The 115343-nt window shown below is 62.1% G+C and carries 98 protein-coding genes and 2 pseudogenes (2 of these 100 cut by a window edge); 41 read left to right on the top strand and 59 right to left on the bottom strand.

The annotated features are described in order from the left end of the window. The 11 genes from AC1DZE_RS11210 to AC1DZE_RS11260 all read left to right on the top strand — a co-directional run. A protein-coding gene (locus AC1DZE_RS11210) for an alpha/beta hydrolase (protein ID WP_477700034.1) crosses the window boundary here: on the top strand, positions 1-779 show its 3' portion. It extends 121 nt beyond the left edge of the window; the window shows 779 of its 900 coding nt (coding positions 122-900); its start codon lies beyond the left edge, outside the window; its stop codon occupies positions 777-779. Between the two features lie 32 nt (positions 780-811). Further along, positions 812-1756, top strand: a complete 945-nt coding sequence (locus AC1DZE_RS11215; protein ID WP_477673261.1) for an ABC transporter permease — start codon at positions 812-814, stop codon at positions 1754-1756. Next, positions 1753-2574 (top strand): ABC transporter permease, encoded by an 822-nt coding sequence (locus tag AC1DZE_RS11220; RefSeq protein WP_477700035.1) that lies wholly within the window; start codon positions 1753-1755, stop codon positions 2572-2574. Before AC1DZE_RS11215 ends, AC1DZE_RS11220 begins: the two co-directional genes overlap by 4 nt. Further along, positions 2571-4250: an ABC transporter ATP-binding protein gene (locus tag AC1DZE_RS11225; protein WP_477672681.1), complete on the top strand. Its 1680-nt coding sequence runs from the start codon at positions 2571-2573 to the stop codon at positions 4248-4250. The genes AC1DZE_RS11220 and AC1DZE_RS11225 overlap by 4 nt, the downstream gene beginning before the upstream one ends. Before the next feature lie 17 nt (positions 4251-4267). Then, a complete protein-coding gene (locus tag AC1DZE_RS11230) occupies positions 4268-5824 on the top strand; it encodes an ABC transporter substrate-binding protein (RefSeq protein WP_477700036.1) in 1557 nt (518 codons plus the stop codon). 117 nt (positions 5825-5941) lie between these two features. Next, the gene (locus tag AC1DZE_RS11235) at positions 5942-7072 is read left to right on the top strand and encodes a C45 family autoproteolytic acyltransferase/hydolase (RefSeq protein ID WP_477672683.1); all 1131 of its coding nucleotides are present in this window, start codon (positions 5942-5944) and stop codon (positions 7070-7072) included. Positions 7073-7357: 285 nt separating this feature from the next. Then, positions 7358-8008, top strand: a complete 651-nt coding sequence (gene paoA, locus AC1DZE_RS11240; RefSeq protein WP_477672684.1) for an aldehyde dehydrogenase iron-sulfur subunit PaoA — start codon at positions 7358-7360, stop codon at positions 8006-8008. Beyond that, a complete protein-coding gene (locus AC1DZE_RS11245; RefSeq protein WP_477700037.1) occupies positions 8005-8961 on the top strand; it encodes an FAD binding domain-containing protein in 957 nt (318 codons plus the stop codon). The genes paoA and AC1DZE_RS11245 overlap by 4 nt, the downstream gene beginning before the upstream one ends. Next, on the top strand, positions 8958-11168 hold the full coding sequence (gene paoC, locus AC1DZE_RS11250) for an aldehyde oxidoreductase molybdenum-binding subunit PaoC (RefSeq protein WP_477700038.1): 2211 nt from the start codon (positions 8958-8960) through the stop codon (positions 11166-11168). Before AC1DZE_RS11245 ends, paoC begins: the two co-directional genes overlap by 4 nt. A gap of 273 nt (positions 11169-11441) precedes the next feature. Next, entirely contained in the window at positions 11442-12272 is an 831-nt protein-coding gene (locus AC1DZE_RS11255; protein ID WP_477671754.1) for a hypothetical protein, read from the top strand. Further along, positions 12272-12667: a hypothetical protein gene (locus AC1DZE_RS11260; protein WP_477671753.1), complete on the top strand. Its 396-nt coding sequence runs from the start codon at positions 12272-12274 to the stop codon at positions 12665-12667. Before AC1DZE_RS11255 ends, AC1DZE_RS11260 begins: the two co-directional genes overlap by 1 nt. 33 nt (positions 12668-12700) lie before the next feature. Here the strand turns inward: AC1DZE_RS11260 and AC1DZE_RS11265 are convergent, their stop codons facing one another. Next, positions 12701-13165 carry an Lrp/AsnC family transcriptional regulator gene (locus tag AC1DZE_RS11265; protein ID WP_477647589.1) on the bottom strand — a complete coding sequence of 155 codons (465 nt, stop codon included), beginning with the start codon at positions 13163-13165 and terminating at the stop codon, positions 12701-12703. 228 nt (positions 13166-13393) lie between these two features. Between AC1DZE_RS11265 and AC1DZE_RS11270 the strand changes: the two genes are divergently transcribed. Together AC1DZE_RS11270 and AC1DZE_RS11275 are read left to right on the top strand one after the other, a co-directional pair. Further along, the gene (locus AC1DZE_RS11270) at positions 13394-14434 is read left to right on the top strand and encodes a 1-aminocyclopropane-1-carboxylate deaminase (protein ID WP_477669956.1); all 1041 of its coding nucleotides are present in this window, start codon (positions 13394-13396) and stop codon (positions 14432-14434) included. 2 nt (positions 14435-14436) lie between these two features. Next, entirely contained in the window at positions 14437-14682 is a 246-nt protein-coding gene (locus AC1DZE_RS11275) for a hypothetical protein (RefSeq protein WP_477669957.1), read from the top strand. A gap of 240 nt (positions 14683-14922) precedes the next feature. Here AC1DZE_RS11275 and AC1DZE_RS11280 read toward each other — a convergent pair whose 3' ends face one another. From AC1DZE_RS11280 to AC1DZE_RS11295, 4 genes are all read right to left on the bottom strand, one after another. Next, entirely contained in the window at positions 14923-16161 is a 1239-nt protein-coding gene (locus AC1DZE_RS11280) for an ABC transporter substrate-binding protein (RefSeq protein WP_477671751.1), read from the bottom strand. A 107-nt stretch (positions 16162-16268) separates the two neighbouring features. After that, complete coding sequence (locus tag AC1DZE_RS11285; protein WP_477700039.1) at positions 16269-17504, bottom strand: ABC transporter substrate-binding protein; 1236 nt, start codon at positions 17502-17504, stop codon at positions 16269-16271. A gap of 59 nt (positions 17505-17563) precedes the next feature. Next, positions 17564-19507 (bottom strand): hypothetical protein, encoded by a 1944-nt coding sequence (locus AC1DZE_RS11290; protein WP_477669960.1) that lies wholly within the window; start codon positions 19505-19507, stop codon positions 17564-17566. A 375-nt stretch (positions 19508-19882) separates the two neighbouring features. Then, positions 19883-20662: an IclR family transcriptional regulator gene (locus tag AC1DZE_RS11295; protein ID WP_477700040.1), complete on the bottom strand. Its 780-nt coding sequence runs from the start codon at positions 20660-20662 to the stop codon at positions 19883-19885. 234 nt (positions 20663-20896) lie between these two features. On the opposite strand from AC1DZE_RS11295, the gene AC1DZE_RS11300 reads away from it, so the two are divergent. Further along, complete coding sequence (locus tag AC1DZE_RS11300; RefSeq protein WP_477669962.1) at positions 20897-21907, top strand: TRAP transporter substrate-binding protein; 1011 nt, start codon at positions 20897-20899, stop codon at positions 21905-21907. 13 nt (positions 21908-21920) lie between these two features. Further along, positions 21921-22367, top strand: coding sequence for a type II 3-dehydroquinate dehydratase (locus tag AC1DZE_RS11305; protein ID WP_477669963.1), 447 nt, complete (start codon positions 21921-21923; stop codon positions 22365-22367). A 74-nt stretch (positions 22368-22441) separates the two neighbouring features. Here the strand turns inward: AC1DZE_RS11305 and AC1DZE_RS11310 are convergent, their stop codons facing one another. Then, the gene (locus AC1DZE_RS11310) at positions 22442-22837 is read right to left on the bottom strand and encodes a YkvA family protein (protein ID WP_477670212.1); all 396 of its coding nucleotides are present in this window, start codon (positions 22835-22837) and stop codon (positions 22442-22444) included. Between the two features lie 641 nt (positions 22838-23478). On the opposite strand from AC1DZE_RS11310, the gene AC1DZE_RS11315 reads away from it, so the two are divergent. Further along, positions 23479-24477, top strand: coding sequence for a sigma-54 interaction domain-containing protein (locus tag AC1DZE_RS11315; protein ID WP_477669964.1), 999 nt, complete (start codon positions 23479-23481; stop codon positions 24475-24477). A gap of 8 nt (positions 24478-24485) precedes the next feature. Next, positions 24486-25052, top strand: coding sequence for an SPOR domain-containing protein (locus tag AC1DZE_RS11320; RefSeq protein ID WP_477669965.1), 567 nt, complete (start codon positions 24486-24488; stop codon positions 25050-25052). 4 nt (positions 25053-25056) lie between these two features. Here AC1DZE_RS11320 and AC1DZE_RS11325 read toward each other — a convergent pair whose 3' ends face one another. From AC1DZE_RS11325 to tssC, 22 genes are all read right to left on the bottom strand, one after another. Beyond that, entirely contained in the window at positions 25057-25341 is a 285-nt protein-coding gene (locus AC1DZE_RS11325) for a 7(1) septoil knot domain-containing protein (RefSeq protein ID WP_477669966.1), read from the bottom strand. A 60-nt stretch (positions 25342-25401) separates the two neighbouring features. Beyond that, entirely contained in the window at positions 25402-26229 is an 828-nt protein-coding gene (locus AC1DZE_RS11330) for a hypothetical protein (protein WP_477669967.1), read from the bottom strand. Between the two features lie 196 nt (positions 26230-26425). Next, positions 26426-27211 carry a hypothetical protein gene (locus AC1DZE_RS11335; protein WP_477669968.1) on the bottom strand — a complete coding sequence of 262 codons (786 nt, stop codon included), beginning with the start codon at positions 27209-27211 and terminating at the stop codon, positions 26426-26428. A 228-nt stretch (positions 27212-27439) separates the two neighbouring features. Next, positions 27440-28108 carry a hypothetical protein gene (locus tag AC1DZE_RS11340; RefSeq protein WP_477669969.1) on the bottom strand — a complete coding sequence of 223 codons (669 nt, stop codon included), beginning with the start codon at positions 28106-28108 and terminating at the stop codon, positions 27440-27442. 52 nt (positions 28109-28160) lie between these two features. Then, positions 28161-28832 (bottom strand): hypothetical protein, encoded by a 672-nt coding sequence (locus AC1DZE_RS11345; protein ID WP_477669970.1) that lies wholly within the window; start codon positions 28830-28832, stop codon positions 28161-28163. A 13-nt stretch (positions 28833-28845) separates the two neighbouring features. Next, complete coding sequence (locus AC1DZE_RS11350; RefSeq protein ID WP_477669971.1) at positions 28846-29094, bottom strand: hypothetical protein; 249 nt, start codon at positions 29092-29094, stop codon at positions 28846-28848. 29 nt (positions 29095-29123) lie between these two features. Then, positions 29124-31283, bottom strand: coding sequence for a GNAT family N-acetyltransferase (locus tag AC1DZE_RS11355; RefSeq protein WP_477669972.1), 2160 nt, complete (start codon positions 31281-31283; stop codon positions 29124-29126). Then, positions 31280-32410 (bottom strand): type VI secretion system protein TssA, encoded by a 1131-nt coding sequence (gene tssA, locus AC1DZE_RS11360; RefSeq protein ID WP_477669973.1) that lies wholly within the window; start codon positions 32408-32410, stop codon positions 31280-31282. Before tssA ends, AC1DZE_RS11355 begins: the two co-directional genes overlap by 4 nt. Further along, complete coding sequence (locus AC1DZE_RS11365) at positions 32407-36375, bottom strand: type VI secretion system protein (RefSeq protein WP_477700041.1); 3969 nt, start codon at positions 36373-36375, stop codon at positions 32407-32409. Before AC1DZE_RS11365 ends, tssA begins: the two co-directional genes overlap by 4 nt. A gap of 10 nt (positions 36376-36385) precedes the next feature. Then, positions 36386-37138, bottom strand: coding sequence for a DotU family type IV/VI secretion system protein (locus AC1DZE_RS11370; protein WP_477671746.1), 753 nt, complete (start codon positions 37136-37138; stop codon positions 36386-36388). An 11-nt stretch (positions 37139-37149) separates the two neighbouring features. Beyond that, entirely contained in the window at positions 37150-38622 is a 1473-nt protein-coding gene (gene tssK / locus AC1DZE_RS11375; protein ID WP_477671745.1) for a type VI secretion system baseplate subunit TssK, read from the bottom strand. Positions 38623-38633: 11 nt separating this feature from the next. Next, positions 38634-39104, bottom strand: coding sequence for a hypothetical protein (locus tag AC1DZE_RS11380; protein WP_477671744.1), 471 nt, complete (start codon positions 39102-39104; stop codon positions 38634-38636). Positions 39105-39106: 2 nt separating this feature from the next. Further along, positions 39107-39505, bottom strand: coding sequence for a DUF4150 domain-containing protein (locus tag AC1DZE_RS11385; protein ID WP_348049148.1), 399 nt, complete (start codon positions 39503-39505; stop codon positions 39107-39109). 3 nt (positions 39506-39508) lie between these two features. Beyond that, positions 39509-40087, bottom strand: coding sequence for a DUF3540 domain-containing protein (locus AC1DZE_RS11390; RefSeq protein ID WP_477671743.1), 579 nt, complete (start codon positions 40085-40087; stop codon positions 39509-39511). Continuing rightward, the gene (locus tag AC1DZE_RS11395) at positions 40084-41178 is read right to left on the bottom strand and encodes a pentapeptide repeat-containing protein (protein ID WP_477700042.1); all 1095 of its coding nucleotides are present in this window, start codon (positions 41176-41178) and stop codon (positions 40084-40086) included. The genes AC1DZE_RS11390 and AC1DZE_RS11395 overlap by 4 nt, the downstream gene beginning before the upstream one ends. Further along, entirely contained in the window at positions 41175-43796 is a 2622-nt protein-coding gene (locus AC1DZE_RS11400) for a DUF2169 family type VI secretion system accessory protein (RefSeq protein ID WP_477671741.1), read from the bottom strand. Before AC1DZE_RS11400 ends, AC1DZE_RS11395 begins: the two co-directional genes overlap by 4 nt. A 6-nt stretch (positions 43797-43802) precedes the next feature. Then, positions 43803-46445, bottom strand: coding sequence for a contractile injection system protein, VgrG/Pvc8 family (locus AC1DZE_RS11405; protein ID WP_477700043.1), 2643 nt, complete (start codon positions 46443-46445; stop codon positions 43803-43805). Continuing rightward, the gene (gene tssG, locus AC1DZE_RS11410) at positions 46442-47638 is read right to left on the bottom strand and encodes a type VI secretion system baseplate subunit TssG (RefSeq protein ID WP_477671739.1); all 1197 of its coding nucleotides are present in this window, start codon (positions 47636-47638) and stop codon (positions 46442-46444) included. Before tssG ends, AC1DZE_RS11405 begins: the two co-directional genes overlap by 4 nt. Continuing rightward, positions 47602-49413, bottom strand: a complete 1812-nt coding sequence (tssF, locus tag AC1DZE_RS11415) for a type VI secretion system baseplate subunit TssF (RefSeq protein WP_477700044.1) — start codon at positions 49411-49413, stop codon at positions 47602-47604. The genes tssG and tssF overlap by 37 nt, the downstream gene beginning before the upstream one ends. A 13-nt stretch (positions 49414-49426) precedes the next feature. Next, positions 49427-49810 (bottom strand): GPW/gp25 family protein, encoded by a 384-nt coding sequence (locus AC1DZE_RS11420; protein ID WP_477669984.1) that lies wholly within the window; start codon positions 49808-49810, stop codon positions 49427-49429. Positions 49811-49900: 90 nt separating this feature from the next. After that, complete coding sequence (locus AC1DZE_RS11425; protein ID WP_348049164.1) at positions 49901-50473, bottom strand: Hcp family type VI secretion system effector; 573 nt, start codon at positions 50471-50473, stop codon at positions 49901-49903. Positions 50474-50516: 43 nt separating this feature from the next. After that, entirely contained in the window at positions 50517-53192 is a 2676-nt protein-coding gene (tssC, locus tag AC1DZE_RS11430) for a type VI secretion system contractile sheath large subunit (RefSeq protein ID WP_477671737.1), read from the bottom strand. A 138-nt stretch (positions 53193-53330) separates the two neighbouring features. Between tssC and AC1DZE_RS11435 the strand changes: the two genes are divergently transcribed. The 3 genes from AC1DZE_RS11435 (at position 53331) to AC1DZE_RS11445 (ending at position 54826) form a co-directional block, all read left to right on the top strand. Continuing rightward, on the top strand, positions 53331-53597 hold the full coding sequence (locus AC1DZE_RS11435) for a hypothetical protein (RefSeq protein WP_477671736.1): 267 nt from the start codon (positions 53331-53333) through the stop codon (positions 53595-53597). A gap of 136 nt (positions 53598-53733) precedes the next feature. Continuing rightward, a complete protein-coding gene (locus AC1DZE_RS11440) occupies positions 53734-53985 on the top strand; it encodes a hypothetical protein (protein ID WP_477669987.1) in 252 nt (83 codons plus the stop codon). A gap of 16 nt (positions 53986-54001) precedes the next feature. Beyond that, a complete protein-coding gene (locus AC1DZE_RS11445) occupies positions 54002-54826 on the top strand; it encodes a sugar phosphate isomerase/epimerase family protein (protein ID WP_477669988.1) in 825 nt (274 codons plus the stop codon). A 145-nt stretch (positions 54827-54971) separates the two neighbouring features. On the opposite strand, the gene AC1DZE_RS11450 is transcribed toward AC1DZE_RS11445, so the two are convergent. Then, positions 54972-56012, bottom strand: coding sequence for an NADP-dependent oxidoreductase (locus AC1DZE_RS11450; protein WP_477700045.1), 1041 nt, complete (start codon positions 56010-56012; stop codon positions 54972-54974). Further along, positions 56009-57256 carry an MFS transporter gene (locus AC1DZE_RS11455; protein ID WP_477669990.1) on the bottom strand — a complete coding sequence of 416 codons (1248 nt, stop codon included), beginning with the start codon at positions 57254-57256 and terminating at the stop codon, positions 56009-56011. The genes AC1DZE_RS11450 and AC1DZE_RS11455 overlap by 4 nt, the downstream gene beginning before the upstream one ends. 78 nt (positions 57257-57334) lie before the next feature. Between AC1DZE_RS11455 and AC1DZE_RS11460 the strand changes: the two genes are divergently transcribed. Next, positions 57335-58336, top strand: coding sequence for an AraC family transcriptional regulator (locus AC1DZE_RS11460; RefSeq protein WP_477672785.1), 1002 nt, complete (start codon positions 57335-57337; stop codon positions 58334-58336). A gap of 146 nt (positions 58337-58482) precedes the next feature. Here AC1DZE_RS11460 and AC1DZE_RS11465 read toward each other — a convergent pair whose 3' ends face one another. Then, positions 58483-58935: a cupin domain-containing protein gene (locus tag AC1DZE_RS11465; protein ID WP_477672784.1), complete on the bottom strand. Its 453-nt coding sequence runs from the start codon at positions 58933-58935 to the stop codon at positions 58483-58485. An 11-nt stretch (positions 58936-58946) separates the two neighbouring features. Further along, positions 58947-59345, bottom strand: coding sequence for a tautomerase family protein (locus AC1DZE_RS11470; protein WP_477667405.1), 399 nt, complete (start codon positions 59343-59345; stop codon positions 58947-58949). 107 nt (positions 59346-59452) lie between these two features. Between AC1DZE_RS11470 and AC1DZE_RS11475 the strand changes: the two genes are divergently transcribed. Next, positions 59453-60373, top strand: a complete 921-nt coding sequence (locus AC1DZE_RS11475) for a LysR family transcriptional regulator (RefSeq protein WP_477669993.1) — start codon at positions 59453-59455, stop codon at positions 60371-60373. 219 nt (positions 60374-60592) lie between these two features. Here the strand turns inward: AC1DZE_RS11475 and AC1DZE_RS11480 are convergent, their stop codons facing one another. Further along, positions 60593-66634: a YDG domain-containing protein gene (locus tag AC1DZE_RS11480; protein ID WP_477700046.1), complete on the bottom strand. Its 6042-nt coding sequence runs from the start codon at positions 66632-66634 to the stop codon at positions 60593-60595. A 105-nt stretch (positions 66635-66739) separates the two neighbouring features. Beyond that, on the bottom strand, positions 66740-68485 hold the full coding sequence (locus tag AC1DZE_RS11485; protein WP_477673387.1) for a ShlB/FhaC/HecB family hemolysin secretion/activation protein: 1746 nt from the start codon (positions 68483-68485) through the stop codon (positions 66740-66742). A 145-nt stretch (positions 68486-68630) separates the two neighbouring features. On the opposite strand from AC1DZE_RS11485, the gene AC1DZE_RS11490 reads away from it, so the two are divergent. Both AC1DZE_RS11490 and AC1DZE_RS11495 read left to right on the top strand, forming a co-directional pair. Next, positions 68631-69275 (top strand): response regulator, encoded by a 645-nt coding sequence (locus AC1DZE_RS11490; RefSeq protein ID WP_477673388.1) that lies wholly within the window; start codon positions 68631-68633, stop codon positions 69273-69275. Continuing rightward, a complete protein-coding gene (locus AC1DZE_RS11495; RefSeq protein WP_477700047.1) occupies positions 69276-71141 on the top strand; it encodes a sensor histidine kinase in 1866 nt (621 codons plus the stop codon). Between the two features lie 59 nt (positions 71142-71200). On the opposite strand, the gene AC1DZE_RS11500 is transcribed toward AC1DZE_RS11495, so the two are convergent. Genes AC1DZE_RS11500 through AC1DZE_RS11520 form a run of 5 tightly spaced genes read right to left on the bottom strand, consistent with a single transcriptional unit; the run spans position 71201 to position 76510 of the window. Continuing rightward, positions 71201-72577 carry a class-II fumarase/aspartase family protein gene (locus AC1DZE_RS11500; protein WP_477700048.1) on the bottom strand — a complete coding sequence of 459 codons (1377 nt, stop codon included), beginning with the start codon at positions 72575-72577 and terminating at the stop codon, positions 71201-71203. Between the two features lie 15 nt (positions 72578-72592). Further along, entirely contained in the window at positions 72593-73444 is an 852-nt protein-coding gene (locus AC1DZE_RS11505) for an HpcH/HpaI aldolase/citrate lyase family protein (protein ID WP_477700049.1), read from the bottom strand. Further along, positions 73441-74622, bottom strand: coding sequence for a CaiB/BaiF CoA transferase family protein (locus AC1DZE_RS11510; RefSeq protein WP_477670000.1), 1182 nt, complete (start codon positions 74620-74622; stop codon positions 73441-73443). The genes AC1DZE_RS11505 and AC1DZE_RS11510 overlap by 4 nt, the downstream gene beginning before the upstream one ends. A gap of 9 nt (positions 74623-74631) precedes the next feature. Next, positions 74632-75480: an HTD2 family dehydratase gene (locus tag AC1DZE_RS11515; protein WP_477672836.1), complete on the bottom strand. Its 849-nt coding sequence runs from the start codon at positions 75478-75480 to the stop codon at positions 74632-74634. A 34-nt stretch (positions 75481-75514) separates the two neighbouring features. Further along, positions 75515-76510, bottom strand: coding sequence for a Bug family tripartite tricarboxylate transporter substrate binding protein (locus tag AC1DZE_RS11520; RefSeq protein WP_477670002.1), 996 nt, complete (start codon positions 76508-76510; stop codon positions 75515-75517). Positions 76511-76596: 86 nt separating this feature from the next. Between AC1DZE_RS11520 and AC1DZE_RS11525 the strand changes: the two genes are divergently transcribed. Together AC1DZE_RS11525 and AC1DZE_RS11530 are read left to right on the top strand one after the other, a co-directional pair. Further along, complete coding sequence (locus tag AC1DZE_RS11525) at positions 76597-77499, top strand: LysR substrate-binding domain-containing protein (RefSeq protein ID WP_477670003.1); 903 nt, start codon at positions 76597-76599, stop codon at positions 77497-77499. 269 nt (positions 77500-77768) lie between these two features. Then, positions 77769-79475, top strand: coding sequence for an acyl-CoA dehydrogenase family protein (locus AC1DZE_RS11530; protein WP_477670004.1), 1707 nt, complete (start codon positions 77769-77771; stop codon positions 79473-79475). A 100-nt stretch (positions 79476-79575) separates the two neighbouring features. On the opposite strand, the gene AC1DZE_RS11535 is transcribed toward AC1DZE_RS11530, so the two are convergent. After that, on the bottom strand, positions 79576-80286 hold the full coding sequence (locus tag AC1DZE_RS11535; RefSeq protein ID WP_477672835.1) for an enoyl-CoA hydratase/isomerase family protein: 711 nt from the start codon (positions 80284-80286) through the stop codon (positions 79576-79578). A 178-nt stretch (positions 80287-80464) separates the two neighbouring features. Between AC1DZE_RS11535 and AC1DZE_RS11540 the strand changes: the two are divergent. Continuing rightward, positions 80465-80635: pseudogene (locus tag AC1DZE_RS11540) on the top strand (ABC transporter ATP-binding protein); the annotation flags it as partial. A 188-nt stretch (positions 80636-80823) separates the two neighbouring features. Then, a pseudogene (locus AC1DZE_RS11545) lies at positions 80824-81840 on the top strand (ABC transporter substrate-binding protein); the annotation flags it as partial. 434 nt (positions 81841-82274) lie between these two features. Here AC1DZE_RS11545 and AC1DZE_RS11550 read toward each other — a convergent pair. Beyond that, complete coding sequence (locus AC1DZE_RS11550) at positions 82275-82580, bottom strand: hypothetical protein (RefSeq protein ID WP_477700050.1); 306 nt, start codon at positions 82578-82580, stop codon at positions 82275-82277. 28 nt (positions 82581-82608) lie between these two features. Beyond that, positions 82609-83655, bottom strand: a complete 1047-nt coding sequence (locus tag AC1DZE_RS11555) for an MBL fold metallo-hydrolase (protein WP_477700051.1) — start codon at positions 83653-83655, stop codon at positions 82609-82611. A gap of 93 nt (positions 83656-83748) precedes the next feature. Between AC1DZE_RS11555 and AC1DZE_RS11560 the strand changes: the two genes are divergently transcribed. Further along, the gene (locus tag AC1DZE_RS11560) at positions 83749-84627 is read left to right on the top strand and encodes a LysR family transcriptional regulator (RefSeq protein WP_477700052.1); all 879 of its coding nucleotides are present in this window, start codon (positions 83749-83751) and stop codon (positions 84625-84627) included. Between the two features lie 477 nt (positions 84628-85104). Here the strand turns inward: AC1DZE_RS11560 and AC1DZE_RS11565 are convergent, their stop codons facing one another. Next, positions 85105-86073 (bottom strand): threonine ammonia-lyase, encoded by a 969-nt coding sequence (locus AC1DZE_RS11565; protein WP_477700053.1) that lies wholly within the window; start codon positions 86071-86073, stop codon positions 85105-85107. Between the two features lie 103 nt (positions 86074-86176). Between AC1DZE_RS11565 and AC1DZE_RS11570 the strand changes: the two genes are divergently transcribed. Continuing rightward, positions 86177-86650 carry an Lrp/AsnC family transcriptional regulator gene (locus AC1DZE_RS11570; RefSeq protein WP_477700054.1) on the top strand — a complete coding sequence of 158 codons (474 nt, stop codon included), beginning with the start codon at positions 86177-86179 and terminating at the stop codon, positions 86648-86650. A gap of 776 nt (positions 86651-87426) precedes the next feature. Here the strand turns inward: AC1DZE_RS11570 and AC1DZE_RS11575 are convergent. The 9 genes from AC1DZE_RS11575 to AC1DZE_RS11615 form a co-directional block, all read right to left on the bottom strand. Continuing rightward, complete coding sequence (locus tag AC1DZE_RS11575) at positions 87427-88674, bottom strand: enolase C-terminal domain-like protein (protein WP_477673626.1); 1248 nt, start codon at positions 88672-88674, stop codon at positions 87427-87429. 11 nt (positions 88675-88685) lie between these two features. Beyond that, positions 88686-89720, bottom strand: a complete 1035-nt coding sequence (locus AC1DZE_RS11580) for an L-idonate 5-dehydrogenase (protein WP_477673625.1) — start codon at positions 89718-89720, stop codon at positions 88686-88688. A 117-nt stretch (positions 89721-89837) separates the two neighbouring features. Continuing rightward, on the bottom strand, positions 89838-90605 hold the full coding sequence (locus AC1DZE_RS11585) for an SDR family oxidoreductase (RefSeq protein ID WP_477673624.1): 768 nt from the start codon (positions 90603-90605) through the stop codon (positions 89838-89840). Positions 90606-90655: 50 nt separating this feature from the next. Next, positions 90656-91477 (bottom strand): 2-keto-4-pentenoate hydratase, encoded by an 822-nt coding sequence (locus AC1DZE_RS11590; protein WP_477700055.1) that lies wholly within the window; start codon positions 91475-91477, stop codon positions 90656-90658. Further along, a complete protein-coding gene (locus AC1DZE_RS11595) occupies positions 91474-92457 on the bottom strand; it encodes a 2-hydroxyacid dehydrogenase (protein ID WP_477673277.1) in 984 nt (327 codons plus the stop codon). Before AC1DZE_RS11595 ends, AC1DZE_RS11590 begins: the two co-directional genes overlap by 4 nt. Positions 92458-92495: 38 nt before the next feature. Then, positions 92496-93659, bottom strand: a complete 1164-nt coding sequence (locus AC1DZE_RS11600; RefSeq protein WP_477673276.1) for an ABC transporter ATP-binding protein — start codon at positions 93657-93659, stop codon at positions 92496-92498. Positions 93660-93670: 11 nt separating this feature from the next. Then, positions 93671-94504 carry a carbohydrate ABC transporter permease gene (locus tag AC1DZE_RS11605; protein ID WP_477673275.1) on the bottom strand — a complete coding sequence of 278 codons (834 nt, stop codon included), beginning with the start codon at positions 94502-94504 and terminating at the stop codon, positions 93671-93673. Beyond that, positions 94501-95430, bottom strand: a complete 930-nt coding sequence (locus tag AC1DZE_RS11610) for a carbohydrate ABC transporter permease (protein ID WP_477700056.1) — start codon at positions 95428-95430, stop codon at positions 94501-94503. Before AC1DZE_RS11610 ends, AC1DZE_RS11605 begins: the two co-directional genes overlap by 4 nt. Before the next feature lie 24 nt (positions 95431-95454). Beyond that, positions 95455-96699 carry an extracellular solute-binding protein gene (locus AC1DZE_RS11615; protein ID WP_477700057.1) on the bottom strand — a complete coding sequence of 415 codons (1245 nt, stop codon included), beginning with the start codon at positions 96697-96699 and terminating at the stop codon, positions 95455-95457. Between the two features lie 291 nt (positions 96700-96990). Here AC1DZE_RS11615 and AC1DZE_RS11620 point away from each other — a divergent pair, with 291 nt between their 5' ends. The 11 genes from AC1DZE_RS11620 (at position 96991) to AC1DZE_RS11670 (ending at position 108401) form a co-directional block, all read left to right on the top strand. After that, entirely contained in the window at positions 96991-97800 is an 810-nt protein-coding gene (locus AC1DZE_RS11620) for a GntR family transcriptional regulator (RefSeq protein ID WP_477674539.1), read from the top strand. Between the two features lie 400 nt (positions 97801-98200). Then, positions 98201-98770 carry an OsmC family protein gene (locus AC1DZE_RS11625; protein ID WP_477700058.1) on the top strand — a complete coding sequence of 190 codons (570 nt, stop codon included), beginning with the start codon at positions 98201-98203 and terminating at the stop codon, positions 98768-98770. A gap of 21 nt (positions 98771-98791) precedes the next feature. Further along, positions 98792-99940, top strand: coding sequence for an acyl-CoA dehydrogenase family protein (locus AC1DZE_RS11630; protein WP_477674116.1), 1149 nt, complete (start codon positions 98792-98794; stop codon positions 99938-99940). Next, on the top strand, positions 99937-101187 hold the full coding sequence (locus AC1DZE_RS11635) for an FAD-dependent oxidoreductase (RefSeq protein WP_477674117.1): 1251 nt from the start codon (positions 99937-99939) through the stop codon (positions 101185-101187). Before AC1DZE_RS11630 ends, AC1DZE_RS11635 begins: the two co-directional genes overlap by 4 nt. 45 nt (positions 101188-101232) lie before the next feature. Then, positions 101233-102630: a CmpA/NrtA family ABC transporter substrate-binding protein gene (locus tag AC1DZE_RS11640; RefSeq protein WP_477700059.1), complete on the top strand. Its 1398-nt coding sequence runs from the start codon at positions 101233-101235 to the stop codon at positions 102628-102630. A 3-nt stretch (positions 102631-102633) separates the two neighbouring features. Beyond that, the gene (ntrB, locus tag AC1DZE_RS11645) at positions 102634-103506 is read left to right on the top strand and encodes a nitrate ABC transporter permease (protein ID WP_477672545.1); all 873 of its coding nucleotides are present in this window, start codon (positions 102634-102636) and stop codon (positions 103504-103506) included. Beyond that, positions 103496-104425 (top strand): ABC transporter ATP-binding protein, encoded by a 930-nt coding sequence (locus AC1DZE_RS11650; RefSeq protein ID WP_477700060.1) that lies wholly within the window; start codon positions 103496-103498, stop codon positions 104423-104425. Before ntrB ends, AC1DZE_RS11650 begins: the two co-directional genes overlap by 11 nt. Positions 104426-104468: 43 nt before the next feature. Next, positions 104469-104912: a cyanase gene (cynS, locus tag AC1DZE_RS11655; protein ID WP_477672547.1), complete on the top strand. Its 444-nt coding sequence runs from the start codon at positions 104469-104471 to the stop codon at positions 104910-104912. 48 nt (positions 104913-104960) lie between these two features. Then, entirely contained in the window at positions 104961-105779 is an 819-nt protein-coding gene (locus tag AC1DZE_RS11660; RefSeq protein ID WP_477672552.1) for a sulfite exporter TauE/SafE family protein, read from the top strand. A gap of 14 nt (positions 105780-105793) precedes the next feature. Further along, entirely contained in the window at positions 105794-106684 is an 891-nt protein-coding gene (locus AC1DZE_RS11665; RefSeq protein WP_477672548.1) for an MBL fold metallo-hydrolase, read from the top strand. A gap of 82 nt (positions 106685-106766) precedes the next feature. After that, positions 106767-108401, top strand: a complete 1635-nt coding sequence (locus AC1DZE_RS11670) for a sigma-54-dependent Fis family transcriptional regulator (RefSeq protein ID WP_477672549.1) — start codon at positions 106767-106769, stop codon at positions 108399-108401. Between the two features lie 376 nt (positions 108402-108777). Here the strand turns inward: AC1DZE_RS11670 and AC1DZE_RS11675 are convergent, their stop codons facing one another. The 7 genes from AC1DZE_RS11675 to AC1DZE_RS11705 form a co-directional block, all read right to left on the bottom strand. Beyond that, positions 108778-109383 (bottom strand): TetR/AcrR family transcriptional regulator, encoded by a 606-nt coding sequence (locus AC1DZE_RS11675; RefSeq protein ID WP_477672550.1) that lies wholly within the window; start codon positions 109381-109383, stop codon positions 108778-108780. A gap of 202 nt (positions 109384-109585) precedes the next feature. Further along, positions 109586-110143 (bottom strand): OsmC family protein, encoded by a 558-nt coding sequence (locus tag AC1DZE_RS11680; RefSeq protein ID WP_477672551.1) that lies wholly within the window; start codon positions 110141-110143, stop codon positions 109586-109588. A 447-nt stretch (positions 110144-110590) separates the two neighbouring features. Further along, positions 110591-111310: an ABC transporter ATP-binding protein gene (locus tag AC1DZE_RS11685; protein WP_477700061.1), complete on the bottom strand. Its 720-nt coding sequence runs from the start codon at positions 111308-111310 to the stop codon at positions 110591-110593. Positions 111311-111324: 14 nt separating this feature from the next. Further along, entirely contained in the window at positions 111325-112092 is a 768-nt protein-coding gene (locus tag AC1DZE_RS11690; protein ID WP_457279485.1) for an ABC transporter ATP-binding protein, read from the bottom strand. An 11-nt stretch (positions 112093-112103) separates the two neighbouring features. Then, a complete protein-coding gene (locus AC1DZE_RS11695; protein ID WP_477700062.1) occupies positions 112104-113222 on the bottom strand; it encodes an ABC transporter permease subunit in 1119 nt (372 codons plus the stop codon). Between the two features lie 35 nt (positions 113223-113257). Further along, positions 113258-114187, bottom strand: coding sequence for a branched-chain amino acid ABC transporter permease (locus AC1DZE_RS11700; RefSeq protein WP_477700063.1), 930 nt, complete (start codon positions 114185-114187; stop codon positions 113258-113260). Between the two features lie 117 nt (positions 114188-114304). After that, positions 114305-115343 carry the 3' portion of a MalY/PatB family protein gene (locus AC1DZE_RS11705; RefSeq protein ID WP_477700064.1) on the bottom strand. It continues 164 nt past the right edge of the window, so only the last 1039 of its 1203 coding nucleotides appear in the window; the start codon falls outside the window, past its right edge; its stop codon occupies positions 114305-114307.

Raw genomic sequence — 115343 nt, forward strand, 5'->3', positions numbered from 1 at the left:
GCTTTTCCTATTGCACCTATGCCCCGCCGCACCTGGGTGAGTCCAGGCAGCCCATGCAGCTGGTGGTCGTGGTGCACGGCACCGGCCGCGCTTTCACCGAATACCGCGATGCCTTCGCCGCATTCGCCAAGTGGAACGACTGCATCGTGCTGTGCCCGCTGTTCCCGGCCGGCCCACAGGGAGACGGCAACCGCGACGGCTTCAAGCACCTGCGCGAAGCCGACATCCGCTACGACCAGATCCTGCTCAGCATGGTCGACGAGGTAGCCCTCAAGTTCGGTTGCGACTTTTCAAAGTTCGCGCTCTTTGGCTATTCCGGCGGCGGTCAGTTCGTCAACCGCTTCGGCCTGCTGCACCCCGAGCGCCTCTGGGCTCTCTCCATAGGCGCGCCAGGCTCGGTGACTCTCATCGACCACCAGCAGGACTGGTGGGTGGGCGTGCGCGACTTCGAAAAACGCTTCGGCAAACCGCTGAACCTTGCGGCCCTCAAAGCCTTGCCGGTGCACATGGTGGCCGGCAAGGCCGACATGGAAACCTGGGAGATCACCCACCGCGAAGGCGGCAAGTTCTACATGGCCGGCGCCAATGACGCGGGGCGCACGCGCCCCGAGCGGCTGGAGACCTTGCGCCAGTCCTTTGTGCAGGCCGGCGTCAACGTCACGCTGGACCTGATCGACAACGTTCCCCACGACGGCCTGGCCTGCGTCGACACGGTGCAGGACTTCCTCGCGACCGTGCTGCGCGACGTCCGGAAAAAAGCGGCGGGCCGGGCCCAGTGATGTCACGCCAACCTCAAACCTGAAGACTGACCATGCTGCGTTTTGCGCTGTCCCGTCTTTTCATGGCCATACCGACGCTGCTGATCGTCGCGGTGGCGGTCTTTGTGCTGATCCGGCTTATCCCCGGCGACCCGGCGCAGCTGCTGTTGGGTGACCTCGCCGACCCGGTGCGCCTGGCCGACTTGCGCGCCCAGCTCGGGCTCGACAAAAGCTGGCCGGTGCAGTTCGGCATCTGGGGCCGGCACGTGCTGGGCGGCGACCTGGGCGTGTCCATCAACACCGGCGAGCCCGTGTTGCACCTGGTGTTGAGCCGTTTCCTGGTCAGCGCACAGATTGTGCTCATTGCCGTGCTCTTCGCCACCCTGGTCGCGGTGCCCGCCGGCATGATCGCCGCGTGGAAGCAAAACCGCCTGCCCGACCTGATGCTGGTCGGCACCGCCACCCTGCTGGTGTCCATCCCTACCTTCTGGCTCGGCCTGTTGCTGCTGCTCTTCTTTGGCCTGAAGCTCGAATGGCTGCCCGTGGTCGGCTATGTCTCGATCATGAGCGACTGGAAGTCGGGCCTGCTGTACCTGCTGATGCCCATCCTCACGCTGTTCCTGCATGAAATCGGCGTGCTGATCCGCATGGCCAGGGCCAGCACACTGGAAGTGCTGCGGCTGGACTACATCACGCATGCGCGCGCCAAGGGCCTGTCGGAGCGTGCTGTGCTGGTGCACCATGCGTTCCGCAACTCCTTCGGCCCGACCTGGACTTTGATCGGCCTCGTCCTGGGCAACCTGCTGGGCGGCGTGGCGGTTGTTGAAACCGTGTTCACGATTCCCGGCCTGGGCCGCCTGCTGGTCGACGCGATCTTCGCGCGCGACTACCCGGTGATCCAGGGTTGCCTGCTGCTGGTTGCCGTGATCTATGTCATCACCAACCTGGTCATCGACCTCTGCTATCCGATCTTCGACCCCAGGGTGCTGGCCGAATGAAAAAATTCCTTACCCCTCAGGCCCTGATCGGCCTCGTCATCGTGGGCCTGATCCTCGCGGCGGCCGTGCTGGCCTTCTTCTGGACGCCGCACGAGCCGCTCAAGATCAACTTCCTGGCGCGCCTCAAACCACCCAGCGCCACCTATTGGCTGGGCACCGACGAGTTCGGCCGCGACGAACTCTCGCGCCTCATGGCCGGGGCCTCCAACAGCGTCTGGATCAGTTTTCTCACGGTGCTGCTCTCTATCACCGCAGGCACCGCCATCGGCGTGCTGACGGGCTTTGTGCGCGGCTGGACCGACCGCATCATCATGGCCTTTGTCAACGCCCTGCTGGCCTTCCCCGGCCTGTTGCTGGCGCTGGCGCTGCTGGCCGTCTTCGGCGCCAACAAGTACGGCATCATCCTGGCGCTGGGCCTGGCCTACACGCCCTCGGTCACCCGCATCGTGCGCGGCACGGTGATGTCGCTGCGTGAAAAAGAATTCATCGAATCCTCGCGTGTGCTTGGCAATTCGGAGCTCTACACCATGTTCCGCCATGTGCTGCCCAACTGCGTGGCGCCACTCACGGTGCTGGCCACTTCGATGTTCGGCTGGGTCATCCTGGCGGAGAGTTCCCTCTCCTTCCTGGGCCTGGGCGTGCCGCCGCCCGCGCCCACCTGGGGCAATATGCTGGCCGCCGCCCGGCCCTTTATGGCGCAGGCAACTTACCTTTCCATCTTCCCGGGCCTGTGCATTGCGCTCACGCTACTGGGCATCAACTTCCTGGGCGACGCGGTGCGTGACCTGCTGGATCCGCGCATGAGGGGCGTCGAATGAACCACCTTGTAGATGTCTCGGCCTTAAGCCTTTCCATCGGCAAGGGCGGCCGCGAAATCGTGCGCAATGTGTCCTTCACCGTCGCGCCCGGCGAGATCGTCGGCATCGTCGGTGAATCCGGCAGTGGCAAGACCCAGGCGGCGCGCGCCATCATGGGCCTCACGCCGCTGCCGCTGGTGCGCAGCGCAGGCCGTATTCTGTTTGAAGGCGAGGACATGGCGGCGGCCGGCGATGCGCGTTTGCGCCAGCTGCGGGGCGCGCGCATAGGCATGGTGTTCCAGGAGCCCATGACTTCGCTCAATCCGTCAATGACGATTGGCCGGCAGCTTGACGAAGGCCTGGCGCTGCACCGGCCCGAGCTCTCGCCGGCCGCGCGCCGCGACAAGGCTTTGGCCATGCTCGCGCGCGTCGGCATCACCGACCCGCAGGCCGCGCTCGCCGCATGGCCACATGAATTTTCAGGCGGCATGCGCCAGCGCATGATGCTGGCCTCTGTCATGCTGCTGGAGCCCGCGCTGCTGATCGCCGACGAACCGACTACTGCCCTGGACGCGCTGGTGCAGCGTGACGTGCTGGAGCTGATGGTTGGCCTCACGCGCGAACACAACACCGCCGTGCTGCTGATCAGCCACGACCTGCCCATGGTTGCGCGCTACACCCAGCGCATGATCGTCATGCAGCAGGGTGAAGTCGTTGAGGCCGGCGACACCGCTGCCTTGCTGGCCGGCCCGAAGCAGGACTACACCCGCAAGCTGCTGGAAGCCATCCCGCGCCGGCAAGCCGCGCGCACGATTGCCGACGAACAGCCCGTCATCGAAGTGCGCAAGCTCGTATTCGACTACCCCGGAAAGCGCAAGTTGTTCGCCAAATCCACGGCCAAGCGCGTACTGCACGGCATCGACCTGGTGGTGCGCCCGCGCGAGATCGTCGCAGTGGTGGGCGGCTCCGGCTCGGGCAAAACCACGCTGGGCCGCGCGATTGCCGGCTTGCTCAAGCCGACCGAAGGCGACATTCGTTTTCGCGGCCGTTCGATTGCGCGCAGCGACGCGGGCTGGCTGGACTACCGGCTCAACTGCCAGATGGTGTTCCAGGACCCGTACTCGTCATTGAATCCGCGCATGAGCATTGGCCAGCTGGTCGGTGAAGGGCTGCGGCTGGTGCCCGGTCTTTCATCCGCCGAGCGGCAAACACGCGTAGCGAAGATGCTGGACGAAGTCGGCCTGGAGCCGCGGCATGCGGCGCGTTACGCACATGAACTCTCGGGTGGCCAGCGCCAGCGCGTGGCGATTGCCCGCGCGCTGATACGCGAGCCGGCTTTTGTGATTGCCGACGAGCCGGTGTCGGCACTCGACGTGACCGTGCGCGCCCAGGTGCTGGCGCTGCTGGCCGAGCTGCAGGAGCGCCATGGCTTTGCCTGCCTTTTCATCAGCCACGACCTCGGCGTGGTCGAGCAGGTGGCCGACCGCGTGATCGTGATGCAGGCCGGCCAGATCATCGAGCAGGGCAGCCGCGACGAGGTGTTCGACAAGCCGCAGCACGCCTATACACGCAAGCTGCTCTCCGCGATTCCTGCGCTCACGCCCACAGGCCAGGGCGGCATGCAGCTCAAGTGGCGCTTTGACGAACCCGATACGCCGGCAGGCGCCCTGAACCCCTTACACCCTCTTCCGGTCTGATCTTTAAGGAGCTTTTCATGCTTTCCCTTCGATTGAAATTTCTGGCCGCCGCCATGCTCGCGGCCTGTTCCGCGGCCCAGGCCCAGACCCCACAAATCGTGGTCGCGCAGCCGGCAGACATCCGCTCGACCAACCCCGGCGTGAACCGCGACAACACCACCGACGGTGTGGTGCTCAACATCGTCGAAGGCCTGGTCGCGTACCACGAGAACGGCACCGTCGGCCCGCTGCTGGCGCGCTCCATCGTCACCAGCCCCGACGGCCTGACCTATATCTTCAAGCTGCGCACCAACGTGAAGTTCCACAATGGCGAGCCCATGACTTCGGCCGACGTGCTGTGGAGCTGGAAGCGCTACATGGACCCCAAGACCGACTGGCGCTGCCTCAGCGAATTTGACGGCCGCTCCGGCGTCAAGGTGACTTCTGTCACGGCCCCCGACGCACAGACCGTGGTCATGCAGTTGGACAAACCCTCGGCCGTGTTCCTCGACAACCTGGCCCGCACCGACTGCGGCATGACGGCCGTCCTGAACAAAAAGTCCGTCAAGGAAGACGGCAGCTGGGACAAGCCCATCGGCACCGGCCCCTTCAAGTTTGAAGAATGGAAGCGCGGAGAGTACGTCACGCTCAGCGCATTTGCCGACTACCAGTCGCCCCCCGGCACCAAGCCCGACGGCTACCTCGGCCTCAAGAAGCCGCTGGTTGGGCAGGTCAAATTTTTGACCGTGCCCGACATGTCGACCTCCAAGGCCGGCCTGCAGTCCGGCGCCATCGACGCGGGCCAGATCACCTCGTCCGACGTGCAGGAGCTCAAGGCGAATAAAAATCTCAGCGTTGTCGCCGCAGTGGACGCGGGCAAGAACACGCTGCTGATGCAGACCAACGACCCGCTGCTCAAAGACGAGCGCATCCGCCAGGCCATCGCGCTCTCGCTTGACATGAACCAGCTTGTCGCGGCCGCGTCCGAAGGCCTGGCCCGCGTCAACAACTCGGCCATCCAGGACACTTCGGCCTTCTACACAGCGGCCCAGAAAAAAGGCTACCGCCACGACCCGGCCAAGGCCAAGCAGCTGCTGAAGGAAGCCGGCTACAAGGGCCAGCCCATCGTGATCCAGGCCAACAAGCGCGCGCACGTGCCCAGCTTCTCGGTCGCGGTGATGAGCCAGGCCATGATGCAGGCCGTGGGCATCAACGCCCAGATCGAGGTGCTCGAATGGGCAACCCAGCTGGACCGTTACAACAGCGGCAACTACCAGATGAGCTCCTTCACCTATTCGTCGCGCCTGGACCCGGCCCTGAGCTATGAGCAGTTCTCAGGCAACAAGGCCAAGCAGCCGCGCAAGGTGTGGGACGACCCGGCCGCGCAAAAGCTGATCGACCAGAGCTTCGCCGAAGCGGACCCCAAGAAACGCCAGGCCTTGTTTGACCAGCTGCACGCGTTGATGATCGCCAAGACGCCGCTGGTCATCCTCTACAACGTGACCGATTCGTGGGCTGTGCGCAAGCGCGTGAACGGGTTCACGGTGTGGGAAGGCAAGCCGCTGCTCTGGAATACAAAGCTGGCCGCCAAGTAAGTCATTCCAGCATCACCTCTCGGTCGCCTTGCACGCAGGCCCGCGCGCAAGGCATGGACAGGCACGCCTTGCGGCGGTCGTCATCTCTCTTCACGCAACTTCTTACGGCAGCCCAGCATGGCAAACATCAAACAATTCCCCTTTATCTCCGTCTCCGGCAGCCCGCATGAACGCGGCCTGCAGTACGGGCGGCAGGCCGCCGACCGGGTACGTGGCAGCGCGCGCCTGTACGGCCAGACGCTGGTCAACCTGGGCTACAGCGAACAGGCACGCGCGCGCTTGATCGACTTCTTCGCCAAGGAAATCGGCAACTTCGCACCCCACTACATCGACGAGATGCGCGGCATCGCCGAGGGCGCAGGCGTGGACTTCCAGGACATCGTGATGATCAACGCCCGCACCGAGGTGCTGGCCAAGGCCCGCGCCGAGAAGGTCACACAGGCCGACCAGGAGCCGGGCGACGGCTGCACCGGCGCCCTCATCCTGCCCGAGCGTTCGGCCAACGGCAACCTGCTGCATGGCCAGAACTGGGACTGGCGCGCCGAGTGCGTCGAGACCTCCGTCGTGCTGCGCGTGCGCAACGACAACGGCCCCGACTTCCTGACCTTTGTCGAGGCCGGCGGGCTCGCCCGCAGCGGCTTCAACAGCGCGGGCGTGTCCATCACCGCCAACTACCTCGAGTCAGACCGCGACTTCAAGCAGCTGGGCGTGCCGCTCTCGCTTATCCGCCGCAAGGTGCTGGAGCAGGAGATTTTCTCGCTGGCCATGAAGGCCGTCGCCGCCACACCCAAGTCCTGCTCCAACAACATCATGCTGGGCATGTCGCAGGGCTTTGGCATCGACTTTGAATGCACCACCAATGAATCGTTTCCAATTTACCCCGGCGCCGACAACCTGATCGTGCACGCCAACCACTGGATGAGCCCGGTCGCCCTGAGCAAGCTGGTGGACATGGGCATTTCCCAATCACCCGACAGCCACTACCGCGACTGGCGCGTACGCAAGCTGCTGAACCAGCAAGACAAGCTGGGCCGCCAGGAATTGAAGAACGCGTTTTTCGACAACTTCGGCCTGCCCTACTCCGTCTGCCGCCCGCCCCGCATCGGCAGCCACGACAACCTGTCGGCCACGGTCGCCATGGTCATCATGGAACCCGCAGTGGGGGAAATGGAAGTGGCGCCCCTGCCGGCCCTGAACAAGGTGTTCACCTGCTACAGCCTGACGGAAGAGCCCAGGATTTCTGCCTGAGCGCATCGCGCAGCCCCTTTGCAGGATTGCTGCTGCCAACGGATCGAGGTACTGAGCGGTCGGGTTCAAGGCTTTGGCTCGCTTGACAACTTGTCTGCAAAGTAAGGCAAAAGAAATAGGAGGAGGCATAGGCGTGCTTCCTGCCCTTGGCGCGGCGCGGCAGTGGCGGCAACCGACTCTCCACCAAGCCTGTTTCCTACAGCGCAATCGGCCCTGCTCCGGGATGCTGGCGGTTTACTTCGCCACTCCCCACTCCCTCCTTCCTAAAGGACAAAGGCAGAAGCCATGGAAAGCCCCACCGATGCACTCACCATCTCCCGGCGAGGTATCCTGATCGCTAGCGCCGCTTCAGCGGCTGTGACCACTATGCCATCAGACGCCACCGCAGCCCCCTCTTCACCGCTCGCCGCACCTGGCTCCGTCCCTCAGGGGCGCGTGACCATCGAGGTCAACGGCACGGCCCACACCCTGAACCTGGACACACGCACCACGCTGCTCGATGCCTTGCGCGAGCATCTGCACCTTACCGGCACCAAAAAAGGCTGCGACCATGGGCAGTGCGGCGCCTGCACCGTGCTGCTCGACGGCCAGCGCATCAATTCCTGCCTGACGCTGGCCGTGATGCATGAGGGCAGCAAGGTGACCACCATCGAAGGGCTGGGAACCTTGCAGCGCATGCACCCGCTGCAGACAGCCTTCGTCAAGCATGACGGCTATCAATGCGGTTACTGCACGCCGGGCCAGATCTGCTCCGCCGTCGGCGCACTCGACGAGCTGCGCCGGGGCGTCCCCAGCCACGTCAGCGCGGACATCACCGCTCGGCCGCTGCTCTCGCCCGACGAGCTTCGGGAGCGCATGAGCGGCAACATCTGCCGCTGCGGCGCCTACTCCAACATCGTTGAAGCCATCACTGAAGTGGCGGGGGCGCAGGCATGAAACCCTTCACGTATGAACGCGCCAGCTCGCCGGCGCAAGCCGCCGCGGCGGTGGCCCGCAACCCGGCAGCAAAGTTCATCGCAGGCGGTACCAACCTGCTTGATTTGATGAAGTTGCAGATCGAAGCGCCTGCGCACCTGGTCGACGTGAATGGCCTGGCGCTGGACAAGATTGAGGCAACGCCCGAGGGCGGCCTGCGTGTGGGCGCGATGGTTCGCAACACCGCGCTGGCCTCAGACGAGCGCGTGCGGCGCGACTACGGCGTGCTGTCGCGGGCCTTGCTCGCCGGTGCCTCGGGCCAGCTGCGCAACAAGGCGACCACCGCCGGCAACCTGCTGCAGCGCACACGTTGCCCCTACTTTTACGACACCGACCAGCCCTGCAACAAGCGCCGGCCAGGCAGCGGCTGCAGCGCCATCGGGGGCGTGAACCGCCAGCACGGCATCATCGGCACCAGCCAGGCCTGCATCGCCACCCACCCGAGTGATATGGCCGTTGCCATGCGGGTGCTGGACGCATCGGTAGAAACCGTGCGGGCCGACGGGCGTGCGCGCGTCATTCCGATTGCCGACTTTCACCGGCTGCCAGGCGATACGCCACACATCGAAACCACGCTGGAGCCCGGTGAGCTGATCACCGCTGTGACACTGCCGCGCCCGGCCGGCGGCGTGCACATCTACCGCAAGGTGCGTGACCGCGCCTCTTACGCCTTCGCGCTCGTTTCCGTGGCGGCCATCGTGCAGCGTGATGGCTCCGGCAAGGTCGCCCTGGGCGGCGTAGCACACAAGCCCTGGCGCGTTGAAGCCGCGGAGGCCGCCATGCCGCAAGATGCGCGGGCTCTTGCGGCCGGCGTGCTGGCCGGCGCAACGCCGACACATGACAACGCCTTCAAATTGCCACTGGCAGAGCGAACCATCGCCGCCGTGCTGGCCCAGGCGAGGAGCGCATCGTGAAATTCGACACCCCTGCCACCACCAACCCCATTGACCAGCTCAAGGTCATCGGCAAGCCCACCGACCGCATTGACGGCCCGCTCAAAACCACCGGCACCGCACCCTATGCCTACGAGCGCCACGACGCCGCACCGGACGCGGCTTACGGCTACGTCGTAGGCGCCGGCATCGCCAAGGGCCGCATCGCGTCGATGGATTTGCGCGCGGCCCGCACCGCGCCGGGCGTGCTGGCCATCATTACCGCAGAGAACGCTGGCAAGCTCACCAAAGGCAGCTTCAACACCGCCAGGCTGCTGGGCGGGCCGGAGATTGAGCACTACCACCAGGCCGTGGCGCTGGTGGTGGCCAACACGTTTGAGCAGGCGCGCGCCGCCGCGCAACTGGTACGCATCGTCTATGAGAGCATGCCAGGCAAGTTCAACCTGGCGTCTGAAAAAGACGGCGCGCCACTGGCCAAGGCGTCTGATTTTTCGGGTGAACCTGAAACCAAGGTGGGCGATTTCGCGGGCGCCTTTGCCACCGCGCCTGTGCAGCTGGACGCCACCTACACCACGCCCGACCAGTCGCACGCCATGATGGAGCCGCACGCCACCATCGCAGCGTGGACGGGCGACAAGCTCACGGTCTGGACAGCCAACCAGATGATCGACTGGGGCGTGGGCGATCTGGCCAAAACGCTGGATATTCCCAAAGCCAACGTCAGGCTGGTGTCGCCCTTTATCGGCGGGGGCTTCGGCGGCAAGCTTTTCCTGCGTGCCGATGTGCTGCTGGCCGCGCTGGGCGCGCGCGCGGCGGGGCGGCCGGTCAAGGTTGCGCTGCAGCGGCCGCTGATGATGAACAACACCACCCACCGGCCGGCCACCATCCAGCGCATACGCCTGGGGGCGGGACGCGACGGCAAGCTCACTTCCATCGGCCATGAGGGCTGGTCAGGCGACCTGCCAGGCGGCGGGCCCGAGACCGCAGTGAACCAGACGCGCCTGCTTTACGCCGGCGCCAACCGGATGACCGCCACACGGCTGGCCGTGCTGGACCTGCCCGAGGGCAATGCGATGCGCGCACCGGGCGAGGCGCCCGGCCTGATGGCGCTCGAGATCGCGATGGATGAAATGGCCGGGAAGCTGGGCATGGACCCGGTGGAGTTCCGTGTCCTCAACGACACGCAGGTAGACCCTGAAAAACCCGACCGTGCTTACTCCCAGCGCCAGTTGATCCAATGCCTGAGAACCGGCGCGCAAACCTTCGGCTGGAACCGGCGCGTAGCCAAACCGGGCCAGCTGCGTGAAGGGCGCTGGCTGGTGGGCCTGGGTGTCGCCTCGGCTTTTCGCAACAACCTGACGATGACGTCTGGTGCACGCGTGCGGCTGGACAACACCGGCCTTGTCACTGTTGAAACGGACATGACCGATATCGGCACCGGCACCTACACCGTCATTGCGCAGACCGCCGCTGAAGTCATGGGCGTGCCGCTGCAAAAGGTGTTTGTGCGGCTGGGCGACTCCGCCTTTCCCGTGTCGGCCGGCTCGGGCGGGCAATGGGGCGCCAACAGCTCCACGTCGGGCGTGTACGCCGCCTGCATGAAGCTGCGCGAAGCCGTCGCCAACAAGCTGGGAATGTCCCAGGGCGACATCACGTTTGCCGACGGCATGGTCAGCGCGGGTGGCCGCACCGTTCCACTGGCTGAAGCTGCCGGCGCTGCGGGCCTCGTCGCCGAAGACACCATAGAGTTCGGCGACCTTTCCAGGAAAGTCCAGCAGTCGACCTTCGGCGCGCACTTTGTGGAAGTGGGCGTTGACATCTACACCGGCGAGATTCGCGTGCGGCGCATGCTGGCCGTCTGCGCCGCGGGCCGCATCCTCAACCCCAAGAGCGCGCGCAGCCAGGTGATAGGCGCGATGACCATGGGCGTGGGCGCGGCGTTGATGGAAGAACTCGCCGTCGACAAGCGTCACGGCTTTTTCGTGAACCACGACCTGGCGGGCTACGAGGTGCCGGTGCATGCCGACATTCCGCACCAGGACGTGATCTTCCTGGAAGAGACCGACCCGACCTCATCGCCGATGAAGGCCAAGGGCGTGGGTGAACTCGGTATCTGCGGCGTTGGCGCGGCGGTGGCCAATGCGGTCTACAACGCCACCGGCGCGCGGGTGCGCCACTACCCGATCACACTGGACAAAGTGCTGGACAGCCTGCCGGCGCTGGTGTGAGCGCCGGCGCGCCTCATCACGCCGGCGGTGGGTGTGGAAAACACCTTAAAAACGCCTGTTTCAGGCATAAAAAGTGCCTGAAACCCAATCAGGACGGGCGCAAGCAGCTCCTGATTTAATAGCGCCTCTGTTCAACCCCGAACCCCCTTGCGCAAGCCCACCGGCGAGCGGAACGGTGGCCCGCCGCACGGCTGGAACAAGTCCTACACAGCTGCGTGTTCGCGCGCACTAGGATCGGTTTTACCTGTGAATCCGTTCCGTACTGACGGTGCCATGTCAACCCGCTCTTTTCGCCTCGCCACACGGCTGATCCTGGCGTCAGCCCTGGCCGCTGCCTGCCTGGGCACCGTTGCGCAGGACAAAGCCGCAGGCACGCTGCCGCAAGTCACCATCGCCGCCAAGGCAAACCGCGACCCCGTCGAAAAGTCCTACCGCAAGATGATCCGCGGCATGGACCTTTTCGAGAAGCAGCGCGCCGCCATGGCGCCCAACGCGTCGCTTCGCTTCAAACTCTTGCCGCGCAAGCGCGAAACGGAGATGGACCGTATCGAGATGGAGGTCATCGGGACGACCGTGGCGTTTGATGTGGCGGTGGCGCCGGACCATACCTTTACGCTGGAGCGTGACCCCAAGGCGTTTGACGAGAACGCACAGGTGATTCCGAACCGGAAGGCGCAGACCATGACGTGGCGCACGGAGATACGCACGCCGGGCCTGCCGCCCAACACGCGGCGGCTGGGAGACTTGCGGCTGGAGTGCCAGGTGGGCATGGAGGCGGGCCTGGTGTCGAACACCACCAACGTGATCGGCCGGCTGGCGCGGGTGATTCTGGACACACCCGCCTATTGCGACAGGAAGGCGCCGCTTTATCTTTTCTTTGCAGACCGGCCCTTGTTCAGCGTGGCCATGGTGAACGGCGCGCGGCGGGAGATTCTTTCCATCGACAAGCTGTATGCCGCCGCCAGCGACGACCCCAACCTGAACAGCGACCTGCCGTATTGCGACTGCGAGGTGCTGGTAGACCGCACTTACGTGCTGCCGCTGGGCGACCGGAGCTGGCCGGACGACACGCTGGTGGAGTTTGAGTACATGGATGGGCCGTGATGAAAACCCTGCCCCGTCAAACGTTGCGGCATGCCGGTGCGATGCTGCTTGCCTGCCTGTGGCTGGCCGGCTGCGCGGGCCCGGGGGGATTGTTCGGCTCGCAAGAGGCGCCGCCGCCTTTTCGCGACCCGGCGATGACGATGGAAAGCGCGCAGGGCGCCATCGTGGCCGGGCAGTCCACCAAGGCCGATGTGGTGGCAGCACTGGGCGACGCCGCCACGTCGGTGAAGTTCGACAGCGGATTCGAGGTGTGGGTCTACCGGAAAAAAACGCCGCAACCCACTGCGGCCAACCCGGAGCTGGTGATTCTGTTCACACCGGGCGGCGTTGTGAAAAAGACGCGGATTCGCCCGGTGTATTCGGCCGACGCGGCTTACGAAGAGCGCAAGGAGTGACTGCGCAATTGATCCCGGGCCCAGCCCGCCACCTCAGACCGGAATCACGGTCGTCTCGAACACTTCCTTGAGGCACACAAAGGTGCGCACCTGCCGCACGCCTGGCAGGGCTACAAGCTGGGCGCTGTGCATCTCGTTGAACGAGTCGATGCTTTTGATGCGCAGCTTCACAAAATAATCAAACTCGCCGGTCACCAGTTGCACCTCAAGGCAACCCGTGAGGCCGGCGGCGGCTTTTTCAAACGCGGCGAATGAGTCGGTGGTGGAGCGGTCGAGCACGACACCGATGATGACCAGGCCGTTGTAGCCCAGCGCACGCGGGTTGACCAGCACCACGGTCTTGCGGATCAGCCCCAGCTCCTTGAGCCTGGCCACCCGCCTGGAGCAGGCCGGTGCGCTGAGGTTGGTTTTTTCGGCCAGCTGCATGTTGGGCAATGAGGCGTCCTGCTGCAGCAGCTTCAGGAGCTTGCGGTCTACCCGGTCAAGTTCTTTTTCCATTGGGAGATTGTACAAATCTTGCATTGAATGGCAATTCAGCAAAATAAATTGTGCATTTATTCGATTCAAAGATTCCTGAGTCGATTTATTCGCTGAAGTATGCAATTCATTCCACGGCCCGGGCGATACGATTTGATTCAGGACTGCACCCAAACCTTTACCCACATGCCCTCCTTCTTTGCGGCCATTTCAGTCTACGCACAAGGGCTTCAACCGAGAAACACTGCCATGTCTACCCCGCTTCAGTATCCGCTCCAGCTTCAGAAATTTGCAAAACACTCCCTGACCTTCGGGCCCAGCCCGATACAGCCGCTCAAGCGCCTGAGCGCCCACCTGGGCGGCAAGGTCGAGCTGTTTGCCAAGCGCGAAGACTGCAACAGCGGCCTGGCGTTCGGCGGCAACAAGACGCGCAAGATGGAATACCTGATCCCCGAGGCGCTAGAGCAGGGCTGCGACACGCTGGTGTCGATCGGTGGCATCCAGTCCAACCAGACGCGCCAGGTCGCGGCGGTGGCGGCGCACCTGGGCATGAAGTGCGTGCTGGTGCAGGAGAACTGGGTCAACTACTCCGACGCGGTGTATGACCGCGTGGGCAATATCGAGATGTCGCGCATCATGGGCGCCGACGTGCGCCTGGACGCGGCCGGTTTTGACATCGGCATCCGCCCGAGCTGGGAGCAGGCGATGGAAGACGTGCGCAAGAAGGGCGGCAAGCCCTTCCCGATTCCGGCGGGCTGTTCAGAGCACCCGTATGGCGGCCTGGGTTTTGTCGGCTTCGCCGAAGAAGTGCGCGCGCAAGAGGCCGAGCTGGGCTTCAAGTTTGATTACATCGTGGTGTGCTCCGTCACCGGCAGCACGCAGGCCGGCATGGTGGTGGGCTTTGCGGCAGACGGCCGCGCCGACCGCGTGATCGGCATCGATGCGTCGGCCAAGCCCGCACAAACCCACGCGCAGATTTTGCGCATTGCGCAGAACACCGCCAAGCTGGTGGAGCTGGGCCGCCCCATCACCGAAAAAGACGTCGTGCTCGACACCCGCTACGGCGGCCCTGAGTATGGCCTGCCATCCGAAGGCACGCTGGAGGCGATACGGCTGTGCGCCCGCCAGGAGGGCATGCTGACCGACCCGGTGTACGAAGGCAAGTCGATGCAGGGCATGATCGACATGGTGCGGCGCGGGGAGTTTCCGGCCGGCTCACGCGTGCTGTATGCGCACCTGGGCGGCGTGCCGGCGCTCAATGCCTACAGCTTCCTGTTCCGCAACGGTTGAACATGGAACGGCCTGCAGCATTGACCGTGGCGCTGGCAACCCGGCTGATGGAAGCCTTGTGCGCAGCGCCGCGTGACGCGGAGGCACCCGAGAGCGCCGGCATGCCCCTGCTGCGCGCGGCACTGAATGACCCTGCCGTGCACACCGTGGTGCTGGCCATCAGCAAAAACGGGCCGGCTGCCAGCCTGGTGCAGGTGATACGGCAGCCGGACACGCTGCATCAATGGGTGGAACTGGCCTGCATCTGAGCGTGACGTCAGCGTTTTGCTATCAATTAAATAGCTGCTCGCGCATGACTCTATTGGGTTACAGGCCTTTTTTATGCATCAAAAGCGGGCTCCGGAGGCCTTTTTCCGCGGCCCAGCGCCTGCCTCCACACGCTAAAACCGCTTGAAAAAGACCATTTTCAAGCATAAAAAGTGGCTGTATCCCAATAGAGTCATGCGCGAGCAGCTATGTTTTTAATAGCATTCGTCGGCTAACGACCTCTAGATCCGGTCCTTCCAGCGCTGCATTTCCCATGAGGGCAAACCTCGGAGGTCGCCGACCTTCGCGCTCTGGAATTCCGTGATGGCGGGTTTGGCGCCCAGCCGCTCGTAGGCCTGTTTGGCGATCGGTGCGGTTTGCACGAACACACTTTTCACCTGCGCCCAGCTCAGGGGTTGCGGGATGATTTTTGCGCCTGCAATCATTTTTCCTGTGGCAAACAGCGACAACGCGTCGCCTTCGGTCGACCACACCCAGCCCCGGCGAAACACCACGTCATCGCGAACCACCCTGGCGCCATCCGCCGGAGACAGGCCCCAGTAGGACTTGACCAGCTGCGACACCGCCTCCGGGTCGGCCTCACTGAGTGCATGCACAGCTTCCTGTTGCGCCAGCAGGAAAGCCTGCACAAGGTTCGGGTGCTTTTCCACAAGGCTGTTATGCACGATGCGGAAGGACCGGTGCAGGTAGTAGCCGTCCGGATAGAAAGGCGAATTCTTCACCGAGGGCAACAAGATGCCGGCGCCCATGCCGGCCGGCCCCTCGTAATGGGCTTCTGTGTAGCCGTGGGAGTTCATGATGGCCACCGTGCCCGTTCCGGTGGCCTGCGCCTTCAGAAAGGCCGGGTACACCGCCAGCGTGGCGTCCACCCCGCTGGGCACCTGCGCCGCTTCGGGCAAGGTCGGCAAGTGCACCATGCGAATGCCGTGGGCGGCAGGGTCGGGGTTGCCCAGCTCATAGCGCAGGATTTGCGTCAGCGCGTTGTAGGGGTCGCCGCCCAGCACGGTACCAACTGTCTTGCCCTTGAGGTCTTGCACATTGCGGATGGGCGAGTCCTTGCGCGTGCACAGCACAAAGCGCAACCGCCCTTCCGCCACCGACGCCAGGCTGAACGGAAGCCTGGCCAGGATGCCGCCCAGCGTTGCTGTGTTGCCCCACAGCGCCATGTCGAGCTGGCCGGCGGTGAGTGCGTCTACCTGCGGAGCGCCCGTCTGGTAGATGCGGTAGTCCACCGTGAGGTCGTAGCCGAACTCCGCGGCATATTTTTCAAACAGCTTTTTGCCGATCATGTATTGCGTTGTCGGCGAATTGCCAGCCGCCCACGGCACCCAGCCAAATGACAGCGTGAATGGCTTGCCCGCCTGGGCGCGAACAATGCCCGCGGCCCCCAGTGCGCTGCCGGCCAGGCCGGCGCTTTGGCGCAACCAGTGCCTGCGCGTCAACATTGATCTGCCGGTCATCGGCTCTCCTTTTGGTTGGGGGTTGCCCGCGAAAGGCACGGCGCCGGGCCGCGGATTTCCGCCTGAAACAAAAATCAACGCCCCCGGGTTGGCAAGCTCCGGGTTCGCTAGGTCCGGTCCTTCCAGCGCTGCATTTCCCATGAGGGCAGGCCGCGAAGGTCGCCGACCTTCGCGCTCTGGAATTCCGTGATGGCGGGTTTGGCACCCAGCCGCTCGTAAGCCTGTTTGGCGAGCGGTGCAGTTTGCACGAACACACTTTTCACCTGCGCCCAGCTCAGGGGTTGCGGAATGATTTTTGCGCCCGCAATCATTTTGGAGGTGGCGAACAAAGCCAGCGCGTCGCCTTCGGTGGACCAGGCCCAGCCGCGGCGGAACACGACTTCGTCACGAACCACCTTGGCGCCATCCGCCGGCGACAGGCCCCAGTAGGACTTGACCAGCTGCGAGACGGCTTCCGGGTCGGCTTCGCTGAGAACGCTCACGGCCTCCTGCTGCGCCAGCAGAAAGGCCAGCACGAGGCTGGGGTGTTTTTCCACGATGTTGCTATGCACGATGCGGAAGGAACGATGCAGGTAATAGCCGTCTGGATAGAAAGGCGAATTCTTCACCGAGGGCAGCAGGATGCCGGCGCCCTTGCCGGCTGGCCCGTCGTAATGCCCTTCGGTGTAGCCGTAGGAGTTCATCACAGCCACCGTGCCCGTGGCCTGCGCTTTCAGGAAGGCCGGGTACACGGCCAATGTGGCGTCCACGCCGCTGGGCACCTGCGCCGCTTCGGGCAAGGTGGGCAGGTGCACCATGCGGATGCCATGGGCGGCCGGGTCGGGGTTGCCCAGCTCATAGCGCAGGATTTGCGTGAACGCGTTGTACGGGTCAGCGCCTACCAGTGTGCCGACCGTCTTTCCCTTGAGGTCCTGCACGTTGCGGATGGGCGAGTCCTTGCGCGTGCACAGCAAAAAGCGCAGCCGCCCTTCCGCCACCGACACCAGGCTGAAAGGAAGCTTTGCCACGATGGCGCGCAGCGTCGGCGTGTTGCCCCACATGGCCATGTCGAGCTGGCCGGCGGCCAGGGCCTCGACCTGCGGCGCTGCCGCGGGGTAGGCGCGGTAGTCCATGGTGAGGTCGTAGCCAAATTGCGCCGCGTGTTTTTCGATCAGCTTTTTGTTGATCATGTGCTGCGTGATCGGCGAGTTGCCCGCCGCCCACGGAACCCAGCCATAGGACATCGTGAGCGGCTTGCCTGCCTGCGCGCGGGCAAGCTGCGCCAGCCCCACCGTCGCTGCGCCGGCCAGGCCGGCACCCTGGCGCAGCCAGTGCCTGCGCGTCAACATTGATCTGCCGGCCATAAAGACCCCTCTTTCACATGAAGAACAGCCACGCGGACCCGACGGTGCAAACCTGCAGCTCACACGGCCGGCAGGCTCACGCCCTCGTGTTTCGCAGGGTGTTCGTGGTCTATTCTTTCCAGGAGCTCATACACCTCGCACAGCTCATCCTTCGGGCCTAGCGGTACTGTGGCCACCAGCCTGAAACGGAAAAACCGCGCGGCCGCAAGCGCCACCGCGCGGCTGGCGGCGATGTTCACGCCCAGCGCATTGGCCTGCCGCGCCAGCGCCCGGGCCCGGTCCAGCGGTGCGCCCACTGCGGTGAAAGTCAGGTGATCCCAGGTGCCGAAGTTGCCGACTGTGGCATTGCCAAAATCCAGGCCAAAGCGCGGTGGCTTGACCGGCACGTCCAGGCCTTCGGCCAGCGCCTGCATGGAGTCCACCGCGCGCAGGGCCGCCTCGCAGGCATAACCGGCCGGGTTAGACACATTGAGCGGCGTGTTCCACAGCGCGACGGCGGTGCAGCTTTCGTAGCGGTCCATCATGCCCTTGCCCTGCGCCACTTCCACCGCCAGGATCTGCAGGTAGTGGTCGGCATTCGGCGACCAGGTCATGGCCGTGGCGTGGTCGTCGTCCAGCGCGGCGCACAGCACCGCCAGCTCGCGTTGCTCGACGCCGGCCTGCGGCGTCAGGCGGTTGGCAATGAAATGCTGCACCAGCGGCCGCGGCACGTAACGCGAAAAGCCCTGCAACGCGATGCGTGCCAGCGCCAGCGATTCCTGCAGCCGGCGCACCTCGGCGATGTCGCTGTCCTGGGGAATGTCGCTGTCGAATTCAAATTGCCGGATGTGCCTGGCCGAGCGCACCAGGTTCTTCAGGGGCCTGGCCAGCCGGTTGGCCATCCAGAACAGCATGGGCATCAGCAGTACCAGCCCGGCCACGCCCACCCCCAGCAGCATCCACCGCATACGCCGCACCTGCGCCAGCAGCAGGTTCTGGTCAGACACCAGGGCCACATAGGCCTTGCGGCTGAACACGCCTTCGATCGGCATCACCACCGCGGCAAAACGCTGGCCGTCGGCGCCATCGATCGAATGAATCGGCGTATCTTTCAGAGAGGCCTGTGTCATCAGCGGCGGCAACGCGGCATACAAGGGGTCATTCAGCGCGGCAAGGCTCACGGGCCGCCCGGACGCCAGCAGACGGCGAAGGCGGTCTGCATCGGACCAGCCCCAGACGCGGCCCTGCTCATCAAAGAGGATCAGCTCGGCATGGCTCTCCTGACTGCGCGCACGCAGAAAATCCGAGAGGCCCGCGACCGTGAACGTTACTGCCGCGACGCCGCCCTTCGGCCCGCTGAGCGGCCGCGACAACGCCATGCCGAACTCCGCCGGAAGCTGCAGCATAAAAGGATCGGTGGCCTGGAAGGTGCCCAGGTTCAACTCGCTCACCCCCTCGTACCAGGGCCTGCTGCGGGGGTCATAGCGGTTGCCCCAGGGACGCCGTTCGCTGGCGATGGCGGTCATTTGCTGGTCGTAAAAAACCCATTCCTCCACCCGCTTTTCGTGTTCGTCGACCCGGATGATCTGCTCCGCGTAGCGGGCTTCCGGCAGCGATTTAGCCCAGGCCCGGTCGCGTTCGGTGCGCAGCACCATGCTCTGCAGGTAACTGCCGTCCGGATAACCGAACACCAGCGAGGCGATCTGGGGATAGCGGTTTTGCATCGACATCTGCATGCGCTGCACTGAAATGTCGTTCTCGCCTTCGAGGCCGGCGTGCGGGTCATTGGTAGTGGCTTCCAGCCAGGCGCGGGCCGGTTCCTGAAAGCGCAGCAGCTGCTCCTGCGTGCGGCGGCCCAGTTGCTCCAGCTCGCGCTGCGCGCCGTCCAGCACGATGCGGCTTGCGGCCAGCTCGGCCAGCACCATGAGCGCCACAACAAGCACCGTGCCCAGCGCGGCGTAGGTCCAGAACAGGTGGGAGCGAATCGACCTGGCGTGAAAAGTCAGCAACTTCAACTTTTTCAAGCGTGTCCCCCTGCTGTGCTTGTTTGATCGCAAGATACGCTGCAGTAATACCTTTGACAAGGCGGTTGCTACTGCCCTGCCGGGTATCTTTTCGCTTTCCACATTTTGTGACGTTTGTCAGAATTTTCAGCGTGACGGCATACAGAGGGAGCATCTTCAAAAATGCAAATTTTTGGGCGCCAACATGGATACAGATGGTGACATCGGTGCGGCCTGTTTGCGACGTGTACTGCTGGAGTACACGACCAGGGCTATAACGGAAGCGCTACATGCGAGCGGCGGCCTTGCCGATTTGTCGATTGCCGCTTTTGCTTTGTATTGCACTGTATCGAGAGGCCTGTGCGATCAGCTGCCCTCAGCGGGGGCGCGGAAAGCCTACGCCCGCTTCTTGAACAGCGCCGAAGCCCCGCTGGCTGCCCGGATCTCATCGGCAGTTGCCCGCAACGCCTCGGACAACTCTTCCATCCTGGCTTCTGTCAACCGCACCAGCGGCCCCGCAATCGTGACCACACCGATCGCGCCCGAGGGCGACAGCACGGGCGCGGCCATGGCGGACATGGAGGGCGCGAACACTTCGCTGATGGTGCTGAAGCCGCGCTTGCGTGCCGCGTGCACAAAACCGAGCAGCGCCTTCACGGTCGTGGGGGCCTTGGGCCCGAAGTCTTTGGGTGGGCCGAAGCCTTGTTGGGCCACCAGGCGCAATGCCTCTTCATCGCTCATGGTGGAAAGCCAGGCATGCCCGGCGGCGCTGCAAGACAGGCGAACCGACAGGCCCATGTCGGGGTCGTAGCGCAGGCCACGGCGTGCACCCTGCGCTTTGGCGACGAAGGTCAGGTCGTCGCCATCAACAACGGCCAGACGCACCAGTTCGCCGGATTCTTCGGCCAGATGGTCGAGCAGGGGCTGCGCGACATCGACGATGCCTGAGGCGCTCAAAAACCCCAGGCCCAGCGAGACCAGTTTGATGGTGAGAACGTATTCGCCCTGCTCACGCACCTGGCGCACATAACCGCAGCGGCACAGCTCTGCCAGCAGGCGGTGGGTAGCGCTGAGCGGCATGTCCAGGCGGGCTGCAATCATGGACACGGTTTGGCCTTCGGGGTGCGCGGCCAGTTGCTCCAGGGTGTTGAAGCTTCTTTCGAGAAGGGTGCTCATGCGGTTTGACTCTCTGGTTTCGCCGGTTTGCCGTTTGCCGTTTGCCGTTTGCCGTTTGCCGACATTTAGCCATGGCTTGGAAACTGGTTGCACTTCAAATAATAATGGTTTTCCATTATGGAAAGACTTTCCACTTTATCGGATGATTCGCCGGTCTGGGGTGCGATCTGGCCGAACAGCCTTGCCCCGCCCCTTTACCCTCCCCCTCTTTCTCCGCAATAAAAGGACATCCAGATGCAGTTCAATCGCAGGTCACTGACCCTGGCAGCCGCGCTGCTGGCGCTTTCATCCGCCCCGGCGTTGGCCCAGGACATCCAGGAGCGCACCATCAAGTTCGGCCACCTCAACAATGCCGACCACCCGGTAAGTTTTGGCGTCAAGCGTTTCAGTGAACTGCTGGCAGCCAAGAGCGGCGGCAAGATGAAGGTGCAGGAATTTCCGGCTTCAACGCTGGGCAATGAGCTGCAGCAACAGTCCGCCCTGCAAGGCGGCGTGCAGGAAATGTCGGCGCCGGCCACCACCTCTCTGGCGGGCATCGTCAAGGAATTCGGCCTGGTCGATTTTCCTTTTTCAGTCGCAAACTTTGCGCAGGCGGACGCGCTTCTTGACGGCCCGCTGGGCCAGGCGCTCATCGCAAAACTTCCGGAGAAGGGACTGATCGCACTGGGTTATTGGGACCTGGGCTTTCGCAATGTCACCAACAGCAAACGCCCCATCACCAGGCCGGAAGATCTGGACGGCCTGAAAATCCGTGTGATTCCCAATCCGGTGTTCCTGGAGACCTTCAAGGCCTTCAAGGCCAACCCGGTGCCCATGCCGTTTGCCGAGCTCTACGGCGCGCTGGAATCCAAAGCCGTCGACGGCCAGGAAAATCCTTTTGCCGTGATCCAGTCCAACAAGTTCTACGAAATCCAGAAGTACGTCAGCGCCACCAACCATGTGTATGCAGCCAATATCGTGCTGGTGAGCAAACGCTTTTGGGACAAGCTCTCACCGGCCGAGAAAAAGATCATGAACGATGCGGCCGCCGAAACGCGCGACTACCAGCGCCAGGTCAGCCGCGCCGCGGCGCAAAAAGCCGTGGGCGAGCTGCAGGCCAGGGGCATGCAATACAACGAGCTGAGCCCGGCTGAGCAGGGCCGCATGCGGCAAGTGGCCAAACCAGTCGTTGAACGGTTCATGAACGCTTACGACCCGGTGACCACGAAGCTCTACACCTCCGAACTTGCACGCATCCGCAAGTAAACCAGCAGTCATTATGAAAATTCTTGTCCTGCACGGGCCCAACCTCAACCTTTTCGGCCGCCGTGAACCGCATATTTACGGCACGACCACGCTGGCCGAAATCAACGCCAGCCTTCAATCGCTGGCCGCCGAGCTTGGGGTTGAACTGGAAATATTCCAGTCCAACCACGAAGGTGCGCTGATCGATAAATTTCACGAGAACATCGACAGCGCGCAGGGCGCCCTGCTGAACCCTGCAGGCCTGACCCAGCACGGCGTGCCGCTGCATGACGCGATCAAGGCCATGCCCTTCCCGGTGCTGGAGATTCATATGAGCAACATCGCCGCGCGCGAAGCGTGGCGCAGCCACTCCATCATTTCGCCCGCGGTAAAGGCGACCATCCAGGGCCTCGGCTGGCGGTCCTATACCGCCGGCTTGCGGGCACTGGTTGAAACGCTGAAGGATGTGAAGGCGGGCTGACCGGCAAGCGGGACGGTTGCCGATCGCAGCGGTGGCGCTGGGCCGAGTTCCGCGGTGAGTAGTTTGCGCAGAGGCTACAACCGCGGCGGGACAAGCCAGATCCACAAGGCCGCGGCGAATCCGATCCAGACCAGCACGATCACGACCGCAGCAACCCGGCTGCGCGGCTTTGAGCCCTGCGTCTTCACCCACTCATCGGCCCGGTTACGGCAATCGGTGAGCACCTCTGGGGGCAGGAGCCTGATGGTCAACCAGATCAATCCGGGGAGCAACAAGACATCGTCCAGATATCCAAGCACCGGGATGAAATCGGGGATGAGGTCGATGGGGCTCAGCGCATAGCCCACGACGAAGAGCCCAAGCGCCTTCGCATACCAGGGCGTTGCCGGGTGCTTGCCGGCGAACCAGAGCGTCAATCCATCGCGCTTGATCCGTCTGGCCCAATTGTCGAGTTTGCCGCGCACTGTCATGCGCACAAGCATGCCACAGCGATTGGAATGATCACATCGATTGCACCGATTCCGTCGGTTTGCAGACTGTCGTTTATCAGGGCCCGTCGAAGGTCTGTGAAGAAATGTTGAGTTTTGCGAGCCGATCCGTGTATGCCCTACCTGTCAGTTCTGACAGGGGGATGAGGGTTGTGAGCGGAGCGATTTGAAAGGTCGCAGGCCTTGGGTATTTCCAAAAAACCCGGTGCTCATTCGCGAGTTTGTAAGGCGGAATAGGTATCGACGATCAGACAAGAGCAGTCATCGCCACACAAGGTTTTTCAGCACTGGCAAGCTCCAGCCATATTGGCGAAAGGCTGTCCGGTTGACCGTGAAAATAGGCAAAAAATTCCTGGGTGCATCCCCGCACCTCGAATGCAATTCACACATTCTGCTTACAGAAGTTTGAAGCTGGAATTCAGTGAATAGTTGCGTCAGCCTTCAGTGCAGTTCAGCAGCCAGGTCAATCAAGAATTTTCGGTACTAATTGCTCCTGCAATTGGAGGATGTGAGGGGGTGGCAATTCTCTTATGTTTGCGCTTCCAGGCACTCGGTTTCTTCTTGCTTCCTCGCGAAAGCAGGCAGAAGCCCCTGAAGTAGCCGCAATAAAACGGGGGATGTTGATGAGTGCAAGATTCGGCTTCCAGTTGCTGGGATCCTCAGAATCCCTGGCGAAAGTGCGCACGCAGATCGAGCGTGTCGCCAGAGTTGATGCGGCGGTTCTCGTCGAGGGAGAGACAGGCACCGGAAAGGAAATGGTGGCACGGGCCATTCACTACGGCAGCAAGAGGGCCGACCGCGCTTTTGTTCCGGTCAATTGCGGGGCGCTGGCCGAAACCCTGGTTGAAAGTGAGCTCTTCGGTCACGAGCGTGGGGCTTTCACTGACGCAAAAGTTGCCTCGCTCGGACTTGTCAGCGAAGCCGGCGGCGGCACACTTTTTCTTGACGAGGTCGACGCGCTCAGCCTCAAGGCCCAAGCCGCGCTGCTGCGTTTTCTGCAAGATGGCAGTTACCGCCGCGTCGGCGGGAGTTCGACCAAACAGTCTGACGTTCGTATCGTCGTGGCCAGCAACGCCAACCTCAACGAGCTTGCCGAAGCACGCCGTTTTCGCAAGGACTTGCTGTATCGCATCAACGTGTTATCGGTCTATCTGCCAACGCTGCGCGAGCGCGGCGACGACGGGATCGAACTTGCCAGGATTTTCCTGACGCGGCTCGGCCACCATCATGGAAGGCCGCAGGTTCGCCTGACGCCGGCATCGATCGCATTTATCCAGAGCTACACGTGGCCGGGTAATGTGCGTGAGCTCGAGAATGTTGTCCAGCGAGCTTTCTTGCTCTGCGACAGCAACGAAGTCGATATCAGCCAGGCAATGTCACAGCCCCGCGGCGAGCGTCCCGCTGCCGAACCGGCGGTCTTTCGCACAGCCAAGCAGCAGGCCGTCAAGGAGTTCGAGCGGCTGTATGTGAGCCGCTTGCTGATGCAAACCAACGGCAACCTGACTCAGGCGGCACTGATCGCGGGACAGGATCGCAGCGCTTTCGGACGGCTGGTGCGCAAACACAGCCTGAGCCCCAGCCGGGCCCAGGCCGCCACCGCTACCCGCGCCGGTGAAGCCTGAGTCCGAGCGTGCTTGCGAAGTACGGCCTTGTCCTGTTAACCCTGGTATTCGGCATGGTGGTCTTCGCCGCCGGGTTGCTTGCGCCTTCCTCATTCAAGGAAGGTGTGGCAAAAATAGCGCAACAAATCGGAGCGAAAATCCCGGGCCGTGCCACTCCAGGTACAGGGGCGGCTTCCACACCAACCGCAACACCTGGCAGCACACCAGCCGCCGCTGCCGCTTCTACAGTCGCTGCGGCCCCGGCAAGCGCGCCGGCCGTCGCGGCATCGTCACCCCTGCCTGCGGCCAGCCTGATATTGCCGACGGTGGCCACGGCTTCTCCCAGCTTCGCGCTGCAGGCGGCACAGTTTTCGACGGCGCAGCCTGCCAGCCAGCTGGCTTCGTCAATACAGGCACAAGGTGTCACCAGCACGGTCGTCCTGATGGGCGAGCCCGCGGGCGGTTCATGGTCAGTGGTCACCGTCGGGCGTTTTGGCAGCGCGGACGAGGCATTGTCCCAACGCAACTACCTCTCGCTCAAGCTCGGGCTGCCACCCAATATGGGCACCATCGCATTGCCGCCCCCACCCAAATAACAACTCAGCGCAGCAAGTGCGCTACCGGGTGCCGCTGCTGTTTGTTGACCCAACCAGCCTGGCCGTAGGTGTCGACATAGCAGACCGCGAGCTGTGCCATGCCAAGCGAGCAAAAGTAAACGTACAGGTTCGCATCCTGCTTGGGGGCCATGTACCAAAGCCACGGGCGGGTGGCCAGGCCCCAGCTGCCAACCCGGTGCACGAGAAGGTCGGCCTGGCCGAGGTCACTGACGAGCGCGACACGGATGTCGGCGTCACCCATCGTGGGGGATTCATAGATGCGCGGCATATATTTCTTTGTGATCGGGGTTTTCCTGCTGCCGCCGGCGAGCGGTCTGCCGGATCGGGGTCATTTGTGTTTCAGACCGCCGGCGACTTCGGCACGGCACTTCACACAATACGCCATGGCGTCACCCGCGCTGACCTCGCTGGTGGCGTGGTGGTGCACATCGGACAGCGCACCGTGCTGCTGGATGTCGTTCCAGGCCATGAACGACGACTCCTTCGCCGCGTACTCGTGCCAGCTGTCCATGCCGGTCATGCTTTTGGCAAGGCCGTCGAGCGTAGCCTGGCGTTGCTGCACGAGCGTGCCATGTTCCGCAACGCGTGTCGCCTCGGCCGCCTGGTACTTGCTCATGAGCAGGTTCTTGCGCGCATTTTTTGTGTTGGCGCCGAAGGTCGGTGCAGCTGCCGGCACATAAGCCGGCACGGCTGGTACCAGCCCGGCCGTGAACGCGTCGAGGTGTGCCGCCGCATGGGTGTTGCCGCGCTGGTTAAGTTCCTGGTGCGCAGCGAGAAGGCTGTGGCCCTCTGCACAGGACAGTCCGCGCTTGTCCTCAGCCGGAGTCTGCTGGACATGCCGGTCCATGAGTTTTTGTGCAAGCGGATGGTCCGCGTGGTTGGCCTTCATATAGGCCACGCGGGCCTGGTATTTCGGCACGCCGGCGCCTCCGTCCGGGACCGGTTTTTTGGCCCAGGCGGTGTTTTTTCCCGTCACAGAAAGCGAATCACTGCCGCCGGTCAGGCGCCCTCCGCCTGGCGCTGTGACCGTCATCGTCGCATGTACGAGATCTCGCGGCGGAGCAGCGGTGGAAGGCGATGCCGTACGCGTCGTCTTCGGGCCTGACTGCGCTGTGACCGGCTTGGACAGCGCTGGCGTTTGTCGTTTGGATGCCATGGTTTACTCCCTCTGAAAACGTGCATATTTTTTCCCGGGTGACACGACCGGTATCTGTAACCTGGCTCCGGACTGCGAAAATTGCCGCATGCCGGGCTCGTGCCCTGCAGCGCAACGGCCGCGCAGCCGCCCGCACGGCCAGCGTGCCGGTTGCGCTGTGTTTGAGACGGCCTGAATCCCCGTTTCTCCCCGCCATCTACATGCCGACGCCGCGGCCGGTGTCGAGTTGTGCCGCAACAAGGCGGCGCCGGTCTTCTTCAACCGCAGACAGATGGCCACCTGGATCAGTCACTTCAGCCGCCTGCTTCCTGAATTTTTTGGCAGTGGACTGCAACTGTGGGCCCTGCAGTGCAGGCAGCCGCGGATGACTCAATATCTCCGACCCGTAGGCCTCCATTTCCCGTTGCGGGCTGGTCGTGGCCTTCATGACTGCCGGGCTTTTACGTTGCGCGACGTGTGTCATCTCATGACCAACAGTGCGAACGAGCTTGCGAAAGCTGTCCGTGTTCTCGTCACGAGTGATCTCTTCCAGCGCACGTTTTCCGTAACCTTTTTTCATCGTCAGCGTGATCGGCTTCGTCCTGTCCTTTTTGGCGCTGTAGCCGCCACCGGTCGAAGCATGACCGGCATCGTCCCTCACCTTGACCTTGTCGGGCATCGGCAGTGTGCCGTCAGTGGCCCGATGGACTTCAGTCGCGGTGGCTTTTGTAACCGCACGTAGCGACAGGTGGCTCGGATGCGATTTCGGCAACGCATTGCGCGTGGCCATAACGTTGGCAAACATGTCCCAATGGTCGAGCGGCGCTCGGCCCTGCGCCGCTCGCTGCTTGACCGCCAGCTGGGTCTTTGTCGGTGGTTTCACGGCTGGCGGCACGCCCACGCCCTGCTGCGGACCCGGGTTTTGCGCAGAGGCATTTTTCTTTCTGAGTAGCATGATGTTTCCTTTCAGGTTCAGAATGTGAAGCCCGGGCCAGCCACCCACCGGACAGGGCTCAGCGGCGGTTCGGTCAGGGTCTTGTCATTGGCCATTTCGCGCAGGCTGCTGAGGTCAAGCCGGGGAGTCGCGCCGCGCCAGCGCCAACGGCGGCAGCAGGCAGCGAGCCGAGATAGCGACGTGTCGACGGCTTGAAGGCGGCGTCCCTCGCAAAATTGGCGCGACGCGCCATCCTGGCCCATACCATGCTTTACCTGCCCGGCGCGATGCGCGCTCTCATTTTCCTGCCTGCTTGTACATGTCGGCGAGGCCGGCGCGCTGTTCGGTGACAACGTCCTTCAGATGGTTTTCATGCGTGGCATCGATATGTCCGGTGCTCCGGATGCGCGTGAGCATCTCAAGCTGGCGGTCCATACCCCACTCTGCGTCCTTTTTAGGCACCACGCCCTGCTGCGAAGGGTTATCGAAGGGACGGGCATCGTGAATCGTCGGTTTGCCGAAGAGCGTCGCGGGTGTGGCTGTTGACCGGAACTCGACCTCAAGCGTTGCCGCGTAGTGGTCCTGCGTCGTGCCCATCGGGCCGGCGAAAGGTACCTGGCCATGATGAGCGTTCAGCAGGTAGGCGCGGTGGTGCTCGACCACTGCACCGCTTCCGGTCGTGAGCTTGCGCCGGTGTTGCGTTTTATTCATCGCCGAAGCCGGCAGGCGTTTGCTCAGAGAAGCACCGGCGCCGCTTTTCCTCGAACTGCCGGCTGCCTGGTGCAGGGAGTCGGGACTCATGTGGTCGACCTCAACCGGTGCCTTCGATGGGGTCTTTTTGTAGACCGACTGCTGCGCGTGCGTGCCGATGACTTTTTTGGGGCCGCGTATCGGCCCATAATTGCTGGGCGCCGGGCCCAGCCTGTCCTTGGCGGTCTGGTCCGCTGTGTACCGTCTCGATGCCATGGTCAAACTCCTGGTGGGTTAAGAAAAAACGCGGGGTTATCCGCGCCACGTGTCAAAAGCCGTGCGTTTTATAGAGATCAGCCAGTTCACTACGCTGCTCGGTCACCACATCCATCAGGTGCTGTTCGTGCTCGCCCGTGATGTGCCCGGTGTTCTGGATGCGCTTGAGCATGTCGAGCTGCCGGTCCATACCCCATTCGGCATCGAGTTTCGACACCACTCCCTGCTGCGACGGCTTATCGAACGGCCGCGGATCGTGAATCGTCGGTTGACCGAACAAGGTGGACGGCGTCGCGGTCGAACGGAACTCGACCTCAAGCGCCGCCGCGTAGTGGTCCTGGGTTGTGTTCATGGGGCCGGCGAACGGTACCTGCCCGTGATGCGCATTGAGCAGATAGGCCCGATGCGCCTCGACCGCGTTGCCGCTACCGGTTGTGAGCTTGCGCCTGTGCTGGGTCTTGTTCATCGCAGCGGCCGGCAGCCGCTTGCTCAACGATGCACCGCCACCGCTCTTGCGCGAGCTGCCAAGGGCCTGGTGCAGCGAGTCGGGACTCATATGGTCGACCTCGACCGACGCTTTCGACGGTGTTTTTTTATAAGTCGACTGCTGCGTGTACGTGCCGAGCTCCTGCTTCACGCGTTTGATCGGCGGGAAGTTGCTAGGAGCAGGACCAAGCAGGTCCTTGCTGATCTGGTCGGCTTTGCGTTTGCGGCTGGCTGCCATGGTCGATCTCCAGTTAGGGTTGAAAATGCTTCAGGAAGGTCCAGGCGGCGCCGCCCTTCATCGAGTAACCGATTGCCTGATGCAACGAGCCGGGGCTCATATGGTCGACCTCCACCAATGCGCCCGATGACGCCTTCTTGCAGGTCAATTGCCGCGCATGGCTACCGATCTCGAGCTTGGGCTGCTTGACTTTCGGGTGACAGCTTCGCGCCGGTTCGAGCTTGCTTTTGCCGATCTCTCCAACCCTTCCTTTGCATTCCATGGTTTCTTCTCCTTCGGTTGAAAACAGAGTCAACGCACCAGCGGCTCCCCGATGCATTCGCACACGGCCGCGAGCCGGCGCTCGAGTTCGTCGTGAGTGCAGGCAAGCGCGCCAGGCAGCGCGAGGTGCATGAACCGGTAACCCACATCGTCGCCGCGCGACTCGTGCCCGAGCGTGTCAAAACCGGCTTTTTCAAGCAGCCGGTGCGAGCGCGTGTTGCCCTCGTGTACCGAGGTGAACAGGTGCCGCACCGGGCCACCGGCGAGGCTTGCCGTCAGCAGCCGCACCGCACGCGCACCAAAGCCAGTGCCTTGATGCTCGACACCTATCCAGAAATGGATATGCGCCATATCGGCCTCGCGGCGCAAACCGACGGCACCGACAAAACCTAAATTCCGGTGAACCACTGCATATTCGGTCCCCTCGCTGCCGCCTACATGGGCAAGATAGGTTTGCGCCTCTGCTTCACACGTAATTGGCGGCAATCCGGCCACCACGGCGATGTTCGGGTCCCGGTATTGATGCAGCCATGCCGGGATATGCAGGACATCAAGTGGCTCGAGCGAGAGCTCATCGTCGCGCAGCGCGTCGGCTTCATACCAGTTGCTGGCCTGCCAATTGGCCAGCCGGCGCTCCAGCAGCTCATGCATGCCTTGTGCCTCAGGATGACCGGCATCCAGGCGCAGACATTCCCGTACGACGCGCAATGCAGTGGCGCTGCGCCCGGTTTCCGCCTCCAGCCGCGCACGCAGCAGCAGCTGATCGATGCGAGAAGCCGTCGGCGAATCGCTGTCGGGAGTTTCGGCGAGCACATCACGCGCCAGCGCCCACTGACCCACATGCACCAGCAGGCGTGCCAGGCCTGTCCCGGCATCACAACGCTGACGCTGTGTCATGTGCTGCCACGTGCGTGTCAGGCTGCGGTGCAGTGTTTGCAGTGCACCTTCGTCCGCAGCGTCCAGCAGGCGAAGATCAAGGCTGTCGAGGATGGATTGGAGAGCCCAGGGATCATGACCCGAGCAGCGAAGGCGAAAATTGATTTCGTCAACGCTCTCCACAGGACTGTGGGGAGCCCCGTGCCACCAGCGCTCCGCTGGATGGTCTTCATCTACCGTCTCGACCAGACTGCTCCAGCTTGCGGCATCCATGCCGATGGCATCGTCGCGGCAGGCCATATGCTGAATGCATCCCGATGCGCCCCACTCCAGATGCGCAACATGTGCGCCGGCGCTTTCCTGATGCATGCCAAGCGCATGGAAATTGACCGGCAGTCCCAGTTCACCAGGAGCGAGTTGTTCAGGAAGCGCCATGCAGTTAAGCCTGATCTGCCGCTCATCGGCGACTCCCTGGTCTGCCGCCAGCAGCAAATAGCGTCCGGCAGAAAAATCGGCAAGCGCATCCAGCAGGGACAGTGCGGCGTTTGAAAGCAGAACAGTGGCACTGATCAGGCTGGCGCGGTAATGGCCCAGCAGCGCGGAAGCGGCTGAGGCAAGCTCATCCTCCGCCAAAGCCTGCCATTCGGAAACCAGCGCAAAACGGCCTTCGCTGCCTGGCTGCGCCTGAACCCGCGCCTGCAATAGTTCGCCGTAGTGCACACCGTACAGTTCTGCCGGCAATGCGGAGAACCCGCCTGCCGTCATCGCGACCACCGGGTTGCGTGACCCGAACAGGGCAAAGCGGTTCGCACCGAGCAAAAGCGGGTGGCCGCGCCGAGCCTGCCAGCTCGCCTGGTCAAGCCAGCCGCGCGCGACAAAAGGCTGAAGTGCCGGCTGTTTGAGCAGCGCCAGTGCCGGTTCTTCACCGGCCAGCGGGCACAGCACATACCGGACGGGCCAGCCGAGCATGCCGCAGGCATGCATCTCATCGCGCAAAGTGGTCAACACCATCGCAGCCAGGGCGCCGTCATCCGGACCCACGTTCAGGATGTAGAGTGGTTGCGACAAATCCAGGCTGCCCAGGCGTTCAAGCCTGCTCCAGTACATAACTACGGCACGCGCCCAGGCGCGCCCCAAGCGCGGGCCGGTCAGGGCGGCAGCAATGCCCGAACGCTCCTTAAATAGAAGGGACGGCAGTTCGCAAAGGTTTTTCCAGACCGAAGCGGCGATATCCATCGCCACTGACGGGGTCGACGGATCAGTCCCCAGGGAAACCGGTACGAGAAGCCCTTGGGGTTCAGATGATGCGATCATGTTTCCTCCCGCGCTGCGGGTGTTTCAAGCCCTACCAATTCGAAGATATTGAGTTGGCCGCCAAGACGGATAAACACTTCCTTGTAGAGCTCTGCGGTGTTGAGCCGTCCCCATTCGATCGCACGGCGTATCAGGTAAGGCGCCGGGCTGTGCGGATCCATCTTCAGCAACGCCTCCACCAGTTGCTCCAACATTGCGTAAACCTGGCGCCGGTCATCGATGGCCCACATCTGGTCACCCACAATGACCGTTTCGTCGGACCCCGCAACGGTGCCAGGCCCCGGCTCGGAATCCCCGCTCACCGTCGCCAGCTTTATCCCGCGCCGCTGCAGCTCAGATTCGGCCAATGCGTGCAGTTGAGCCAGCAAGCCGGCCAGCGCCGACAGACTCGGTCCGTCCACCGCGAAATGGCGGTCGATGCTGTCCCTGAGCAGTTGCATCGCTCCCAGCGCATCATTCAACTGCTGGTGCAGCGCCTGATACCAGGCCAGGGGCGTCGCGGCCATCGCTGCAGTGATCGTTTCCGTGCTGGCATGCTCCTCCTCATCAGCGCTGCTAGCTGCGGCCGCGGCGGCCGGGGCCAGTCGTTCGCGGTGCATGGCAACTTCCCAATCGGCGAGGTTGTAATTGCGATGCATGCCCGTTGAAGTCATGGCGAGCTGCTTGAGCACAAACGGCAAACGGTTGTTGAGCGAACGCAGGATGTTGGCTCGGTGTTCGCCGCCGGAATCAGCGTCCTGGGGGTAGAGATCGTCCCAGTAATCACGCAACAAGCCATCAAGCAGCAAAAGGCTGGGAGCTATCGCAGAAAACCCATGCTGGTTCACTTCGGCCTCAAGCAGCCAGGCAGCGACCTGCAGGTCCTTGGATTTGGAACAAAGGGCCTCGGTGGCGACACGGCTCACCACTGGCCAGTCCGCTCGCTTGAGCTTGTGCTCCCACGGACCCAACGGCAAACTCGCATCGTCCTCGCGTCTGGCGTTCTGGATGGTGTTGTAGACACCATTGCCTTTGACCGAATAACCGGCGGGATTGCCCGCGTCGATCGGGTCGAGCAGGGTCTCGAGCGAACATCCAAGCCGTTCGCCGAAGTAACGCTGTGATCGGGTCATCAATTCAGTGTTCATGGTTTTGCTCGCTTTTGCGTGGAAACATCTTGCCGCTGCGGTGCAGACTTGGGGAAAGGTCCCGGCCAGACCAGGCTGGTACTGGCCTGGGATTTCGGATCGGTGCCAGACAGGGTCAAGCCGAGGTAGAACGTGGCCTGGCCCGTCGTGACAACCGGGGCTGCTGTGGGTGTCGCCTGGGTCGTGCGCTGTATCGGCACGCTGAATTCGAGCAATGCCTTGCCGGGCTTGAGGGGATCGGCCGGTCGTGCCGGCGCAGGCTGGTAGCGCTGCAGCATGCGCAGCAGCGCCCAGTTGCCGCTTTCAGTAAACGAAGCTGTGCTGCCTTCGGCCCGGTAGCCGCTTTGCGCCGGGTAAGCAGCCGGTCGCCAAACAGACAGCTCGGCCCAATTCAGATCAAGCGCGAGCACCTGGCCGTAGCTCCAATCCACGGTTGACGGCTTTCCACCCGGATAGCTCGCCACCCGTGAACCTGAGCTCACAACCCAGCTCACGACCTGTTCACTGCCAGGCGACTCCTGGGGTAGCGCACGGAAAGTGATGTCGAGCTTTAGAGGCTGCGGTGCTGCGCCTATACCCAAGCCTGGCCGCAGAAACTGATCGGCTGCATCAAGTTCACTGAGGAACCCGCGTGCCGAAACGACCCAGCCAGGGCTGCTCAGGCTTGACAGCGACTGTTGCAGCGATTCACGTTGTGCCGCGTAGTCACTGAAGAAGGTCTGTACCTCAGCCAGCGAGGCGTCCGGACTGCTGGTCTCGCCGAACGGAAACCGCCCCTTGAGCCGGCTGTTGAACCGTTTGGCCAGGGCATCGTAGGCAGTGGTTGCCTGTTCGGTACGACGATCGACACAGCGCAGATTCAGTTGCGCAATCAGGTCGCGCCGCCTCTCCGAGAACATGTCGTTGCCGTAGTCGGCTGGCTGGTAGGCCGCCAGCACCTTGCCACAGTTCGCATAGGTGAGATCGGCAATGGTCTTGAGGAAAAGCGTGTCGAGCGCGCCGACTTGCTTGCCCGGATCCTTGAACTGCACGTAACTGGTGACCTCATTGATCGTATTACTCCAGTACGGCAAGGTTTGCGCGTTGTCGCGCTGCGCATCGTTGACGCCGTCAGTGTTGCGCAACAGATTCACGAAAGGATCAGCGTAGCCAGCGAGTACCTGCGCGCGCGCAACCTGCCGCGCGAGGTAGTCGCGTATCACCGGTGTGGTGCCCAGGTTCACGAGCAGGCCGTCGGCAGGACCGGCCTCGGGGTCATAAAGCCGGCTGCCACTCACAAGGCCTGAGACGCGGCCCAGAGCATCCGATGAAAAGTCCCGCGCGCACTGTGAAACGCGTCCTGCGCTCGCTGTAAAGCCGAACTGGGTATAGAGCCGCAGGTTGCCGATCAGCGGATCCAGTGCGCGCGAAAAATCACCACTCTGCTGCAAAAGCTGCTGGTCTGCCGCCGAGACCGCGTCAAGTCCCTGAAGCACGAACGACTCAGTTGCCGCCGACTGCGCCGAGCGCATCGCGTCATTCATGACCTGCTCAAGCTGCGCCCTCGCAAGCCGGTCGAACAGCGGCCTGCTGGTTGCCGGCGCACCGAGAGGCGGCAGTCCCTGGCCTGCTGCGAATCGCTGGTAATCAGCAGCGTAATTCATGGACCGGCCGAGGTCTGCCAGGCGCCAGCCCGGCGCTGAACTCACGCAGGCGAAGGCCTGCGGGTTCCGGACCTGCATGAAAGTCTGCTGTAGCAGGCTTTCGAGGCCGCGTACCTCTGCCGACAGTGCCGGATTCATGACGAGACTCTGGCCCTGTGCGATGAGCAGAGGCCCGTAGGGCGAAAGCTGCATGCCGCGCAGCACCTGCATGGCCGGGTTGTAGCACCTTGCCTCATCAAAACCGCCGTCACCTGCCAACAGGTCTTTCGGATAGCTGTACTGCGTCACGAGGGGCGACAGCAGTTGCCGCAGTTCCTTCGCGTCATCGGCGCAAGGGTTGTTGTTCGGGTCCGATGGCACCCATGATTTGGCGACCCAGACCAGCCATGAGGTGAACCGCCTGGTGTTGTCAACAAGCGGCCCTTTTGCCGGATCAACCTTGGCCAGGAGGCTGGGGCCCATCGAGGCCTCAGCAAGCAAATCGACATGCAGTTGCCGGCTGGAATTCGCCAACTGGCGCGCCCAGTTGCCGCGCGAACGCTCGGGCACATTCACCACGCCGCTGTAAGGCACTTGCTCGAGCGAAGCGGCAACCACGCCGCCGGGCCGCGCCGCAGCAAGGGGCAAGCCCGCTCCGTAGACGTAGAGATAAATCAGGTTGAGATCATCCAGCTTGCGGACGGTGGATTCGGCGGGTATGGCAGTCAAGCGTGCGAAACGCTGGAGCTTGTCTTCCAGGTTGTTCACCTCCAGCGCAAGCACCTTCAGGTTGGCACGGGTTTTGGCATACGCCGAGTTGTTGACTGTGATACCGGCAAGCGTCGGCTCGGACGCCGCGACCAGACCAGCGTCGAGCCGCGCGACCCGCGCCTGCAGGCCGCAAGCCAGTGCCGGAAACACCGTGCGCGCCATCACGGTACTGGAGACAGCCTGCACCGCGTTGTTGCTGGCACGCCGATCTACCCAGGACAACGGCATCGTCGCGAACACCAGGTCGATATCGAGGGCCGAGGCCCGGGACAGCGCATCGTCAATCAATGGGCGGCCGGCGCAGCTCTCCTGTGCATCTGCCAGCGCCTGCGACTGGTAGAGAGCGGCGATGCTGCGACCCAGACCATCAACCTGGCGCTGCAGCCGCCAGCCCGATAACACCAGCGCCAACAGCAGCAACCCGGCCAGCACGATGCAGGCTTGCTGAAGCCGCAGCAGCCCCGGCTCACGCGACCAGAATGATGCCAGCGTGGCGCGCGCCAGCCCGCATTCCCCCAACGCCTTCTGCGTCAGGACGTCTTCGGAAAACGAGATATCGGCACGCGGCATGCCTGCTGGCGCGCCGGTGTCTTCGATGCAGCCCGTGAAATAGACACCTCGGCACAGTGCAGGCTGCGTCGTCGCCGTGTCGTGAAAGACCTCGGCCAGGTAATCGCGCAAGGGCGCATGCAAACGCTCGAAATGCCTCGGAAACAGAAAAAATGCATCAGCGTCGGCAATCTGCTCCTGGGCCGCAGCGGCCTCTACCTGGATTTCCTTGAGTCGTTCACCGATGTCAACAAATGCCTCGTCAATCCACTGGACCGGGCCGGACTGCAACAGGCCGTCGCGCGCCGACCAGCCAAACATGCCTGCCCTCTGCGAACGCCCCTGCAGACGCCAGTACGGAGCAAATCCATCGACCGCGTCGCACTGGCTGACGATCACGTAGACCGGCAAGGCCAGGCTGGTGGCGGCACGCAGGTCATCGAGCTGTCGCCGGGCATCGAGCGCGAGTTGAAGCACACTCTCACGGCCCATGCCCAGCAAGTTGCGGGAGGAAACCACCAATAGTGCCCCGTCAAGTGCACGTTCGGGGCGCAGGTGGACGAGTCCGCGCAGCACGGTTTGCCAATCTGCCGCGTCGGGCCCGGTTTGACCGGCAGCGCTGAGCTTGCCTTGCGGGTCTATGAGTTCACCCTGTGCCAGGCTATGCCAGGCTGTGTGGGGCACGCCGGCGATCATCGCCGCCTGTGCGTCTGGCCGTTGCTGGACCTGGTGCAACGAAGCGATCAAGCTGCTTTTACCAGCGCCGGCCTGTCCAATCAGGATGACCCAGGTTTGCTGGTAGCGCTCCCGTGCGGTTCTGGACAGCACGGTACGCAGCCCGCGCAACCAGGCCAGGAACGACTGCCAGCACGTTCGCCAGAAACTCCCCGCCAAAACCGGCTTGATGGCGCCGGTGGCCACGATCAATTTGGCCCGGCGCGAGCGCACGATCAGCCACAACACCAGAATGCCGAATACTGCCGCGACCGCAGCAAGCACGCCAAACCAGGTACTGCTGTTCATGCTGCTCATCTCAGACACCCGCAACCTTGACCAGCGGCTGGATCAGCCATAGCCAGAGCGCCGACGACACCAGCACAAAGCCAAATGCATAGCCCATCGCCAGACGCAACCACGGGCGAAGGGGCGCGACCCGTGCATCGGCAGTCGACTTGACCGTGTGTTCATAGGCTTGCACAAACAGCCTGCCGTCAGACTCTGCCGGTCGGCCGTTGACAAAACGGTACAGTCGCTGGCGCAGCGTGTCCAGGAACAGCTGGCCCTGCGCTCCCCGGTGCATTCCCTTGAACCCAAGCTGCAGCGCGAGCAGAAAGCAGGCGGCGAGATCGCGATGCAGATTGGATCGGGACACCACAGCCAGCACCTGCTCCGCCATGTCGAAGAAGCGTCGCCCGGCCTGGCGCGAACCGAACTGCCGGTGCTCAAGCAAAACCTCGAGCCAGGCGTCCTGCGCCGGCCACGAGAGTTCAAGGATGAATATCTCGTCAGCCAGCACCACCATCACATAGCTGGCTGCCGTATAGGCGCGTTGCTGCGCCTCACTCGCGGTAGCCCGCATATCGCGTGCCTGGCCGGCCAGAAGGTCGGCCAGGCGCAGGCTCACACGGCCCGCGAGTTCGGCCGGCTCGGCCGGTGCCGCACCGGAGACCCCCAGGTAGGCTTGCAGCGACCCGCGTTCGCTTTCCTGCCGCACGCGCGCAACCTCCTCATAGAACTGCGCAAAGCAGCTCAGGAGCGGCATTTCGGGCAAAGCGACCGGCTGCATGGCTGCGTCTTTCAGGTCCGCGTGCCTGCGGCGCGCGGACGATAAAGCAGAATCATTGCGGGCGGGGTTCCCGGTGACTTCTTGTCACCGCTAATGACGAGGTTTTGTCCCGGGCCGAACAGTCTGGTCTCGCCCTCCTTGAGCTGCAGCACCTGGTTGTCGACTGCAAACAAGGCGGCCCCCGAGCGAAGGTTGCGCTTCGCAAGTTCCTCGGCGGTCAAAAGGCGTGGCCTTGCAGTCACGCGCAGCCGGGCTGCGGCAGGCAGCAACGCCTCGCTCGCAATGCAGGCGTCAAGCAACCAGCGTTCCAGTGACGCGCGGCCATCGGCCCCCAGGCCCTGGCCGCCTTGCGGCCTGAGCTCGACAAGCAGTTGTTCACCCGCGTCAGGAGGCAACACATGTGTAAATGTGCCGTCGGCATGGCGTTCAAACGGCTGCAGCTCGAAACTGGTATTGATATAGCTGAGCTTGCGCACCACATAGTCCAGCGCACGCCGGAACTGCGGCGAACAGTCATCGTGCTGATAAGCGTCCAGCACCGGCGGGATGGGATTGGCGCCGAACGATGCCATCGCGCCAAGCAGGAGCGCCAGGCTGTCGTAGACCGCGCGCGGGCTCGACTCGGGGCGCTGCACGATGAGGCTGAACTGAGGCAGCACGGCAGCCAGCCGCCGGGCCATCTCCAGGTGCTTGCGGAAATGGGCACCCTGCAATTCATCGTCCTCGGGGCCGTCGCTTTCCCGGTTGGCGCCCAATTCGCGCAGCTTGAGCCACAGCGCTTCATTGAGCAGCTGAAGCCGGTGCCGCAAGCCGGTTGCCTTGAGAAAATCGCCGGCCTGCCAGCACAGCATGGGTGGGTGGTAGGGCTTGAATTCGACATGCCTGTTTTCTTCGCGCCGGAACAACTCGAACAAGGGGCACACCTCGTAGCCGGCCGGGGCTGCGACTTCGGCTGACAGCGATATCGCCGGCCGCAGGCGGTCGACCGGCACCGATCCGGTCAGGGTGTTCTCGTCAAGCGATACCAGGCCGTGCACAACCTCATTGCGTGCCGGTGTCGTATTCCAGTGATTGGAGGCGTTGCCCCTCACGGGCATGATCAGCGACAACCGCACCCCATCCGGCGTGCGCTGCAACTGCGCGGTGACATCAAGTTCGAGCGCTTTTCCGGTGTACGAGCCAGGAAACACAACCGGCGTGCCGTCGGGCATGATGCATTCAAGCCGTTTGATTGCGACGATACCGGCCTTGAGCTTCACCATATCCAGCTGCAGCAGGCTCAATCCCCAGAAATCCGGCGCGACGCACGACAGCCGGTACCTCAACTGCTCCTGCCAGTAAACATCGCTTTGCTGGAAATGCTGGGGTGACAGCAGCATCCCTTCGATCCACTGGACACTGTCGGGCAAGGCCGGGCCAGCCGCAGCTGAGAACAGTTTCGCCGCAGGCTGGGCGGCTTTAGGCGCTGAAATGGTTTCGGGCATGGGTTCTCCAATCATGAAAGGCAGCTCGTATAGCTGATCTGCGTGCTACGCAGTGTGATCAAAGCGCATTTGTAGGCAGTGATGTTGGCGACAGCCTGACCGCCGGCGCTCACATAGCTTGCGTAGCTGTAGACATAGACGGCCTTGCCATAACCACTGGGCAGGGGCTGGTTGGTGACCGTGCTGCCAGGGACAACCTGCACACCAAGCACTGCGATGCCGCTGGCCAGACCGGCTTGCAGCGCGTCGCGATTGGCAAACCAGTCGGGTGAGGTCTTCGGCAAGACGGCCGCCGCGTTCTTGTCGAAGACAAACACCAGGTCGACCTCGGTTCCCATATTCTGATTGGCATCGAATTCAGCGACGATGTTCAGCGTCTTTAGCGGCGTAGTGGGGCTGTAGTCCAGCGCGTAGCTGATAAAACCGCAGCCGGAAACAGCCAGCAATGCCGCTGTGCCGAGAAAAGCGTTGACGATGCGCATGATCATCCCAGCACCATCACGCATACCTGCGAAGGTGTGATCGACATACCGATCGCGTTGCCTATCATGCCGTTCTGCCCGACCACACTGGTCAGCCGTGTCGCAAACACACCGCCCATCGCGACCTTGAAGCTACCCATGAGGTATCGGTCCGGCCCAATTTCCATGCCCGAAACCACGCCCAGGTTGACGCCAGGCTCGTCGCCGTTGCTCAACGTGCCCTGCGTCACCAGGTTTTCAGCGAGTCCGCCGCCGATGATCACGCAGGCTTGCGAAGGAATGTGCGAAATCGTGATGACGATATTGGGAAACGGAATGGGCACCGGCCCCACCGGCGTAGGCACCAGACAGACGTCGGGAAACGCGAAATTGATGACGCAGAGGTTCGTATTGGCGAACATGGTTCATCCCAGGCTGATGCGTTCAGCATCGAGCTTGATGTCTTCTTCGGCCGTGACCAATGCCTGCCGCCCATGGAGCCGCAGCAGCGCCGAGGCCTGCATGATCCCGTGCTCGACACGCGTTACGAGATGGCGTGCCGACTGCACCATGGTCTCACTGACGGATGCCAGAAAATCCCTTGCATTGACGCTGACGGAGCCGCTGGCCGACGTCAGCTCGACGTCACCAAGACAACGCAGTGCGATTTGACGGGTGCAGGCCAACTCAAAAGCTGGTTGGGTGATCGCCATAAGCTCTGCACCCGGCACGGAAAGCTCGGCACGGCCTGCGCCCGGCGTGTCCGCGGCCGACTGTGGGCGCAGCAAAATATGGGTCACGAACAAGCCCGAAGCACTTTGCAGCACGGCCACCGTATCACCGGGCAGCGGTGTGAGCAGACAGGAAACCGCTTGCAACGCAAGCCGGCCGTCTGCCAGCCGCCACTGCGCTTGTCCGAGCGATCGGCCTATGCTCGCCTCTCCCCAGCCGTGCACGGTTGCGGCGCGCGCGGGAAGGTCAAGCTGTTGTGTTGCCTGTTTCATGCGGCTTCCATTTCAAGTGAACGTTTTTCGGCGGCAGCGCGCGCCTCCTGGGTGCCCAGGGCGGCGGCTACGTTGGCACCGGTGAAATCGGCACCGGTCCAGACCGCACAGTGAAAACTCGTACGGTCGAGCTTGCAGTACCGGAAATCCATTGCCCGGCCATTCGCATGCGCGAACTGGGCAAACTGCAAGTCCGATCCCGCGAAAACGACACTGTCAAGCCTGCTGTGATCCCAGATCGTTTTCACCAGTCCGGCTCCGCGCAGCGAAACTCCGTTGAGTTGGGCTTTTTGCAATACCGCACCCTCGAGTTGGGCGCCGTCAAGATTTACCCGGTCAAACTTCGCTTTTACGAACTGGCAGCGTGTCGCGTCAATGCCGTTCATCAGTGTTGCACTGAAGCGGGCTTCGGCACAATTCGATTCACGGATGCTGGCGCGGCTCAGGTCAGCACCTGAAAAATCGACACCCTGCAAAGTACAGCGCAACAAGCTGGCGCCGGCCAGTTTCTGCCCGGCGAAGCTGGCTTTGATAAACAGGCTGGTGCTGGCACGCATGCCGGCGAGCCTGGCTTCCTGCAGTTGTGCTTCGTTCAGGCTTACCTGCTGCAATTCGGCACCCTGCCAGTCGCTGCCGCCCCACTGGCAATCTGCAAATGCGCTGCGCAGCAAGCGCGCCTCAATCCAGAAAGAGCCGCCGATATCGCACTTCGTCAACATGGATTTCTCAAGGCGCGCACCGTCCCAACGGCTTTGACGGAGGTCACACTGACTGAAGGCCAGCATAGTGCCGGCCGTACCACGCCAATCGCTGCCGGCAAGGCGGCTCTGGCAAAAAGCGGTGCGGCGCAACCCGGCATCGCAAAAGTCGGCCGCGCCGAGTTCGCAATCAATAAAGGACGCTCCCTCCAGCTGGGCACCGGCCCAATGCGAACCCGCCAGCTGGCAGCCGCTGAAAACCGCACCGGTGAAATCGTGACCGCTTGCATCCAGTCCGGCCAGCATCTGGCCACGCACCGGACGGCCAAGCCGCACCAGGCGCTGAATCTCGGCCCAATCCTGAGCGGAGGCCTGGCTGTAAGTCCTGTTCATGCGAGCCTCCTGCGCGCATCCAGACGTACACCGCGTGTGTCCGCATCAACCAGGCAGACCTCGGTGAGTTCGGCTTCATACAGGCTGGCGTCGCGCAGGTCGGCTTTTCCAAAGTCAGCCTTTCGCAACAACGCCTGGTAGAAATCGGTGCCCACGGCACTCGCACCGGGCAGCTGAGCCTTCATCATGAGAGTGCGCGGCAGGCAGGCACCGTCAAGGCTGGCGGCACTAAGGTCAGCCCGACTCATGTCGCACGCCATAATGAAAGCGCCGTCGAGCCGCGCACCCTGCAACTGGCTTTGCGTCCAGCTTCCGCGTTCAGCGCGCAATCCGGACAGGTCGGCGCCACGCCAGTCGCTGTCATTCCCCTGGACTTGCACCAGCCGGGCCTCTCTCCATTGACTGGTCGACAGGTCGGAACCGATCAGTGCACTTCTCTGCCATCGCGAACCCGAAAAATCGGCCCCCCGGGCTTGCAGCTTCCAGGCAACGCATTTGTTGAACGAGGCACCGCACCAGCTGCTTCCAGCCAGTTTGGCCTGGTTGAAAATTGTTGTGTCCAGCGTCGCGCGATCGAAGTTTGCGCCGCAAAGATCTGCATCGTCGAGTTGAGCGGCTGACAGGTCGCAATCGGAGCCGCAAGCTTGCGTCCATGTCGCCCTGGAAGCACGAGCCGAACAAAGACTCGCCCCGCGAAAACTCGCTTTGCATGCATGGCTGCTGCAGAGATTGGCCTCATCAAGGTTGGCCTCATCAAGTAGTGCGCCATTGAGTCGCGCCTGCGTCAGTACAGCGCGGCGCAGGTTGCAGCCGCGCAGATCGGCACCGCTGAGGTCGGCGTACTCCAGCATGCATCCGTCAAGGTCAAGGCCCGCAAGTACGGCTCCGCGCAGGTCCGCGCCGGCAAGGTCGCGGCCGGCAAGCTTTTCTCCCGCCTTCGCCCAGGCCAGCACCTGCGCCCCCAGCAGCGACGCGACAGCGGGCGACAGCACCTGCGCGGGCGACAGCGGGACGGGAGACGCATGGCGGGCTTTGTTGTTGAGTTGCGCGGCAGCCATGAGGTCGGCATGTTCGGATGGCGTCGCGGCCAGTGCAAGCGGCGCCAGTGCCTCTCGCGTCGCCGTACCATCGGCGCGCTGCAACACCTCCGTCCAGAGCGGCCCGGACTCCGGAGCATTTCCATGCTCCCCAACGGGAACATCCGTCTGCCCCGTCAGCACCTGTAGCTCTGCGAGCTGGTGAGTAAGTGCTGCCTGCTGAGCGGCCGCGTTTTCGCGGGTACTGGCCACCAGCTTTTCCACACTGTGCATCAGGCCGGTCAAGTCCATGTCGCCATCGGCCAGGGCCTTCGCCGACGGTGTCTGGAGCAGGGGCGGCCCGGCTTTTGGCGGCTCGTAGCCTGCGGGCGGCGTCATGCCGCTTTGCTGCCAAAATTCGCGCGTCACTTCGTCAAGCACGTCCTGGCGTTTTTTCAGTGCCGCCTCGGCTTCGGTGGCAGCCAGCGCGGGATCGACCGGATCGAGCCGCGGCGCGAGCTGCGACTCGTTGAGCGCATGCAACGGTGCAGTCTTGGGGTCCAGGCGCAGCGTGAGCACTTCTGCGTAATAGTTCAAGGTACGCTGCGCCTCGGTCGCGCCTTCGTAAGCCAGCATCAATACCCCAATGTCCAGTGCATCGCTGTCAGTGATCTGCATCTCGCCCCGCCACGCCGCAATACCGAGTTGCTGCTCGGGGAGGAACCAGACCGTGTCCATACGCAGCCCGATTTCAGCCAGCGAAGCGGGAGAAGCGTCCTTTTTGAGCGCGAAAGCCTTGACGCGCTGCTCAGGCAGTGCGCCCCGGATGGTCTCAATCTTCGGATGCATCCCCTGTAACAGGTAGGCTTCGCCGCCCGCGAAAGGATTCGCGATGCGCTGGTCGGCGGCAGCCTGGTTATAAAGCCGCCAGTCAAGATCTCGCGGCAAGCCGGGATAATCTTCGCGCAGCCAGCGTTCATCGTAAGTACCGGCATAGCGCTTGCGAGGCACCCAATCGACAGGCATGGGCCCAAGTCCGGCAGGGGGATAGCGACGCCCATGGCATTCAACGGGCTGAGCGGCGTACTCGATGTTCGGCATGACCCCTTCGTTCGCACCGGCCATTGCGGCGAACCGGTTGCCGTCATGGCCACAGCCAACCGGATTGTCTTCGTAGCCCGGACCACCGAAGGCATGTGCGAAATCAAGCGGCATGTGTACAAATTCCGCAGGCTGCGAGATGCCAAAGAGCGGCAAGACGCCATAGCGCCATTGCCTGTCGCCAAAAACCGCCAGACGCTTGTCGATGGGACCGACTTGCAGCCGCGCTTCCATGCGCCTCACCGGACGGTTTCCCGGCGCGCAAGCGCGACCCAGCACCAGGGCTTCGGCCCCGGTCTTGGGCATCGCCTCGTCCAGCGCCTGGCCCAGCGGCAATGCGGCCAGTACCCGTGCCCATTGCGGGCCCTCCATGAGAAAGCGCTGCGGCCTGACTTCACCCAGCGGAAAAAAACCCAGCGCCGTCACCACCAGGCGGTTTATGCCGGATTGCCGGTATGTCTTGTAGAGCAGGCCTAGGCTCAAGGGCTTGATGATCTTCATGGCGGCCTAGAGATAGATCTTCAGCTCGGTGATCGTCAGGCTCAGGCCCGTGATCTGCATCGTCGCCTGCAACGCGGTGAGTTGCACCAGGATGCCGGCCCCGGTCATTTCAATCGAGGTTGATGCGCCTTTCATCGAGATCGCCGTGGTGTCGCCCGACAGCGAGATGTCAGTACTCGACCCCAGAACTGAAACACTGTTGCTCTGGCCCGTGAGGCTGACCCGGCTGGACAGGCCGGTCAGGCTGACCTCGTTGTGAGCGCCAACCAGGTTCATCGCCGTACTGGCACCGGTCAGAGAGGTGCTGTTGCTGACGCCAACCAGATTGGTGCCCGTATCGACCAGCGTCATCGAGACATGATCCGAAGCAAGCGTCACCGCAACGTTGTTGCTTGAACCGGTTGCGCTGGTCTGCATGCTCATGCCAACAACCGAGTCACTGTCGCTGAGGCCGACCATGCTGCTGCTGCTGCTCATTCCCTCCATCGAGCCCGACAGCCGCACTCCGGTCGCGCTTGCGCTGACAGCCATACCGACCGCCGAGGTCGAGATGTGCTGACCGGTTACGTCGAGGTTGACGCCGCTAACCGTGAACGACTCGCTGGTTTGGCTCGCGGTCGTGGTTGTATTGAACACGACGTTTTGCGACGTCGTGTTACTGATCGTGCCCTGATTCGTACTGGTGTTGGTGGCGTCGCCGGTCACAATCGAGTGGTTGGTGGTCGTACCAAACTCGGTGCTGCTCCAGCTTTCCGCTCCCTTATGCGTGCTGTAGGTCGAACCGAAGGAATCTGACTGGCTCAGCAGGCCGCTCGCGCCGTCTTCGGAGGTCGAATAGCCATAACTCGCGCCCTGCGAATACGATGATTCGCGGAACTTTCCACTGTCGTATTGCTGGCTAACGATGGCAACCGCGTTGTCCAGGTCAGCATCGGAGTGCAAGCCGAAACGGATGCTCTTGCCGTCGCCGTAGGCCGTCGAATAGCTGCTGCCAACGTTGGTATTGGCCGTCCAGCCTGACGGCATGATGACCTTGGTGCCATTAGCCTGGATGATGCTCTGGATTTCAGGCAGCTCGGATTGATCCTGCGCGCGCGTAATGATGACCGTCGCACCGATCTCCGGCACGGTCTGCATGTGCGCAGCCAGTTTGACCCAGACCGGCTCCGCCGGGTCGGCACCGTCCGGTGAAAAGATGTCCTGGCCTGTCGAGAACCGCACATAGACACCCTGCGCCTCAAGCACCGGAGAAATTCCCTCGCTGTCGACAATGCGGCTGGTCTCCGGGTCAAAGTTATCCTTCTGCATATAGCGCCAACCCACCGGCGCAACACCCTGGTTTCCACCCGAGACGACACTGGCGAGTACGCTGCCTTGCTGGGTCTCCTGGATGGAGAACGGCGTGACCAGCCCCTGGGCGTCTGTCGCCTGGAACTTGTTGCTGTAGCTGCCGTCGAGTGTTGCCTCATGCTGAACCTGCGTCGCGACAAAGCTCCTTCCCTCCAGCTGAGGTCTGACCTGCAACGGCCATTGCCCTGAACGCACTTCCTGCGTCACCGAGAAGCGGTGGCCGCAATGCAGGTAGGGACAATAGCTCGAACCACTGAATTGCCGGCTACCCGTATCCAGGGTGTCCTGCGTTGCATGGGCATAGTGATCGACCTCAACGTCGCTGCAGCCGTATTGGTAGATCTGGTATTGGTTGAATGGCAAGGCGCCAGGTGCCGGCTTGGTCTGTGCATGGAAGCTCTGGAACCCGGCCACTGCGTCCGATTCCCAAGCCGCCTCCTCGCGCGTGAACACCGAGGTCACCGCGCTGCTGGCCAGGCTCTGCTGAAACCGGTAGTCACCGATCATGTCGGGCTGAGCCAGGCCGAGAGTATCTTCCTGGGTGCCGCAGTAGCGTAGCGGCTTGCCTCCGGGCAGGGCCTCCGGATAAACAGGCCGGTTGGCGAAAACCGCTGTGTGACTGGTGCCGGTGGTCACGTAGAAATAGTAGATGTGCGCTTTCGACATGAGCCGCCGCACGAACTCATAGTCGGTTTCGCCGGCCTGCAGCCAGTCCTGCTGCCTCGCGACTGCCAGATTGCCTGAGCCAACCAGCGCCGCGACCGAAAAGTCAATGTTGTGCTTGCGCAGGACGCCCGCAATAGCATCACGCACATTCAGCTGGCGATGGATGCAGTAGTTGTTCGTGAGCGTAAGCTTCCAAAGTGCCGGCCGCATGGTCGCGCGATAGACGCCTGGCTGTTCCATTGAGAAGGATGCGACGATGCCATTGAACAGGGACAACCGCACGCCTTCGTCCTGGCCGTGTACGGCCTGGTCAAACCACTCGTTGGCTTCCTCGCGCGTCGGCTGCTGCTGGCCATCCAACACAGGGTAGTGAACCCCCACAGTGACCGGTCGCCCGAGCAGGTCATCAAAGGCCAGCTCAAGGCCGCTCTCGGGGTCCGAGTTTCCGTGCAACTCCAGTTCGTACTCAAAATGATCAGAAATGCTTTCCTGCCCTTTAAAACTGACCAGCCGAAAGCTACCGTCACCCAGGATGACGCCCGTTTCCAGGAACAGCGCGACATGCAGGTAGACGACCGGCGCCGGCGACAGCAGAGCCAGCGCGGTCGTCATGCCAGTTACGCGGTCGTTCATGTCATGGCTCCCGACTCATAGGCGGGGACCAGAAAGCGCGCAACACAAACACCCGAAACGCCAGCGGTGCCATCCGTCGGCCGCGACTTCAGCCATGCGTTAAAGCCCAGACGCATACCGGAGAAACCGGAGGCCTGAGTCGATACCAGCCGCGCCAGCGGCACCTCTGCGGCAAGCACCGAAAGTTCGATCTCGGCATCGTGGCGACGGTCAAGCATCAACCGTAGCAAGCCTTGCAGTTCCTCATACGAGCTGTGCACGGCAGGTGCTTCACTGCCTATATCGACCTGGCGTTGCAGGCGTTGCCATTGACGCAGCGAACGCTTTGGTTCTGTGTTTTTTTTCAGCGGCGGCAGCAGTGCCTCCAGTTGGGAGTAAGCGACAGGGCCTGCGGTCAGCCGGATGCGCGACTGCTGATCCCAAGTGCTGCGACCAAGCAGCATGTCAACGCCAAGCCGGTGACCACTGCGGCCCAGGCGGTGCTGATCGTCCGGATCGATTGCACGCCATGCGCCCACCAGTGGCTGCAACCTGACTGGAAATCCAAGCTGCGCCGAGATCACCTGAACCAGCCCGGCTGCCGACCGCCGGCCGTTTGCCAGCAAATCCCCGATGCCGAGCCACTGGCGCTGGGGCATCGGGATTTGCCCGGCCTGCTCGGCGTTGTCCACCCCCATCAGCGCGCCAAGGTATTCGGCAAGCTGGCTGCGCTCAGGCCGCTCGTTGTTCAGCCCAGGCTCAAAGCCGGCGCGAGTTTCATAACGCAGCAGATTTAGCCGGTTATTGAAAATGTCGAGAAATGCGCGCGTCGCGGATTTTCCTGCACGATCCAGCTCGCGCATCCACTCGAGAAAAGGTTCGGGCAAGGGACCGAGTGCACTGCCAACACAGAAGTCCGGGGTGATGATTGCCAGCATTTGGGGCCGGTCATGCAGATCGCCTTCAGCTTCGATCAACGCCGGAACCGCAGACGACCCGGATGCAATGGCCTGCACGCGCACGGCGCTCGCCGCGCGCGCGGGAAAGCCCGCATCAAGATCAGCCTCGAAACGCACGGTCTGGCCCGACCCGCCGGCACGATCATCCGGCTGGCGCAGCCACAGACGGATCATCTGCAGGAAATTGAACTCCCCAAAACGCTGCTCGAGCCGGCGGCTCAAAGAACGATCTGGGCCCCAACCATTGGCGGCCATCTTTTGAGTACTCCTTTCTCGTCAGTGGTTTCCAGGCTTACGCAGACCATGTTGTTGACTGTCGAGTAGAGCGCAAGAAAATAGCGCAGCACCGACGCAAATAGCAGCATGCTGGTCGACTCGAACTGTTTTCGATTCAGCGTAAGGGTGATATAGAGGCATTGCACATAGCCCCGCACTCCATCGCGTATCGTGTAGCGCATGCCGGGCCGACATTGCAGCGCCTGAATTCCTTCAATGCTGCGGAAAGCCTGTGTCTGCAGAGGGTCGATGTGGTCGCGCAGCATGCTTTTGAATGCAGCGAGCGCCTGCGGCCCCTCTGCCATCGACAAGTGGCTCATGCCGAGCTGGGAAACCAGCGACCAGGGACGCCGCCCAATCAGCGCGGGGGTGATGTGACGCGAGGGCCGGCTTATCACTTCGAGTACCGTGATCGGCCCCGCCCCTTCGAGCTGCAAAGGTTGCTTGACCAGCAGTTGTTCTGCCAGCTTGCGATTGGTGCAAAGCGCCCGCCCGCCAACAACTTCTGCCGGCGGCAGTGCCATCTGCTGCCGGACATCAAGAAAAGATATGAACACCTCGGTACCGGCAATGCCGCCAAGCTGGTTTTCCTCGCGCCGCATGACATAAAAATAGTCATCGGTGCCGCGCGTCTTCGCGTTCCCAAGTTCGAAGTACGGCACCAGCTTGCGTTGGCTGCCGTCGGCGCTAATGGAAACCAGCTCCTCAATGCTGTAGATCTCGCAGTTTTGGCGGTTCTGCACGTCTGCGGTTAGCTGGTATTCGTACTGCGTGTGGTCAAGCGCCAGAGGCTCCATGCGCTGACGATAGAGGTTCACCATGGGCACGCAGTTGAGCTTGAGCGAACGTGACGAGAGCTGGCGATCCTTATGGGAAGCCACGTCAAACTGGAACAACAAGTCAAAACCATTCTCAAACGGAGCTAGGTCAAACTCGTCGGTTTCGAAAAACATGAATTTTTCCGGAAAGGAAAAATATTCCTGAAGAAGCCGGTGTCCGGGATGCATGTTGTTTCGGACCGGGAGAGCGGCCTCTTCGTCCTCAAACCCGAGCCAGTGGACGGCGCTCTGGTTTGCGCCTGGCAGTGGCTCACCACCAATCTGTGCGATGTCAACGGCGTGCAGATGCAGGCCCAGCATCTCCTGCAAATACCAGGCGTCTTTTTGGCTGGTGTCGATGTAAAAGCGCAACCGGGTTTTCTTGAGCGCCTTCACCGGGTCGATACCCAGGCTGCGCACCCGAACACGCAGCACCGACAAGCAACGTTCGTCGCTCAACCCGACCGGGAAATCTCCCGCCTGCAACATTTCAATCTCGACAATGCCCAGCGGCAACAAAGGCAAGTCGCAGGTTGTCGTAAAGCGGCAGACGCTTTTCCGGCCCCGGCCGTCCTCAGCCGTCACACTGGCCTGCCGCCCGCGCTCCAGAACCGCGCCGGCCGCGTCGTCCGGCTTGACGCGGACCTGGGCAATCAACATGGACGGCACAGGCGCCGCCAGGTGCGGGTAAAGGTAACCGAGGAGTACGTTCGGGATCAGCGCCTTGCTGACTTCGGACTCATATTGCACCCGACCGGTCAGGAAAGCAAAGGACTGCAGCAGCATTTCCACGTGAGGATCGTGCGAACCGGTGCGATCGAGTTTGAGTGCCTGCGCCTCTGTCGGATAGGCCTGCGCAAATGCAGCGGCGTCGTTGCGCAGCCCTGCCAGTTCGCGCTGGTAGTAGTCCTTGAGTTGAGTTCCGTAGACTTGCATGGCCTGGAAGCGCCTAGCGGCGCGGCAACCCGAAGCTGAAGGTCTCTGTCAGCGGCTGGTCGGCGAGCTTGCCGGTGACGACTACCTGAAAAGGCATGACGGAACTGCGCGTTTCCTCAACGGTCACACGTACGCCCGTCAGCCGAGGTTCGTGACGCACGATCATGTCGCGGATGCCCAGCGAATAACGCTGTACGTCATCTTTCTGGGCATAACCGGCGCCGGTCAGGGAAGGCAGGCCGACGCGCATGAGTTCCAGACCGGTCGAACCGGCCCAGACGTGCGAGCTAACCAGACGCTGAATCTGCAGCCGCACGGCATCGCGCAGATTGAAGCTCTGGCCGCTTTGCGCCGGCGCCGCACCTGCAAACTCCAGGCGCTCAAGCAAGAACTGCATGTTTATCCCCTTGGGCTGGCGCGCCGCAATAACGGTACGCCATCTCAAAAACAACGAAAATCCACGGCGCCCGCAGGGCCGCAACGAGGCTCAAGTGAACGCCGTCAAAGGCCTGTTCTGCGCCAGGCTCCAGCCGGCAGTGACGTTCCCCTTGACCTGCATGTCCGGTGTCTGCACGGCGTAGGTCCAGACGATCTCGGTGAAGTTAAGCTTGAACTGCTCGGTCGGCATGTCGTCAGGATGTGACTGGAATTGAATTTCGCTGATAAGCGCGTCGCGCAGCATGAAGGTAATGATGTTGCCGACCTTGTCGCCCGAGTTTCGCAGGATGTAGATGTACGAGGGCTTGGCCTTGTCGCCCAGCGACTTCGCGCGCAAACAGAAGTCGTAGAGCTTGACCGAAGTCTTGTCGACATATTTGACGCAGGTGAACTCCGTGATCACCGGCCTGCCAGAGGTGCGCGCCGAATTGCTGACGTCCGTCGTCACCTGCTGCTTCATACCCTGGTGCACTGACACCAGTTCGATGCATTGGCCGAGCTTAAGTTCCTCGTTGGCGGTCCAGTCGGCGCCGGTCGAAATCAGGCTGCCGCCCGTGGCCCAGTCATTGCTTGTTGTGGGGAACACGGAAGTGTCGCCGGGTTGTAGCAGTATCAGATCCATGGCTTGTCTTTCGTTGGTCTATATTGGGTGGGAAGAGAACGCGTCACTTCGGAAGATTCGCCACAAGGCGGATCGAGGTTGTCAACTCCTCAAGCTGGAAGTGCGGCCTGAGGAAGACGACCGCGTTGTAGGAACCCACGGCGCCTGGCACATCCTTCACGATCACGTTCGCCTGGCTCAGGGGAAAACTCGCCTTTGCGTCCTGAGAGGCGTTCTCATCGAGCAACACATAGTTCGATATCCAGGTGTTGAGGTAGGCCTCTACATTGCCCCGCGTCAGGAAGCTGCCTATCTTGGCGCGCATGATGACCTTGATGTAATGCGCGAAGCGCGAGGCCGCGAGCATGTAGGGCAGCAGCGCGGAAATCTGTGCGTTGGCATTGGCGCTGTCGGAAAAATACTTCTTCGGCTGGTTGCTGGTCTGCCCGCCAAAAAATGCAGCCTGCCCCTTGCCCTTGCAATGGCATAACGAGATGAAGCCCAGATCGTTGAGCTCCTTTTCGCGCCGGTCGGTGATGGACACTTCAGTTGGACAAAACAGCTCCTCGGCCCCGGAATCGGTGCGGTAGCTGTAGGTCGGCAGGTCCTCAACCAGTCCACCACCTTCAACTCCGCGTATCGCTGCCGTCCAGTTGTACTTGGAGAACGCGTTGGTCACGCGCTGCGCCAGCATGTAGGCCGCATTGCCCCAAAGGAAACTGCCGCTATCGGGTGAACTGCTGGAAGGCCCGACAGTCTCCTCGAAGTCCATGCCGTCAACCGGCCAGCTGTTCTTGCCGTAAGGCAGGCGCAGCAGCACATGCGGCATCACCAGCGTCACATAGCGGGAATCCTCGCTTTCGCGAAATTCCTGCCAGCCGGCCAGCTCAATGCTTTCAAAGATTTTTTCCAGGTCACGGGGCTTGGCGAGGTCGCGAAAGCTGTCGAGTCCGAATAGCGACGCTGAGGCTGCGGTGATGTATGGCGCATGGGCGGAGGCCGCGACTTCCGCGATCTTGCGCAGGAATTCGATATCCTTGGCGCTGCGCCCCACCTCGTAGCCGCCAATCAGAAGACTGTAGGGCAGGCCACCGAAAGTGCCGTACTGGTCTTCATAGATCATCTTGAAGAGTTTGCTTTGGTCTTTGTCGACCGCCTTCTCCATGTCGTCCAGCAGCTCGTCCCTGGTGGCGTTGAAGACACTGAGCTTGAGCATCTTGCCGGTTTCGGTGTTTGACACGAAATAGTGCAGGCCGCGCCAGGTCGCTTCGACCTCCTGGAACTTCGGCGCATGCATGATCACGCTCAATTGCCTGCTCAACCAGCCGTCGATGTCGGAGATGTGCGAGTCAATCGCAGTTATCGCGGCCACCGGCGCATAGGTGGAACCTGGAGTATCGAGCCGCGCCAGCACATCCGTCGCAAAGAAACCGATCGGGCCAAGGAATTTCTGCCTGTCCTCGTCGGTTTTCAGGCCAGCCGCATCCATGAGAGCGAAGACCGCATCAATGTTCTGCCTGGCTTGTTTTTTTGTCGGAGGCACCGGCTTTGTCTTCGGGTCAGGCGTGTCGGTAGCGCCGCTGAGAACCAGCAGCATATTGTTGGCCACCCTGCGATTGACCGCGTCATGCTTCTGCTCGGCCACTGTGCGCACTTGTGCGGCGTCGGTCGGCATCGCGATCGAATCGCTGTCGTCGGTCTGCTGCATGCCGAGCACAGCCAGAGCAGCCCTTTTTGCGTCGGCATCGATCTGACCGTCTTTGGGTGCGAGCGCTGCCAATAGCGCTGTGGCGTCCGCAGCGAGCTTGGTCTGCGTCGCGGTCGCAGTGGGGTCGGCGCCGAGATTGCTGGCAATCGCATTGCGTTCCAGCTGGATTTTGGAAGACAGGCCGGCATCCCACTGCGTAAGTTGCTGCAGCTGGGCTGACACTGTCTGCAGGTTCTCCGGCGTGTCCGGGGTCGAAAACACCCCCAGCAGCCTGCGCAGCGGCGCCAGGGTTGCATCGGCGTCAACCACCGGCTTGCCGTCCGCGCCCACGCCGTTGACGGTCTCATATCCCCAGTCGGTGGCAGCCTTGAGCTTGGGCGCCTGATCGGCCTTGCCCATCACCATGGCCAGGTCGTACAAAGAAGATGTGGCCTTTTTGAGTTCGCCAGGCGCCTTGTCCATGTCTGCTTTGACGACGCTGTTGCGGTAGTCAGGCCCGGCCAGCACCTGAAGTTGTGCGCGCCTGGCCTGGCCGTCCGGCGTTTTGGCGATCAACAGATTCAGCTGGTCATTGAGCCGGTCGCTCGACTCCGCCCGCGACTGCAGCATGCGGATGTTGCTGCGTACCCGATAGAGCTTGTTGAGGTCAGGAATGGCGCGCACGACGGCGATCGGGTCGAACGCATCCAGCGAACTGAAAGTAATGTCGCCGGACAGATTGGCCGATTCGACGGCTCCGATCTGCATTGCACCGGGTGGTGACGGGATACGCGGAACGTGGCCCAGAGCCACACGCGGCAACTGCGTCTTCATGACGTCGTTGAAGAGGTCCCGGTCAATAGGCACCATCTGCCGTTGCTTGTACGGCGGAAATTCCACGTCGGGATCGCGATCGCCGGCCAGGTCAGCAAACACTCCAACAATGAAGGGGAGCTCCTGCTTTTCGATGGCGCCGCCAGTCTCCACCTCGTAGGTGATCTTCACCCGGGGTGGACGATTACGCTCCAGCCATTTTTGAACACTTTCAGCCATTTTTAGCCTCTCATAGTCAATACCGCACGCACTTGCAGAAACGCTCGCCAAGCCACGAGGGCCGCGGGCGGAATTTCTCCCGCACTGTTTTCGCAAGCGGCATGCCAACCTTAAAAATCTCCTAACGCATTGATTCGTATGAGTATTTTTTTCACCTCTGAAGGTGAGGAGGACTTATTTGCACTGCTCTTTTTTCAGTTGAGCGAAGGCATCGCATACCGGCAAAGCGTGCCGGTCGAATGCCCTCGACATCTGTCTGTGCCGGTGAAACCGGCAGGACAAAAATATCCATGCCTTGGTGCAGATATGTCCCGCCACTTTGAAAACCGCGGAAACTTTCCGAAGAATGGAATGCCACTATTGCGAATAGTTAGTTTCCAAAGAAAATGGCTGGTTTTGAGCTGACCGGGACAATAATGAAGTCATCCGTTGCGAAGAAACTGCAGAACAGGCGCTTCGAAGACATCACGGCATGCAGTAGTGCCTGGCACGCGCACGCTTAATGACACGCAGCGGCATCTCCACAAAACAAGCTTGCTTGATGAACAAACAACTGGTCGATTTCGCCGTCCTCTGTATCCGCAGAAAGCTCGAGAGTGCCCCGCACTCAGTCGATACGGCCAGGGGAATTCACTCTTTCTGGATCGAATGGGAAGAGCCCGTCCCTCCGGAAGCTACAACACTGGAGGCGCTGGAAAGACTCGAGAGCGACGGAGTGGTAGAACGTGTCGCGCTGGACACTCAGGAACTCTGGATGATGAAGAAGGAGTCTCAGTTGCCCTCATCGACGTGAGCCCGGAGCCAGGAATATGACCCGACCCATTTCACTCGCCGCCCTGACCGTGCTGGAATTGACGCCGCCTGAAATGGTGACCTGCGCCTTTGATGCCGGCTTCAGCCATGTCGGCATCCGCTTGCTGCCGGCAACGCCGACCGAGCCGCAGTACGACATCGTGGGAGACACGCAGATGCTGCGCGAAGTCGAGCATCGCCTGGCGGACACCGGCATCAAGGTGCTTGATGTCGAAATCTTTCGCATCAAGCCCGATACCCTGGTCGGCGACTACGAAGCCGCGATTGCCACCGCCGCCCGGCTCGGTGCGAGCGATTTGCTTGTGGCCGGAAACGATCCAGACGAAGCCCGGCTCACCGATACCTTCGCCGCATTCTGCGACCTCGCCGACAGCTACGGGCTGGCAGCCGCCCTGGAATTCATGCCCTGGACCGATGCGAAGGATTTGACCCAGGCCGCGCGCATCGTTGAGCGCACCGGCCGCAACAACGCGGGTGTGCTGATCGACCCTTTCCATCTGAGCCGCTCGCGCAGCCGCATCAAGGACATTGCCGAAATCCCGCCGTCGCGCATGCGCTTCATGCAGTTTTGCGATGTGCCCGCAGCCATCCCGCCGACGATGGACGCGATCCTCGCCGAGGCCCGCTCCGAGCGCCTGTTTCCTGGCGATGGCGAAGTGGACCTCCTCGGTCTTCTGCGTGCTGCGCCGCGCAACATCCCGCTCAGCCTCGAAGTGCCAACGCACACGCTGGCACTCACCGTCAGCGCCACCGATCGCGCACGCCGCGCCCTTGCCGCCACACGGCGCGTGCTAGCGCAACTCGAAGCACTGGAGTCGTAAACATGCCCAGATATCGCAAGGTTTCCAAGGGGATGCGCAGCTTCGATCGGCGGACTTTATTCATCGCAACCCGGCGCTGATTGCCATGAATAAAGTCCCCCTTGCAAGAGCCCAAGCCAAGCACCGGACGCCGTACCTATGCCAGCTACGCCACCAGGCGTACGACGACCTTGCCGGAGTGCCGGCCCTGCAGCAGGTCTGACAGGGCGGCGGGCGCATTCAGCAGGCCATCTACAACGTGCTCCGATGCCTTGACCTGCCCACTGTTGACCCATTCGCCCATTTCACTGCGGAACACGTCAAAGCGCGCGCCATAGTGGTCAAGAATGATGAACCCCTGCACCCGCACCCGCTTTTGCAAAATGGCGGCCAGGAACTGCGGCAGTTGGTTGGGGCCGATTGAGCCTGCAGAGTCGTTGTAATGTGCGACAAAACCGCACACAGGCATACGGGCGCCAAGATTGAGGAGCGGAAGGACTGCCGACAATACGTCACCGCCGACGTTTTCAAAGTACACGTCAATGCCCGCCGGGCATGCGGCAGCAAGCTGTTCCCCAAACAATGGCCCGCGCCTGTCGACGCAGGCATCAAAGCCCAGATCGTCGACCGCCTGGCGGCACTTTTCGGCACCTCCGGCGATGCCTACCACGCGGGCGCCCTTGAGTTTCGCGATCTGGCCGACCATGGCGCCAACCGCACCGGTCGCCGCTGCAACCACAACAGTTTCACCAACCTTTGGCTGGCCGATGTCCAGCAGACCGACATGCGCTGTAAAACCCGGCATTCCGAGCGCGCCAAGCGCGAGGGATGGTCGGGCCATGTCATCCATCAACTGCAGGTCGGTCCCATCGCTCAGAGCGTAGTCCTGCCAGCCAGCGTTGGCGAGCACGAGATCACCAACGCGATATTTGGGATGCCTGGATTCGACGACACGGCTGACTGTGCCGCCCGGCATGGTGCCGCCTAGCGGAACAGGAGGCGCGTACCCCGGGCCGACTTTGTCCATCAGGTTGCGCATGTACGGGTCCAGCGAAAGGAACTGCGTTTGCAAGAGCACCTGGCTTTCGCCCACGTGCGGCACAGGCTCGGTCACAAGATTGAAGTCAGACGCAACGGGCAGGCCGCGCGGGTGCGCCGCCAAGGTAATGCGCCGATTGATGCTGGGGTCTGGTCTTGACTTTGTCATGACTGCCTCCGTGCATCGGTCGCTGCGGGGCCCGGGCCGTGCTGCCATGCCAGCAGGCCGCCCAGGGCTACAGCCACCATGGCAAATGCAGGGGCGCCGAGCGCTCCAGTCCAGTCAACGATGAGGCCGCCCGCGATGGCGCCCGTGGCGATGGCGATCTGGAACGCTGCCACCAGCAAGCCGCCCGCGGCCTCTGCCTGGTCGGGTGCGGCGCGCACGATCCAGGTCTGAAAGCCGACCGGAAACGCGCCGAATGCGAACCCCCACAGCGTCACCGCCACAGCGGTGACCACGGTGGAGCTGCCGCCAATGAGCAGCGCAGCCGCAAGCAAGGCGATCATCCCGCTGCCTGCGACGATCGCGTATCGCTCACTGCGCCCCGCCAGCCACCCCCCTGCAAAGTTCCCGAAGAAACCGCCGATGCCATAGCCCAGCAGCACAGCGGAAATCGCCGACACCGACAGCTTGGTCACGTCTTCAAGCACGGGCCGGATGTAGGTGAAGCCCGCGAAGTGGCCGGATATCACGAGCAACACGGCCAGCAGCGCAATTCGTACCGGTCCCCGCGTGAGCAGATCGCGCAGGCCTTTCAAGCTGGCTTTGTCACGCGGCGGCAGTGCCGGCAACGCGACCAGCTGCACAGCGAAAGCCAGCAAGCCGACAGCACCTGCCGCGACAAAAGCGCTACGCCATCCCCACACATTTCCCATCCATGCGCCAACGGGCGCAGCGCAGACGGTGGCAATGGACACGCCCGTCAACACGAGCGACATCGCGCGCGGGAAAAGCCGCTCCGGCACCAGGCGCATGGCCAGTGCCGCCGCCATGGACCAGAATCCACCGAGCGCAATACCGAGCACCACGCGCGCGACCAATAGCACCGCGAGCGAGGCAGCCGTCGCCGCCAACAGGTTGGATACAAACAGAAGGGCTGTGAGCGTCAGCAACACCCGCTTCCGATCGAAGCGCGCCGTCAGCAAGGGGATGGTTGGCGCGGCCACCGCACCGACAAGCGCGGTGGCCGTGACAGCCTGGCCCGCAGCGCCTGCCGTGACGTGCAGGTCAGCCGCCATGGCGGTCAGCAGGCTGGCCGGCAAGAATTCCGCAGTGACCAGGCCGAACACGCCAAGGGAAAGTGAAGCAACCGCCGCCCAGAGGGCGGCGGCTTCGCCAGGTGAATCGTTGCCAGGGGTCGCGCCAGCGGCCAGTGGATCGAGACAGGCAGAACAGGAAGTAGATGACATGAAATGTGAAGCCTTGTTGAGGATAGGGTTGCCAGCTTAGGCCTAGCATCGACACCTTTCCATGGCGAAAGAGCCGAAATGCTTGACGATTCCTCCAGAACTTTCACGCCTGTCATTCAGCCTCCTCACGAAGGCGGGGGTCTTCCTGCCGCAGGCCCCGACCCCCTCACCAAAGTCCTGCTGGGCCTGCGCCTGGACGGCGTTGAGTACGGCCGCTGCCTGATGCACGCGCCGTGGGCGATTTCCTTTGCCGCGCAAGCTGCCGCACGTTTTCATTTCGTCGCCAGCGGAGATTGCTGGATGCATACGCAGCGGTCCGGGTGGATGGAACTGAAGGCCGGTGACGCAGTGCTGCTGCCCCGCAGCACCGCCCACACCGTGGCCAGCTCACCAGAAGTGCCGCCGGTGGATCTCGCGACTTTCGATCGCGAGCGGGTCGCAGACGACATCTATTTGTTGCGGGATGGAGCCCCCGCAGCGCAGACGCCATCCCACGTCATGTTCTGCGGCACCATGAAGTTCAACCTTGACCCTCTGCACCCATTGCTGGCCATGATGCCAGAGGTGATACGCGCCGGCGACCTGGCCCAACGCGACCCGGGTGTACCCATGCTGCTCGACGCGATGGAGCGTGAAGCCTCGCTCAACCGCATCGGCGCCTGCGGCATCCTGGCCCGCATGGCCGATGTGCTCGCCGCGAGCATCATCCGTGCCTGGGTGGAATGCGCTTGCAGCAACTCGACGGGCTGGATCGCAGCGCTGCGCTCGCCCGGCGTGGGCAAGGTGCTTGCCGCCATTCACGCGACGCCGGAGCAGGACTGGAGCGTGCCGGAGATGGCGAACATCATGGGTGCATCGCGATCACGTTTTGCCCAGGCATTCAAGGATTCGGTGGGCGAGAGCCCGGCCAGGTACGTGGCCCGCATTCGCATGTTCCAGGCCCGCAGCTGGATCATGCAGGACGGCATGCGTGTCACAGTGGCCGCTGACCGGCTGGGTTACGACTCGGAGGCCTCGTTCAGCCGGGCGTTCAAGCGAGTTATCGGCCACCCACCCAGCAAGGCCCGCAGTTCCATGTGACCAAGGCGTGTTGTGGTGCTGTGGCGCTGGAACTTCTCAGTTGGGCTTTGGTGCACATTTGCAATACGCCCGGCGCACAGTGCAATGAGCGCTGGCAAGGCCCAGTGAAGCAGGGCATGACTATCGGCAATTCGTGAATCGCCCAGCTAATCCAGTGCGCGAGGCTGCACACCGACTGCCGCGCAATGCCGGTGGTAGTCCGAGATCCGGTCGGCGGCGGTTATTTGCTGCAGTACGCTGTGGTGCGCTCCGAGGTATTCGACACTGCCCTTGACGACGACGTGCACCAGCAGATCCTCGTCCCCTACAGCTTCCCACCAGTCCACATTGCCGGCAGGCTCGTGAATGTAGTCCCCGACGCCCACCATGCGACCGTCGTTCAGGCGACGCTCGCCAACCAAGGTCAGGGCGTGAACCTCGCCAGTGTGCCGGTGTAAACCCAGCCGTGTGCCCGGCTTGAGCCGCATCAATTCGACCCAGCCTGAACCATCTGGCAGGAACTGGATCGGAAGTGACCATTTCCCTTCCCCTTCCGGGATCCAGGTGCTGAGTCCGGCCCGGCGCATGGCCGCGGCGACGATAGTGTTTGCTAGTTCCATGGCTCTGCCTCTCATTGGTCTGGATGTTGATGGCGGTATTCCTGGGTGCGGCCGCCATAGCCGTACGCGCTGCCGCGCACGTCTTGCACGTACACGTAGCTTTCTGGGTGCAGGTCTCCCAGGATGCGCCCGAACGCTTCGAATGATTCGGCGACAAACCGGGCCTTTTCGGCCTTGGTGTTGGTTTCGTCCACCACCTTGATGTCGAAGTAGAAGCTGGTCATCTTCAGTTCGGCCAGCGATTTCCCGGCGACAAACCAGTCGCGCGGATCGACATAGTCGATCACCACTGCGGTGAGATCACGTCGTTTTCCGAGCAAGCGGCTGGAAAGGTCCAGCAGCGTGTCGGTGACGAGTTGCGAGAGTTCTGGCGTACGGTTCGCCGAGATCTTGACATTGAGGATAGGCATGGTTGTTTCCTTTTTTGGGTTGGTGCCGCCACTTTAGGGCGAGCCACTACAGCCGGAAACCTCCATCCCGCATAATCGGTTTTGCTCGAAACGCAAAGGCAACCCCGATGAAACACTTCCTGCCGGACCCTGCGGACTTGCGGTGGCTGGTTCGCTCACTCGACCTCAATTCGTTCTCTGCGGCCGCCCGGGAGTTGGACGTGGCAGTCTCTGTCGTTACCCGAGGAGTCAACCGCCTTGAAACGGGGTACGGGGTCACTTTGTTGCGCCGGTCCACGCATGGGCTGTCAGCAACCGCCGAAGGCTTTGAGTTGGCGCAGGAAGCACGTGAACTGCTGGCGCGGATGGAGGACATCTCTGCCGCGGTGTCGAAACAGCGAAATCGCGTGGCCGGCGCGCTGCGACTGGCCTCAAGCCAGGAGATTTGCGAGGAACTGGTTGTGCCGCAGCTGGGCGCGCTGCGCGCGCGATACCCGGAGTTGCGCATCGAGGTGGTGGCCGATGACCGGGTTGCCGATCTCGTGACGGACGGGATCGATGTGGCCCTGCGCACCACAGTAGGCAATAGCGAGGCTGTGGTCGCCCGTGCCCTTGGCTCCTTTGAACGCCGCCTGTACGCCTCGCCTGAATATTTGCGCCAACATGGAGAACCCGCCGGCCCGGATGAGTTGGGCAGGCATCAGACGGTAACCCATACCGCGCAGGGGCCCGTTGTGACATGGGCGTTCCGCAAGGCCGGACGGAAGGTCGAAGCCACTGTCAGGTCACAGCTCGCCATGAATACCACGGCCCTGGTGCATCACGCCCTGGTGGCCGGGGCGGGCATCGGCATGCTGTCGGTTCCATTGGCGGCGGGGGACGTGGCCAAGGGCCTTTTGAAGGAGGTCTTGTCGCCTTACGCTTCCGGTATTACCCACACGATGTTCGCAGTGTCCTTGCCCAACCTGCGTAACGCGGCGCGCGTACGGGCTGTGATCGACTTCCTTCAGGCGGCCGCCCGCCGGCAGTGGGCCATGACTTGCACCTAGCGGAAACCGGCCTTGAACTCCAGCACCTGGAATGCTGCGCTTAAGGTTTGTTTTGATTCCTCATAACCTGCCCAAGAGGGGATGCAGACAAAAATTGGACTATCAGGAGGTAGTTCACGTATCCGTGCCAAGACAGGATTCGAGCGGTCGAGCTCTACATCAAGTCCGGAAAACCCGTGAGCCAATCATCCGTCAGCTGGGTTGCATGAATAAAGTCCTTCAGTTGGTGCTTTGAGCAAGCGCCGGCATGCGCATGCCCTCATCCACAATCGTTAGCGGCAGTTCACCGGCACAGTTGCCACGACCCGCCAGCGGGATACACGCAGAAAGCGGCCTGAACTCAGGCGCTGGCAGCGGCGTTTGCGCTTTTGCCTGCTGGTAGGGTGAGCCGCCGGTCGACCCTGCAGCCTGACCAGGCAGTAGTCCGGCCGTGATCAACAAGGTGCCGGGCGTGTAGTTGATCGTGTAGTTGCCATTGGCTGCCAGCAAACCCTGGTTGATCGCGTAATTGCCAGGCTGCTCGCCCGCCACGCGCTGCAACGCACCGCTCAGTACAGAGGCCGCGCTGTCGCCGGCCGCAAACGGCCCGGTGCGGTAAGTCAGCAAAGGGTCGGGCGTATAGACCTGTTTGGCCTGGTTATCGGCGATCACCGAAAGTGACGCTGGCGTAATGACACCGCTGTTGTTCGCGGCATAGCTGACGCTGTAGTTGTTGCCGCCATTACCGTCGTTCATGACCAGTCCGGCGGCAGTCAGCGTCTTGCCGCTGCCGGCATTTTTGTTGTCGAAGGTCTGCGTGGCTGCGCTGGCAACTGTGTCGTACAGCGCGCCGGTGACCACGGACGCTGCTGCCGACGCGGTGGTGCCGTCGTAAACACGGTTGTCGGCCTGCGCGGTCACAGTCAGCGCGGCCGGGGTGATGCTGGCCGTGGCCGCCGCCTGACCGGTGATGGTGTAGTTACCCACGTCGGCGCCTGTGTAGCTGCTGCTGAGGGCGACGGCTTTCCCGCTGCCCACATGTTTGTCGGCGAAAGCGCCTGTGGCAGTTACCGCGAGATCGTCGTTGGTGATCAGGCCAGCGTAGCTTGCACCAGCCACGTTGACGGTAGCGGTCGCGTTGCCGTCGTAGACCTTGTCAGCAGCCGTGATGCCGCTGACCGTCAAGGCCTTGGGTGTGATGTTCGCCGTCGTCGTAGCCTGGCCGGTGATGGTGTAGTTGCCGACGTCGGTGCCCATGTAGCTGCTGGCGAGCGTCACGGTTTTGCCATTGGCTACGTTTTTGTCGGCAAATCCGCCAGTGGCAGTGACCGCGAGATCGTCGTTGGCGATCAGGCCGGCGTAGCTTGCGCCGCTGGTGTTGACGGTAGCGGCGGTGCTGCCGTCATAAACTTTATCGCTGGCCGTAATGCCGCTGACCGTAAGTGCTTTCGGCGTGATGCTGGCCGTGGTCGCTGCTTGATCGGTGATGCTGTAGTTGCCAACATCGGCACCGCCATAACTGCTAACGAGCGTGACAGTTTTGCCGTTGGCTACATTCTTGTCGGCGAAAGTCCCGGTAGCACTAACGCTGAGTACATCGCCGCTCACTAGTCCTGCATAGTTGGCTCCGCTGCTATTGACGATAGCGGCAGTGTTGCCATCGTAGACCTTATCGCTGGCCGTGATGCCGCTGACGGTCAGTGCTTTGGGCGTGATGCTGGCCACCAGCCCGACCGGATTGCTGACGCTGTAGTTAGCGGCGTCGGCGCCAGACAGCAAGCCGCTCCCGCTCAGGTTTACCGCCTTGGCATTGCCAACATTTTTATCGGCGAAGCTGCCCGTCACTCCGCTCAGGCCGAGCGTCACAGCGTCGCCGCTTACCATTCCCGCCAGCGCCGCCGCACCAGTGTTCAGCGTGGCGGTGGTGTTGCCGTCGTACACCTTGTTGTCTGCAGTAAGGCCGCTGACCGTCAAGGTTTTAGGCGTGATGTTGGCGACCACCGCGGTCGGGCTGCTCACGCTGTAGTTGCCCGCATCAGTGCCAGACAACAAGCCCACCCCGCTTACTGTTACTGCTTTGGCATTGCCTACATTTTTATCGGCAAAGTTGCCGGTAGCGCTGCTCAAATTGACGGCAACGTTATCGCTGCCGAGCACGCCAGACAGCGTAGCCGCGCCGGTATTCAACGCGGCGATAGTGTTGCCGTCGTAGACCTTGTCGCTCGCCGTCACGCCGCTCACGGTGAGCGCGGCCGGCGTAATAGTCAGCAGGCCGCCCACAATATCCAGCCCCTGCTGGTCGGAAAACGCGGTGTAGGTGCCGACGTTGCGGCCACTGGCGGCAGTGCCGGTGCGCGTGCCCGAGGGCGCCACCACGCTGCCGGCCTGCGTCGCCGCGTTGTAAACCGTGTTCACATTGGCCACGTTTTGCGCCACCAGAAAATTGCGCAGCAGCGGGCTGGTCATGCCTTCGTAGATGCGCCAAACGGTGGACGTGCCGCCTGTGGCACCCACGTCCCATCCGGCAAAGGTGGCCTGCTGGCGCATCTGCGCGGTCGTGCGGCCGGTGCCGGCAGCGCTGGTAGCCTGCCCCGTGGTGGCGGTGTCCCAGTAGCTGTTGGTGACCGTGCCGGAGGCCGAGCCGGCCAGCCCGCCCAGGGCGCTGGTGCCGCTGACGGCGCCGGTGGCGTAGGTCTTGTCCACCGTGCCGGCCACCACATCGCCGATCAAGCCGCCGACCTGGCTGCCACCGCTCACGCTGCCGCTCGCATAGGCATCGCTGAGCGCGCCGCTGTTGCTGCCGATCAGGCCGCCCACCGCGGTGCCGGTGCCGGTGACGGCCCCCGACGCGTAGGCGCCGCGAATCACGCTGGCAGCGTCGGTGACCCCGACCAGGCCGCCCACGCCGCCGGCACCGACCACCTCTCCCGTGGCATAGACGTTCGAGGTGGGAACACCCCCGGTGTTGACGCTATGCCCTATCAGGCCGCCCACCCGGCTGCCGGCACCCTCCACCCGGCCGGTGGCGTAGGCATTGCTGAGCGTCGCCTCAGCCGATCCGATCAGGCCGCCGACATCGCTGTTGCCCGTGTCGGTCGCCCGCACGGAGCCTTCGGCGTGCACGTTGCTGATGACGCCCATGGTTTGCCCGAGCAGTCCGCCGACGTTCGTGAGGCCTTGCACGTTGCCGGTCGCCACCGCGTTGGAAAGCTGTGCGTCGGCGTTGCCGATCAGGCCCCCGACCGACCTGCGGCCCGTGACGTTGCCGGTGGCCCGGACGTCGGAGACCGTGCCGCCGGCGTACCCCGCCAGGCCGCCGACGTTCGCGCCGGAGACGAGGCTGTCGCCCGCGACCGCGCCGGTCGAACTCGACCGCGTCAGCGAGGTCCCTTCGAAGTTGCCGACCAGGCCGCCAACAAATGAATAGCCGCTCACGTCACCCGTCGCTTCCCCCTGGTCGATCGTCCCGCCGGCGACCCGCCCCACCAGGCCGCCGACGTTCGCGCCGGCATTGCCCACGGCGTTGCCTGTGTTGGTGACGGAGCCGGTGGCTGTGACGTTGCTGAGGTCGGCTCCCGTCGATCTGCCGATCAGCCCGCCACTGTACTGCCGCTGGCTGGTGACGTTCGCGGTGGCGCGGGCGTTCTGGATGGCGCCGCCGCTGTGGTCGCCGATCAGTCCGCCGGTGTAATTGCCGGGTCCCTGCACGGTCACGGCGTCGGAGCGCGCGTCCGTCACCGCACCGGTGTTGCGTCCCACCAGGCCACCGGTGTAGTCCCCGGTGGCGCTCACGTTGCCGGTCGCATAGACGTTAGCCAGCGCTCCGGTACTGTGGCCGACCAGCCCGCCGACGTACTGCGTGACACCGGTGAGTCCCGTGGCCGTGACGGAGCCGGTGGCATACGAATTGGTGATGTCCCCCGAGTAGTTCTGGCCGACGAGGCCGCCAACCCCGGTATAGGTGGTGGTCGCGCCGCCGTCAGCCACCACCGCTCCGGTCGCGCTCGCCTGGGAGATATTGCCGAAATTCCAGCCCACCAGGCCACCCACGTCGCGGGCCGCTCCGTTCACGCCCTGGCCGCCGAGCCTGCCGATGCCGTTGACGGTGCCGCTGGCGCTGACGTTGGTCAGGGTGGTACCCGCGGTGAGCGCGTCGGCGTTGCCGTTCGCGCCCAGCAGCCCGCCCACGTGGGCGCGGCCCGTGACCGCGCCCGAAGCCCGCGCATTCTGCACGGTGGCGCCGCCGCTGAGGCGGCCCACCAGCCCGCCCACATAGTCGTAGTTGTTGCCCCCGTTGACCGCGCCGGAGGCCGACACGTCACGCAGCGTGGCCCCGTTGATGGCCTCGCCCACCAGGCCGCCAATCACCATGTCACCGCTGCTGGTCATGTTGATGGCCACCTGGGCGTGCGCATCCTGCAAGGTTCCCCCATTCATGAAGCCCACCAGTCCACCGACGCTCGACCCGGGACCTGCCAGCGTGCCTGAGGCACGCAGGTTGTGCAGCGTGGCATTGTTGGCGTCGCTGGCCAGTGCGCCTGCACCCGTAAAAGCATTGCCCGTCACGTTGACGAGGTCCAGGTTCCTGACCGTTCCGCCGATCACCGAGAACAGGCCCGTCATGCTCGTCGGCACCCAGAGCTTCAGGTTGCTGATGGCGTGGCCCAGACCGTCCATCACGCCGCCCAGCCCCGTCAGCGGCGAGGCACCCTTGTTGCCGTTCCAGCCCGCGGTCGCGCTGGCGTCGATGTCTGCGCCCAGCGCGTAGCGCAGGCCGCCGTCGAGGTTGATGGACTGCAGGCCCGTGGTGGAGCCTTCGGTGCCAAGGGTGTTGATGACGATGTAGCCCTCGCCGTTGATGGTGAGAAAACCCGTGCCCGCCCGGTCGAAGTTCACGCGGCCGGCGAATCCTGTGAGCGGGTCCACCGGCACCTTGACCTTGCCTCCGGCCACACCTGCATCGGCGCCGTTGGCGGTGCCTGTGTTCATGACCAGGGCCGAGCTGCCGGTCGCGTCCATCACGGCGCGGATGTTGATGTCGCGCGCAGCGGTTAGCGTCAGTGTGTTGGCGTTCCAGTTCACGTTGTCGTTGACGTGGATGTCGCCGTTGCCCGCCGCGTTGCTGCCGCTGCTTGACAGGATGGTGACGTCGCTGTTGGCCAGATTGGCGGACAGCGTGGCGCCGCTGATGTCGCCGCCGCTCGCGGCGATGGTGAAGTCCGCGGGGTCAATCAGCCAGGTGCCGGTCTTGCCCTGCGCGGCGCGCGTGCTGACGTGTGAGCCTTCAGCCACCTTGACATGCGCGCCCGAGGTGTCGATAAAGCCGCCGTTGCCGCCACTGGGTGCGGACGCATCCAGCGTGCCGCCCACCTGCACCGTGCCACCGTCAAAGCCGCCCAGCAGTTTGATGACGCCGCCGCGGCTTTCGAGTGTGCGCGCCTGAATGACGCCGGTGTTGTTGACCACGGTGCCGGCCAGCGCGTCGGCCGCTTTCGCGGTGAGCAAGGCCGTGCCGCCGTCTGCCTGTATCAGCCCGCCGTTGTGCGCGAGCGCATTGACCGCGCCTTCGTCCACCGCGAGTTTAAGCAGGCCGTCTCCTGCGAAGTCGAGCGTGACCTGCTTGCCGGCGGCCAGGGCCACCGTACCCAGGTTGGCCACCAGCGTGCCGGTGTTGCTGACCTGGCCGCCAATCAGCGCGATGCTGCCGCCGTCGGCGGCACGTATCGTGCCTTCGTTGCGCACGCTGGCGCCACTGCCACTGGCGCGCAACACATAACGCCCGGCCATGAAGTCGGTATCGCTCATGCCCAGCGTCGAGGCCACCAGCCCGCCCACGCTGACCTGCGCGCTCTGGCCGAACAACACGCCGTTGGGGTTGAGCAGGAAGACCTGGCCGTTGGCATTGAGCCGGCCCAGGATCTGGCTGGCCTCAGTGCCCAGCACGCGATTGAGTGCAACGGCATTCGATCCGGGCTGCACGAAATTGACGCTCTCGTTGCCGGCAACGCCGAAGCTCTGCCAGTTGATGGCAAGTTTGGGTGTGGTCTGGGTGATGGTGGTGGTGTTGCCGCTTTGCGTGATGCCACCCTGGCCCGCGCTGACCTGGCCACCCGTGGGAGCGGCCAGCGCCTGCGCCGCTGCCAAGCCGGCGGCAAGGGCCAACGCGCGGAGCTTGCGTTCACGCTTGCCCAGGCTGCGTTTGCCCTTGCCGCTGGCTGTTTCGGCCACGGCTTCAAAGCAGGCACCGGCTTCGTTCCAGATGACGCGGTAGGTGTGGTTCATGGCGGTTTTTCCTTCGGTTGTGAATCAAATCGGGCTGCAGCCCTTTCAGGACGTGCGCAAGCAGCTATCAAATATGTAGCGTGAAACAGGCGGTGCGTTGGCCACTCAAAAACTCCTGGACACCTGCAGCCACAGCCGGCTGCTGCGATCCGGCTCGGCGGTGGCCGGGCCGCCGTGCAGCTTGCGTGCGTAAAAGAAGCGTGCGCTCCAGCCGTCGGCATGCGCCCAGTTCAGGCCCAGACCGGCACCCGACAGGCTTCGCCGGTTTGACGCGCCAACGCCGGGCAACGGCTGCTCATTGCCGTAGCCAACGGCCGCGTCGTAAAAGCCGACCAGCTGCCAGCCGGCGCCCAGCGGGTATTGCAGTTCCAGCGTCAGCAGGCTGGCGCGGTCTGACGGCGCTTCGCCCTGCGGGTAGGCGCGCACGGCGCCAGCGCCGCCAAGCGGCAGCTTTTCGGACGAGTCCAGGTTCTTGCTGGGCCACTGGCCGGTATAGGAGACCAGCAAGTTGGCCTTGCCGACGCTTTGCTGGCGCATGGCCAGCAGGCCCAGCTTGCCGAAGCTGCCGGCGCTGCGCACGGTGGCCTCGTCGATGGCCAATGCGTCGGCACTGTTAATGGCCAGCTGGCCGCGCGTATAAGTGGCCGAAAACCCCCAGACGCCACCGCCAACCCAGCCGTCGCGTGCATCACCGGAAAGGCCAAGATTGAGCAGGTTCAGATGCTTGTCATCGGCAGAACCGACGAGGTCGATGCGGTCGCGCAGGCGCTTGTGCTCGGCACTGACTTGCGCGTTCAGGTTGTGCAGGCGTGAGCGCAGCACCGGGTGCGCGGCGAACAGGGTGGCTATGGAGGCGTCGCCGTGTGCGTCCAGGTTTGCAAACTCCCCGCCCAGGCGGTACCTCATCACCGAGACGGCAGCGCCCGCGCGCGTGCCGTTGCCGCCCACCGGTAACTGCCACCCCAGGCGCGCGTAGTTCATATCGCTCCCGGCGGTCAATGCGCGCAGGGACACCAGGTCGCCCAGGCCGGCCGGGTTGTTGAAGTACAGGCTGGCGCCTACCCGTTCGCGGCCGGTGGCGCGGCTGCCGAAATTGTCGGCCTCCAGCAAGCCCGTGACAGCCGGCCCCCGCTCAACGTCCACCACCAGTTCGCTGGTGCCCACCGACGCGCCGGGCTGCAGGGTCGAGCGCACCGCGATGCCGGGCACGTCGGCTGCCAGCAGCAGCGAACGCTCCAGTGCTGCGTCGTTCACCAGCTCGCCCGGCACCAGCGCGGCCAGTGGCAGCGGCGCGGGCAACTCGCCCTGAGGCTTCACGGTGATGGCGCCATAACGGCCCTCCACGACGGCGATTTTCACCACACCATCCTGGATGTCCTGCTGGGGCAGGTAGGCGCGCGCCACCGTATAGCCGTGCTGGCGATAAAAGCGGCTCAGGCGCACCGCCAGTTCCTCGAGACCGGCGAAGTCAAGCTCACGGCCGATGGCGTCCTGCACCACCGTGAGCAGGTCTGCTTCAGAAAAAGCGGTGGCCCCCGAAATTTTTATCTGCGCCACCCGCACCTGGATTGCAGCATCCTCCGGTGATGCCTGTGGCATCGGGGATGCCGCGGCCGGTGCTGCAGGCAGCACAGCCGGCGCATCTTCGCGAGGCACGGGAGCCGCAGGCCTGAGTTGCTGCAACACATTGCCGGCATCGGGAGGGCTGGCCGCCGCTGCAGGCTCCAGCCCGGCCAGGCACGCGGCTCCGCACAACAGCGCCGCGGCGCGGCGCACGGGCCAGGGAGAGGCGTAAAAGCCCTGACGCAGCGGCAGCGAAGCGCCTGTCGTGGATCGGGTAGTGGTTTGCATGCCGCGTATGGTGTCGGGCCGGGAAGGCAATCGCCTCCCCTGATTCGGGGAGACGGTCCGAATTTTTTTGCGGTCAAATAGGCGCACCCGCTAAGATTCACGGCGGCGTCAGCCCCAACAACAACTGAAAGAATCAAGCGCATCCATGTCCATCCTGACCGTGACCCTGGTGGAAGACGACACACCAATTCGCGAGGAATTCGCGCGCATGGTGCGTGAAGATGTTGGCCTCAGGCTGCTGGAGGCGGTGGGTTCCTGCGCTGAGGCACGGCGCAGCTTTTCATTTGCCCAGCCGGACGTTGCACTGATTGATTTGGGCCTGCCCGACGGCGACGGCACCGAACTGATCGCGGACCTGGCCCGCCGCTCGCGCCACACCAGCATCCTGGTGGTGACCATCTTCGGTGACGAGGCCCACGTGGTGCGCGCCCTGCAGGCGGGTGCCCACGGCTACCTGCTCAAAGACACACCGACCGCGGAATTCGGCCGTGCGATCCGCGCCGTGAGCGAAGGCGCAGCCCCGCTTTCGCCGCAGGTGGCGCGCTATCTCCTGCGCAGCTTCGCCGCACCACGGACAGAGGCACAGCGCTGGCTGATGGAGCCGCTGACCCCTCGCGAAAAAGACGTGCTGACGGCCATCTCGCAAGGCCTTTCGGTGCCCGAAACAGCGCGGCACCTCGACGTCGCGCCGTCTACCGTGGCCGCCCATATCAAGAGCATTTACGGCAAGCTGGCCGTGCACTCGCGCGTCGAAGCCGTGAACCAGGCGCGTGCCCGGGGACTGATCTGAATGCGATTGCAGGGCATATGGGCCGCGCTATGCGCCTGCGCCACGCTGATGCTGGCGGCGCCGTCCTGGAGCGCCACGGCGGCCACCCTGGAACGGGCGGTGGTCATCACTGAAGACGCAGGGCGCCCCGCCGAAGTCGATTTCAGCAAGGCTTCGCCCGTCACGCTGCCCGACAACTGGCGCCGCAGCCGCCCTGGTTTTGACGGCGTCGCCTGGTATTCGATCGCGCTCGACGCCCCTCTGAAGGCCGCCGGCGCTACCGGCCCGGAGCATGAACTTGTGCTCGTCGTGCCGCGTGTGGCTGACCTGGGCGAGTTCTGGCTCAACGGCGAACGGCTGGACCTTGGCACGGGCAATGGATTTACCCGCAACCGCGCGCTGTGGGTGCCCCTCGGAGGCCACGTACTCAAGCCCTCGGGCAACCTGCTGCAGGTGCGCGTCAGCGGCAGCGCCGACACCCGCGGCGGACTTTCGCGCATGAGCCTGGGAACCACTGCGGCCGTAGGGCCGGCCTTCCAGGTGCGCCGTTTCCTGCAAAGCATCGCCCCCACGATGCTGATGTTCGCGGTGCCGATCTGCCTGTTCGGCGCCATCCCGCTGTGGTTCAAGACGCGCCGCTACATCCACCTGCTGTTCGTGCTGCTGTGCCTGAGCTGGATGCCGCGGGCACTGGTGATGCTCGCGCCTGAAGCCGGGCCGCCCGGCCCCGAATCCCTGCTGTTCGCGCTGGCCAGCACCCTGGTGTCCAACACGCTCATGATCATGCTGCTGCTGGAGTACAGCCACTGGACCAGCCCGCCCTGGAAGCGCTACCTCAAAGTGCTCTACGGGGTCATCGCGCTGTCTTTCGCAGCGGGCGTCGCCGCCTACCTGAAGGGCGACATGCGGCCCAACGTCGCGGCCGTGCTGCACTGGCCGTATTTCGCCCTGACCATCGCCGTGGTGCTGGCCCAGGTTCACAGGGCTTGGCGCACACGCCGGCGCAACGAGCTGTTCCTGGCCGTGACGCTGGTCCTCTGGTGGGCCGCTGTGCTGCAGGACCTGGCCATTCCTGCCGACCTGAACGCCTTCGACAGCTTCTTCATGGCCCCGGTGGCCGCGCTGCTGGTGCTGGCCACCCTGGTCGCGCGCACGCTCGAGGGCCTGGCGCTGCACCGGGCCAGCGCCGAGGAAGAGATCAACCTTGCCGTCGCCGGCGTCAGCACAGCGCACGGGCAGGCCCTGGAAGAAATGCGCGCGGAATTTGACCGCCGCAAGGCCGAGGAGCGCCAGGCCGTGATCGCCGCCGAGCGTACCCGGCTGCTGCACGACCTGCACGACGGCATGGGCAGCCAGCTGATCACCGCGCTGCGGATGACCCGCCGCGACGAGGTGCCGCGAGAGGAAGTCGCGCGCGTGATTGAGGACTCCCTGGAAGACATGCGGCTCATCATCGATTCGCTGGACCTTGAGGAAAGCGACCTGCTGCCCCTGTTGGCCAACCTGCGTTATCGGCTGGAGCCGCGGCTCAACGCCATCGGGGTTGGTTTGCAGTGGCAAGTGGGGCCGTTGCCGGAGATGGACTACCTGACACCCGAGACAGGCCTTTCCATCCTGCGCACGCTCCAGGAGGCCATCAACAATGCAGTGCGCCATGGCGCGGCCAGAACCATCACCGTTCGCGCACGTGACACCGCCAGCACCGTGGAACTGTCCGTCACAGATGACGGCTGCGGCTTCGACACGCACGCCGTTCCCGCACCCGGCAAGACCCAACGCGGCCTGGCCGCGATGCGAATGCGCGCACAAAAACTGGCGGGCCAGGTCCGCATTTCCAGTGGCACACATGGAACCTGCGTGACGCTGGAGCTTCCGTTAAGACGTTGAGACGGCACCCTTCAACCGCATACACAAAACTTTGGTACGAAGCTTGAGCCGCCCTCTTCTTATGACACTCTTGTGGGCTGCGAGTCCGGCGCCTTGACCGATGCCAGCACGCGGTCGACCATCACGCCTGCCTGGCCCAGGTTATTCATCGGATCGCAGAACGAGGCCAGCTGTTCGCGTGTCACGTGCTTCTTGATCTCCGGGTGCTCCGCCAGCAAATCGATCAGCGGCCGCTTTTGCTGGAGGGCGTCACGGCAGATGTCGTAGACCAGGTCATGCGCGTATTCGCGACCGATGTAAGGGCCCAGGCCCATCATCACGGCCTCCGACATCACGAGGCCGTGGGTCATGTCGATGTTGCGGCGCATCTGCGCGGCATCGACTTCGAGGCCCGCGAGGATGAACTTCGTCTGCTTGAGCGCGCCCGAGATCAGGCAGAAAATCTCGGGCATCGCCACCCATTCGATTTCCCAGGGGCCGGTGGAGCGTTCATGGTCGGCGACCATCGCGTCCATCAGCGATGCGGCCAGCTGGCGCACCACGGAGATGTTGGCGTGGATGTAGAGGCAGGAGATGGGGTTGCGCTTTTGCGGCATGGTTGACGAGGAGCCCCGGCCGGGCGCGAAAGGCTCAAACACTTCGGCGACTTCGGTCTGCATCAGCAGCTTCACATCCATCGCGATCTTGCCGAGCGAGCCACCGACGATGCCGAGGAAGGCGCCAACTTCGGCGAAGTTGTCGCGCACGGTGTGCCACGAAATCAGGGGCTGCCCGAGGCCGAGTTCCTTCATGAGGCCAGCCTGGGTTTCCATCGCGCCTTTTTCAAGCGAGGACAGCGTGCCCGACGCGCCGCCGAATTCACCGACCAGCACACGCGGCTTGAGCTGCGTGAGGCGCTCGCGGTGGCGCTCGATACCTGCGAGGATGCTGGCCATCTTGTAGCCGAAGGTGATGGGCGTCGCCTGCTGCAGGTTGCTGCGGCCGATGATCGGCGTGTCGCGGTGGTCGCGCGCCAGTTTGGCGAGCGAGGCCGAGATGTCCGCGAGGTCGGCCTCGACCAGTGCGAGGCCCTCGCGTATCTGCAGCACGGCGGCCGTGTCGGTGATGTCCTGCGTGGTGGCGCCCCAGTGGCAGTATTCGCCCAGGCCATCCTTGCAATGCGCGTTGATCTGGTTGACCACGGCGATGATCGGGTAGCCGATCTGCTCGGTCTTGGCCTTGAGCTTGACCCAGTCGATCTGGCTGGGCTCGCAGTTCTTCACGATCTCTTCAGCCGCCTCGTTGGGAATGATGCCGAGGGCGCCCTGAACCTTGGCGAGCGCGCGCTCGATGTCCAGGTATTTGGCGGTGCGGTTCTCGTCCGACCAGACATGCCGCATGGCGGCATCACTGAACATGTCGCCGAAAATTTTTGAGTCGATGATGGTTGCGGACATAGCTTCTCCGTTGGGTTATGTATCTTGTGAAAAATCAGGGGTGCGTGCGGCCAGGGCCACGATGCGCTCGGCTTTGAGGACAACCGGGCGATCGACCATCTTCCCGTCGAGCTGGATAGCGCCGCCGCCGGCTGCGCGCGAGGCGCTCAGGATGCGTTGTGCCCAAGCCAGCACTTCGGCGTCAGGCCGCAGCGCTCGATGCACTGCGGCAACCTGCACGGGGTGTATGCACATCTTGGCACCGAAGCCGAGGCTGCGTGCCTGCACCATGTCGGCGGCAACGCGGTCCGCGTCGATGTCTGGCGTGACCCCGGCCACGGGCGAAGGCAGACCCGCGGCGCGTGAAGCAATAGCCAACTGAATCGCGGCGTGCTGCAGGGCCGGGCTGTCGGCGGGAAGATCAAGGTCGGCCATGTAGTCGAGCGAACCGAAGGCCAGGCGTGCGATGCCCGGTGCAGTGGCAAGGTCGAAGGCGGCCAGCAGGCCACGCGCTGTTTCGACCAGCGGCAACACGGTGGTACCTGCATCGAGCGAACCAAGAACGTCAGCCACCTGCCGTCTGTTTTCGCATTTCGGAAGCATGACGCAGACTGCCCGAACCTGCCGCAGGAGCTGCAGATCGTCTGCGTACCAGCCCGTGCTCGCGTCGTTGATACGGATCAGCAGCTTGCCGCGAATCTCCTCGTTGGCGGAGGGTATCCACGCTGCGATGGCTTCGCGCGCGGCAGCCTTGTCCGAGGGCGAGACTGCGTCTTCCAGGTCGATGATGACGCGGTCCGCACCCGAGGCCAGCGCCTTCGCGAATCGCTCCGGCACGTTGCCCGGCACGAACAGGTAGCTCAGCGGCACGACGGGTGACATGCTCATACAGCGCCTTCCGCGCGCAGCTGGGCAATCTGTTCGGTGCCGTAGCCGAAGTGGTTCAGGATCGCGTCGGTGTGTTGGCCCAGCGCGGGCACGGCGTCCATGCGCGGGGCGCCATGTTGCCAGGAACCGGGCGGCAGCATGGCGGGCACGGTGCCCGCCGGTGTATCGATTTCACGCCAGCGCGCGCGCGCTTGGAGTTGCGGATGTTTCCACAGCTCGCTCATGGTGTTGACTTGCGCGTTAGCGATACCGGCGGTTTCCAGCCGCTCGACAACTTGCGCGGCGGTCAGGGTGCTGAAGGCTTCAACGATGATTGACGAGAGTTCGCTCCGGGCGGCGCTGCGCTGTGCATTGCCGGCGAAACGCGGGTCACTGGCAAGCGCGGGCCGCAGCAGCACTTTTTCGCAAAACACCTTCCACTCGCGTTCGTTCTGCAAGCCCATCATCACGGTCTTGCCGTCACCGGCCAGAAACGGGCCATAGGGGTAAATGGTCGCGTGGCTGGCACCCGTTCGCGGGGGCGGCGCCGCGCCTTCAAAGGCGTAATAGAGCGGGTAGCTCATCCACTCCGACAGCGACTCGAGCATCGAGATGTCGATGCGCTGACCCTCACCGGTCTGCCGACGGTGCATGAGCGCGCCCAGGATGTTGGTGTACGCATACATGCCGGCAGCGATGTCGGCGATGGATGGACCGGCCTTGGACGGTGTGTCGGGCGTACCGGTTACCGAGACGAAACCGGCCTCGCTCTGGATCAGCAGGTCATAGGCTTTTTTGTCGCGGTAAGGGCCGTCGTCGCCATACCCCGAGATGTCGCACACGATGATGCCGGGCTTGCGCTTGGCCAACGCTTCGTACGACAGGCCGAGCCGTGCTGCAGCGCCCGGCGCGAGGTTTTGCACCACGACGTCGGCCTCTTCAATGATCAGGCGCATGAGGATCTTCTGCGCCTCCTCGTGCTTGACGTCCAGCGTCAGGCTTTCCTTGGAGCGGTTGGTCCAGACGAAATGCGATGCAAGGCCCCGCACGCGACTGTCGTAGGCCCGCGCGAAATCGCCCACACCGGGGCGTTCAACCTTGATGACCCGCGCACCCATGTCGGCCAGCTGCCGTGTGGCGAAAGGCGCCGCGATGGCGTGTTCGAGCGTGACGACGGTGATGCCCTTGAGTGGTTGCATGGCGTCTCCTCAGCCCAGCGTGGCGGTGGCATCCATCGTGAGCCAGCCTTCGTGGTCACGCCCCCACAGCCGCACGCTCTTGCCGTCGGCTGAAGGCTGCCCGTGGATCGAGAACGGGTTGACGTCGAACGTGGGCCGGACCGCCTTGAACTCAAATTTGCGCACCATGGCCTCAGGCATGTGTCGACGCAACAGGTCCATGAGCAGCGTGGCGATCAAGGGGCCGTGCACGATAAGACCGGGGTAACCCTCGACCTCCGTGACGTACTTTCGGTCGTAGTGAATGCGGTGCCCGTTGAACGTGAGGGCCGAGTAGCGGAACAGCAGCACGTCGTCGGCAACGATGCGGCGCACCCACGCGAATTCCGCGGGCGCTGCCTGCGGCGGCGGAGCCACGTCGGCCGGCGTCGGCGCCGCACGGTAGACGATGTTGTGGTGCTCGGTCAACGCTACGCCCGCAGAACCGTTGCGGCGAAGTTCATGGCGCACCTTCACGAAAACCAGGCTGCCGGTGCGGCCGCTCTTTTCCGTCACATCAACGATGGTTGAGGTGCGCGCGAGCGCGTCGCCGACACACAGCGGCTCGTGGAACTCAAAATCGCTGCCGGCCCACATGCGGCGCGGAAGCGGAACGGGCGGCAGGAATCCGCCTCGCCGCGCATGGCCATCCGGGCCGATCTCCGATTGCGCGTGGATCGGCAGGAAATACAGCCAGTGCCAGAGGTAGGGCAACGGCGTGCCGGGCGCGGGGCGCGAGGTGTCGGCGCGGTCGAGCGTGGCCGACAGCGCTGCGTACGGCGTGGCAGTGGCGGTGTCTTCCACTGTTTCGCTGCGGCCTGTCCAGTCTTGCAAGTTCATGCGCGTACCCTCCTTTCAGTAAAACTTGCGCGACTCAGTCGAGCTTGATTTTTGCGGTCGCCACAACGCCCTTCCAGCGCGTGACTTCCTTTTGCACCAGGGTTTTGAGTTGCGCAGGCGTGCTGGTTTCAACCTCGGCCCCCTGGTCTTCAATGAATTTCTGTACGGTTTTTTCGGCCAGTACGCGATTGATCTCCTGGTTCAGCCGGTCAACCACCACCTTGGGGGTTTTAGCGGGGGCGAACATGGCGTACCACTGCGACATGCTGACGTTGGGAATTCCCTGCTCGGCCAGCGTCGGAACGTCAGGCAAGACGGGAGATCGCTTGTCACCGGCGATGCCGAGCGCCTTGAGCTTGCCGCCCTTGATTTGCGGGTACGCGGTAAACAAACTGGGAAACATGTATTGCGTGATGCCAGAGATGGTGCTCATCACGGCGGGCGCTGAGCCTTTGTGGGGAATTCCGATCACATCCACCCCTGCGGACAGCTTGAACAGCTCGCCTGCGATATGCGGTGCGGTGCCATTCCCCGCCGTCGCGAAGCTGAAGCTGTCGGGTTTGGCCTTGATGAGCTGCACCAGTTCTTTGGCGGTCCTGGCCGGCACTTCCGGGCTGACGACCAGCACCGTCGGAGATGCCGCCACCATGCCGATGGGTTCAAAATCGGTGACCGGGTCGTAGCGCAGCTTTTGCAAGGCCGGGTTGATGCCGTGGGTAGCGATGTAGCCGAACATCAAGGTGTAGCCGTCCGGCGCGGCGCGGGCCACGAACTCGCTGGCAATCGCGCCGTTCGCCCCGGCCCGGTTGTCGACGATGACCGGTTTGCCGAGCCGGGCGCTGAGTCCCTGGGCCAGGACGCGCGCCATCGCGTCGTTGGCGCCGCCGGCGGAGGTCGGCACCACGATGGTGATCGCTTTTTCGGGCCAGTTCTTGGGCGTCGCCGGACTGGTCGCCGCCATGGAGGAGCCAACCGCCAGTGGTAGCAAGCTCAGCATCAGCAAAGTCCGGACGTGGTGTTTCGGCAGCATGGTTTGTCTCCTGTGGATGTTCTGGTTGCCGGATCTTCGGCGAATGAAGGGAATCCGTGAAGTGCAACTTTTGCTAGTATTGGTGCATGGCACGCATCAATTTCGATTTACAGCAACTCGAAGCCTTCGTGGCGGTGGCCGAGCGCGGGAGCTTTCGCGCAGCAGCCGACCATATCCATCTTTCCCCACCCGCTTTAAGCCGGCGCATCGACAAGCTCGAGACCATCCTGGGCGCGCGGCTTTTCAACCGCACCACACGAGAGGTCGAACTGACGGCCCTCGGGCACGTTTTCCTTGATCGCGCACGCGCCGCGCTGGACGACCTCGAGTCCGCCATGCTCGGCATCACCGACATCGCCGGCAGCCGGACCGGCCGGGTCACGGTGGCCTGCGTGCCTTCCGCGGCCATCCATTTCCTGCCCACGGTCGTGAGCTCTTTCTCCGAACGCTACCCGCTGATCCGCGTCCGTGTGATTGACGAAGCCGCCGGCGCGGTGATGGCCAGCGTAGTGTCGGGCGAGTCGGACTTCGGCATCAGCTTCATGGGCAACCAGGTGCCCGGGGTGGACTTCGAGCCGATCCACACCGACCCCTTCGTGGTGGCCATGCCGCGCCGCCATGCACTCGCCGGCCGCAAGACGCTGTCCTGGAAGAACCTGGAAACCGAGCGCCTGATCGCGGTATCGCGTACCAGCGGAAACCGGCAACTGCTGGATGACGCGCTGGCCAAGGCGGGCATCAACCCCTCGTACCGTCTCGAGGTGAGCCACATCGCGACGCTGCTCGGCATGGTCGAGGCGGGGCTCGGGCTTGCGGCTGTACCACGCCTGGCCTTGCCGAAACGGCATCCGTCGATCATCGGCGTTGCGCTCGTCGCCCCGGCGGTGTCGCGTGTCCTCGGCCTCACCACCTTGCGTGGCACGACGCTGCGCGCACCGGCAAAGATGTTCTACGACTACCTGCACACGGCGCTGAAAGAGCGTCGCTAAGGGAAGTGCCAAAGGCCGGCACTGGTGCAGGCCAGGCACCAATGCGTGCTGGTGTTTTTCCTGTTCGGGTCGCGATGAAACTTCGAGCGCCCGAACGATGGGTAGTGGAGCAACCACCGCGACCACCTCGGCCTTCCACCCGAATCAGGGCCGCCGGCCTGGCGGGCGCGTGCCGAAAGGATCGGCTGCGCCTGTTGCCATTCGCGCGCCAATTTGATTATTATAAATAACTATTATTGTGACTCCGTGGCAACCAGTAGAAAAGGCGTATGACCTATCAACCCGCTGTGCAAGATGCGCAATTCATTCTTTTCGACGTACTGGACGCGGGCGGCCAATTGCGACCGATCGAGCGCTTTGCCGATACCGACGGCGACCTGCAGCGGCAGGTTCTGGAGGAAGCAGGAAAGTTCGTCGCCGAGGTTGTGGCGCCGCTGAATGCGGCGGGCGACAACCCGGGGTGCCGCTTCGATGCCGGCGCGGTCGTGACGCCTCCAGGTTTCGTACAGGCCTACCAGGCGTTCTGGCAGGCAGGCTGGCCTGCGCTTTCATGCGCGCCTGAACACGGCGGGCAAGGGCTGCCCTGGGTGCTGGAAGGTGCGCTGTACGAATGGCTGAGTGCCGCCAACCATGGCTGGACCATGGCACCGGGCCTGCTGCACGGAGCCTATGAGTGCCTGGCCCATCATGGCAGCGATGAATTGAAGGCGACTTACCTGGAAAAACTTGTCTCTGGCGAATGGCTGGCCACGATGTGCCTTACCGAAGCGCATGCCGGCAGCGATCTCGGACTGGTGCGCACCCGCGCAACGCCGAAGCCGGACGGCAGCTACCGCGTCAACGGCAGCAAGATCTTCATTTCCGGTGGCGATCACGATCTCACCGGCAATATCCTGCATCTCGTCCTCGCACGCCTGCCGGATGCACCTGCCGGCCCCAAAGGCCTGTCGCTGTTTCTCGCCCCCAAGCTGCTGATGGACGGCAGCCGCAACCATGTCTACTGCGATCGCATCGAAGAAAAGATGGGCCTGCACGGCAGCCCCACCTGCGCCATGCGCTTCGATGATGCGACAGCCTGGCTGGTAGGCCAGCCGGGCGAGGGCCTGAACGCAATGTTCGTGATGATGAATGCGGCGCGTTTGCACGTGGCGCTGCAGGGCATCGGCCTGCTCGACGCCGCATGGCAAAAGGCCGATGCCTATGCGCGCGAGCGCAGGCAGATGCGCGTGCCCGGGCCACGCACCAGCACCGAGCCCGCCGACTTCATCATCGGCCACCCGGCGATGCGCCGCCTGCTGGATACGCAACGAGCCTGGATCGACGGAGGGCGCGTGCTGGCTTACCAGACAGGACTCGAGCTCGACATCGCCAGGTACCACCCTGACCCCACTCGTCGTGAAAGGGCACAGCAGTGGTGCAGCCTGCTCACACCCGTGTTGAAGGCTGCTTTCACCGATCAGGCTTTCCACGGCGCCAGCGAATGCCTGCAAGTTTTCGGTGGCCATGGCTACATCCGCGAATGGGGAATCGAGCAGACCGTGCGCGATTCACGCGTGACCATGATCTATGAGGGCACCAACGAGATTCAGGCCATCGACTTGCTGGTCCGCAAGGTGATACCGGACGGCGGCAAGGCGTTGCGGCAGATGTTCCAGGTCCTGCAGGAGGGCCTGGACGACGGGCGCGCGAACGAGAAGGCTGTATTGAGCTGTTTCGCCCGCCTTGAGATGACGACCGCAGCATTGATCAAGGTCGCGGGTGCGGCGCCCCAGTTGCCCTATTGGGTCGCTGGCGACTACCTGCGCGCGGTGGCGCTGGCACTGCTTGGTTGGGCTTGGGTGCGCATCTGCAACACGCCTGGCGCGCAAGGCAGTGAGCGCTGGCAAGGCCCAAGTGAAGCGCTACGGCGCTGGGTGATGCCTGAGTTCGATATGCGGCTGGGCATCATCGAAGATGAAATCAGGCGCCGGGATTGACCGGCCTTTCATGTGGACGGGGCGACACCGGATCGACGGTCAACCCCAGCATGCCCTGGGCGTTGAGAGATCAGATCTTCCGCACGCCTTGGGCAGCCTGCTAGTTCTGAACCCCGCGACCGCCCAAGGTGCGCTGCGCATCGTTTTCAAGCGCGATGGCATCATCGAAATGGCGAAGGCCGATGTCGTTGAGAACCCGTTTGAAGCTGGCTGCCACCACCGGCTGAAGCGACGCCAGCCTGGCGCCGATTTGTCGGGAAGCCGATTCGAGTTCCTGGTCGGAGACCACTTTCCAGACAAGTCCCCAAGCCATCGCCTGCGCAGGTGAGAACTCTTCGCCCAGGAGCATCAGCGCCTTGGCGCGCGCAACGCCTGCATAGGCAGATAAGGTGGCGGTCAATCCACCCGTCACAAAAACCCCGAGGGAGGACTCCGGCAACTTGAAGCGGGTGCTTTCCCCCGCGATCACAATGTCCGCATTGAGCATCCACTCCAAGCCGGCGCCGACAGTCCAGCCATGAACCGAAGCAAGCACCGGCTTGGGCAGGGACACCAGCGCTTTGGACACGGCTTGCACCAAGACCAGGTCCTCTTCAGTGGGTGGCGCACTGACGTCCCTCCCCGCACAGAATGCCCGGCCATTGCCGCGCAGAAGGAGCACCCGGACGGCATCGTCGCGCGAGGCCAACTCTATAGCAGCAAGAAGTGCACGCGCAAGCTCGTTGTCAATGGCATTAAGTTTGTCGGGGCGGTTCAGGGACACGGTCATGATGCCGTCCGCGGACTCGATCAGCAGCTTGGGAGTTGTCATGGGTGTGATTCTGAACCGGGAAGCCATCAGCGAACGCATAATTTCCGGCCCAATGTTTTTTTGACCGGGCCGTACGTATAAACACCTTCACAAGCAGTTAGTCGAGTTGTACTTTAGCTGGCACGTCCTTACCGCTCCCCAAAACTATCGAATCGCAACTCGCTCGGCTCGCGGCTTAGTGATCCGCGAAAGCGACATCAGCAGCATGACCGTCGACAAAAATTGGAAACATGTGACACAAGTCACAGACCGCAACATCATTTTGGTCAAGGGTGAAGTGGTGTTTGAAGGCAGCTCACCGGAACTGCATGCCCGGCCTGAACTGCTGACGCAATATGTTGGGGTTTAACCCATTTGAACTACTTTTCTTTGATGATGTACTGACTCCTTTAAGGAGGCTTTATGACGCTCATTTTCACGCGCTTCACTACCGCCATCGCGGCGCTCGTCATCCTTGCCCTGCCGATGTCCAGCCACGCCATCGACCTGGTCTTCGGGCAAGTCGCCTCATAGACTAATCCGGCGTCGGCCGCGAACGCCAAAGGCATGGCGGCGGGTATCCAGGCCTATTTCGACAAAGTCAACGCGAGCAGTACCCTGCAGGGCCATAAGCTCAAGCTGGTCACGCTGGATGACAGTCTTCAGGGCCCAAAGATGGTTGAATTGACCCAGCAGCTCATCGGCGACCCGGCGGTGGTAGGGCTGTTGGGCTTTCTCAACAGCGCTGGTCTTGCCGAAATCGCCAAGCAGGACTTGCTGAGCAAGAACGGCATTGCGCTGATTGCGCCGCTGCAAGGCGATAAAAATGTGATTTCTGCCGGCAATGTGTTTCCACTGCGCAGCGGCTATGCGGATGAAGTTGGCGCCCTCCTCAAAGAAGCCAAGACCTGGGGCAAGGACTCGCTGGCCATCGTCAACATGAACGTCGCCTTCGGCCCACCCCTGGCGCAGCTGACGACCCAGCTCAGTGGTCCACAGGGCGTCAAGATCGCGACGCAGCAGGTAATTGACGCCACACCCGACAAGCTGGATGCGAGCGTTCGCGCGGCCGTCGCCGCCATCACAGAGACCCGCCCCAAGGGCATTATTTTGCTGGCTGCGGGAAAGCCTGCGTTTGAATTCGTCAAGGCGGTCCGCGACGCCCCTGGAGGTTCGGTGCAGATCTACGGCCTGTCGGTGCTACAGCACGACGGTCTGGTCAGTGCCACCGGCAAGGACAAAGCACGCGGCATCGTTTTGAGTCAAGCGGTGCCTTTCCCCTTCGTTCCTTCCAAGCCGGTCATCACCGAATATCACGGCGACATGAAGAAATACGCGCCAGGCGAAGTTCTGTCCTTCTCGAGTCTTGAAGGCTATATGGGAGCCAAGATCGCAGTGGAAGCTGTCCGGCGCGCGGGCAAGACGCCCACCCGCGCCGGTGTGCTGCAGGCCTTGTCCAACCTGGGTGAATACAACCTGGGAGGTGTCTTTGTCAACTACACAGCCAACCAGCGGGCCGGTTGGGGAGGGGTGGATCTCTCCATCATCAATTCCGGCGGCAATCTTCAAAAGTAGATTGACGGAATTGCGATCACTGTTCAAAGAAGCGGCCGAAGTTCACGTGCGCAGCAACAACATCAGATCGCGATTGATGACTTCGGCCATCGGCTACTGCAGAGCCGTCATTACCTCGATTGCTGCCGACCTGGGCGTATACGTGGTTGATTTGGGGCGGCAACGAAAGGGCTAGATGTAGGCACCAACGTCGTTGGTCGTGATGGTCGACTGATGTATTAAACAAGTTTGAAGATGCCATGACTCATTTCCTCTTCTTCCGCCCTGCGCACTGGGTTCGCCCTGCTGCCCCTGTTTTTCTCGGCATGCAGCACAGTCCCGAACGTCGATCAGCTCGCAACGTCCTGCGCCAGTCTCGCCCGTCATGTCATCGCGCCTGGTGCAGTGGGACTTCCCAGCGGCAAGGCCTCGGTTGGTCGGCCCTCTCAGAACGCCTAGCGGTCGAACACCTTCACAACCGAGAACCGCTTCATTTCGAAAGTTGCAAGATCAAGCACCGCATTGAACGGTGCAGAAGCAGGATCTTTTGGAAACGCATCCATGGAGGCCTGCGCGTCTTCGGCTGTGTCCCAGTCGACAAGCACGGCCCAGTCCCCTGCATCTCCACGTAGGAGCGTACGCTTTCGGAAACCTTTCCGAGCGCGCATGTAGTCCTGCTCGAAGCGGTCGCTGGCAGCTAGGAACTTGTCCTCGCTGACGCCAGAAGCGGGCCGAAGCCTCACGATTTCAATCACTGACATGGAGTCTCCTTTTGTCCGGGCCACCCTGCTACTTATAGCCAACCATCGTCTGCGCAACCATCTCAGCGTTCCGCGGAGTCGCAGCTTCGAAACCGTACAACTTACCGTACTTTGGACGCAGACTGTCGGTTGCATGTTTCGCAACAGCAGAAAGCCAGGCAGGGAGGAAAGCCGTGTGTGCATTCACGGTCGCAGCGTCTACGCCCACGCCCCATTGCACCTCTCCCAGTGCTTTCGCAACTGCTTCATTTATGTCCTTTAGGAACGACCTGTAAAACTCGACGTCGGCCCTGCTTCCGACATTGCCATGGCCGCCACTCAAGAAAGTCCATCGGAGCTTGGCGACCTCCTCGAGGTTCGCTGCGTAGTAGGCGTAATTCTCAGAGCCCGCAAATGCCCAGAACGGCGGCTGGTCCGGGTTGATCAGGTCGGGAAGATGCAAGACTCCTTCTTGCGGCATCAACCATGCCGCGTGATCGTCGGTGTGGGCTGCACGCTCGAAGCCGTGGAGTTCGACAACAAGCTTCTCGAATTTGAACGAGCCTCTTGGCCATGGAACCACCTCAGTGGGTCTTGGCAAGGAGCTCTTCAGAAAAGACATCTTGTCGGCGGTAGCCTTCGAAGCAATCACGCGGATCTTCGCGGGCATCTCAGTGAACTTTCTGGCATCGCCGATGTGGTCAGCGTGGTCGTGGGAGTACACGATCGCTGTGATCGGAAGCGACGTGACGGAGGCGATGGCCCTTCTCAGCTGTTCACCACGATCTTCGAGTGGATCGAAAAGCAGGACGCCCCGATCTCCGACATAGAACATCGTCCCGTAGTGTTGCCGTTGGAACCAGTACGTTCGCTGAGTCAATCGCTGCAAGATGAACTCGTCCGCAACGTTACGTCCGTATAAACGATCAATTTTTTGACTGGGCTGCAGCGGTTTCGTGGCAGACGCCTCTACGTACTGAGCGCCGATCGAAGAAGGGGCTTCAGGAAGACCTTGGCTCGTAGCGGAAGCCACATGGAAGAGAAGAACACCAGCTGCAGCGCTCTGCAAGGCCGGGAGTAACATGTTGCTGATCATTTGCAGGTTCGGAAAGCAAAATTCGAGCATAGGCACTTGGCCCCCCCACGGGAATACACATCAACGCACACCCGCTGCGCACGAAAGGACAGCTTGGACTGGAACGATCTGCAATATGTGCTCGAGGTGAAGCGCACCGGGTCTGCGGCAGCAGCCGGCCGAAGCCTTGGGGTCTCCCACGCCACGGTATTCAGGCGTATCGAGATCCTGGAAAAGCAGCTTCGCGCGCTGATCTTCCGTAGGTCGCATTCAGGTTTGGTGCCGACAGACCTCTGCATGAGGCTGTGCGAAGTAGGTCCCATCGTCGAGCAAGCGATCGTAGATGCCCAAAGGTTTGCCGACGGTCAAGTAGCCGAACTGACGGGCAAGCTCCGTTTCACCACAACCGATTCCATAGCTCATAACCTTGTGGGTCCATTGCTCGCTTCATTTCGGTCTCAGTTCCCTGCCATTGAGGTGGATGTACTTGTGACCAATAAGCTGATCGATCTCGACCGCCAGGATGCAGATATCGCGCTAAGGCCAAGCAGCCATCCCCCCGAGGCCTGGGTTGGCATGAGGCTCGCACGAATGGGATTCGCCATCTATGCTTCCCATGAGTATTTAGAGGCACATAGCCAGTCTCCTTGGACTGCCCTTCACTGGATCATGCCCGGTGGAGAACTGCTTGCCTCCACCATGGGATCCTGGCTGCAGTCGCAATTGGACGCCCCGACGATCGTGGCCAGTATCGATACGTTCGTCGGTCTTGCAAAGCTGGCCGCTGAGGGTATGGGGGCTGCATTACTTCCGCGCTTCGTCGGCGCCTCTGACTCACGTCTGAAAGAAGTCACTCGAGTTCCAGATGCAGCGTGCGTAGATCTATGGATCCTCACGCACGCGGATTCGCGCGGATCGGCACGCATCAAAGCCTTTATGACGCATGTCGCAGCTGCCCTTAGAGACAATCCGCACTTTCAGCATGAGGCATGAGGCATGAGGCATGAGGACAAGTCTCCTCCTGATCCTGGTCGCTTGTAGCCGTCATGTTCGCCGATGAACAGGCGTTCGCGCAATTCGGAAGCGGCGCACCCTTGTAGTGACCTCGGTTTGTCTCTTTCCACGATTGACGCGCACATCCTTCCTTTCCGCGCAACGCGGACCGGCAAGCGTGTAACAGTTGGCCCGACAGCCGCCGTTTGCAATGTCCGCCCCTTGGCCCGGAGCAGTTGCCCAGCTATTTTCGGAGCTGTCATTGTCCGACGGACCTTTATGTAATCCGATGGACTTTATTAATGGCAATCAGCGTGTTTGCAAAAAGAAGGACTGTCAAAAAACTATGAGAATCTCCACTTTTTTGCAATCCGGTAAAAAATACCATTTGTCTGCTTTTTCGGAAAATACGCAAAAGTAAAGACTGTCAACATGCTCAGGACAACGGTTTGCGTCCTTGTTTGACCCGTTGTCGCATCAATAAAGCCAACGACGCATTTGTTCCAGCGTGAGATTGCTGCCGCACAACACCGTCGCCAGTCGCTCGGACCGAAGCGATGGGTGCTCGATCACCGCCGCGACGCCAACCACACCGGCGGGCTCGACGACCAAGCCGGCACTTTGGAATACCAGCTGCATCGCACGCTCGATGGCAACTTCACTCACCAGTAGCACCTCGTCGACCAGCTCCTTCATATCCTCCAGCGCCTCCGGTACTGGCCGGCGCACCGCGATGCCGTCTGCGATGGTGTTGACCGTGCTCCGCTCAATCAGGCGATGCCCCTTCCACGACACGGCCATCGCATCAGCGCCTTCTGCGCAGACGCCGATGACTCGCACCCCCGGTGCATGAGCTTTGATCCAGCGACCTGCGCCATTGAGCAAAGCGCCGTTCCCCAATGGGAGCAGCAGAGTATCGAACTGGTGCTGTGCCAGGAGCTCGCGGGCAATGGTTCCCGCGCCTTCAGCAATGCTGACTTCCCGACCGTCCTCGACGAACATGGCACCGGAAGAAGCACAGAAGCGCCAAGCCTCTTCCTTGGCGGTATCGAAGTCCTCACTGTGAAGGCGAACCTCCGTCCCCATCGCACGCATGCGCTCTACCTTGAATGGATTGGCGGTCGTCGCGCTGTACACGACCAGCGGCCATCCACGAGCCCGGCATACGTAGGCCATCGCTTGTCCCCAGTTCCCGGCCGTGGCACAGACAAGCATTCGCCCAGCGAGATTCGCCGCGTTCTCATGCATGAAAAAATCGGCGCCGCGTCCCTTGAAAGAACGTAGAGGGTTCAGCGTTTCCACCTTCAGGAGCAAGGATGCGCCGAGCGACTGACTCAGCGGCTCGCATTCAAACTGCGGGCTATCACGAAATACGGGGTCGATCAGCGTGGCGGCACGCTCGATGTTAAGCGTGGAAAGTCGATGGGAGTTGTTGATAATAAGCATGCCGAAAGTATGCGTACCCGGCCGGTGTGCCCAGCCGCGATTTAGCCGCTCGTTTTGACGCTTTGCCGCATTCAATCCTTCGTTCCTGCAGACATCCGCCGCCATGACCCTCGACGCGTTCGACCGCCAGATTCTCGAAATTTACCAACGCGACACCCGCTTGCCTGCCGAGCAAATTGGGACGCAGGTCGGCCTTTCTGCTGCTGCCGTGCAACGCCGCCTTAAGAGATTGCGGGAAACCGGCGTTATCCTGGCCGAGACGGCCGAGCTCGACTGCGAAAAACTCGGGTTAGGCATTACCGCCATCGTGCAGGTCGATCTCGTCGACGAATCCGCGCGCGCCACGTTGGCTTTTCGTAAAAAGGTGGACACGCGCAGTGAAGTTCAACAGTGCTACGGCGTTGCGGGAAACATTGACTATGTCCTCATCGTCATCGTGCCCGACCTCGCGGCCTATGAAGTGTTCTGCAACGAATGCCTGCTACACGACGCCAACGTCAGAAGCTTTACGACGCACATCGTGCTCGATGCACATCGGCGCCGGAATGCGCTCCAAGTAGCAGTCAATGAGCGGTGATCGGGGTAGTCACAATTCAACGACGTCGTAGGTGGAATTTCTATCTGCCACACAGTTGAAATGCGTTCCTGAGTGAGAGGGCAAAGGAGACAGGCGCTGGCATGGCCGACCACCCGTATTGCCGCCAGCATGGCACCCCCATCTCCGACAGACGTTATTCCCACGGAATAGCTGATTGCCATGAATAAAGTCCGTCGCGGAATTCCTTTGAGATGAATACCTTTCGGCTACTTTTTCTGCGGTTTTTGACCTAGCAAAGTCCGTCGAAGATTCCAGGGCTGCGCAAAGATTTTCGACAACTAAATGAAGTACGTCGAAGACATCGCGTTGACGCATCTTTACCTGCACCTGATCGGCGATTTGCGGCGGTCAGCCATTGCCACCTCCGGATCCTGCGGGTAGTATGCTGGCGATTGCTGCGGCGTGAACAAAGTCGAAGAGGCCTGCGTTGGAGCACCAGTTAGTCCGAAGTAACCGCTCTGATAGACCATGAGAGAAATTCGCCTCTGCTGGGCCGCACATGTTGTTCATCACGAAGCCCAGGTCAGGGACGGCGGACTGTGGACTCCGGCAACCGAGGAGATACGCCGTGACTATCAGATCATTGCCGACGTTTGCAATGAGGTCTACGGCGCGGGTTCACACTGGATCCAAGAGCGCGAAGCATAGGGTATGCCTATATCTAATGCTTGAACACGCAACCGGTAATCACCTTGAAATCTGATTCTGGTGGTCCGGCCCGAGGATTTACTCCAGACTTCAGCGGGATACAACACTTACGGCGTCTGAAGCGTTCCATCTACAAGTCGGGTTTGCGTCCACGTTGTTATGACATTTTCACAGGGGTACTTTTTGGCTTCCACTTCGTCCAGATCCACACCCAGGCCTGGCTTGTCATTGGCGTAGACATAGCCATTCTTGAACTCCGGGAGTCCGGGAAATACATCCAGCAAAGCAGCTTGGGGGCCTTTCAACTCCTGGATCACAAAATTGGGAGGCTCCGTACCGGACCACTCCTGAACACCGAAATTCCGGGCCGCCAGATCAATATGAATATTTGCCGCATGAGCCAACGGTGACATATCGCCCGGGCCATGCCATGCCGTTCTTACACCGAATTGCTCAGCAAAAATCTGCAATTTTCTGCCAGGCGTGATTCCGCCGATTTGACTCAAATGAACCCGGATGTAGTCAATCAACTGTTCGGTGATCAGAAACTTCCACTCGTAAGGGTTGTTAAACAGCTCGCCCTGTGCCAAGGGGATGCTGGTCTTGGCGCGCAGCTGGCGCATCCAGTTGCCTTCTTCCAGCGGAATGGCGTCTTCCAGGAAAAACAGGTCAAACCGCTCCAGCTCGTGAGCGAACTTGATTGCCTCAATAGGCTTCAGGCGCTCATGCACGTCATGACAAAGCGCTACATCAAAACCCACCTTGTTGCGAATGCCGTCAAACAATTCGAGCGTGTCACGCATGTATTTTTTGCTGTCCAGGTAGACACCATCCAGTGACCCCTTTGGGGCGTTGGATGGTGCCGGTCCATAACCACCACCGCCGTAGCCACCGCTTTGACAGCGAATGTGGGTGATACCCTGCTCCTGGTACTTCTGGATGTTGTCGCACAGCTCGCTCAGGTCCTTTCCGTCCGCGTGTCGATAGATAGGTACGCCTTCGCGGCACTTTCCACCAAACATCTGGTACAGCGGCATGTTGGCCATCTTGCCCTTGATATCCCACAACGCCATGTCCACGCCCGAGATGGCGTTGTTCTCGATAGGCCCGTTGCGCCAGTAGGCGTTCTGGTGCATCAGCTGCCACAGTTCCTCGATGGCCGTGGCGTCGCGGCCCAGCAGCAGCGGCCGCAGATACTGCTCCAGCAGGCACTGCACCGCCAGGTGCCGGTAGGCAAAGGTCGCGCAGCCCAGGCCGTACAGGCCCGCCTGGTTGGTCTCGATCCGCACCACCAACAGGTTGATGCCCTCGGGCGCGGTGAGGATGACTTTGACGTCGGTAATCAGGGTCGCCATTGCATGCTTTCTCAATCAAAGTTCAGTAAGACCTTCATCGCCTGCGAGCGATCTGCAGCGAGTGCGAACGCGCGAGCCGAGTCACGGTAGGACAGCGTGGCCGAGATCAGCGGCTTCACGTCCACCAGCCCCTTGTTCAGCAGCTCCACGGCCATGGCGAATTCCTCATGGAAGCGGAAGGCACCGCGCAGGTCGAACTCCTTGGCCACCAGGGTGTTGATCGGCAGCGTCATCTCGCCGCCCAGGCCCAGCTGCACTAGGATGCCGCGCGGCCGCAGGGTGTCCAGCGCGCCGCGCAGCGCGCGCTCGTTGCCGCTGGCTTCGAACAGCACGTCGAACTGGCCTTTGTCAGCTTTGAAGCGCGCCAGGCCCTCGGGCTCGTCGGCTACGTTGATGGCCTCATCGGCGCCGACTTTCAGCGCCTTGCCCAGGGTGTGGTCGCTGACATCGGTGGCCACGATATGCGCGGCGCCGGCGCGCCTGGCCGCAAGAATCACCAGCGCGCCAATCGGCCCACAACCCGTGACTAGCACCGACTTGCCCAGCAGCGAACCGGCGCGGCGCACCGCATGCAGCGCCACCGCCAGTGGCTCGGCCATCGAGCCTTCGCCATCGCTGACACTGGCCGCCAGCCGGTGCGCCTGGTGCGGCTCGACCACGATCTCCTGCCGAAACGCGCCCTGCACATGTGGGTTGCGCATGGCGCTGCCGTAGTAGCGCATGTCCAGGCAATGGTTCTGCAAACCCTGCTGGCAGTAGCGGCACTGGCCGCAAGGGTTGCTGGGGCAGACGGCGATGCGCTCGCCCGCAGTGAAGCCGGTTACATCGTCGCCCACCGCCTCGATGACGCCAGCGATCTCATGGCCTAGCACCATCGGCTCCTGCAGACGGATGGTGCCGAAGCCCCCGTGGTTGTAGTAGTGCAGGTCCGAGCCGCAGATGCCGCCGCAGCGTACCCGCACGCGCAACTGGCCGGGGCCGAGCTCGGCGGTGGGAAAGGTTTCGACGCGCAGGTCGCCGGCGGCGTGGATGACGAGTGCTTCCATGGTGTTGTGCCTTTGTACGCAGATTTACTTCTGCAGATGGATGTCGCCGGCGGGGTTCTTGAGCCGGTCGAACGCGTTGTTCATGAAGACCTGGAAAGTGGCGGAACAGCTGTGCCGTCACAACACGGCGAGCATGCCGCCATCGACGTAAATGATTTGCCCGCTGACGTAATCAGAGGCCGCGGAGGCCAGGTAGACCGCGGTGCCGGCCAGCTCGTCGGGCCGGCCCCACCGGCGTGCCGGGGTCCGGGCCTTGACCCAGGTGTCGAAGGCGGGGTTCTGCAACAACGCGGTGTTCATCTCCGTGGCCATGTAGCCGGGACCGATGGCGTTGGCCTGGATGCCGTGCTCGGTCCATTCGGCGGCCATCGCACGCGTCAGCATCTTGATACCGCCTTTGGCCGCCGTGTATGGACCGACCGTGGCGCGCGCGGCCTCGCTGGTCAGCGAGCCGATGTTGATGACCTTGCCACCACGGCCGCGCGCGATCATGCGTTTGGCAGCCTGCTTGCCGACGATGAAAGCGCTGGTCAAGTTGGTGTCGATCACGCGCTGCCAGTCCTTGAGCTCCAGATCGACCAGGGGCATGCGGTGCTGGATGCCGGCGTTGTTGATCAGGATGTCGACTTCTATGCCTTGCTGGTCCAGCGACGCGAACGCGGCGCCAACAGCCGCTTCGTCGGTCACGTCGAACGGCAGGCCCAGCGCGTCATGGCCCAGGGCGCGCAGCTGGGCCACGGCCTGCGCGACCTGCTCGGTGTTGCGCGCGTTGATCACGACTTTGGCGCCCGCCTCGGCCAGGCCGTGCGCGAATCCGTAGCCCAGGCCGCGGGCGGACCCGGTGATGAGCGCCGTGCGCCCGGTCAAGTCAAACAGTGTGGGCATGTGGTTTCCGTTTCGTTGTGTCAGTTATCGATGTGGTGTCCGGCCCGGGTTCAGGGCCGGTCCAGTGCGGTGTGGACGCTGCCGCCGCGCAGGCCGACCTCGCCCAGACCCGGAAAGCGGACCTGAACATCGGCATCCTTCGGGCTGGGGATCGCGCCTACCCAGGAGCCCGTGGTGACTACCGTGTTCGCTGCAACCGTGCGTCCGCCGCGCGTGGCGTGGCGCAGCCAGATCGGCATCAACCACAGTGGATCGCCCAAGGAATAGGCGCCCGTGTTGGCGATGATCGGAGCCCCGCCGAAGCGAACTTCGCAGCGCTGACTAGCCCAGTCGTGCGCCCGCCAGGGCTTCCATTCGCCCAGAATCAGCGCGCCATGCGAGCCCTGGTCGGCCAGCCGCAAGGCGGCCGGTGCCTGCAGCCCTTCATCCCAGCGCGAATCTGCGATCTCGATGGCGACGGCCATTGCATTCACCAGGGCAGGACCATCGGCGTGACCCAGGCGCTGTGCGCGCTCGGGCGTCACATCTTCTGCAAGGCGCAACACGATCTCTGCTTCCACAGCGGGGGTATGGAAGGAAAAATCTGCCAGCGACTCTCCAGCCACCCGCACGCCTGCAGACGGCAGGGCCGCATGGCTGAGCACGGAGTCGCGGGACGCCCCGCCCGACTTCCAGTAGCGCGGCCCGCCATCGGCAAACCAGCCGAGCGCCTGGGCCACGGCGTCCTGGACGGCATAGGCCTCGTCGTCGGTGCTCAGCGCGGCCCGCAAGGGCTCGGTCGGGGCCGTTTGGCCGAAACGGCGCGCCGCGACCAGAGCGGCTACGACTTCTTGCGCGGCCGTGGGCAGGGTTGGAGAGGAATGCGCGTTCATGACTTAGGCCAGAGCACGTTGTTCAGTGGCCGGCCGTCCAGCCAACGCTGAATGTTGTCGGCCATGGTCTCCTGGCGCCGGCGCACGGTGCCCGAGGTCCAGCCCGACATGTGCGGGGTCATGAGCAGATTCGGCAGCGACGCGAAATCCAGGCGCGACGGCGTGCACTCGGCTTGGTCGGGCGTCGGATAGCTGTACCAGGTGTCGATGATGGCGCCGCCGATGCGGCGCTGGGCCAGGGCGTCGTATAGCGCCTGCTCGTCGATCACCGGGCCGCGCCCGACGTTCAGGATCAGGGCGTCGGGCCGCATGGCGGCGAAGGCCTCGGCCCCGACGATACCGGTGGTCTGTGCCGTCAAGGGCAGCGAGACCACGATGGCGTCGGCCGATGCCATAAAAGCGGGTAGCTGGTCCAGGGTAAAGGCCTGGTCTACGCGCTCATCGTGGATGGGGCTGCGGTTGGCCACCGTGACCCGCATGCCAAAGGCCTTGGCCCGTGCCAGGATGGCCTGGGAGATATGGCCGAAGCCGAGCAGGCCCAGCGTCTGGGCGCCCAATTCGCTGCGCAGTGCCGTCGGTCGGCCGGCCCAGTAGGTCCAGCGCCGCTGGCGCAGATCGGCATCGGCCTGCGCCAGCGGCACATGGCGCTGCAGCAAGGCGGCCATCACGTATTCGGCGATGGCGTGCTCGTGGCCGAAGCAGTTGCACAGCACGGTGCCGTGCGGCAGCAGCGCCGTGTCGATGGCATCCGTGCCTGCAGAAGGCGCGTGGAACAGGCCTGCTTGCCTCGGTACCGGCATCTCACGGTTCAGCTTGATGCCGACGATGACGTCAGCGCTCTCGTAGTGTTCGCGCTCGCCGGGGCCGGCCAGCGTGTCGCTCAGATCGATGATCTGGTGCCGTGGGTCGACCAGGGCCTCGAAACCCTGGCGAAAATTAGCGGCGTTCTCGCCGTGGAATACGATCTTGATAGTTTTCATGAGCTGTCGTGGTGTCCTGGGTAAAGGAATCGTCATCGTCATTGCAGCGCCGGCACGCGGATGCGCTGGCCGTCGCGCTCGAACAGCACGGCCTCGCCGAGGTCTAGCGACAACTGCACGGGCTGGCCGGTGCGCAGATCGCTGTAGCCTTGGACCACGACCATCACGTCGTCGCCGCTCTGGCCGTCCTCGCTGTGGGCGGTGTTGGCATGGTCGAGCTTGATGCTGACGATGGACTCGGCTCCCACGTGCTCGACCAGGGCCACCTGGCCCGCCAGCACGCCGTTGCCCAGGCCCAGCGCCTGCGGACGGATGCCGAGCAGCACATCGCGTGGTGCGTGTTGCCCCAGCGCCGCCAGATGCTCGGGCAGGGGCAGCACCGTCTTGCCGATGATCAGACCGCGCGGCTCGATGCGCGCCTCGATCAGGTTCATGGGCGGTGTGCCGATGAAGCGGGCCACAAAGGTGTTCGCCGGATCGGTGTAGATCTCGCGCGGCGTGCCGAACTGCTGCACCTCGCCGTCGCGCATCAGCGCGATGCGGGTGCCCATGGTCATCGCCTCGATCTGGTCGTGTGTCACGTAGACGAAGGTGCCCCCGACTTCACGGTGCAGCTTGATGATTTCGGCGCGCATTGAGGTGCGCAGCTTGGCGTCGAGATTGGACAGCGGCTCGTCCATCAGGAACACATCGGGCTGGCGCACCATGGCCCGGCCCAGCGCCACGCGCTGGCGCTGGCCGCCCGACAGCGTGCGTGGGTAGCGGTCGAGCATTTCAGTGAGCGCCAGTGTCTTGGCCGTGCGGTCGACCAGGTCGCGCACCGCCGGCGTCTGCTCGATGCGCCGCTTGGCGATGCCTCCAATGAGGGGCAGATGAAACCACCAGCGGTGCTCGCGCATGATCAGCGGGAAGGTGATGTTGCGCCGCACTGTCATGTGCGGGTACAGCGCATACGACTGGAACACAAAGGCCATGTCGCGGGCGCTGGGCGGCAAGGTATCGACACGGCGCGCACCGACGTGGACTTCGCCGCTCGTGACCTGCTCGAGGCCGGCCAGCATGCGCAGCAGGGTGGACTTGCCGCAGCCCGAAGGGCCGAGCAACACGACGAATTCGCGGTCGGCGACGTCGAATGTGATCTGATTCGCGGCCTTTTTTCCGCCGAAGATCTTGGTGACGCCCTTGAGGGAGATGGATGCCATGGTGAATGTCCTTAGCCCTTGACGCTGCCGGCGGTCATGCCGGAGACGACGTAGCGCTGCACGAAAAGATAGAAGATGACGGCGGGCAGGGTGTACATCAGCCCGATGGCCATCACGGTATGCATGGGCGTGTTCAGCTCGCCCACGAAGCCGGCCAGGCCGACCGAGGCGGTCTGTAGCCCCTGGTCACTGATCAGGGTCTGGGCGAACACGTATTCGTTCCAGCCATGGAAGAAGGCGATCACGGCAGCGGCGGCCAGGCTGGGCGCCACCAGCGGCAGCACCATGGTCAGCACAATGCCCAGGCGCGAGCAGCCGTCGATGCCGGCGGCTTCCTCGATATCGATGGGCACGCCGTCGACCGCCCCCTTGAGGATCAGCGTGATCACCGGCACCGTGAATGCCGTGTTGGCCAGGATCAGGCCGGTCAGGCTGTTCAGCAAACCCAACTGGCCAAAGATCGCGTACAAAGGCACGACCAGCATGGCTTCGGGCAGCATCTGCGTAACGAACAGCGCCACCCCCAGGATGGCGACCGCCCGCATGCGGTAGCGCGACAGCACATAGGCCGGAAAAATGGCCAGTACGATGCTGAGCGCGGCCGTGCCGAAGGCGACGATGGCGCTGTTCTTCAGCCAGGTGGCGACGGCGGTGGCGCTGAAGGCGTGGCCGTAGATCGCCGCTTGCGACCAGTCGGGCAGCAGGTGCGGCTTGGGTGCAAACAGGTCCGGCGACGAGGTCAGCGAGGTCACCAGCATCCAGTAAATCGGGAACGCGGCCACGCCCAGCAGCGCCAGCACCAAGATCATGCGCAGCGCGTGGCTCCAGGACAGCGTGCGGCTCATCGCTGCCCCTTGGCGCGCTCGACGCGCTGTGTGTAACGGAAATAGACGATGGTGATGAGCAGCGCAATCGACAGGCCCACCATGCCGACGGCGGCGCCCTGACCCAGATCGCGGTACACAAAGGCCCGGCGGTACAGCTCGATCACCATGGTGTTGGTCGAACCGATCGGGCCGCCCTGGGTCATGAGCCAGATCAGGTCGAAGCGGCGCAGGGACCAGATGGTCAGGAACAGCGCGAGCAGCGCCACCGAAGGCTGGATGGTCGGCCAGACTACGGCGCGAAACACGCTCAGCCGGTCCGCGCCGTCAATCACCGCGGCCTCGCGCAGTTCCGAGGACACCCCCTGCAAGGCGGCCAGGATGACGACCGAGGCGAACGGGAAGATCTGCCAGATGGTCGTCAGCAACACCGCGGGCAAGGCCAACGCCGGACTGTCGAGCCAGCTCTCCAGGCTGACCGGCCCGCCGAGCGCGCCCAGCAGATGGTTGAAGATGCCGTACTGACCGTTGTAGATCCAGATGAAGATCAGCGCCACGGCCACTGGCGGTGCGGCCCACGGAATCGTCACCAGCGCCCGCGCCAGCCCCCGCCCGCGGAACGGCGCGTTAAGCAGCAGAGCGGCCCCCAGGCCCAGGCCAATCGCCACCACCACGCACACCACGGTGTAGATGGCGGTGATCAGAAAAACCTGGCGGAACTCCTCCTGCGTTACCAGATCGATGTAGTTCCGCAGCCCGACATAGGTATGCCGGCCAGGAGACAGCAGCGCGGTAGACGTGAAGCTCAGATAGAACTCCTGCACCAGGGGATAACCCTGGAACAGCAGCAGATACAAGGCTACCGGTGCGGCGAACCAGTAGGGCGTCCAGTCGCGCTTTGTCCTCGGTGGCGGCGCGGCGCCGGCCGGAGATGTTGCAGCATGCATGGGAAAGGTCTGCGGTGGGCTGGCTTACTTGCGCAGTACGCGCGACAAGGCCGTACGCTGGGCGTCGTCCATCGCCTTCTTGGGGTCCATGCCACCTTGCAGCACCTTGAGCACCTGCTCCAGCACGATCTGCTGGATCTCCGGCGTCTTGACCTCCAGGCCCTGCACCAGCTGCGGCACGCTGTTCACGGCCTGGTCGTCATAGACCTTTAGCCAGGGCCGCTTGGCCATCATCTCCGGGCTGCGCTCAATCACCGTGGCCACATTGCTCGCACCCAGCAATTCCTGCAAGTCCTTCTGATTCTCGGGCTGCAAGGTCCACTTGATAAAGGCTTCGGCCGCTGCTTTGTGCTTGGTGTTGGCATTGATGGTCAGCGCCGTCAACACCATGCCCTGGGCCCGCGTCGGGAATGGCGACGGCGCGGCGGCGAACGCCAATTCGGGTGCCTGCTGGCTGAAGATGCCGGCCACACCGCCGTTGTCGACCTCCATCGCCACCTTGCGCTCCCAGAACATACGACGGTAGGTTGCGGCGTCCGCCCCCTTGGGAATCACGCCGGCGTCGTAGATCTTCTTGTAGGCGGCGACGCCCTCAACCACCTTGGGATCGTTCAGGGTCAGATTGCCTTTCGCGTCGCTCCAGCGGCCACCGAAGCCGTAGACGAAGTTGCACAGGTCCTGCCAGAAGCCGTTGCCCTCAGCCATGGTGGCGCGGTACGCGTAGCCATAGACACCGTTGCCGGTGGCCGCCTTGGCGCTGGCCAGAAATTCGTCGAAGTTCGCCGGCGGCTTGCCGCCCTTGAGCAAGGCCGGGTTGTACAGCAGCACGTAGTTGCTGAGCTCGAACGGCACGCCATAGCGCTTGCCGCCCACCATCATGTATTTGTCGGGCTCCGTGAACCTGTAGTTGCCGCCCTTGAGCAGATCGTCCAGCGGCAGGATGCTCTTGCTGTTCACGGCTGCGTAGTAATCGATCGCGTCCATGCGCACGAGATCGGGCCCCGCGCCGCCGCCCATTTGCGTGAAAACTGTCTTGGCAAAGCTCCCGAAAGGAATGGCTATGGGTTGGATTTCGGCGGTAGCCTGGCTCTTGTTGAACTTCTCAACCCAGGCCTTGAGACGCTCGCCGCGGCCGGCCTCGCTGAACGTGACAGCCGCAAAGGTCAACGTCTCCTTCGTTTGAGCACCGGCAGCCACCGGCATGCCACCTATGACGAGAGCGCCCGCAAGCGCCACCACACCAGCTGAAAGGCTTGACAGTTTTTTCATGCATGTCTCCATAAATGCGGACACGTCGGACCGCGAGTGTTGTTGGAAGTGGCGCACGGTTTCCGTGGCCGATTAGCAAGGCACAAACGAAGAATACTGTGATATTTCACAAAGATTCTCGTGGTTTACCCGAATAATTATTGGAGCTCTTCCTTTTTTCGGCACGCCTCCGCCAGCCTAGAAAATGAAGGAAAAATCCCTGCGCCACTCATGGAATATCAGGGTATGCTTTCCTTTCCATGAGGTGTGCGATAGATGCACGAATGGACCCCATGTATTTGAAAGAGCACTATGGCTTCGCCCTCCCGCCCTCGTCCCCAACTGGTTGCAGCCAATGCCCCTGCGGAGGAGGCGCCTCGCCGTCGCAGTCAGGTCAACCTTTCCGACCAGGCTTACGAGCGGATCGAAGAATTGCTGATCTGCTGCGAACTCCGGCCCGGCCGATTCCTGGCAACTCATGATCTCCAGGCGCTCGTGGGATTTGGCCGCACGCCGGTTCACCAAGCCGTCAGCCGACTGGCGGCTGACACGCTGCTCATCGTTACGCCGCGCCACGGCATCCAGATCGCCCCGATCGACCTGACCCGGGAACGGGTGCTGCTGCGCCTGCGGCGCGATATCGAACGCTTTGTCATCCGGCTGGCCACAGAACGCTCGGGGGCCTCCCAGCGCAACCAGATGCTGCATATCCGCCGCCAGCTGGTTGAGCACGGCGGCGAGATGACAATCGAGCAATTCAACGTGATCGACAGGCGCATCGACCAGCTTTTCCTGGCGGCGGCCAATGAGCCCTTCGTCGAAAGCACTTTGCGGCCCCTGCACACCATCTTCCGGCGCATCGGCTGGATCTATCACATGCAAACGGCCCACAGCGTCAAGCTGCAACGCACCGTAGACGGCCATATCGCCGTGATCGATGCCGTTGCCAAAGGGCAGGTGGACACCGCGATTGCAGCGTCAGACGACCTCATGGACTTCGTCGAGAGCATGTTTGACGTCCTGGAGCGCGAGGTTGCCCCAACGTTGCTCGACTGCAGCCTGGATTCTTTCGATGACACTTTCTTGCGCTCGCCACTTTCGCGAAATGGGCGTCCATCGTGATGAATTCCGCTGAAGTCGTAAACACGCCCAACTGTGCACTGAGGGGATGCTGCTAAGTTAATGGAGAACGCCAAGGAACGTCCGCCGCAGGATATTAGTCACGTGAGGCCGACGATTATCTGGCGCTGATACGCTAGCAAGGCTTCGACTTCGGCCGAGCCAGGATAAAGAAGCCACAGCACGAGTAACTCTGTTTGTTCGTCGCTGTTATTCAACAATTTGTCAACATTGTGTCCGACAAATTGTTAATTACCACGTCATGAAAGGAGCACCAAGACCGACAAGGTCACGGTAATTTTCCTTTGAAATCATCAAGTTAGGCTCTTTATCAACATTTTTTGAGGGCTGGCACGGTTGGTGCGATTGGAGATGGGTCTACCACCCAACCTACTGAACCAACATGACAATCGCCACACCCGCCCGTGCAGCTGAAGCAAGCCAATCGTCTATCAAAACGTATCTGCGTGCCATCGACCGCATTGGCCTGGAAGCTTTCGCAGAACGAGGCCGCAACAACCCCGCCTCCCGCGGCACCAACAAGGTTCACACCGTCGTCGACGGAAAGTTCCGCACCCTGAGCTACGTCGGCGACCACACGCCTGTCGTCGTGGACGAGCCGCCTCACCTCTTCGGCCAAGACACCGCGCCGGCACCCGGCGAAATCGTTCTGTCCGGCCTGGGTGGTTGCCTGAGCGTCGGCATCACTGCTGTCGCCACCCATCGCAACGTCAAGCTAACCAAGCTGGAAGTCTTCCTTGAAGGCGACATCGGCAACCCGGCAGCCTGGGGTGCCGGTGGCGCCCAGATGCAACCAGCCGAAATGGGCTTCCAACAAATCCGCGTCAAAGTCCTCATCGAAGGTGACGCCCCTCGCGAAGTCCTGGAAGAAATCGTCAGGCACGCGAACCTCTATTCGCCGGTCGCCAACACGATGCGCAATCCCGTCCCTTTCGCCATCGACCTGGTCTAAGCAGCAAGTCTGGAACCCATCATGTCAGCGGTACTTCAGACGGCAGAGGCGAACACCGATACCGGTGCTCGCCGCGCGACGATGCTCGAGGCCGTGCGTGCGATAGCGAACGGCCCGCTAGCGGCGATGGTCGAAGAAATCGACCGGGCCGGCACTTATCCGGAGGCCATCATGCGTGCATTGGGCAAGACTGGCGCCTACCGCGCTCAGACCTCGCTTGATGGCAACCCGGACTTTGTGGCGGCGATCCAGGCCATCAGAGAGGTTTCGCGCGTCTGCGGCGCTACCGGATTCATGGTGTGGTGTCAGGCTGCCTGCACGCTCTACATGGAGCAAAGCGGCAACCCCGCGCTCGCCGGCGAAGTGTTACTGCGTCATGTTGATGGTGACGAGTTGGGTGGCACGGCATTGAGCAATCCCATGAAGGCCATGACCGGCATCGAACAGATGCTGCTCAAGGCAGAAAGGGTGGGTTGCGGATACGTCGTCAATGGAACTCTTCCCTGGGTAAGCAACCTGGGCAAGGATCATTACTTCGGCGCCGCCGCCACTGTGGCCGGAGAGGACGGCATGTCCCATGAGGTCATGTTCATGGTGCCCTGCAACGATTCCGCTATCGAGCTGCGCGAATGCCCGTCGTTTGCCGGCATGGAAGGCACCGGCACCTGGGGTGTTCGTTTTACGGACTTCATCGTCAGCGCCGACCGCGTTATCGCCGATCCCGTGCGTCCTTTCCTCGACAAGGTTCGCGCAAGCTTCATCCTGCTGCAGGTTGGCATGGGCCTGGGTGTTGCCCAAGGCGCGATAGACACCATGTGGGATGTCGAGCAGCAGCTCGGACATGTGAACCAATTTCTCGAAGACCGTCCCTCGGACCTGCAGACCGAACTACATGCATTGACGGAGCGGACTTTCACACTTGCACGCATGATCAACGAGGGCGCCAAGCCGCCGTTGCTGGATGTTCTTGATGTGCGCGCCCATGCTTCCGAACTGGCACTTCGCTCCGCACAGTCCGCACTGCTGCACCAAGGCGCCCGCGGCTACCTTTTGTCGTCACCGGTGCAGCGCCGTGTCCGCGAATCGCATTTTGTGGCCATCGTGACACCTGCGCTCAAGCATCTCCGTCGGGAGATGGCCAAGCTCAGCAGCCCGGTGATGCCATCATGAGCACGCGGGTCTCCTTGCAGGAAACGATGGACGAAGCAGTCGTCGCCTTCCGGCAATACATCTGCCGTGCCTGTGGATTCATTTACGACGAGGCTGAAGGCGACCCTGACAGCGGTCTGGCTGCCGGCACCAGGTATGAAGACATTCCCGACGACTGGGAGTGCCCCCTGTGCGGTGTCACCAAATCCGATTTCGAGCTTTACGTGGTGCAAGCCCGAGTCGAGCAATGTGCGTCGCAAGCAGTCGTCAGCCCTCGCGGAGATTCGGGTGTCGTGATTGTCGGCGCCGGCAGCGCCGGCTGGCAAATGGCGCGTGCATTAAGGGAGAAAGACGCCGGAATTCCGATCACACTGGTCACCAGCTGCAGCGGCGACAGGTACGACAAACCCCTGCTCTCAGTTGCGCTTGCGAAGGCGATCGGTCTTCCTGCGCTGGTCAAGGAAACAGGAACCCAGGCCGCCACGCGACTGAATGTCCGGCTGATGGCAGAAACCCATGCAGTCAGTGTGTGTGCTGGTGCGAACGCTCTTCGGACCACCCGTGGAACCGTCAAGTACCGTCACCTGGTGCTCGCCCACGGGGCGATTCCAAGGCCGGATCCAAACTTGCCGCCCGACATCTGCTGGGCGATCAACGATCTGCGCTGCTACGCCAAATTTCGGAAAGCCATCGCTGCATCCGGCAGGCCCCAGCGAATTGTTGTGGCCGGCGCAGGCCTGGTGGGCTCTGAGTTAGCCAACGACCTGGCCATGGCTGGACATGATCTCGTGCTGATCGACATTGCCGACAGGCCGCTGGCCAATCTTCTGTCTGCAAGTTCATCCCAGGAGTTACTCAGGGCTTGGGAAACATTGTCCATCCGGTTTATCGGTGGCACGCGGGTCAAGTCGGTTGCGAAGGCTGCCAGCCGTGTGGCGGTGGTGACGGAAAGCGGCCTCGCCATTGAATGCGACCATGTGCTTGCGGCGACCGGGCTCCAAACACCGAACCGCCTGGCGCAGAGCGCTGGACTGGGCTGGAACAACGGTATAGCGGTTCAGCCAGACGATCTGCGCACCGGCATTGCGAACATCCACGCATTGGGTGATTGCATCAGCATCAACGGGCAGGCCATGCGCTACATCGAGCCGATCGCAAGCCAAGCCAAGGTTATCGCAGCCAACCTTATAGGTGACGAACCGCTTTTTTACACACACGCCCGTCCGGTCGTCCGGGTCAAGACCGCGTCGCGCGGCTTCACCGTCTGATCTCCCCATCCATCCGAATTCCGACCCACCCTGCCGAAAGCCCCCATGCGCTATTTCGATCCGTACGACGCCGACAAACCGCTTGTCATGAACTGCGCTTGTGGTCGCCATTCGTCTCACGATGAACACGAAGCCGCCAGCTCTGCTCTTGCAGCGAAAGAGTTGATCCGTCGCAGCCAGACTTCAACCTTCGAGGACTATTCCAACCAGTTCATCGAAGCAAGCCTCGTCAAGGCAATCTTTCCGCAAGATGTCGTGCGGCGACGATTCCTGCGCGCTGTCGGAAAAGGCGCCGCCATGGGAGCAATTTCCAGCCTGTTGCCGGTCGCCAGCCTCCAGGCAATGGCCCAGGAGCGTGGCGCAATCGAGAGGAAAAACCTGAAGATCGGGTTCATCCCGATCACCTGTGCCACGCCGCTCATCATGGCCGAGCCTCTCGGCTTCTACAGCAAGCAGGGCCTGGAAGTCTCCCTGGTCAAAACCGCCGGCTGGGCGCTGGTGCGCGACAAGATGCTCAACCGCGAGTACGACGCCTCGCACTTCCTTTCGCCCATGCCCCTGGCCATCTCGATGGGTTTGGGTTCGACCGTGCAACCGATGAATGTCGCAACAATTCAGAACGTGAACGGTCAGGCCATCACGCTGGCGCTCAAGCACAAGGCAAATCGGGACCCGAAGAACTGGAAAGGCTTCAAGTTCGCGATCCCGTTTGAGTTCTCGATGCACAACTTCCTGCTCCGGTACTACCTCGCCGAAGCAGGCCTCGACCCGGATCGTGACGTGCAGCTGCGCGTTGTGCCGCCGGCAGAAATGGTCGCAAATCTACGTGCCGGCAACATCGACGGGTTCCTGGGCCCGGACCCGTTCAACCAGCGTGCGGTAGTTGAGGAAGTCGGATTCATTCACCTCCTGACACGCGATATCTGGAACGGCCATCCTTGCTGCGCTTTTGGCACGTCGGCGGAGTTCATTCAGAAAAACCCGAATACCTTCGCAGCGCTGTATCGCGCAGTGCTAACGTCAGCCGCCATGGCGCGCGACGCCAAGAATCGCGAACTGATCGCCAAGGTGATCGCGCCTCAAGCGTATCTCAACCAGCCTGAAGCGGTCGTGGCGCAGGTTTTGACCGGCAAGTTTGCCGATGGCCTGGGCAACATCATGAACGTTCCCGCACGCGTGGACTTCGATCCCATGCCTTGGCAGGGGATGGCGGTCTGGATGCTGACCCAGATGAAGCGCTGGGGCTACATCAAGGGCAGCGTTGACTACAAGCAGGTCGCTGAAAAGGTCTTTTTGCTGACCGATGCCAAGAAGACCATGCGCGAATTGGGTCAACAAGCTTCCGACGGCGGTGCTTATCCCAAATACGAAATCATGGGCAAGACCTTCGACCCCGCGAAGGCGCAGGCCTACGCAGACAGCTTCGCCATCAGGAAGGCCTGAGCCATGACGGACCCAAAACAACTTCGACTCCGCGCGGGTGTGCTCTCGGTGATGGTTTTGGTGGTCATCCTGGCCATCTGGCACATCGCGACGCTGCCAATAGCCGCTTCCAAACCCAGCATGACGGCTGAGCAAGTGGAATACGCCAAGCTGATGGGTAAGGACCCGGGGGGCCTCAACCCGGCAGAAACGAAGTCGTCATTCCCGACGCTGGCTCAAATGGGCTCAACGATTGCCAGGCAGCTGTCGAATCCCTTCTACGACAACGGCCCCAACGACAAAGGAATCGGCATTCAGATCGCCTACTCCCTCGGTAGGGTCGCGTTGGGCTTCAGCCTGGCAGCGCTGTTTGCCATTCCCTTGGGCTTTCTCATCGGTATGAGCCCGTTGGCGTATCGAGCGCTTGACCCTTTCATCCAAGTGCTCAAGCCGATCTCGCCTTTGGCCTGGATGCCCATCGCGCTCTACACCATCAAGGACTCATCCATCTCCGGAATCTTCGTGATCTTCGTCTGCTCGATCTGGCCCATGCTGACCAACACGGCCTTCGCGGTCGCGGGGGTTCGCCGCGAGTGGCTCAACGTGGCCCGCACCCTCGAGGTGAGGCCGATGCGCAAGGCGCTGCAAGTCATCTTGCCCGCGGCGGCCCCGACGATCTTGACGGGCATGCGCATCAGCATGGGCATTGCCTGGCTGGTCATCGTTGCCGCAGAGATGCTGGTCGGCGGTACCGGCATCGGTTACTTCGTCTGGAACGAGTGGAACAACCTTTCGCTCACCAACGTGATCTTTGCAATCCTCGCTATCGGTGTTGTGGGCATGGCCCTCGACATGGCTTTTGCCAAAGCACAGAAGGCGGTGACCTATGCGGACTAAAGAAACCAACGCCAAGAAGGCCTCTGTCTTGCTGAAGGTGGAAGGCCTGACCAAGTCCTACGTCGCCGGAGCGGAGCCTGTCTTCGACAGCGTCAACTTCGAGCTGGCCGAGGGCGAGTTCGCCTGCATCATCGGCCACTCGGGCTGCGGCAAAACCACCATTTTGAACGTCTTGGCGGGCCTGGAAACAGCCAGCGGCGGCGTGGTCATCATGAACGGCCGCGAAATCTCCGGGCCGAGCCTTGATCGCGGCGTGGTTTTCCAAGGCCACGCCCTAATGCCCTGGCTGACCGTGCGTAAGAACATCGCGTTTGCTGTGCGAAGCAAGTGGCCGGGTTGGAACGCGGCGCAGGTCAAGGAGCACGTCGAGAAGTACGTGGACCTCGTCGGGCTGAACCATGCAATTGACAAAAAGCCCTCGGCCCTGTCCGGCGGCATGAAGCAGCGGGTCGGCATCGCCCGTGCCTTCGCCATCCAGCCCAAGATGTTGCTGTTGGACGAACCCTTCGGCGCACTTGACGCCTTGACACGCGGCACCATCCAGGACGAACTTCTGCGGATCTGCCGCGAAGCCAACCAGACCGTCTTCATGATCACACATGATGTGGACGAAGCGATCCTGTTGGCCGACAAGATCCTGTTGATGAGCAACGGTCCGCAGGCCCGTGTTGCTGAAATCGTGGTTAACACGATGCCCGTCGACCGCCAGCGCGCGACGCTGCACCATGTTCCGCAGTACTACAGCATCCGCAACCACTTGATGGACTTCCTTGTGGCTCGCTCGAAGGACCTTTCCCATGGTCGTGCGCCGGCCAAACCCCCTTTTGTGCATCCTGGCCTGAACGCCATTGACGCCAGCGAGCAGCCCGTCGAAGACGATGCCGCGGTGGCACCGGTCCGGTTGCAGCGCGTGGTCTAACTCCCCACCCCCCGTTTTTCATCCCTCCATCACAGGAATACTCATGAGCCGTTACGAAGTCACCGAAAAAATCATCGCCGCCAAGGTTTCCAAAGAACTGAAGTGGGCCGAAGTAGCCGCCAAGGTCGGCCTCAGCAAAGAATGGGTCGCCTCCGCCTGCCTGGGACAGATGACGCTGAGCAAACCTCAGGCCGCCATCCTGGCCGAGATCTTCGATCTGACCGAGGAAGACGCCAAGTGGTTGACCGTGACTCCCTACAAGGGCTCGCTGCCAACCTCGGTGCCAACCGACCCGCTCATTTACCGCTTCTACGAGATGGTGAACGTCTACGGAACAACCTTCAAGGCGCTCATCCATGAAGAATTCGGCGACGGGATCATGAGCGCCATCGACTTCAAGATGGACCTGCAGCGAGAGAACGACCCGAACGGCGATCGCGTCCGCATCGTCATGAGCGGCAAGTTCCTGCCCTACAAGCAGTACTGATACACCACCCCGACAGCATTGCGCCAGAACATCGCGCCCGTTTTTTTCATGATGCTGACCCTTGTTTACGGTGCCGCAGTCGGTCTCGTACTCGGCTTCACGGGTGCAGGTGGCGGCATCCTTGCAGTCCCTGCTTTGGTTTTGGGGATGGGCTGGCTGCCACAAGCCGCCACACCGGTCGCATTGTTGGCCGTTGGATGCTCTGCAGCGCTGGGTGCTTTCGATGGGCTGCGCAAGGGTCTCGTTCGATGGCGCGCCGCGCTGCTGATGGCGTCACTCGGCATCTGCTTTTCTCCCGTCGGCGTCTGGATTGCCCATGCCCTGCCCCAGCCGGTGCTCATGACGCTGTTTGCGGCTGCCATGTTCTTTGCCGCCGCGCGCCTGCTGCGGCAGGACGTACGGAGTGCTTCCGCTAGTGGCGACCTTCCAGCAGAGGTGATCTCGGCCGCAGAGAAGAATTGTGTTCTCGATCCGTCTACAGGGCGTCTGCGCTGGACCTCTCGATGTACTGCGACGCTGTGCTGCATCGGGTCGTGCTCGGGGTTGCTCACCGGAATGCTGGGAGTCGGAGGGGGATTTCTCATCGTTCCAGCCTTCCGCCAATGGACTGACATTCGCATGCACGGCATCGTTGCAACCTCCCTTTTTATCATCGCTTTAGTGTCTGTAGGCGCGACTGCCAGCGCCCTTCACGCTGGAGCTCAAGTTGGTTCTGCAGGTCTTGCCTTCATCTTGGCGGCGATGACCGGGATGCTTGCAGGCAGGCAGTTGGAGCCTCGGGTGCGCAGCAAGACTCTGCAGACCGGCTTCGCCTCCCTCTGCATCGCGGTGGCCGTGGCGCTGCTCTATCGAACCTGGTTTGCTTAAGGCGCCCTTGCTCCATGACCTTGCCCGCCTCACCTCGAGTTGAAGCCTTTTTCGACACCGACTCATCCACATTTACCTACGTTCTGTACTCAGGAGATGGAAGCGACTGCGCGATCATCGATTCGGTACTGAACTTCGATCCCAAGGCTTCCCGAACGCACACGACGTCGGCAGAATCGGTCATCGCATTCGTGCGTTCACATCAACTGCGCGTGCAATGGTTGCTCGAGACACATGTACATGCGGATCACTTTTCCGCCGCGTCTTATCTGCAGCAGATCCTTGGCGGCACGATCGCTGCAGGCTCCGGCATTCTCAAAGTCCACAACGCGTTTCAGAAGATTTTTCACCTCGCACCGGAGGTCAGGCTCGATGGCTACCAGTTCGGCCATTTGTTTGAGCCGGACGAGCAGTTCTCCGTCGGTCCGTTGAGGTTGCATGCCATGCACGTGCCCGGGCACACGCCGGCCGATGTAGCCTACGCTGTTGATGGCGCAGCAGACGAGCCCACCCTCGCTTTCATTGGGGACACGCTTTTCATGCCGGATGTCGGCAGCGCCAGGTGTGACTTTCCCGGGGGCAGCGCGCGCACCCTTTTTTACTCGGCACGGCGGCTACTGCAATTGCCTCCCGGGACCTTGCTCCTGTTGTGCCATGACTACCCGCCCGACGGGCGACTACCCTGCTTCGAAACAACAGTGGCGCAGCAGCGCGCGGCAAACATCCATTTGCGCGACTCCATCACCGAGGAAGAATTCGTCGAGATGCGGCAGCGCCGGGATGCAACTCTCAGCATGCCTGCGCTGATCTTGCCCGCGATCCAGGTGAACATCCGGGCGGGTGAGCTTCCGCCGCCCGAGGCGAATGGCGTCAGATACCTGAAAATACCTTTGAACGTTCTGTAGCGGTATCAGCATCTTCGATGCTTGGTACTATGTTGTCAAAAGCCCGCCACGTACGACGCCGCATATCCCCAGCTGGACAAGAATGGTAAAAGCACCTGAAAACCGGCACGCCGGCACAACTCGAAACGAACCAACCTGGCGTGAACAGGAACACCTTCTGCTCGGTGAAGTCATGCGCCTGGTTGGCAAGAGCCTGGCACCACACGTGGTTTTCAGGGAGATGTTGCACCTCATGTCCGAGCTCCTCGGCTTGAACCGGGGGCGCGTCGTATTGCTGAATTCCCTGAACGAGGCCATCGACCATCCGCCGTCATCGGACGAGGGAGCGTCCATCCGTTTCGCCTACGGCCTGACCAAGGCTGAGATTTCGCGCGGAACCTATGCGGTGGGCGAGGGCATCACAGGAGCGGTCTTGGCTACCGGGCAGCCCGTCATCGTGCAGAATATCGATGCGGACGCACGGTTTTTGGCCAAGTCCGTCAAGCGCGACCAACTCCCGCCTGAAACAGTTGCCTTCATCGCGGTGCCCATTGAGCTCGCCCGCGTCACCGTAGGGGTGCTGGCTGCTCACCGGATACGCCGCAGGAACCGAGCCATCAGTGAGGACGTCGCGGTGATGCGGCTGCTGGCCACCTTGGTGGGGCAAATCCTGCAGTTGCGTCAACTCGTGGCCGCTCAGACGCGTGCACTTGAGAGCAAGAACGAGATGCTGCGCAAGGCATTGGAATCCGCTACGGCCCGGTACGGAATTATTGGACGCTCGCCTGCGTTGCTGCGAGCGCTGGAGGAGCTCGAGCGCGTTTCCCGCGCATCGGCCAGCGTATTGCTCCTGGGTGAGTCCGGCACCGGCAAGGAGCTGTTTGCACGCGCCCTGCATTTGGCCAGCGATCGCCACGATGGCCCTTTCATCAAGGTGAATTGCGCAGCCATCCCGGAGACACTTTTCGAATCGGAACTTTTCGGCCACGAAAAGGGGGCATTCACCGGTGCGTCGACCTCGCGCGCCGGGTGGTTCGAGCAGGCCAATCAAGGGACAATCTTCCTGGACGAGATTGGCGAGATGCCGCTCGCGATGCAGGCAAAGCTGCTTCGCACACTGCAGGAGGGAACCATCATCCGGCTCGGCGCGAAGCGAGAGATTGCGATCAGCGTGCGCGTGGCTGCGGCGACCAATCGGGACTTGTCAGCCGAGGTGGAGCAAGGCAATTTCCGGCAAGACCTGTTCTATCGGTTGAACGTCATCCCGATCCGGCTGCCTTCACTGTCCGAGAGGCGCGAAGACATCCGTCCCTTGGCCCTCCACTTCCTGAACCGGACCAACCAGCAGAATCAGCGAAATGTCCATTTCACGACTCAAGCGCTCGAAGCTCTTGAAGAGCAGCCATGGCATGGCAACATCCGGGAGCTTGCCAACGTCATCGAGCGGACCGTGCTGCTCACAGACCAGTCGACCGTCTCCCGCAAGGAAATTGAAGCCTGGCTACCTGATTCGAAGAAGACGAAACCCGGAGGGCGCGAGAAACCGTCCATCAAATTTACCTCGCCCGCTCACCAGGTCCCTTTGGTGCGGGACTACCTCCAAAGTACCTCACATGGTCCAGAAGAGCTCCAAAAGGCCATGAGTCTTCACGGCGGAAATCAGTCCCGAGCGGCTCAGTCTTTGGGTTTGACGCCAAGGCAGTTCGGTTACCGTTGGAAAAAAATTAGCGATCATTGATGCAGGATCGCGCCTGATGCTGGACTGCATGCGCCGGCTGAATCCACTCAGCACGGAGACGACGAATGGGAGGCCACAATTGTGGCGGCCTACCACCGTCCGAGTGCCTGCGTTTCTGGGTCCTTTCGACGACTCAGGCGCCACACTGGCGGTCTTTCGTAGTCATTCTCTCCACGCCCCCATTCCCGATCGGAATGACTCGCTCGGAATGCTCATTTGCGCGCATCTTCCTGGTGCCCTCTACTCAGTCGCGTGCCTGCGTTACCCACGAGGGAAATTCCGTCACGTAAGATTTTTCCATTCAACTGAAGCGGGCAAGAGATGCAGCAGAGACGACCGATACCTGATCGGATCAGCAGAATCTTCCTCTAAATTCTTATTTTTTGATTGGACGTCGGGAACGATGAGGCTTTGGGGCGTCACTCCATAGCAAAATGATTTCATCAAAGCTGGAACGCACCACTTCAGGGCGAGATAGTGCCCATCCGACGACTGCCCCGCCTTCAAGCGCACTCAACAATACTTTCGCCGCACGCTCTCCATCTGGAGCCTTCGTGAATTCACCTTTGGCCTTGCCGATGTCAACCACTTTCTCCAACCAAGCAAGATGCATATTGAAGAATTGGACAGTCTGGTCACGCATGCTCTTTGGAAGCGTACCAAGTTCTGCCGCAAGCGCAGTACAAAGCGGAAACGAGCCATCCTCAAGGATCTCCGTAAAAAACTCTGCGTAGAAAGCAAGCCGGTCCGCTGCGGTTGGCTGGCAAACGAGAGTGTCGTCCAGCGTGGCTTTGAAGTTTACAAGATAGTCGCTAACGATTGCTACACCGAGATCTTCTTTAGTCGGAAAGTGGTGATGAATGCTCGGCTTTCGGATGCCTGCCTGTTCAACCAAATCGGCGTAGCTGAAATCTGAGTAGCCACGTGTGCGCAGCAGGTGCTCGGCTGCCTCCATGATCTTTGTACGGGTAGTGTTTTCCATGCCCAAATAATACCTTCTGATTGGTAGCTTTGCTGCCTGAGGTTCGGCATGCGCGCCACCGCCTTCTAGTGAAGGTACGCGTTGTACGCTTTCTGCATCATCTCAGCCTAACACCAACACTTTCTACGTGCAGATACGATCAAGCGGTTAGTTTGCATGGAGCTACCTAACCGCTTTGCAGTGCTGCGAAATAAAAAGATGCCTAGCAGAGGCGCGCCGAGACCTTCACCGGATTTGCCAATGTGTCATGGATCGGCGAATTCATTGGCAACTCACGAACCAACTCTTCCAGCTGTTCTCGAGTGGAAGAGCTGCTTTCCAGTTTCACATCGACATTGATACCCTGAGCGCCTTTGCGGATTTTTTCGTCTAGGCCCAGAAAACCATTGAGATTGATATCGAAACTCAGATCGAGTTCAATGCCGTCAAGATCGATGCCCTTTGCGGCTGCCATTGACGCAAGAGTTACCGTATAGCATCCTGCCAACGCTTGCAAAATGTACTCCGCTGGGCTTATACCCGTGTCAGTTCCAAGCAATGAAACAGGCTCGTCGCTTATAGCTGAATATTTTCCGGAACGACTTTGATCAGCTTGTCCGTTTTGAATCAAGGGACCAGTTTCACCCACAAAGACCAAACCCCCCTTTGCCGCGCCGCGAACCTTGAACGTCACGTTACCCAGTTCGGGTTGCTTGCGCACAGCGTTCTGCGTTTCGCGAATGGCCTCGATACTAACGAACGGCTTAGTTACATTTTTCATTTTTTCTCCTGAGAAATCGATTGGATTAAATTGCGTCTTGACTCGCTGGGGGGTTACACCAGAAAATAACTTCTACCTACTAGAAGGCTCATGAATATTCAGCCAAGAAAGTAGTGCTGCTCGTAAACGAGATTGCACCCCGCCCCTAAGACCAAAACACGCTTAGGTTTCATGAGGAGGCACCCCATTACGTGTGCCTAGTACAGATGCTCAATGGCACCAGTCGTCGGTGCAACATGGGCAATTGTCACGACGGCTTGCGAAATGGCACTGGTTGCAATGAGCCCTATTGCAGTGAGAACCAGGCCATAGTGTTGAAATTTCAGATGCGTATCTCCTTACTATTGGTGTGTTGCTTGAGGGTTTGGACTGAGTTTCACCAATGGTGAATTACCCGATCCAACAGACGTGGGAAGTAGCGCCTCTCAATCAACAATTGATCCCAAACTATTCACCCAAGTAGGCAGCACGCACCTTGGGGTCGTTAAGCATTTCCTTGGCCTCACCATTCATGGTGACCAGGCCGGACTCCATGACGTAACCGCGGTTGGCAATGCCGAGCGCGCGGCTGGCGTTCTGCTCGACCAGCAGCACCGTCACGCCGCGGGCTGAAACGTCCTTGACCACTTCGAAGATCTTGTCGACCATGATGGGCGACAGGCCCATGGAGGGCTCGTCCAGCAGCAGCACCTTGGGCCGGCTCATGAGCGCGCGGCCCATGGCCAGCATCTGCTGCTCGCCGCCGGACATGGTGCCGGCCAGCTGATCCTTGCGCTCGCGCAGGCGCGGAAACAGCACGAACATCTTTTCGATGTCTTCGGCAACGCCCGCCTTGTCGCTGCGAATGTAGGCGCCCATCTGCAGGTTTTCGGTAATCGTCATGCGGGTGAAAACGCCGCGGCCTTCCGGCACCATGGCCAGGCCTTCTTTGACGAGGTCCCAGGCACCACGGCCCTTGATGCTCTTGCCGAGGTATTCGATGTCACCGCCCAGCATCGGCAAGGTGCCGGTGATGGCTTTCATGGTGGTGGTCTTGCCGGCGCCGTTGGAGCCGATCAGGGTCACGAGTTCGCCTTCGTGGACTTCGAAGTCAACGCCCTTGACCGCCTGGATGCCGCCGTAAGCGACCTTCAGGCCGGTCACCTTCAGGAGTGTGTTTGCTGCCATGTTCTTGCTTTCCTTCAATGACCCGTGCCCAAATAGGCCGTGATCACTTTTTCGTCTTTTTGTACATCTGCAGGCGCGCCTTCAGCGATCTGCTTGCCGTAGTCGAGCACCGTCACGCGATCGCACAGGCCCATGACCAGCTTCACGTCATGCTCAATCAGCAAAATGGTGCGGTTGTCTTTGCGGATGCGGTCGATCAGCTCGCGCAGCTGTACTTTTTCGGTCGCATTCATGCCGGCAGCCGGCTCGTCCAGCGCGATCAGCTGCGGATCGGTGGCGAGGGCCCGGGCAATTTCCAGGCGGCGCTGGTCGCCGTAGCTCAGGGTACGGGCCTTGAAGTCGGCGTATTTGCCGATGCCAACGTAGTCGAGCAACTCCTGCGAACGCTTGGCAATGGCGGCTTCTTCGTGCTTGAAACCGGGGGTGCGCAGCACGGCGCCGATCAGGCCCGAGTTGGTACGGATATGGCGGCCGACCATGACGTTTTCGAGGGCGGTCATGTCGGCAAACAGGCGGATGTTCTGGAAGGTGCGGGCAATGCCGGCCTTGGCCACTTCGTGCACCGCCGTCGGCTTGTAGGGCTTGCCGGCGAGCTCGAAGGTGCCGCTGTCGGGTGTGTAAAGGCCCGTCAACACATTGAAGAAGGTGGTTTTACCGGCGCCGTTGGGGCCGATCAGGCCATACACCTGGCCACGCTCGATATGGATGCCGACATCGGAAAGGGCCTGCAAACCGCCGAAGCGCTTGGAAACACCGGAGACTTTAAGAATGGTTTCGCTCATGTCCATTCTCCTTAGGGATTGATTGACTGGATGGGATCTGGACCGACGGGCTTGTTCAGCGACTTGCCGTGCTCGGAAGCCGGCCAGAGGCCGCGCGGACGCATCAGCATGATGGTGATCATGGCCAGCGCGATCAGCAATTGACGCAGGATGGCCGAGTCGAGACGTCCGTCGGTCATGGCCTGCAACGGGCCGGCCACATGGCGCAGCACTTCAGGCAGCGCAGCCAGCAGCAAGGCGCCCAGGATGACGCCGGGCAAGTGGCCGATACCGCCCAGCACCACCATGGCGACGATCATCACTGACTCCATCAGGCTGAAGGATTCGGGCGACACAAAGCCCTGGAAGGCAGCAAACATGGAGCCGGACACACCGCCAAAAGTGGCGCCCATGCCGAAAGCCAGCAGCTTCAGGTTGCGGGTGTTAATGCCCATGGCCTTGGCGGCGATTTCGTCTTCGCGGATCGCCATCCAGGCGCGGCCGGTACGGGAGTTCTCAAGGCGATGGCAAACCACGACCGAGACGATCACCAGCACCAGGAAAAGGTAGTAGTACATCGACACCGAGTTGACCTCGAAGCCGAAAAACTCATGCGGCTTGCCCAGGTCAAAGCCGAAAAACTTCATCGAATCGATCTGGTTGATGCCCTTGGGTCCATTGGTCAGGTTGATCGGACGGTCCAGGTTGTTCAGGAACACGCGGATGATTTCACCAAAGCCCAGCGTGACGATGGCGAGGTAGTCGCCGCGCAGCTTGAGGGTTGGCGCTCCCAGCAGCACGCCGAAAAAGCCCGCCAGCGCCGCGGCCATCGGGATGATGGCCCAGATCGGCAGGTGCAGCCCGTTCGGGAATTGCGCCGCGATCCAGGGGAACGCATCGGCCAGATGGGGCGAGCCGAGCAGCGCGAACAGGTAGGCGCCGACCGCGAAGAAGGCGACATACCCCAGGTCCAGCAGGCCGGCGTAGCCGACCACGATGTTCAGGCCCAGGGCCAGCAGCACATACAGCAGCGCCATGTCGACAATGCGCACCCAGGCGTTGCCGCCCTGCTGCAGGATCAGCGGAAGCACCAGCAGTGCCGCCGCGACGACCAGGAAGGTAATGAGTTTTTTCGATTTGACAGAATTCATGATTGTTCTCCTTGTGTACCGGATAGACGGGGGCGTCACGCCCGGTCCGCTACACGCTCACCCAGCAAGCCTGAAGGCCGCAGCGTGAGCACAAAAATCAGCACGATGAACGCAAAGATGTCGGAATACTGGCTGCCCAGCACCCCGCCCGTCAGCGGGCCGATGTAGCCGGCGCCGATGGATTCAATGAGGCCCAGCAATATGCCGCCCAGCACCGCACCGCCGAGGTTGCCAATGCCGCCGAAGACAGCCGCGGTGAAGGCTTTGAGGCCGGGCAAAAAGCCCATGGTGTGCTGCACCGTGCCGTAATTGGAGGCATACATCACGCCGGCCAGCGCGGCGAGGATGGCACCGATGATGAAGGTGGCCGAGATGACGGTGTCGGGTCGCACACCCATCAGCGCTGCAACGCGGGGGTTTTCAGCGGTGGCCCGCATCGCACGGCCCAGCTTGGTGTAATGCACCAGCCACATGAGTACGGAAAGGGAGACAACGGTTGCGCCCAGGATGAAGAGCTGGGTCACGGTGATGACGGCGCCGCCGACCTGGAAGGGCTCGCTCGGAAGCAGGGTCGGATAAGGTTTGTAGTTGGGCTTCCAGATGATCATGGCCAGTGTCTGCAGCAGCAGCGACATGCCGATGGCGGTGATCAGCGGGGCCAGTTTGGGCGAGTTTCGCAGCGGCCGGTAGGCGATTTTTTCGATGGCAAAATTGAGGGCGCCGCACACCACAAAGGCGATCAGCAGCGAAATCAGCAAAATAATCCAGCCCGGCGTGCCCGGCATGGAGTCCTGCATCAGACCGATGATGGTCCAGCTGGTTAAAGCCCCGACCATCAACACTTCACCGTGCGCAAAATTGATCAGGTTGATGATGCCGTACACCATCGTGTAGCCCAGGGCGATCAGGGCATACATGCTGCCCAGAACCAGACCGTTGATGATCTGCTGCATCAAAATATCCATGAACTTATCTCCTGTATTTTTTTTTACCGACAACCGTATTCGGTTATCAATGTCATTTTTCGAACTGGTTTGAGCATGCTTTTCAGGGCGCTATCCCTAGGCCCAGGATGTGTGCATCTAACGCGACGCGATCGCAGCCGCCAACTTTTTCAAAGCCTCTTCTATTTGTATTCGCGGGCATGCAAGATTCAATCGAATGCATTGAGCCCCGTTCGCCACAAACATTTCTCCTCCCTCCAGGAGCAGGCCAGCCTTTTCGAGGAAAAACCTTGTCAGATTGATGGATTCGTCAAAATAGGCGCTTAAATCCACCCATGCCAGATACGTGGCCTGGGGAATATGGAACCGGGCCTTAGGCAGCCAAAGCGAGAGACAGCGATGCATGAGCGCAAAGTTGTCGTCTAGATATTGCCTGAGCGCGTCAAGCCAGGCCTCGCCGTCTCTGTAGGCCCCGACCGCCGCAGCGAGACTGATCGGATTGACGAACGGGTAGTGCCTTCGCTTCCATACAGTACGAAGCTCGGGATCAGGGATGATCACGGTGGCGATCATCATTCCGGCTAGGTTAAACGTCTTGCTCACCGCCATGCAGGTGATGATGTCCTTGCTGCTCGGAAAAAGCTTAGCCAGTGGCACATGCATCACCCCGGTGCGAGTCAAGTCACAGTGAATCTCGTCAGACACAATCTTGACGCCGTTGGCTAGGCAAAGTTCACCCATGCGGCGCAACTCCTGCTCGGTCCAGACACGACCGGTTGGGTTGTGGGGGTGACAAAGAAAAAACATCTTCACAGCTGGATCGCAAACCTTACGCTCGAAGTCCTCGAAGTCAATCTCGTAGTCTCCATCGTCTTTTTTATGCAAAGGAGAAACTTCGAACATCCTGTCGCGTTGGACGACTGCATGCTTGAAGTAGCCGTACGAAGGTGTCAGGCTGAACACCTTGTCGCCGGGATTGCAGATGTACTCCACAAGGCCGAAAAGTGCCGGGATCACTCCCAGCGATATCAGCATTTCCTCGCGATCAAAACGCCAGGCGTATCTTCTATCGCACCACGCGCCGAAGGCGGCGTCCAACTGGTCATCGAAGTTCATCGTGTATCCAAAGATGGGATGGGCCAGTCGCTCACGCATCGCGTCGATGGCCGCGTCCGGC

Source organism: Polaromonas sp. P1_F1, from assembly GCF_056405795.1.

Bases quoted from the DNA above. Each gene is read 5' to 3' on its own strand.
- AC1DZE_RS11215 (WP_477673261.1), top strand. From the start codon at position 812: ATGCTGCGTTTTGCGCTGTCCCGTCTTTTCATGGCCATACCGACGCTG.
- AC1DZE_RS11220 (WP_477700035.1), top strand. From the start codon at position 1,753: ATGAAAAAATTCCTTACCCCTCAGGCCCTGATCGGCCTCGTCATCGTG.
- AC1DZE_RS11225 (WP_477672681.1), top strand. From the start codon at position 2,571: ATGAACCACCTTGTAGATGTCTCGGCCTTAAGCCTTTCCATCGGCAAG.
- AC1DZE_RS11230 (WP_477700036.1), top strand. From the start codon at position 4,268: ATGCTTTCCCTTCGATTGAAATTTCTGGCCGCCGCCATGCTCGCGGCC.
- AC1DZE_RS11235 (WP_477672683.1), top strand. From the start codon at position 5,942: ATGGCAAACATCAAACAATTCCCCTTTATCTCCGTCTCCGGCAGCCCG.
- paoA (WP_477672684.1), top strand. From the start codon at position 7,358: ATGGAAAGCCCCACCGATGCACTCACCATCTCCCGGCGAGGTATCCTG.
- AC1DZE_RS11245 (WP_477700037.1), top strand. From the start codon at position 8,005: ATGAAACCCTTCACGTATGAACGCGCCAGCTCGCCGGCGCAAGCCGCC.
- AC1DZE_RS11255 (WP_477671754.1), top strand. From the start codon at position 11,442: ATGTCAACCCGCTCTTTTCGCCTCGCCACACGGCTGATCCTGGCGTCA.
- AC1DZE_RS11260 (WP_477671753.1), top strand. From the start codon at position 12,272: ATGAAAACCCTGCCCCGTCAAACGTTGCGGCATGCCGGTGCGATGCTG.
- AC1DZE_RS11265 (WP_477647589.1), bottom strand. From the start codon at position 13,165: ATGGAAAAAGAACTTGACCGGGTAGACCGCAAGCTCCTGAAGCTGCTG.
- AC1DZE_RS11270 (WP_477669956.1), top strand. From the start codon at position 13,394: ATGTCTACCCCGCTTCAGTATCCGCTCCAGCTTCAGAAATTTGCAAAA.
- AC1DZE_RS11275 (WP_477669957.1), top strand. From the start codon at position 14,437: ATGGAACGGCCTGCAGCATTGACCGTGGCGCTGGCAACCCGGCTGATG.
- AC1DZE_RS11280 (WP_477671751.1), bottom strand. From the start codon at position 16,161: ATGACCGGCAGATCAATGTTGACGCGCAGGCACTGGTTGCGCCAAAGC.
- AC1DZE_RS11285 (WP_477700039.1), bottom strand. From the start codon at position 17,504: ATGGCCGGCAGATCAATGTTGACGCGCAGGCACTGGCTGCGCCAGGGT.
- AC1DZE_RS11295 (WP_477700040.1), bottom strand. From the start codon at position 20,662: ATGAGCACCCTTCTCGAAAGAAGCTTCAACACCCTGGAGCAACTGGCC.
- AC1DZE_RS11300 (WP_477669962.1), top strand. From the start codon at position 20,897: ATGCAGTTCAATCGCAGGTCACTGACCCTGGCAGCCGCGCTGCTGGCG.
- AC1DZE_RS11305 (WP_477669963.1), top strand. From the start codon at position 21,921: ATGAAAATTCTTGTCCTGCACGGGCCCAACCTCAACCTTTTCGGCCGC.
- AC1DZE_RS11310 (WP_477670212.1), bottom strand. From the start codon at position 22,837: ATGACAGTGCGCGGCAAACTCGACAATTGGGCCAGACGGATCAAGCGC.
- AC1DZE_RS11315 (WP_477669964.1), top strand. From the start codon at position 23,479: ATGAGTGCAAGATTCGGCTTCCAGTTGCTGGGATCCTCAGAATCCCTG.
- AC1DZE_RS11325 (WP_477669966.1), bottom strand. From the start codon at position 25,341: ATGCCGCGCATCTATGAATCCCCCACGATGGGTGACGCCGACATCCGT.
- AC1DZE_RS11330 (WP_477669967.1), bottom strand. From the start codon at position 26,229: ATGGCATCCAAACGACAAACGCCAGCGCTGTCCAAGCCGGTCACAGCG.
- AC1DZE_RS11340 (WP_477669969.1), bottom strand. From the start codon at position 28,108: ATGGCATCGAGACGGTACACAGCGGACCAGACCGCCAAGGACAGGCTG.
- AC1DZE_RS11345 (WP_477669970.1), bottom strand. From the start codon at position 28,832: ATGGCAGCCAGCCGCAAACGCAAAGCCGACCAGATCAGCAAGGACCTG.
- AC1DZE_RS11350 (WP_477669971.1), bottom strand. From the start codon at position 29,094: ATGGAATGCAAAGGAAGGGTTGGAGAGATCGGCAAAAGCAAGCTCGAA.
- AC1DZE_RS11355 (WP_477669972.1), bottom strand. From the start codon at position 31,283: ATGATCGCATCATCTGAACCCCAAGGGCTTCTCGTACCGGTTTCCCTG.
- tssA (WP_477669973.1), bottom strand. From the start codon at position 32,410: ATGAACACTGAATTGATGACCCGATCACAGCGTTACTTCGGCGAACGG.
- AC1DZE_RS11365 (WP_477700041.1), bottom strand. From the start codon at position 36,375: ATGAACAGCAGTACCTGGTTTGGCGTGCTTGCTGCGGTCGCGGCAGTA.
- AC1DZE_RS11370 (WP_477671746.1), bottom strand. From the start codon at position 37,138: ATGCAGCCGGTCGCTTTGCCCGAAATGCCGCTCCTGAGCTGCTTTGCG.
- tssK (WP_477671745.1), bottom strand. From the start codon at position 38,622: ATGCCCGAAACCATTTCAGCGCCTAAAGCCGCCCAGCCTGCGGCGAAA.
- AC1DZE_RS11380 (WP_477671744.1), bottom strand. From the start codon at position 39,104: ATGCGCATCGTCAACGCTTTTCTCGGCACAGCGGCATTGCTGGCTGTT.
- AC1DZE_RS11385 (WP_348049148.1), bottom strand. From the start codon at position 39,505: ATGTTCGCCAATACGAACCTCTGCGTCATCAATTTCGCGTTTCCCGAC.
- AC1DZE_RS11390 (WP_477671743.1), bottom strand. From the start codon at position 40,087: ATGAAACAGGCAACACAACAGCTTGACCTTCCCGCGCGCGCCGCAACC.
- AC1DZE_RS11395 (WP_477700042.1), bottom strand. From the start codon at position 41,178: ATGAACAGGACTTACAGCCAGGCCTCCGCTCAGGATTGGGCCGAGATT.
- AC1DZE_RS11400 (WP_477671741.1), bottom strand. From the start codon at position 43,796: ATGAAGATCATCAAGCCCTTGAGCCTAGGCCTGCTCTACAAGACATAC.
- AC1DZE_RS11405 (WP_477700043.1), bottom strand. From the start codon at position 46,445: ATGAACGACCGCGTAACTGGCATGACGACCGCGCTGGCTCTGCTGTCG.
- tssG (WP_477671739.1), bottom strand. From the start codon at position 47,638: ATGGCCGCCAATGGTTGGGGCCCAGATCGTTCTTTGAGCCGCCGGCTC.
- tssF (WP_477700044.1), bottom strand. From the start codon at position 49,413: ATGCAAGTCTACGGAACTCAACTCAAGGACTACTACCAGCGCGAACTG.
- AC1DZE_RS11420 (WP_477669984.1), bottom strand. From the start codon at position 49,810: ATGCAGTTCTTGCTTGAGCGCCTGGAGTTTGCAGGTGCGGCGCCGGCG.
- AC1DZE_RS11425 (WP_348049164.1), bottom strand. From the start codon at position 50,473: ATGGATCTGATACTGCTACAACCCGGCGACACTTCCGTGTTCCCCACA.
- tssC (WP_477671737.1), bottom strand. From the start codon at position 53,192: ATGGCTGAAAGTGTTCAAAAATGGCTGGAGCGTAATCGTCCACCCCGG.
- AC1DZE_RS11435 (WP_477671736.1), top strand. From the start codon at position 53,331: ATGAGTATTTTTTTCACCTCTGAAGGTGAGGAGGACTTATTTGCACTG.
- AC1DZE_RS11440 (WP_477669987.1), top strand. From the start codon at position 53,734: ATGAACAAACAACTGGTCGATTTCGCCGTCCTCTGTATCCGCAGAAAG.
- AC1DZE_RS11445 (WP_477669988.1), top strand. From the start codon at position 54,002: ATGACCCGACCCATTTCACTCGCCGCCCTGACCGTGCTGGAATTGACG.
- AC1DZE_RS11450 (WP_477700045.1), bottom strand. From the start codon at position 56,012: ATGACAAAGTCAAGACCAGACCCCAGCATCAATCGGCGCATTACCTTG.
- AC1DZE_RS11455 (WP_477669990.1), bottom strand. From the start codon at position 57,256: ATGTCATCTACTTCCTGTTCTGCCTGTCTCGATCCACTGGCCGCTGGC.
- AC1DZE_RS11460 (WP_477672785.1), top strand. From the start codon at position 57,335: ATGCTTGACGATTCCTCCAGAACTTTCACGCCTGTCATTCAGCCTCCT.
- AC1DZE_RS11465 (WP_477672784.1), bottom strand. From the start codon at position 58,935: ATGGAACTAGCAAACACTATCGTCGCCGCGGCCATGCGCCGGGCCGGA.
- AC1DZE_RS11470 (WP_477667405.1), bottom strand. From the start codon at position 59,345: ATGCCTATCCTCAATGTCAAGATCTCGGCGAACCGTACGCCAGAACTC.
- AC1DZE_RS11475 (WP_477669993.1), top strand. From the start codon at position 59,453: ATGAAACACTTCCTGCCGGACCCTGCGGACTTGCGGTGGCTGGTTCGC.
- AC1DZE_RS11480 (WP_477700046.1), bottom strand. From the start codon at position 66,634: ATGAACCACACCTACCGCGTCATCTGGAACGAAGCCGGTGCCTGCTTT.
- AC1DZE_RS11485 (WP_477673387.1), bottom strand. From the start codon at position 68,485: ATGCAAACCACTACCCGATCCACGACAGGCGCTTCGCTGCCGCTGCGT.
- AC1DZE_RS11490 (WP_477673388.1), top strand. From the start codon at position 68,631: ATGTCCATCCTGACCGTGACCCTGGTGGAAGACGACACACCAATTCGC.
- AC1DZE_RS11495 (WP_477700047.1), top strand. From the start codon at position 69,276: ATGCGATTGCAGGGCATATGGGCCGCGCTATGCGCCTGCGCCACGCTG.
- AC1DZE_RS11500 (WP_477700048.1), bottom strand. From the start codon at position 72,577: ATGTCCGCAACCATCATCGACTCAAAAATTTTCGGCGACATGTTCAGT.
- AC1DZE_RS11505 (WP_477700049.1), bottom strand. From the start codon at position 73,444: ATGAGCATGTCACCCGTCGTGCCGCTGAGCTACCTGTTCGTGCCGGGC.
- AC1DZE_RS11510 (WP_477670000.1), bottom strand. From the start codon at position 74,622: ATGCAACCACTCAAGGGCATCACCGTCGTCACGCTCGAACACGCCATC.
- AC1DZE_RS11515 (WP_477672836.1), bottom strand. From the start codon at position 75,480: ATGAACTTGCAAGACTGGACAGGCCGCAGCGAAACAGTGGAAGACACC.
- AC1DZE_RS11520 (WP_477670002.1), bottom strand. From the start codon at position 76,510: ATGCTGCCGAAACACCACGTCCGGACTTTGCTGATGCTGAGCTTGCTA.
- AC1DZE_RS11525 (WP_477670003.1), top strand. From the start codon at position 76,597: ATGGCACGCATCAATTTCGATTTACAGCAACTCGAAGCCTTCGTGGCG.
- AC1DZE_RS11530 (WP_477670004.1), top strand. From the start codon at position 77,769: ATGACCTATCAACCCGCTGTGCAAGATGCGCAATTCATTCTTTTCGAC.
- AC1DZE_RS11535 (WP_477672835.1), bottom strand. From the start codon at position 80,286: ATGACAACTCCCAAGCTGCTGATCGAGTCCGCGGACGGCATCATGACC.
- AC1DZE_RS11550 (WP_477700050.1), bottom strand. From the start codon at position 82,580: ATGTCAGTGATTGAAATCGTGAGGCTTCGGCCCGCTTCTGGCGTCAGC.
- AC1DZE_RS11555 (WP_477700051.1), bottom strand. From the start codon at position 83,655: ATGATCAGCAACATGTTACTCCCGGCCTTGCAGAGCGCTGCAGCTGGT.
- AC1DZE_RS11565 (WP_477700053.1), bottom strand. From the start codon at position 86,073: ATGCTTATTATCAACAACTCCCATCGACTTTCCACGCTTAACATCGAG.
- AC1DZE_RS11570 (WP_477700054.1), top strand. From the start codon at position 86,177: ATGACCCTCGACGCGTTCGACCGCCAGATTCTCGAAATTTACCAACGC.
- AC1DZE_RS11575 (WP_477673626.1), bottom strand. From the start codon at position 88,674: ATGGCGACCCTGATTACCGACGTCAAAGTCATCCTCACCGCGCCCGAG.
- AC1DZE_RS11580 (WP_477673625.1), bottom strand. From the start codon at position 89,720: ATGGAAGCACTCGTCATCCACGCCGCCGGCGACCTGCGCGTCGAAACC.
- AC1DZE_RS11585 (WP_477673624.1), bottom strand. From the start codon at position 90,605: ATGCCCACACTGTTTGACTTGACCGGGCGCACGGCGCTCATCACCGGG.
- AC1DZE_RS11590 (WP_477700055.1), bottom strand. From the start codon at position 91,477: ATGAACGCGCATTCCTCTCCAACCCTGCCCACGGCCGCGCAAGAAGTC.
- AC1DZE_RS11595 (WP_477673277.1), bottom strand. From the start codon at position 92,457: ATGAAAACTATCAAGATCGTATTCCACGGCGAGAACGCCGCTAATTTT.
- AC1DZE_RS11600 (WP_477673276.1), bottom strand. From the start codon at position 93,659: ATGGCATCCATCTCCCTCAAGGGCGTCACCAAGATCTTCGGCGGAAAA.
- AC1DZE_RS11605 (WP_477673275.1), bottom strand. From the start codon at position 94,504: ATGAGCCGCACGCTGTCCTGGAGCCACGCGCTGCGCATGATCTTGGTG.
- AC1DZE_RS11610 (WP_477700056.1), bottom strand. From the start codon at position 95,430: ATGCATGCTGCAACATCTCCGGCCGGCGCCGCGCCGCCACCGAGGACA.
- AC1DZE_RS11615 (WP_477700057.1), bottom strand. From the start codon at position 96,699: ATGAAAAAACTGTCAAGCCTTTCAGCTGGTGTGGTGGCGCTTGCGGGC.
- AC1DZE_RS11620 (WP_477674539.1), top strand. From the start codon at position 96,991: ATGGCTTCGCCCTCCCGCCCTCGTCCCCAACTGGTTGCAGCCAATGCC.
- AC1DZE_RS11625 (WP_477700058.1), top strand. From the start codon at position 98,201: ATGACAATCGCCACACCCGCCCGTGCAGCTGAAGCAAGCCAATCGTCT.
- AC1DZE_RS11630 (WP_477674116.1), top strand. From the start codon at position 98,792: ATGTCAGCGGTACTTCAGACGGCAGAGGCGAACACCGATACCGGTGCT.
- AC1DZE_RS11635 (WP_477674117.1), top strand. From the start codon at position 99,937: ATGAGCACGCGGGTCTCCTTGCAGGAAACGATGGACGAAGCAGTCGTC.
- AC1DZE_RS11640 (WP_477700059.1), top strand. From the start codon at position 101,233: ATGCGCTATTTCGATCCGTACGACGCCGACAAACCGCTTGTCATGAAC.
- ntrB (WP_477672545.1), top strand. From the start codon at position 102,634: ATGACGGACCCAAAACAACTTCGACTCCGCGCGGGTGTGCTCTCGGTG.
- AC1DZE_RS11650 (WP_477700060.1), top strand. From the start codon at position 103,496: ATGCGGACTAAAGAAACCAACGCCAAGAAGGCCTCTGTCTTGCTGAAG.
- cynS (WP_477672547.1), top strand. From the start codon at position 104,469: ATGAGCCGTTACGAAGTCACCGAAAAAATCATCGCCGCCAAGGTTTCC.
- AC1DZE_RS11660 (WP_477672552.1), top strand. From the start codon at position 104,961: ATGATGCTGACCCTTGTTTACGGTGCCGCAGTCGGTCTCGTACTCGGC.
- AC1DZE_RS11665 (WP_477672548.1), top strand. From the start codon at position 105,794: ATGACCTTGCCCGCCTCACCTCGAGTTGAAGCCTTTTTCGACACCGAC.
- AC1DZE_RS11670 (WP_477672549.1), top strand. From the start codon at position 106,767: ATGGTAAAAGCACCTGAAAACCGGCACGCCGGCACAACTCGAAACGAA.
- AC1DZE_RS11675 (WP_477672550.1), bottom strand. From the start codon at position 109,383: ATGGAAAACACTACCCGTACAAAGATCATGGAGGCAGCCGAGCACCTG.
- AC1DZE_RS11680 (WP_477672551.1), bottom strand. From the start codon at position 110,143: ATGAAAAATGTAACTAAGCCGTTCGTTAGTATCGAGGCCATTCGCGAA.
- AC1DZE_RS11685 (WP_477700061.1), bottom strand. From the start codon at position 111,310: ATGGCAGCAAACACACTCCTGAAGGTGACCGGCCTGAAGGTCGCTTAC.
- AC1DZE_RS11690 (WP_457279485.1), bottom strand. From the start codon at position 112,092: ATGAGCGAAACCATTCTTAAAGTCTCCGGTGTTTCCAAGCGCTTCGGC.
- AC1DZE_RS11695 (WP_477700062.1), bottom strand. From the start codon at position 113,222: ATGAATTCTGTCAAATCGAAAAAACTCATTACCTTCCTGGTCGTCGCG.
- AC1DZE_RS11700 (WP_477700063.1), bottom strand. From the start codon at position 114,187: ATGGATATTTTGATGCAGCAGATCATCAACGGTCTGGTTCTGGGCAGC.